Source organism: Streptomyces sp. NPDC021020 (assembly GCF_044333285.1).
In the GTDB taxonomy this organism is placed as follows: domain Bacteria; phylum Actinomycetota; class Actinomycetes; order Streptomycetales; family Streptomycetaceae; genus Actinacidiphila.
Window position 1 is genome coordinate 1 of record NZ_JBIRQQ010000016.1, and the last position, 112,790, is coordinate 112,790.

At 73.2% G+C, this 112,790-nt stretch carries 99 protein-coding genes (1 of these 99 running past the window's edge); 37 read left to right on the forward strand and 62 right to left on the reverse strand.

What is annotated here, in order from left to right:
- The first annotated feature begins 208 nt into the window (after positions 1–208).
- On the forward strand, positions 209–490 hold the full coding sequence (locus tag ACH4SL_RS34855) for a hypothetical protein (RefSeq protein ID WP_398453671.1): 282 nt from the start codon (positions 209–211) through the stop codon (positions 488–490).
- Here the strand turns inward: ACH4SL_RS34855 and ACH4SL_RS34860 are convergent.
- The 3 genes from ACH4SL_RS34860 to ACH4SL_RS34870 all read right to left on the reverse strand — a co-directional run bounded on the left by ACH4SL_RS34860 (position 471) and on the right by ACH4SL_RS34870 (position 3,151).
- Positions 471–1,598, reverse strand: a complete 1,128-nt coding sequence (locus tag ACH4SL_RS34860) for a CU044_5270 family protein (RefSeq protein WP_398453673.1) — start codon at positions 1,596–1,598, stop codon at positions 471–473. The genes ACH4SL_RS34855 and ACH4SL_RS34860 overlap by 20 nt on opposite strands.
- On the reverse strand, positions 1,591–2,268 hold the full coding sequence (locus tag ACH4SL_RS34865; protein WP_398453675.1) for an RNA polymerase sigma factor: 678 nt from the start codon (positions 2,266–2,268) through the stop codon (positions 1,591–1,593). Before ACH4SL_RS34865 ends, ACH4SL_RS34860 begins: the two co-directional genes overlap by 8 nt.
- A gap of 118 nt (positions 2,269–2,386) precedes the next feature.
- On the reverse strand, positions 2,387–3,151 hold the full coding sequence (locus tag ACH4SL_RS34870; protein WP_398453677.1) for a ferritin-like fold-containing protein: 765 nt from the start codon (positions 3,149–3,151) through the stop codon (positions 2,387–2,389).
- A 397-nt stretch (positions 3,152–3,548) separates the two neighbouring features.
- Between ACH4SL_RS34870 and ACH4SL_RS34875 the strand changes: the two genes are divergently transcribed.
- From ACH4SL_RS34875 to ACH4SL_RS34885, 3 genes are all read left to right on the forward strand, one after another.
- Positions 3,549–5,759 (forward strand): DEAD/DEAH box helicase, encoded by a 2,211-nt coding sequence (locus tag ACH4SL_RS34875; protein ID WP_398453679.1) that lies wholly within the window; start codon positions 3,549–3,551, stop codon positions 5,757–5,759.
- 103 nt (positions 5,760–5,862) lie between these two features.
- Complete coding sequence (locus tag ACH4SL_RS34880; protein ID WP_398453682.1) at positions 5,863–6,786, forward strand: alpha/beta fold hydrolase; 924 nt, start codon at positions 5,863–5,865, stop codon at positions 6,784–6,786.
- A 113-nt stretch (positions 6,787–6,899) separates the two neighbouring features.
- Positions 6,900–7,037, forward strand: coding sequence for a hypothetical protein (locus ACH4SL_RS34885; protein WP_398183456.1), 138 nt, complete (start codon positions 6,900–6,902; stop codon positions 7,035–7,037).
- A gap of 76 nt (positions 7,038–7,113) precedes the next feature.
- Here the strand turns inward: ACH4SL_RS34885 and ACH4SL_RS34890 are convergent, their stop codons facing one another.
- The 4 genes from ACH4SL_RS34890 to ACH4SL_RS34905 form a co-directional block, all read right to left on the reverse strand.
- Positions 7,114–7,725 (reverse strand): MarC family protein, encoded by a 612-nt coding sequence (locus ACH4SL_RS34890; protein ID WP_398453684.1) that lies wholly within the window; start codon positions 7,723–7,725, stop codon positions 7,114–7,116.
- A gap of 251 nt (positions 7,726–7,976) precedes the next feature.
- Entirely contained in the window at positions 7,977–8,828 is an 852-nt protein-coding gene (locus ACH4SL_RS34895; protein ID WP_398453687.1) for a PHP domain-containing protein, read from the reverse strand.
- A gap of 88 nt (positions 8,829–8,916) precedes the next feature.
- On the reverse strand, positions 8,917–9,555 hold the full coding sequence (locus ACH4SL_RS34900; protein ID WP_398453690.1) for a DUF6758 family protein: 639 nt from the start codon (positions 9,553–9,555) through the stop codon (positions 8,917–8,919).
- 106 nt (positions 9,556–9,661) lie between these two features.
- Complete coding sequence (locus tag ACH4SL_RS34905) at positions 9,662–10,243, reverse strand: suppressor of fused domain protein (RefSeq protein WP_398453692.1); 582 nt, start codon at positions 10,241–10,243, stop codon at positions 9,662–9,664.
- 390 nt (positions 10,244–10,633) lie between these two features.
- Between ACH4SL_RS34905 and ACH4SL_RS34910 the strand changes: the two genes are divergently transcribed.
- Positions 10,634–11,770 (forward strand): magnesium and cobalt transport protein CorA, encoded by a 1,137-nt coding sequence (locus ACH4SL_RS34910; protein ID WP_398453695.1) that lies wholly within the window; start codon positions 10,634–10,636, stop codon positions 11,768–11,770.
- 7 nt (positions 11,771–11,777) lie between these two features.
- Here ACH4SL_RS34910 and ACH4SL_RS34915 read toward each other — a convergent pair whose 3' ends face one another.
- Entirely contained in the window at positions 11,778–12,740 is a 963-nt protein-coding gene (locus ACH4SL_RS34915) for a DMT family transporter (protein ID WP_398453697.1), read from the reverse strand.
- A 133-nt stretch (positions 12,741–12,873) separates the two neighbouring features.
- Between ACH4SL_RS34915 and ACH4SL_RS34920 the strand changes: the two genes are divergently transcribed.
- The gene (locus ACH4SL_RS34920; protein WP_398453699.1) at positions 12,874–13,398 is read left to right on the forward strand and encodes a hypothetical protein; all 525 of its coding nucleotides are present in this window, start codon (positions 12,874–12,876) and stop codon (positions 13,396–13,398) included.
- Position 13,399: 1 nt separating this feature from the next.
- Here ACH4SL_RS34920 and ACH4SL_RS34925 read toward each other — a convergent pair whose 3' ends face one another.
- Positions 13,400–14,191 carry a hypothetical protein gene (locus ACH4SL_RS34925; protein ID WP_398453702.1) on the reverse strand — a complete coding sequence of 264 codons (792 nt, stop codon included), beginning with the start codon at positions 14,189–14,191 and terminating at the stop codon, positions 13,400–13,402.
- 214 nt (positions 14,192–14,405) lie between these two features.
- Between ACH4SL_RS34925 and ACH4SL_RS34930 the strand changes: the two genes are divergently transcribed.
- From ACH4SL_RS34930 to ACH4SL_RS34940, 3 genes are read left to right on the forward strand one after another with little or no spacing between them, the layout of a single operon-like run.
- A complete protein-coding gene (locus tag ACH4SL_RS34930) occupies positions 14,406–15,752 on the forward strand; it encodes a magnesium transporter MgtE N-terminal domain-containing protein (RefSeq protein ID WP_398453704.1) in 1,347 nt (448 codons plus the stop codon).
- Positions 15,742–16,323, forward strand: a complete 582-nt coding sequence (locus ACH4SL_RS34935) for a DUF1003 domain-containing protein (RefSeq protein ID WP_398453706.1) — start codon at positions 15,742–15,744, stop codon at positions 16,321–16,323. The genes ACH4SL_RS34930 and ACH4SL_RS34935 overlap by 11 nt, the downstream gene beginning before the upstream one ends.
- Positions 16,324–16,355: 32 nt before the next feature.
- A complete protein-coding gene (locus ACH4SL_RS34940) occupies positions 16,356–17,531 on the forward strand; it encodes an Mrp/NBP35 family ATP-binding protein (protein ID WP_398453708.1) in 1,176 nt (391 codons plus the stop codon).
- A gap of 336 nt (positions 17,532–17,867) precedes the next feature.
- On the opposite strand, the gene ACH4SL_RS34945 is transcribed toward ACH4SL_RS34940, so the two are convergent.
- From ACH4SL_RS34945 to sigE, 4 genes are all read right to left on the reverse strand, one after another.
- Positions 17,868–18,482 (reverse strand): hypothetical protein, encoded by a 615-nt coding sequence (locus ACH4SL_RS34945; protein WP_398453710.1) that lies wholly within the window; start codon positions 18,480–18,482, stop codon positions 17,868–17,870.
- 172 nt (positions 18,483–18,654) lie between these two features.
- The gene (locus ACH4SL_RS34950) at positions 18,655–19,146 is read right to left on the reverse strand and encodes a sec-independent translocase (protein WP_398453712.1); all 492 of its coding nucleotides are present in this window, start codon (positions 19,144–19,146) and stop codon (positions 18,655–18,657) included.
- Between the two features lie 137 nt (positions 19,147–19,283).
- Positions 19,284–20,240 (reverse strand): anti-sigma factor family protein, encoded by a 957-nt coding sequence (locus ACH4SL_RS34955; protein WP_398453714.1) that lies wholly within the window; start codon positions 20,238–20,240, stop codon positions 19,284–19,286.
- On the reverse strand, positions 20,237–21,025 hold the full coding sequence (gene sigE, locus ACH4SL_RS34960) for an RNA polymerase sigma factor SigE (protein ID WP_398453716.1): 789 nt from the start codon (positions 21,023–21,025) through the stop codon (positions 20,237–20,239). Before sigE ends, ACH4SL_RS34955 begins: the two co-directional genes overlap by 4 nt.
- Positions 21,026–21,274: 249 nt before the next feature.
- Between sigE and ACH4SL_RS34965 the strand changes: the two genes are divergently transcribed.
- Positions 21,275–21,907 (forward strand): O-methyltransferase, encoded by a 633-nt coding sequence (locus ACH4SL_RS34965; protein ID WP_031521432.1) that lies wholly within the window; start codon positions 21,275–21,277, stop codon positions 21,905–21,907.
- 107 nt (positions 21,908–22,014) lie between these two features.
- Here ACH4SL_RS34965 and ACH4SL_RS34970 read toward each other — a convergent pair whose 3' ends face one another.
- Complete coding sequence (locus ACH4SL_RS34970; protein WP_073493047.1) at positions 22,015–22,182, reverse strand: DUF3117 domain-containing protein; 168 nt, start codon at positions 22,180–22,182, stop codon at positions 22,015–22,017.
- A gap of 191 nt (positions 22,183–22,373) precedes the next feature.
- Here ACH4SL_RS34970 and ACH4SL_RS34975 point away from each other — a divergent pair, with 191 nt between their 5' ends.
- On the forward strand, positions 22,374–23,156 hold the full coding sequence (locus ACH4SL_RS34975) for an enoyl-CoA hydratase-related protein (RefSeq protein ID WP_398453718.1): 783 nt from the start codon (positions 22,374–22,376) through the stop codon (positions 23,154–23,156).
- 4 nt (positions 23,157–23,160) lie between these two features.
- Here the strand turns inward: ACH4SL_RS34975 and ACH4SL_RS34980 are convergent, their stop codons facing one another.
- A complete protein-coding gene (locus ACH4SL_RS34980; RefSeq protein ID WP_398453720.1) occupies positions 23,161–23,745 on the reverse strand; it encodes a DNA-3-methyladenine glycosylase I in 585 nt (194 codons plus the stop codon).
- Positions 23,738–24,142: a DivIVA domain-containing protein gene (locus ACH4SL_RS34985; protein ID WP_398453722.1), complete on the reverse strand. Its 405-nt coding sequence runs from the start codon at positions 24,140–24,142 to the stop codon at positions 23,738–23,740. The genes ACH4SL_RS34980 and ACH4SL_RS34985 overlap by 8 nt, the downstream gene beginning before the upstream one ends.
- 139 nt (positions 24,143–24,281) lie before the next feature.
- On the opposite strand from ACH4SL_RS34985, the gene folP reads away from it, so the two are divergent.
- Positions 24,282–25,094, forward strand: coding sequence for a dihydropteroate synthase (folP, locus tag ACH4SL_RS34990; protein ID WP_398453943.1), 813 nt, complete (start codon positions 24,282–24,284; stop codon positions 25,092–25,094).
- A gap of 34 nt (positions 25,095–25,128) precedes the next feature.
- Here folP and ACH4SL_RS34995 read toward each other — a convergent pair whose 3' ends face one another.
- The 3 genes from ACH4SL_RS34995 to dapE all read right to left on the reverse strand — a co-directional run bounded on the left by ACH4SL_RS34995 (position 25,129) and on the right by dapE (position 28,213).
- Positions 25,129–25,947, reverse strand: coding sequence for a TIGR00730 family Rossman fold protein (locus ACH4SL_RS34995; RefSeq protein WP_398453724.1), 819 nt, complete (start codon positions 25,945–25,947; stop codon positions 25,129–25,131).
- Between the two features lie 16 nt (positions 25,948–25,963).
- On the reverse strand, positions 25,964–27,043 hold the full coding sequence (locus ACH4SL_RS35000; RefSeq protein ID WP_398453726.1) for an alpha/beta hydrolase: 1,080 nt from the start codon (positions 27,041–27,043) through the stop codon (positions 25,964–25,966).
- A gap of 108 nt (positions 27,044–27,151) precedes the next feature.
- The gene (gene dapE, locus ACH4SL_RS35005; protein WP_398453728.1) at positions 27,152–28,213 is read right to left on the reverse strand and encodes a succinyl-diaminopimelate desuccinylase; all 1,062 of its coding nucleotides are present in this window, start codon (positions 28,211–28,213) and stop codon (positions 27,152–27,154) included.
- A gap of 249 nt (positions 28,214–28,462) precedes the next feature.
- Between dapE and ACH4SL_RS35010 the strand changes: the two genes are divergently transcribed.
- The gene (locus ACH4SL_RS35010) at positions 28,463–29,398 is read left to right on the forward strand and encodes a hypothetical protein (RefSeq protein WP_398453730.1); all 936 of its coding nucleotides are present in this window, start codon (positions 28,463–28,465) and stop codon (positions 29,396–29,398) included.
- Between the two features lie 281 nt (positions 29,399–29,679).
- Entirely contained in the window at positions 29,680–29,982 is a 303-nt protein-coding gene (locus ACH4SL_RS35015) for an ATP-binding protein (protein WP_398453732.1), read from the forward strand.
- A 60-nt stretch (positions 29,983–30,042) separates the two neighbouring features.
- Here ACH4SL_RS35015 and dapC read toward each other — a convergent pair whose 3' ends face one another.
- Both dapC and fdxA read right to left on the reverse strand, forming a co-directional pair.
- Positions 30,043–31,143, reverse strand: a complete 1,101-nt coding sequence (gene dapC, locus ACH4SL_RS35020; protein WP_398453734.1) for a succinyldiaminopimelate transaminase — start codon at positions 31,141–31,143, stop codon at positions 30,043–30,045.
- 137 nt (positions 31,144–31,280) lie between these two features.
- Complete coding sequence (fdxA, locus tag ACH4SL_RS35025; RefSeq protein ID WP_019058397.1) at positions 31,281–31,601, reverse strand: ferredoxin; 321 nt, start codon at positions 31,599–31,601, stop codon at positions 31,281–31,283.
- 107 nt (positions 31,602–31,708) lie between these two features.
- Here fdxA and ACH4SL_RS35030 point away from each other — a divergent pair, with 107 nt between their 5' ends.
- Positions 31,709–32,686: a GNAT family N-acetyltransferase gene (locus ACH4SL_RS35030; protein WP_398453736.1), complete on the forward strand. Its 978-nt coding sequence runs from the start codon at positions 31,709–31,711 to the stop codon at positions 32,684–32,686.
- The gene (locus tag ACH4SL_RS35035) at positions 32,683–33,507 is read left to right on the forward strand and encodes a transglutaminase family protein (protein WP_398453738.1); all 825 of its coding nucleotides are present in this window, start codon (positions 32,683–32,685) and stop codon (positions 33,505–33,507) included. The genes ACH4SL_RS35030 and ACH4SL_RS35035 overlap by 4 nt, the downstream gene beginning before the upstream one ends.
- Before the next feature lie 329 nt (positions 33,508–33,836).
- On the opposite strand, the gene ACH4SL_RS35040 is transcribed toward ACH4SL_RS35035, so the two are convergent.
- On the reverse strand, positions 33,837–34,457 hold the full coding sequence (locus ACH4SL_RS35040; RefSeq protein WP_398453740.1) for a response regulator: 621 nt from the start codon (positions 34,455–34,457) through the stop codon (positions 33,837–33,839).
- A 26-nt stretch (positions 34,458–34,483) separates the two neighbouring features.
- On the opposite strand from ACH4SL_RS35040, the gene ACH4SL_RS35045 reads away from it, so the two are divergent.
- Positions 34,484–35,014, forward strand: a complete 531-nt coding sequence (locus ACH4SL_RS35045; protein ID WP_398453742.1) for a hypothetical protein — start codon at positions 34,484–34,486, stop codon at positions 35,012–35,014.
- Here the strand turns inward: ACH4SL_RS35045 and ACH4SL_RS35050 are convergent.
- The 3 genes from ACH4SL_RS35050 to ACH4SL_RS35060 all read right to left on the reverse strand — a co-directional run bounded on the left by ACH4SL_RS35050 (position 35,004) and on the right by ACH4SL_RS35060 (position 39,368).
- Positions 35,004–35,333, reverse strand: coding sequence for a nuclear transport factor 2 family protein (locus ACH4SL_RS35050; RefSeq protein ID WP_398453744.1), 330 nt, complete (start codon positions 35,331–35,333; stop codon positions 35,004–35,006). The two genes, ACH4SL_RS35045 and ACH4SL_RS35050, sit on opposite strands and share 11 nt — an antisense overlap.
- A 164-nt stretch (positions 35,334–35,497) precedes the next feature.
- Positions 35,498–38,515: a SpoIIE family protein phosphatase gene (locus ACH4SL_RS35055; RefSeq protein WP_398453746.1), complete on the reverse strand. Its 3,018-nt coding sequence runs from the start codon at positions 38,513–38,515 to the stop codon at positions 35,498–35,500.
- A 142-nt stretch (positions 38,516–38,657) separates the two neighbouring features.
- Positions 38,658–39,368 carry a class I SAM-dependent DNA methyltransferase gene (locus ACH4SL_RS35060; protein WP_398453748.1) on the reverse strand — a complete coding sequence of 237 codons (711 nt, stop codon included), beginning with the start codon at positions 39,366–39,368 and terminating at the stop codon, positions 38,658–38,660.
- A 526-nt stretch (positions 39,369–39,894) separates the two neighbouring features.
- Here ACH4SL_RS35060 and ACH4SL_RS35065 point away from each other — a divergent pair.
- The 3 genes from ACH4SL_RS35065 to ACH4SL_RS35075 are packed head-to-tail and all read left to right on the forward strand — an operon-like array spanning position 39,895 to position 41,955.
- The gene (locus ACH4SL_RS35065; protein ID WP_398453750.1) at positions 39,895–40,887 is read left to right on the forward strand and encodes an ABC transporter ATP-binding protein; all 993 of its coding nucleotides are present in this window, start codon (positions 39,895–39,897) and stop codon (positions 40,885–40,887) included.
- Positions 40,884–41,624 carry an ABC transporter permease gene (locus ACH4SL_RS35070; protein ID WP_398453753.1) on the forward strand — a complete coding sequence of 247 codons (741 nt, stop codon included), beginning with the start codon at positions 40,884–40,886 and terminating at the stop codon, positions 41,622–41,624. The genes ACH4SL_RS35065 and ACH4SL_RS35070 overlap by 4 nt, the downstream gene beginning before the upstream one ends.
- Before the next feature lie 7 nt (positions 41,625–41,631).
- Positions 41,632–41,955, forward strand: coding sequence for a histidine kinase dimerization/phosphoacceptor domain-containing protein (locus ACH4SL_RS35075; protein ID WP_398453755.1), 324 nt, complete (start codon positions 41,632–41,634; stop codon positions 41,953–41,955).
- Between the two features lie 15 nt (positions 41,956–41,970).
- Here the strand turns inward: ACH4SL_RS35075 and ACH4SL_RS35080 are convergent, their stop codons facing one another.
- The 4 genes from ACH4SL_RS35080 to ACH4SL_RS35095 all read right to left on the reverse strand — a co-directional run bounded on the left by ACH4SL_RS35080 (position 41,971) and on the right by ACH4SL_RS35095 (position 45,909).
- Positions 41,971–44,208: a hypothetical protein gene (locus ACH4SL_RS35080; RefSeq protein WP_398453757.1), complete on the reverse strand. Its 2,238-nt coding sequence runs from the start codon at positions 44,206–44,208 to the stop codon at positions 41,971–41,973.
- A 153-nt stretch (positions 44,209–44,361) separates the two neighbouring features.
- Positions 44,362–44,730 (reverse strand): DUF6113 family protein, encoded by a 369-nt coding sequence (locus ACH4SL_RS35085; RefSeq protein WP_398453759.1) that lies wholly within the window; start codon positions 44,728–44,730, stop codon positions 44,362–44,364.
- On the reverse strand, positions 44,727–45,683 hold the full coding sequence (mshB, locus tag ACH4SL_RS35090; protein ID WP_398453761.1) for an N-acetyl-1-D-myo-inositol-2-amino-2-deoxy-alpha-D-glucopyranoside deacetylase: 957 nt from the start codon (positions 45,681–45,683) through the stop codon (positions 44,727–44,729). Before mshB ends, ACH4SL_RS35085 begins: the two co-directional genes overlap by 4 nt.
- A 31-nt stretch (positions 45,684–45,714) precedes the next feature.
- Positions 45,715–45,909: a hypothetical protein gene (locus ACH4SL_RS35095; protein ID WP_031521375.1), complete on the reverse strand. Its 195-nt coding sequence runs from the start codon at positions 45,907–45,909 to the stop codon at positions 45,715–45,717.
- A gap of 263 nt (positions 45,910–46,172) precedes the next feature.
- On the opposite strand from ACH4SL_RS35095, the gene ACH4SL_RS35100 reads away from it, so the two are divergent.
- The 6 genes from ACH4SL_RS35100 to ACH4SL_RS35125 all read left to right on the forward strand — a co-directional run bounded on the left by ACH4SL_RS35100 (position 46,173) and on the right by ACH4SL_RS35125 (position 55,064).
- Positions 46,173–48,368: a prolyl oligopeptidase family serine peptidase gene (locus ACH4SL_RS35100; protein ID WP_398453764.1), complete on the forward strand. Its 2,196-nt coding sequence runs from the start codon at positions 46,173–46,175 to the stop codon at positions 48,366–48,368.
- A 388-nt stretch (positions 48,369–48,756) separates the two neighbouring features.
- Entirely contained in the window at positions 48,757–49,782 is a 1,026-nt protein-coding gene (locus tag ACH4SL_RS35105) for an ABC transporter permease (protein ID WP_398453766.1), read from the forward strand.
- 106 nt (positions 49,783–49,888) lie between these two features.
- Positions 49,889–51,694 (forward strand): ABC transporter substrate-binding protein, encoded by a 1,806-nt coding sequence (locus tag ACH4SL_RS35110; RefSeq protein WP_398453768.1) that lies wholly within the window; start codon positions 49,889–49,891, stop codon positions 51,692–51,694.
- A 141-nt stretch (positions 51,695–51,835) separates the two neighbouring features.
- Complete coding sequence (locus tag ACH4SL_RS35115; protein WP_398453770.1) at positions 51,836–52,813, forward strand: ABC transporter permease; 978 nt, start codon at positions 51,836–51,838, stop codon at positions 52,811–52,813.
- 10 nt (positions 52,814–52,823) lie between these two features.
- A complete protein-coding gene (locus tag ACH4SL_RS35120) occupies positions 52,824–53,885 on the forward strand; it encodes an ABC transporter ATP-binding protein (protein WP_398453773.1) in 1,062 nt (353 codons plus the stop codon).
- A 21-nt stretch (positions 53,886–53,906) separates the two neighbouring features.
- Positions 53,907–55,064, forward strand: coding sequence for an ABC transporter ATP-binding protein (locus ACH4SL_RS35125; protein ID WP_398453775.1), 1,158 nt, complete (start codon positions 53,907–53,909; stop codon positions 55,062–55,064).
- Between the two features lie 31 nt (positions 55,065–55,095).
- Here ACH4SL_RS35125 and ACH4SL_RS35130 read toward each other — a convergent pair whose 3' ends face one another.
- The 11 genes from ACH4SL_RS35130 to typA all read right to left on the reverse strand — a co-directional run bounded on the left by ACH4SL_RS35130 (position 55,096) and on the right by typA (position 69,171).
- Positions 55,096–56,187 carry an ABC transporter ATP-binding protein gene (locus tag ACH4SL_RS35130; RefSeq protein ID WP_398453777.1) on the reverse strand — a complete coding sequence of 364 codons (1,092 nt, stop codon included), beginning with the start codon at positions 56,185–56,187 and terminating at the stop codon, positions 55,096–55,098.
- Positions 56,156–57,187 (reverse strand): ABC transporter ATP-binding protein, encoded by a 1,032-nt coding sequence (locus ACH4SL_RS35135; protein ID WP_398453946.1) that lies wholly within the window; start codon positions 57,185–57,187, stop codon positions 56,156–56,158. The genes ACH4SL_RS35130 and ACH4SL_RS35135 overlap by 32 nt, the downstream gene beginning before the upstream one ends.
- Before the next feature lie 37 nt (positions 57,188–57,224).
- Positions 57,225–58,217 carry an ABC transporter permease gene (locus ACH4SL_RS35140; RefSeq protein WP_031521353.1) on the reverse strand — a complete coding sequence of 331 codons (993 nt, stop codon included), beginning with the start codon at positions 58,215–58,217 and terminating at the stop codon, positions 57,225–57,227.
- A complete protein-coding gene (locus ACH4SL_RS35145; RefSeq protein ID WP_398453780.1) occupies positions 58,210–59,133 on the reverse strand; it encodes an ABC transporter permease in 924 nt (307 codons plus the stop codon). Before ACH4SL_RS35145 ends, ACH4SL_RS35140 begins: the two co-directional genes overlap by 8 nt.
- A 112-nt stretch (positions 59,134–59,245) precedes the next feature.
- Complete coding sequence (locus ACH4SL_RS35150; RefSeq protein ID WP_398453782.1) at positions 59,246–60,895, reverse strand: ABC transporter substrate-binding protein; 1,650 nt, start codon at positions 60,893–60,895, stop codon at positions 59,246–59,248.
- A 205-nt stretch (positions 60,896–61,100) separates the two neighbouring features.
- A complete protein-coding gene (locus tag ACH4SL_RS35155) occupies positions 61,101–62,222 on the reverse strand; it encodes an ABC transporter ATP-binding protein (RefSeq protein WP_398453784.1) in 1,122 nt (373 codons plus the stop codon).
- Complete coding sequence (locus tag ACH4SL_RS35160) at positions 62,215–63,243, reverse strand: ABC transporter ATP-binding protein (RefSeq protein ID WP_398453786.1); 1,029 nt, start codon at positions 63,241–63,243, stop codon at positions 62,215–62,217. The genes ACH4SL_RS35155 and ACH4SL_RS35160 overlap by 8 nt, the downstream gene beginning before the upstream one ends.
- Before the next feature lie 11 nt (positions 63,244–63,254).
- The gene (locus ACH4SL_RS35165; RefSeq protein ID WP_398453788.1) at positions 63,255–64,187 is read right to left on the reverse strand and encodes an ABC transporter permease; all 933 of its coding nucleotides are present in this window, start codon (positions 64,185–64,187) and stop codon (positions 63,255–63,257) included.
- A complete protein-coding gene (locus ACH4SL_RS35170) occupies positions 64,180–65,103 on the reverse strand; it encodes an ABC transporter permease (RefSeq protein ID WP_398453790.1) in 924 nt (307 codons plus the stop codon). Before ACH4SL_RS35170 ends, ACH4SL_RS35165 begins: the two co-directional genes overlap by 8 nt.
- Before the next feature lie 153 nt (positions 65,104–65,256).
- Positions 65,257–66,921 carry an ABC transporter substrate-binding protein gene (locus ACH4SL_RS35175; RefSeq protein ID WP_398453792.1) on the reverse strand — a complete coding sequence of 555 codons (1,665 nt, stop codon included), beginning with the start codon at positions 66,919–66,921 and terminating at the stop codon, positions 65,257–65,259.
- A gap of 384 nt (positions 66,922–67,305) precedes the next feature.
- Positions 67,306–69,171: a translational GTPase TypA gene (gene typA, locus ACH4SL_RS35180; RefSeq protein ID WP_398453795.1), complete on the reverse strand. Its 1,866-nt coding sequence runs from the start codon at positions 69,169–69,171 to the stop codon at positions 67,306–67,308.
- Between the two features lie 224 nt (positions 69,172–69,395).
- Between typA and ACH4SL_RS35185 the strand changes: the two genes are divergently transcribed.
- Positions 69,396–70,562, forward strand: a complete 1,167-nt coding sequence (locus ACH4SL_RS35185) for a hypothetical protein (protein ID WP_398453798.1) — start codon at positions 69,396–69,398, stop codon at positions 70,560–70,562.
- A gap of 67 nt (positions 70,563–70,629) precedes the next feature.
- Here the strand turns inward: ACH4SL_RS35185 and ACH4SL_RS35190 are convergent, their stop codons facing one another.
- Positions 70,630–72,426: an ABC transporter family substrate-binding protein gene (locus ACH4SL_RS35190; protein ID WP_398453800.1), complete on the reverse strand. Its 1,797-nt coding sequence runs from the start codon at positions 72,424–72,426 to the stop codon at positions 70,630–70,632.
- A 313-nt stretch (positions 72,427–72,739) separates the two neighbouring features.
- Between ACH4SL_RS35190 and ACH4SL_RS35195 the strand changes: the two genes are divergently transcribed.
- From ACH4SL_RS35195 to ACH4SL_RS35215, 5 genes are all read left to right on the forward strand, one after another.
- Entirely contained in the window at positions 72,740–73,027 is a 288-nt protein-coding gene (locus ACH4SL_RS35195) for a hypothetical protein (protein WP_398453802.1), read from the forward strand.
- Positions 73,028–73,116: 89 nt separating this feature from the next.
- Complete coding sequence (locus ACH4SL_RS35200; RefSeq protein WP_398453804.1) at positions 73,117–73,941, forward strand: hypothetical protein; 825 nt, start codon at positions 73,117–73,119, stop codon at positions 73,939–73,941.
- A gap of 1 nt (position 73,942) precedes the next feature.
- A complete protein-coding gene (locus tag ACH4SL_RS35205) occupies positions 73,943–75,880 on the forward strand; it encodes a fumarate reductase/succinate dehydrogenase flavoprotein subunit (protein ID WP_398453806.1) in 1,938 nt (645 codons plus the stop codon).
- On the forward strand, positions 75,877–76,644 hold the full coding sequence (locus ACH4SL_RS35210; protein WP_398453808.1) for a succinate dehydrogenase/fumarate reductase iron-sulfur subunit: 768 nt from the start codon (positions 75,877–75,879) through the stop codon (positions 76,642–76,644). The genes ACH4SL_RS35205 and ACH4SL_RS35210 overlap by 4 nt, the downstream gene beginning before the upstream one ends.
- Before the next feature lie 510 nt (positions 76,645–77,154).
- The gene (locus ACH4SL_RS35215) at positions 77,155–78,435 is read left to right on the forward strand and encodes a hypothetical protein (RefSeq protein ID WP_398453811.1); all 1,281 of its coding nucleotides are present in this window, start codon (positions 77,155–77,157) and stop codon (positions 78,433–78,435) included.
- A 380-nt stretch (positions 78,436–78,815) separates the two neighbouring features.
- On the opposite strand, the gene ACH4SL_RS35220 is transcribed toward ACH4SL_RS35215, so the two are convergent.
- From ACH4SL_RS35220 to ACH4SL_RS35250, 7 genes are all read right to left on the reverse strand, one after another.
- Positions 78,816–81,374 (reverse strand): SpoIIE family protein phosphatase, encoded by a 2,559-nt coding sequence (locus tag ACH4SL_RS35220; RefSeq protein WP_398453948.1) that lies wholly within the window; start codon positions 81,372–81,374, stop codon positions 78,816–78,818.
- 319 nt (positions 81,375–81,693) lie between these two features.
- Positions 81,694–84,237: a SpoIIE family protein phosphatase gene (locus ACH4SL_RS35225; RefSeq protein ID WP_398453813.1), complete on the reverse strand. Its 2,544-nt coding sequence runs from the start codon at positions 84,235–84,237 to the stop codon at positions 81,694–81,696.
- A 113-nt stretch (positions 84,238–84,350) separates the two neighbouring features.
- Entirely contained in the window at positions 84,351–85,247 is an 897-nt protein-coding gene (locus tag ACH4SL_RS35230; RefSeq protein WP_398453816.1) for a GNAT family N-acetyltransferase, read from the reverse strand.
- Between the two features lie 79 nt (positions 85,248–85,326).
- Positions 85,327–85,533, reverse strand: a complete 207-nt coding sequence (locus ACH4SL_RS35235) for an SPOR domain-containing protein (RefSeq protein WP_398453818.1) — start codon at positions 85,531–85,533, stop codon at positions 85,327–85,329.
- Positions 85,530–86,006 carry an RpiB/LacA/LacB family sugar-phosphate isomerase gene (locus tag ACH4SL_RS35240; RefSeq protein ID WP_398453821.1) on the reverse strand — a complete coding sequence of 159 codons (477 nt, stop codon included), beginning with the start codon at positions 86,004–86,006 and terminating at the stop codon, positions 85,530–85,532. The genes ACH4SL_RS35235 and ACH4SL_RS35240 overlap by 4 nt, the downstream gene beginning before the upstream one ends.
- Positions 86,007–86,168: 162 nt before the next feature.
- Complete coding sequence (locus ACH4SL_RS35245; RefSeq protein ID WP_398453824.1) at positions 86,169–86,921, reverse strand: GntR family transcriptional regulator; 753 nt, start codon at positions 86,919–86,921, stop codon at positions 86,169–86,171.
- A 172-nt stretch (positions 86,922–87,093) separates the two neighbouring features.
- Complete coding sequence (locus ACH4SL_RS35250) at positions 87,094–88,203, reverse strand: DUF4190 domain-containing protein (protein WP_398453827.1); 1,110 nt, start codon at positions 88,201–88,203, stop codon at positions 87,094–87,096.
- 152 nt (positions 88,204–88,355) lie between these two features.
- On the opposite strand from ACH4SL_RS35250, the gene ACH4SL_RS35255 reads away from it, so the two are divergent.
- Positions 88,356–89,714, forward strand: coding sequence for a glycoside hydrolase family 18 protein (locus ACH4SL_RS35255; RefSeq protein ID WP_398453829.1), 1,359 nt, complete (start codon positions 88,356–88,358; stop codon positions 89,712–89,714).
- A gap of 83 nt (positions 89,715–89,797) precedes the next feature.
- On the opposite strand, the gene ACH4SL_RS35260 is transcribed toward ACH4SL_RS35255, so the two are convergent.
- Positions 89,798–90,625, reverse strand: coding sequence for an oxidoreductase (locus ACH4SL_RS35260; RefSeq protein ID WP_398453832.1), 828 nt, complete (start codon positions 90,623–90,625; stop codon positions 89,798–89,800).
- A 101-nt stretch (positions 90,626–90,726) separates the two neighbouring features.
- On the opposite strand from ACH4SL_RS35260, the gene ACH4SL_RS35265 reads away from it, so the two are divergent.
- Positions 90,727–91,629, forward strand: a complete 903-nt coding sequence (locus ACH4SL_RS35265) for a LysR family transcriptional regulator (RefSeq protein WP_398453835.1) — start codon at positions 90,727–90,729, stop codon at positions 91,627–91,629.
- 71 nt (positions 91,630–91,700) lie between these two features.
- Here ACH4SL_RS35265 and ACH4SL_RS35270 read toward each other — a convergent pair whose 3' ends face one another.
- The 6 genes from ACH4SL_RS35270 to ACH4SL_RS35295 all read right to left on the reverse strand — a co-directional run bounded on the left by ACH4SL_RS35270 (position 91,701) and on the right by ACH4SL_RS35295 (position 96,823).
- Entirely contained in the window at positions 91,701–93,254 is a 1,554-nt protein-coding gene (locus tag ACH4SL_RS35270; RefSeq protein ID WP_398453837.1) for an ATP-binding cassette domain-containing protein, read from the reverse strand.
- Entirely contained in the window at positions 93,251–95,992 is a 2,742-nt protein-coding gene (lanKC, locus tag ACH4SL_RS35275) for a class III lanthionine synthetase LanKC (protein ID WP_398453839.1), read from the reverse strand. Before lanKC ends, ACH4SL_RS35270 begins: the two co-directional genes overlap by 4 nt.
- A gap of 152 nt (positions 95,993–96,144) precedes the next feature.
- Positions 96,145–96,267, reverse strand: coding sequence for a class III lanthipeptide (locus ACH4SL_RS35280; protein ID WP_398453842.1), 123 nt, complete (start codon positions 96,265–96,267; stop codon positions 96,145–96,147).
- 66 nt (positions 96,268–96,333) lie between these two features.
- On the reverse strand, positions 96,334–96,453 hold the full coding sequence (locus ACH4SL_RS35285) for a class III lanthipeptide (protein WP_398453844.1): 120 nt from the start codon (positions 96,451–96,453) through the stop codon (positions 96,334–96,336).
- Between the two features lie 93 nt (positions 96,454–96,546).
- Entirely contained in the window at positions 96,547–96,666 is a 120-nt protein-coding gene (locus tag ACH4SL_RS35290; RefSeq protein WP_398453848.1) for a class III lanthipeptide, read from the reverse strand.
- 34 nt (positions 96,667–96,700) lie between these two features.
- Positions 96,701–96,823 carry a class III lanthipeptide gene (locus ACH4SL_RS35295; protein WP_398453851.1) on the reverse strand — a complete coding sequence of 41 codons (123 nt, stop codon included), beginning with the start codon at positions 96,821–96,823 and terminating at the stop codon, positions 96,701–96,703.
- Between the two features lie 617 nt (positions 96,824–97,440).
- Here ACH4SL_RS35295 and ACH4SL_RS35300 point away from each other — a divergent pair.
- Complete coding sequence (locus ACH4SL_RS35300) at positions 97,441–100,485, forward strand: AAA family ATPase (protein WP_398453853.1); 3,045 nt, start codon at positions 97,441–97,443, stop codon at positions 100,483–100,485.
- Positions 100,486–100,852: 367 nt separating this feature from the next.
- Here the strand turns inward: ACH4SL_RS35300 and ACH4SL_RS35305 are convergent, their stop codons facing one another.
- The 4 genes from ACH4SL_RS35305 to ACH4SL_RS35320 form a co-directional block, all read right to left on the reverse strand.
- Positions 100,853–102,016: an MAB_1171c family putative transporter gene (locus tag ACH4SL_RS35305; RefSeq protein WP_398453855.1), complete on the reverse strand. Its 1,164-nt coding sequence runs from the start codon at positions 102,014–102,016 to the stop codon at positions 100,853–100,855.
- Positions 102,013–102,543, reverse strand: coding sequence for a ParH-like protein (locus ACH4SL_RS35310; protein WP_398453858.1), 531 nt, complete (start codon positions 102,541–102,543; stop codon positions 102,013–102,015). The genes ACH4SL_RS35305 and ACH4SL_RS35310 overlap by 4 nt, the downstream gene beginning before the upstream one ends.
- Positions 102,544–102,650: 107 nt before the next feature.
- A complete protein-coding gene (locus ACH4SL_RS35315) occupies positions 102,651–103,127 on the reverse strand; it encodes an XRE family transcriptional regulator (protein WP_398453860.1) in 477 nt (158 codons plus the stop codon).
- 186 nt (positions 103,128–103,313) lie between these two features.
- A complete protein-coding gene (locus tag ACH4SL_RS35320) occupies positions 103,314–103,970 on the reverse strand; it encodes a TetR/AcrR family transcriptional regulator C-terminal ligand-binding domain-containing protein (RefSeq protein ID WP_398453862.1) in 657 nt (218 codons plus the stop codon).
- A gap of 203 nt (positions 103,971–104,173) precedes the next feature.
- On the opposite strand from ACH4SL_RS35320, the gene ACH4SL_RS35325 reads away from it, so the two are divergent.
- A complete protein-coding gene (locus ACH4SL_RS35325) occupies positions 104,174–105,661 on the forward strand; it encodes an MFS transporter (protein WP_398453864.1) in 1,488 nt (495 codons plus the stop codon).
- 53 nt (positions 105,662–105,714) lie between these two features.
- Here ACH4SL_RS35325 and ACH4SL_RS35330 read toward each other — a convergent pair whose 3' ends face one another.
- Positions 105,715–106,968 carry a hypothetical protein gene (locus ACH4SL_RS35330; protein WP_398453866.1) on the reverse strand — a complete coding sequence of 418 codons (1,254 nt, stop codon included), beginning with the start codon at positions 106,966–106,968 and terminating at the stop codon, positions 105,715–105,717.
- Positions 106,969–107,268: 300 nt separating this feature from the next.
- On the opposite strand from ACH4SL_RS35330, the gene ACH4SL_RS35335 reads away from it, so the two are divergent.
- Positions 107,269–108,195 carry an NADP-dependent oxidoreductase gene (locus ACH4SL_RS35335; protein ID WP_398453868.1) on the forward strand — a complete coding sequence of 309 codons (927 nt, stop codon included), beginning with the start codon at positions 107,269–107,271 and terminating at the stop codon, positions 108,193–108,195.
- Here the strand turns inward: ACH4SL_RS35335 and ACH4SL_RS35340 are convergent.
- Together ACH4SL_RS35340 and ACH4SL_RS35345 are read right to left on the reverse strand one after the other, a co-directional pair.
- On the reverse strand, positions 108,167–111,625 hold the full coding sequence (locus ACH4SL_RS35340; protein WP_398453870.1) for a tetratricopeptide repeat protein: 3,459 nt from the start codon (positions 111,623–111,625) through the stop codon (positions 108,167–108,169). The genes ACH4SL_RS35335 and ACH4SL_RS35340 overlap by 29 nt on opposite strands.
- A gap of 696 nt (positions 111,626–112,321) precedes the next feature.
- Positions 112,322–112,790, reverse strand: partial view of an ATP-binding protein gene (locus ACH4SL_RS35345; RefSeq protein ID WP_398453872.1) — the 3' portion only. Its footprint extends 950 nt past the window's final position; only the last 469 of its 1,419 coding nucleotides appear in the window; its start codon lies beyond the right edge, outside the window — the gene reads right to left on this strand; the stop codon is at positions 112,322–112,324.

Genomic DNA, 112,790 nt, shown 5'->3' on the forward strand with positions numbered 1-112,790 from the left:
TGGGTGCCCGCCCCCGCCGCCCGGCGGGCTTCGTCCGCGCGCGGCGCGCGGCCCCCCCCCCGGGGGGGGGGCGGCGCCCCCCCCCCCCCGGGGGCCCCGGGGGGGGGGCCCCCGGGGGGGCGGGGGCCCCCCCCGCCGTTTTGCGCGGCCACTCCCCCGGGTAGGACCTGTGTCACAGGTCCTACCGACCGCGCCGCTGGAGGGGATTGTGATCCTTCTACAGATCACCGGCTATGCCGTACTCGGGCTGCTGGTGGCCTTCGCCGCCGCCCGGCTCTTCCCCTCCCGGCTTCCGGACGCCGGCCTGGTGCTGTTCACCGGCGTGGTCGCCGCCCTGACGGGCGGCCTGGTGGCGTACACGATCTTCGGCAGCGGCCGCCCCGCGGCGAGCTTCGCGGCGGCCTTCGCGACGGCCGCCGCCGGCCTGAGCGTGCTCGCCAGCCCCGCGCGGCGCGGGCGGCACGCGAAGGTCACTTCTTCGGGGGCGTGACCCCGCGGGCGGTCAGCGGGGGCCGTGTCTCGATCGACGAGGAAGGCGGCACGGGACCACCGGGCACCTGTCCGGCGTGGTCGACGACGCCGGTGGCGAGTACGGCGTTCGACGCCACGTACGCGTCCCGCCGGGCCCCGATACCGAAGGACGCCCTCGACCCGAGGTAGGCGTGGGTCCTGCTGTCGAACAGCAGCTCGTAGCGCTCGACCCAGAAGCCCTTCGGCTGGGGCCTGCCCTCGAACACCACCCCGATACCCGAGCGTCCCGTGGCGTCCTTGGCCGGCTCGGCGTCGAGGCGCACGCCCGGAACGAGCGCCAGTGCACGGTAGAGGGCCGCCCTGATCCGTGGCGGGACGTCCGGCAGCGACAGCAGGTTCGCCACCCGCTGGAACTGCGCCTCCGGCGTCTGGGAGGTGATGGGGGCGAAGTCGAATCGACCCACCCACACCAGCGCGCCCTTCGGCAGCCCGCGCACGAAGAAGTCCGGGTCGTGGTTGATGCGGTCCAGCAGTGCGCGGGGATCCGAGGGCAGCGAGTCCAGCAACTCATAGGTGTCGACCGGACGTGAGCCGGGCCCGCCCCTGGCGCCGAGCGACACGCTCCAGCCCGGCTGTACCGCGACGGTCTTCCCCCCGTGCCCGGTCAGCGGGAAGGCCTCGGCGTCGCCATCGGCTCGGAGCCACCAGGATTCGGGCTTGAGCGAGCAGGGTGCGGCCGTCACGCAGTACTTCATCCGCGAGTACAGCCACTGGTCGGCGCGGAACGTGCCGCCGCCCCTGGCCTCCTCCTGCGCGGCGACCGCGTCCATGACCGACGCGACCGACCGGGCCGACACGTCGGTGGAGCCGCCGGTGCCGCCGGAGACGGCGCCCGCGGCCAGTACGCCCGCGGTGACGGCCGCCGCGGTCAAGGCGGCCAGCGCCGTGCGCCGGGGCCGGGTGCCGGCGACCGTACGGCCGAGGCGGGCGGCACGGTGCCACCGCCCGGCGGGGGCCTCCTCGGCGAGGGCCTCGCCCATCAGCTTCCACCGCCCCGCGGCGAGCCGGGCCGCGTCGGCGGCGGGTGCGTCGGTGCGCAGTTCGCGCAGCACGGTCATCTCATCCATGGGTGTCCCCCTCCGGGGTGAGCTGCGGGTCGATACCGGGGAGCGCGGCGCGCATCTTGCGGCGGGCGCGGTTCAGGCGGGAGCGCACGGTGCCCAGCGGGATGCCGAGGGCGGTGGCGACCTCCTCGTAGGAGAGGTCGGCCCAGGCGATGAGGAGCAGTACGTGCCGGTCGCCCTGGGAGAGCGAGCGCAGGGCCGCGGCGAGGGCGGGGCCGGAGGCCTGGGCGGTGACGCGGCCCTCGACGGCCTCGGTGTCGGGTGCGAAGCTGTGCGCGACAGGGTCGGCGCCGGTCCTGGCCCAGGCCCGGTAGGCGCGCTGCTCGCTGCGGTGGTGCCGGCTGATGAGGTTGGCGGCGATGCCGTACAGCCACGGGCGCGCCTCGGGGCGGCTCATGTCGTAGCGCTCGCGGCGGCGGAAGGCGACGAGGAAGGTCTCGCCGACCACGTCGTCGGCGAGGTCCGTGCCGAGCCGCCGGGTGACGTAGCGGTGCAGTCCGGCGGCGTGCCGGTCGTAGAGCAGGGCGAAGGCCTCGGGCTCGCGGGTGGACCGCGCGATGAGCGTGGCGTCGTCGTCGGCTGCGGCGGCTGCGGGCGCGGCGGGCGCGTCCGGCCGGCCGTCCGGCGCGACGGAGGGGCCGGGCGCCGGTGAGGGCCGTATGGGAGCGATCACGGGACTCCGTTCCGGAGGTTCGGGTGCGGTACGGGCCCGCCCGCGGCGGGCCCACCCCTTCTCTCCCGAAGTCCCTGACCGGGTTCACGGCTCCCGCCGGACGCGGAAGCCGGGCGGTTTACGCGGCCAGGCCCAGCGCCGCCATCCGCTTGGTGTGCGCCTCGGTGATCCGGGAGAACATCCGGCCGACCTCTGCCAGGTCGAAGCCGTCGGCGACCCCGCCGACCAGCATCGTGGAGAGCGCGTCCCGGTCGGCGACCACCCGCTGCGCCTGCGAGAGCGCCTCGCCCATCAGCCGCCGCGCCCACAGCGCGAGCCGGCCGCCGACCCGCGGGTCCGCGTCGATCGCGGCGCGCACCTTCTCCACCGCGAAGCTCGCGTGCCCGGTGTCGTCGAGGACGGCGAGCACCAGGGTGCGGGTGTCGCTGTCCAGCCGGACGGCGACCTCGCGGTAGAAGTCGGACGCGATCGAGTCGCCGACGTAGGCCTTGACCAGGCCTTCCAGCCAGTCGGACGGCGCGGTCTGGCGGTGGAAGTCGTCCAGCGCGGTCGCGAAGGGCTCCATCGCCTCGTGCGCGGCCTCGCCGACCTCGGTGAGGCGGTCGCGCAGCCGCGCGAAGTGGTGGAATTCGGCGGCGGCCATCGCGGCCAGCTCCGCCTTGTCCTCCAGGGTCGGCGCGAGCTTGGCGTCCTCCGCGAGCCGTTCGAACGCGGCCAGCTCGCCGTACGCCAGCGCGCCCAGCAGATCGACGACCGCGGCGCGGTAGCGCGGGTCCGCGGCGGCCGCGGCCCAGTCCTGCGCGGCGATCCCGGTCGGCTTCGCCTCCGCCCCGGTCGGGTCCTCGGTGGCGGCGGGCTTGGTGGTGTCGTCAGGCGTCTCCATGCGGGGCACAATAACCAAGTCGCGCCACGTCGCGGGCGCCCTCCGACACCCTCCGCGTGACCCGATGATGTCCCGAACGAAACATTTGAACGGGTGCAGCTACGTGTTTCCGAGGTAGAGTGGTAATGCACCCGCCGATCACCGGCCTGGTTCCTGTCCGGATCCGGTCCGGTTCTTTTCCCCGGCGGGCGACGTGTGCAACACCTGGATGCCCGGTCGGTGGCCCGATCGGCTCCGCCCCGACCGCCCTCCCGTCATCGGGAGGGGCCCACTCGCGGCACAGCGAGGGCAGCGGTCCCGCGCTTCGCAGCCCCAGGCTGTACGACACCTCTGCGCGGTCAGTGACCCGCACCGGTTCCGCCGGTGCGCCCGGCCACTCGACCCCCCTTGCCGGACAGTGCCGCGTCTCACAGAAGAGGCAAGCATCCTGACCACCACGACCCCCACGACATTTCGCAGTCTCGGCATCCTCCCGGAGACGGCCGAGGCCCTCGAGTCCGTCGGCATCACCACGCCCTTCCCGATCCAGGAGATGACGCTCCCGGTCGCCCTCGCGGGCAACGACGTCATCGGCCAGGCGAAGACCGGCACGGGCAAGACCCTCGGCTTCGGCCTCCCGCTGCTGGAGCGCGTCACCGTCGCCGCCGACGTCGAAGCCGGCCGCGCCACGCCCGAGCAGCTGACCGACATGCCGCAGGCGCTCATCGTCGTCCCCACCCGCGAGCTGTGCCAGCAGGTGACCAACGACCTGCTCACCGCCGGCAAGGTCCGCGCGGTCCGCGTGCAGGCCATCTACGGCGGCCGCGCGTACGAGCCGCAGGTCGAGGCGCTCAAGAAGGGCGTCGACGTGATCGTCGGCACCCCGGGCCGGCTGCTGGACCTCGCCGGCCAGAAGAAGCTCAGCCTGCGCCACGTCCGCACCCTGGTGCTGGACGAGGCCGACGAGATGCTCGACCTGGGCTTCCTGCCCGACGTCGAGAAGATCATGGCGATGCTGCCGGCCAAGCGGCAGACGATGCTGTTCTCGGCCACCATGCCGGGCGCGGTCATCGGCCTGGCCCGCCGCTACATGTCGCAGCCCACCCACATCCGCGCGACCGCGCCGGACGACGAGGGCGCGACCGTGGCGAACACCACGCAGCACGTCTTCCGCGCCCACTCCCTCGACAAGGTCGAGCTGGTCTCCCGGATCCTGCAGGCCGACGGCCGCGGCCTGGCGATGATCTTCTGCCGCACCAAGCGCACCGCCGCCGACGTGGCCGAGCAGCTGGAGCGCCGCGGCTTCGCGTCCGGCGCCGTGCACGGCGACCTCGGCCAGGGCGCCCGCGAGCAGGCGCTGCGCGCCTTCCGCAACGGCAAGGTCGACGTCCTGGTCTGCACCGACGTGGCCGCGCGCGGCATCGACGTCGAGGGCGTCACGCACGTCGTCAACTACCAGACGCCCGAGGATGAGAAAACCTATCTGCACCGCATCGGCCGCACCGGCCGCGCGGGCGCGTCGGGTACCGCGATCACCCTCGTCGACTGGGACGACATCCCGCGCTGGCAGCTGATCAACAAGGCGCTCGACCTCTCCTTCAACGACCCGGAGGAGACCTACTCGACGTCGCCGCACCTGTACGAGCTGCTGGGCATCCCGGTCGGCACGAAGGGCATACTGCCCCGCGCCGAGCGCACTCGCGCGGGCCTCGACGCCGAAGAGGTCGAGGATCTGGGCGAGACCGGCGGCCGCGGTGGCAGCGGTGGCCGCGGCAGCGGCCGGGGCCGCGGTGGACGTACGGGCCAGGCGCCCGCCGAGGAGCGCCAGCCCCGCGCGCCCCGCGCCCCGCGGCAGCGCCGCCGGACGCGCAACGGCCAGTCCGCCGGCGCGGAGAGCGTCGAGAGCGCCGTTGCCGCTACGGAGACGGCCGCCGAAGCCGCCGAGCCGGCCGTGGGCGGAGCGCGTACTCCGCGCCGCCGCCGCCGGACGCGCAGCGGTGCCGCCGGGTCGGCCGTGACGCCGGTGGCGCCCGCGGCCGAGACGGTCGAGGTGCCCGCGGCGCCGGTCGCCGAGGCGGCTCCGGCCGCTCCGGCTCCGCTCCCCGTCGCCGAGGAGGAGCCGAAGGCCCCGCGCCGCCGGACGCGCAAGGCCGCGGCCCCCGCAGCCGAGGTCGTCACCGAGGTCGCCGCCGAGCCGGTCACGCCGGTCGAGCCCGCCGCGGACGAGGCCCCGAAGCGCCGCAGGACCCGCAAGGCCGCCGAGGTCGTGCCGGCTCCCGCCGAGGCGCCCGGTGCCGAGACCGAGGAGGCCCCGAAGGCCCCGCGCCGCCGGACGCGCAAGGCCGCGGCCCCCGCAGCCGAGGTCGCCGCCGAGCCGGTCACGCCGGTCACGGAGGAGGCCCCCGCCGCGCCCCGCCGCCGGACGCGCAAGGCCGCCGAGGTCGTCCCGGCTCCCGCCGCGGCGCCGGAGGGCGAGGAGGCTCCCGCCGCCCCGCGCCGCCGGACGCGCAAGGCCGCCGTGTCCTCGGAGGTGCCCGCGCCCGCTGCGGCGCCGGAGGGCGAGGAGGCCCCGAAGGCCCCGCGCCGCCGGACCCGCAAGGCCGCGGCCCCGGCCGAGCAGGACGCCTGACGGCCCGGCCGCGTAACACCGAGCACCCCCGGCCCCACCCGGCCGGGGGTGTTTCATGCCGAGCGGCAACCTCTCGGACATATGCACCGCGTAATCTCACCGCATGAGCCGTCCGACCACCCTGGATCTGCCGGCGCACGCCTCGGCGCGCCGGCTGGAGACCTCCCGCGGTTCCTTCGCCGCCCTCGACGCGCATCCCGCGCCCGAGGCGCCCGGGATCCGCGGCACCGCGCTGCTCGTCCCCGGCTTCACGGGCAGCAAGGAGGACTTCCTCGACCTGCTCGCCCCGCTGTCCGCCGCGGGCTTCCGGGTCGTCGCGGTGGACGGCCGGGGCCAGTACGAGTCGGGCGGCCCCCGCGACGAGGCCGCGTACGCGCAGGACGAGCTGGCCGCCGACGTCACCGCGCAGGGCGCCGCGCTCGCCGCGGACTCCGGCGGCGGCCCGCTGCACGTCCTGGGCCACTCCCTCGGCGGCCACATCGTCCGGGCGGCACTGCTCGCGGACGGCCCCGGCCCCTGGTCGTCGGTCACCCTCATGAGTTCGGGCCCGGCGGCGATCACCGCGGCCCAGCAGGTCAGGACACAGCTGCTGATCGACCATCTGCCGACCATGGACATGGAGACGGCCTGGTGGGCGATGCGCTCGCTGGACGCCGAGAACTCCGGCGCCCCGGCCGGCAGCGTCGTCGAGGCCCCCGCCGACCCCGGCACGGCGTGGCTCGACGACTTCCTGCACCGCCGCTGGGTCACCACCGTGCCCGAACAGCTGATCGCCACAGCACGCCAGTTGATGACAGAACGGGATCGAGTGGCGGAACTTGCCACCGTTCCGCTGCCGAAGCTCGTACTGTCCGGAGAGGTGGACTACGCCTGGCCGGTCCCGCTGCTGGACACGATGGCGGAGCGGCTGGGTGCCCGGCGCGTTGTCGTCAAGGGCGCGGAGCACTCCCCCAACGCCGAGCGGCCGGCCGAGACGGCTGCCGCGCTCGCGGCGTTCTGGACCGGCGGGAGCGCCGCGAGCGGATAAGCAGTCGGCACCGCGCAGAATTTTATTTAGGGTAGGGAATGTTTTGAAGGGGGTGTTCGTTGACCACACATGTAACGAGGGACGAAGGGAGAAGCCCCATGCGCTTCGAGATCATGCGACTTGACGATCGGAACGGCGACGCAGTGGACAGCACCGTGGTCGACGCCTCCGCGGTCAACAAGATCGTGCAGCAGGCTGCCGCCCTCGGCCAGCGCATCTACATCCGCCCCGCCGAAGGCCTCGCGGACTGACGCCGACCGACCGCCGCACGCACGGGCGCCCCGTACATCAGGTTCGTACGGGGCGCCTTCGCATGTCCGGGGGCGGTCAGCCGCCCTGGCCGTGGACGAAGCCCAGGACGCCGTTGGCGACGGACTGCACGGCGATCGCCGACAGCAGCATGCCGGACAGCCGCGTCACGAGCACCACGCCGCCCTCCTTGATGAGCCGGATGATCGCCAGCGAGTAACGCATCGTCAGCCACAGCACGACGTGCATCGCCAGGATCGCCAGCCACACGGAGGTCTGCTGCGCGAAGCCGTCCGCCTTCTGCACGGCGAGGATCACCGTGACGATCGCCCCCGGCCCCGCGAGCAGCGGCATCCCCAGCGGCACGAGCGCCACGTTGACGTCCCGCGTCTGCGTCGGCTCGTCCGCCTTGCCGGTCAGCAGGTCCAGCGCGATGAGCAGGAGCAGCAGCCCGCCCGCGATCCGCAGCGCGGGCACGGACACGTGCAGGTAGTCCAGGATCTGCTGCCCGCACAGCCCGAACACCACGATCACCCCGAACGCGACGCATGCGGCCTGCGCCGCCATCCGCCGCTGGACCTTGGTCGCCCGCCCCGAGGTGAGGGCGAGGAAGATCGGCGTGATGCCGGGCGGATCCATGATCACGAACAGCGTGAAGAACACGGAGCCGAAGAGGGTGAGGTCGAACATGGCTGAGCTTTCGTCGTGAGCTGAAGGTGTTGTCGTTGCCTTGCGCAGGCGGGCGCTTCCGCTGCGCAGGGCGGTGAGCGTTTTTGGGGGCGCGGGGAACTGCGCGCTCAGCCCCCACCGGGGCGCGGGTCGTCACCGGCCCGAAGGGGCAGTTCGGTCCGTACCGGACCACCGGCCGGTGGGTGGTTGCTCGCGCAGTTCCCCGCGCCCCTGCGGGGCACGGCCCTGCGCAGCAGGAAGGCCCCGCCGGGCTAGACGGCGGAGATGGGCTCGGCCCCCGTGGCGCGGGCCGCGATGTCGGCGAGCACCTCCGGAGGAGTCGTGCAGGCCCCGAGGGGCACGGTCTTCCGGGCCCCGTGGTAGTCGGACGAGCCCGTCGCCAGAAGACGAAGCTCGCGCGCGAGCCCGCGCAGCCGCTCGCGCGTGGCGGGCTCGTGGTCGACGTGGTCGACCTCCAGGCCGTCGAGCCCGGCGGCGGCAAGCTCCGCGATCACCTCGTCCGGCACGGTCTCGCCGCGCTTGTGCGCGCCCGGGTGGGCGAAGACGGTGACGCCGCCGGCCGCCTTGACGAGGCGGACCGCCTCGAAGGGGTCGAACTCCGCCTTCTCGACGTAGACCCGCCCGTCGTTGGCGAGCCATTCTGAGGTGAAGGCGTCGGAGACGGTCGGGACGACGCCCAGCTCGACCATGGCGGTGGCGATGTGCGGGCGGCCCACGGAGCCGTCCCCGGCGATCCGGGCGACCTGCTCCCAGGTGACGGGCACACCGAGTTCCCGGAGCTTGGCGACCATGCCGCGGGCGCGCGGCACACGGTCGTCGCGGACGAGCTCGCGCGCCGCGTACAGCCGCGGCTCGGCGGGGTCGAAGAGGTAGGCCAGCATGTGCATGCTGATGCCGCCGACCTTGCAGGACAGCTCCGCGCCGGTGACGAGGGTGAGGCGGGTGCCGGCGAGCGCGGCGGTGGCCTCGGCGTAGCCGGAGACGGTGTCGTGGTCGGTGAGCGCGACGACGTCGAGCCCGGCACCCGCGGCGTTCCGGATCAGCTCGGCGGGGCTGTCGGTGCCGTCGGAGGCCGTGGAGTGGGTGTGCAGGTCGATGCGCACGGCACGGGCTCCCGGAAGACGGCGCGGACAGCGGACGAAGCCAAGGATAGCGCCCGTCCGGGCCTGCGATTCGCAGGTGCCGCGGGGGTCAGGCCAGCAGCCTGGGGGTGAGCGCGCCGCAGGGCAGCAGGTCGACCTCGGCCCCGGCGTCGCGCAGGTCGGTGAGGACCAGCTCGTCGTACATCAGCAGGCCGGTCTCCTCGGGCCAGACGATGGCCCACAGCCACAGCCCGCGGGCCTCGCCGGCGAAGACGACCCGGTCGTCGGGGGCGCCGGCGACGTGCCACAGGGCGGTGGGGCGGCCGGCCGCGAGGACCTTGGCGTGCGGGGGCTTGTCGACGCACATGTTCGGCCCGGGGTCGGGGCCGTCGATCCCGGCGTAGCGGGCGCCGAGGCCGACGCCCAGCTCCTCCGCGACGAGCATCAGCTCGCCGGGGCCGCCGAAGGGCCCGGGTCCGGAGCAGGCGACGGCGGTGGCGCGGCCGCCGCTGCGGTCGTCACCGGCGGAGGCGACACCCGAGAAGAGCCAGCCGACGGGCAGCGGCCACGGCATCCACACCGGTACCTGCGACCGGTGGACGACCACGCCGAGGCCTTCGACACTCGGCGGGACGACCGGCTGCAGCGGATACACGGTGCCGTGCACGTCGCACTGCCAGGAGTCGGCGAAGAGGCCGGGCGCCCTGACCCTGCCACCGCACTTCGGGCAACTGGGTTCGCCCCTCATAAATCCCCACGGTCCTCCAGCCGCGTGCCCGCGTCAAGGACGATCACCCGTCCGGAGTGCGAGGTCGTGGCGCGGGCCTCATCGGCGCCACGACCCTGACGCGCTCCTAGAAGACGCTCGCCCGGCGGACGGGGTCGGCGAGGTCCGTACCGTGTTCGGCCCAGTGCGCGCGGAGCGCGTCGGCGCCGCGGGCGCGCTTGTACGCGGCCTCCGCCGGGGTGAGGGGGACGAGGGGGAAGAAGCGGACCGGGTCGCGGGGCTCGGGGAGCGGGAGGTCGGGGACGGTTTCGCCGGGGGCGGCGGCGAGGAAGGCCGTGAAGGGCGCGCCGGGCCACAGCGGTTCGCCGAAATCGAGGGTGTTGCCGTCCGCGAGGACCAGGCCCTCGACCTGCGGGGAGGCCGCGGCCGTCGCCAGGGCGCGGAGGACGGGTGAGGTGTCGGCGCGGCCGGCCCGTACCGTCAGATGGACCTCCGCGCGCGGCCCGCGCAGGGGGTCGGCGACCGTCGCGACCGGGTCGGCCATGGGCTGGGCCGACATCCCGAGCGTGGCGTAGCGGCGCAGCTCCCCGTGCGTGAAACGCAGCACCTCGATGCGCTCGGCCCCGAGGAAGGTCACCGACGCGCGGGCGTCGGGCTCGCCGAAGGCGGAGCGGAGGCGTTCCTCGACCCTGTCCAGAATGTCACCCATGCGGGGAGCATAGAACGCGTTCGGATCACACAGGCCGTGCGGTGGGCGTACCCTTCAGCTTGCTAAGCTGTGGCGTTCGCGAAGTCATCCCCCAGCGGGGAACGGCCGGAGGAGGTGGGGACTGACATGGATCCCAGTCGACCGTGCAGTACCGGCCGCTCTTCCCTTGCCGCCGCCCCGCACGCAGTGTGACCCGCTGAGCCTCCCGCGTTCCTTCCCCGGCCTGTGTGCCGTGAAACGCGGCTCGTCACGGCCTGTCCGCCCGCGGAGCGTTCCGCTTCGGGAGAGCGCGCCCTGAACTGCCTGTGATCAACCAGTTCTGATCCACATCAGCAGCTTTTCAGTTCGGTGCGGCGTGATGCCGTCGGCCAGTCCGTGAAGGAGCTTGCCATGTCGATGATCCGTGACCTTCGCGCAGTTGTACGCCCTGCCCTGCGCAAGTCCCCGGCGAACCACGACTACGGCCCGACACGTGACATCGCGACGGCCACCAGCGCGGTCGTGGACTGCGCGGTCTACCGCGACGGGGTGCGCTGCCCGGACATCGTCGGGCTGCGCGAGGCGCTCGCCTCGGTGCGGGCCGGCCGCTCGTCCGACCAGTGCGACGGCAGCGACGGCTTCGTGTGGATCGGCCTGCACGAGCCGACCGAGCAGGAGTTCGCGGGCATCGCCGAGGAGTTCGGCCTGCACCCGCTGGCCGTCGAGGACGCGGTGCACGCCCACCAGCGGCCGAAGCTGGAGCGCTACGACAACTCGCTCTTCACCGTCTTCAAGACGATCCGCTACGTCGAGCACGCCGAACTCACCGCGACCAGCGAGGTCGTGGAGTCCGGCGAGGTCATGGTCTTCACCGGCCGGTATTTCGTCATCACCGTGCGGCACGGCGGCCACGGCTCGCTGCGGGCGCTGCGGCACCGGCTGGAGGACGACCCCGAGCTGCTCGCCAAGGGCCCCTCGGCGGTGCTGCACGCCATCGCCGACCAGGTCGTCGACGACTACCTGGCCGTGTCGGACGCGGTGCAGGACGACATCGACGAGGTCGAGATCGACGTCTTCTCCGCCGAGCCCGGCAAGTCCTCGCGGGGCGGCGACGCGGGCCGGATCTACCAGCTCAAGCGCGAGGTGCTGGAGTTCAAGCGCGCGGTGTCCCCGCTGCTGCGGCCGATGCAGATGCTGGGCGAGCGCCCGATGCGGCTGGTCGACCCGGAGATCCAGAAGTACTTCCGGGACGTCGCCGACCACGTCGCCCGCGTCCACGAGCAGGTCACCGGCTACGACGACCTGCTCAACTCGATCCTCCAGGCCAACCTGGCGCAGGCCACCGTCGTGCAGAACGAGGACATGCGCAAGATCACCGCGTGGGCCGCCATCCTGGCCGTCCCCACGATGATCACCGGCGTCTACGGGATGAACTTCGACACCATGCCCGAGCTGCGCTGGAAGTTCGGCTACCCGATGGTGCTGGGCGTGATCCTGGCCATCTGCTACGCCATCCACCGCGGCTTCCGCCGCAACGGCTGGCTGTAGCAGGGGGTCACGCCTCGCGGCGGACGTCCGCGAGCACCACGAGGGCCAGGCCCGCGAGGATCACCACCAGCGCCGGGTACGCGGCCGCGGGCGGGGTCTGGCCCAGCCACAGCGCGGCGATCAGCGCCGCACCCGGGGTCTCCAGCAGGATCGCCGTCGAGGTGGTCGACGGCCCGAGGCCGCGGACGACCCGGTTGAGCAGCGAGTGGCCGAGCAGTTGGGCGACGACGGTCAGCGCGGCGATCTTCAGCCAGCTGCGCCCGTCGTAGCCGCCGAGCGCCGAGCCCGACACCAGGCAGGCCGCGAGCAGCGAGACCGCGGTCGTCGAGTAGCAGACGTACGTGTACGCGGTCGTCGTCGCCGTCCGCCGTACCTCCGAGCCGAGCAGCATGTAGACGGCCGCCGCCAGACCCGCGGCGAGCGCGAGCGCGTCCCCGGCGAGGGCGCGGGTGTCGGTCGACATGTCGATGCCGGTGAGGATCAGCACGCCCACGACGGCGAGCGCGGTGCCCGCCCACACGAGTCCGGGCGGGCGGTGGCCGCGCAGCCGCAGGATCAGCGTCGTCCAGATCGGGGTGGTGGTGACCAGCGCGGTGGAGGTCGCCACCGAGGTCATCGTCAGGCTCGGCAGCCACAGCCCGAAGTGCAGCGCCAGCACGAGGCCGGCGGCGCCGGAGAGGGTGAGGGCGCGGCGCCCCATGCGGCGCAGCTCGCCGCGGTGCCGCCACAGGGCGACGGGGGTGAGGACGCCGACGGCCATGGCGTTCCGCCAGAAGGCGATGGCCAGGGCGGGGGCCGCGGTCGCGGCGATGAGCGGGGCCGACATGGAGACGCCGGCGATCGCGACGCCCAGAAGGGCGAGGTCCGCTCCGCGGCCGGTGGGTGCGGGCCCCCCGCCGGGAGCTGCGACTGTGGCTGTGGCTGTGCCCTTGCCCGCGGGCGCGGTGGGGGTGCTCTGCGGGGCGGTCACGGGGCTCCTGGGGGGCGTGCGGGGTTCGGCGGGGGCCGCCACCAGGGTAAGGCCCGTCCGCAGGCCGAGCACCTGTCTTTACGGGGAGGTGCCGCGGCTCCCCGGGAAAACGCGCACCCCCTACCCTGGCGGCATGACGTCGACGCCCTCCGCCGAAGAACTGGCCGCCGCTCTTGTCGAGGAGGGGGTCAGGAAGTCCGGGCTGGTGTGGGTGAACGGGCAGGCCGTGTGGCAGCTGTGGGGGGACGGCGGGGCGTACGTGCTGTGCGGGGGGCCCGTCGAGCAGCCGGTGCCGGCGGGGCTGGCGGACGGGGCCGTCGTGGGGGTCACCGTACGGAGCAAGGACAAGGGCGGGCGGCTGGTGGGCTGGCAGGCGCGGGCCGCGGTCGTCCCTGCCGGGTCCGAGGCGTGGCACGCGGCGGTCGGGGAGCTGCGCGGCAAGCGGCTGAACACGGCGGACGCGGATTCCGTGGACGAGCGGTGGGCCCGCGAGTGCACCCTCTTCCGGCTCACCCCCGAGGGCTCCCCCGCCGAGCGTCCCGGTGCGATGCCGGACGGCTCGGGCGCGGCTCCTCCGCGGCCGACTCCCGCGACCACCCGCGAGCCCGTCCCGGCGGGGCTGCCGCGGCTGCTGGCCCGCCGCCGGCCGCGCGGCTGAGCTACTTCTCGGCCGAGGCGGAGGCGGAGGCCGAGGGCTTGGGTGTCGCCGTCGTGCCGACCGTCTTTCCGTAGTCGACGACCTGCGATTTGCCCGGCGCCGCGAGGGTGAAGTCCTCGCCCCAGTCGGAGAGGGTCAGTGTGCCCGCGCCGCCCGCGCGCTGGTAGCGCAGCGGGTAGGGGGTGCCCTTGAGGGAGACGTCGAGGCTGCCGCCCTCGGAGCCGGTCAGCTCGATGGTCTTGGTGTCGCCGACCTTGCGGTGGTCGCCGACGCCGAGCGTGCCGTCCACCACGAAGAGGTCGGACAGCAGCACCTTCTTGTCGGTGAAGCCGCTGAACTGCTGGTAGGCCGGGTCGCCCGGCGGCACCTTGACGTACTTGCCGTTGAGCTTGGCGGCGGCGGCCTGGCTGTCCTTGTCGTCGCCGCCGTCGCCGTAGAAGTCCGCCCCGGCCTTGAGGTAGAGGTCGTCGCCGACCCGCAGCAGCTGGAAGGTGTCGCCCTTGGTGGTGACCTCGCCGACCCCGCCCTCCGCGCGCAGCCGCATGTCGAGGCGGTAGGTCTGCCCGCCGCTGACGACCGTGCCGGTCAGCCGTACGGCGTCGGCGCCCGCGGCGGCGGCGCTCGCCCGCTGCTCGATGGTCTTCGCGGGCAGCTTGCCGACGCCGTTGGTGCCGGAGTCCGGGTCGCCGCCGAGGCCCAGGCAGCCGCCGAGCAGCGGCGCCGCGGCCAGCCCGGCGAGGGCGGCGGCGGCCTGGCGGGCGGTCCTGCGGGCAGTCCGGCGAGCGGGAAACACGTGGGCTCGAACCCCTCGGTGACGGCGGCGGCGGGCGTGGCTGAAGCTACCGCACCGTACCCCGCGGAGGCACCCGCTCTCCCCCGGCGAAGCGTTCCGGAGCGCTCGTTCCCGGGTGCTCCCCGGGCATTCCCGGGGGCCTTCGTACGGCAGGCAAGATCGGCACGGGTTAGCCTGGCGGGGAACGGCGGCGCGTACCCGGTGAGGAGGCCTGATGGTCGCAGGCACCCCGCGGGTCTTCGTGTCCCATCTGGCGGGCGTCGCGGCCTTCGACCCCAACGGCGACGAGGTCGGGCGGGTCCGGGACGTCGTGGTGATGCTGCGGGTCGGCGGGCGCCCCCCGCGTGTGCTGGGCCTGGTCGTCGAGGTGGTGGGGCGGCGCCGGATCTTCCTGCCGATGACCCGGGTGACGGGCGTGGAGGCGGGCCAGGTCATCACCACCGGTGTGCTCAACGTACGGCGCTTCGAGCAGCGCCCGACCGAGACGCTGGTGCTCGGCGAGCTGCTGGACCGCCGGGTGCGCTGGATGCCCGACGGAGGGGCGGCGGAGGGCGCCGCGGAGGGCACGGCGACCGGCGAGGACGCGGGCGAGGAGGTCACCGTCCTCGACGTGTCCATGGCGCAGCTGCCGGCCCGCAGGGACTGGGAGATCGACAAGGTCTTCATCCGCCGCGGCAAGTCCGGCGCCCTGCGCCGCAAGGGCGAGGCGCTCACCGTCGACTGGTCGTCGGTCAGCGGCTTCCGGCTCCCCGAGGGCGAGCAGGGCGCGGAGAACCTGGTCGCGACCTTCGAGCAACTGCGCCCCGCCGACCTCGCGAACGTCCTGCACCACCTGTCCCCCAAGCGGCGCGGCGAGGTCGCCGCGGCCCTCGACGACGACCGGCTCGCGGACGTCCTGGAGGAGCTGCCCGACGACGACCAGGTCGAGATCCTGGGCAAGCTCCAGGAGGAGCGGGCCGCGGACGTCCTGGAGGCGATGGACCCCGACGACGCCGCCGACCTGCTCGCCGAGCTGCCCGACCACGACCAGGAGCGGCTGCTGGCCCTGATGCGCCCGCAGGACGCGGCGGGCGTACGGCGGCTGCTGTCGTACGAGGAGCGCACCGCGGGCGGGCTCATGACGACCGAGCCGATCGTGCTGCGCCCGGACGCGACGGTCGCCGACGCGCTCGCCCGGATCCGCAACCCCGACCTGTCGCCCGCGCTCGCCGCGCAGATCTACGTGTGCCGGCCGCCCGACCAGACGCCCACCGGCAAGTACCTGGGCCTGGTGCACTTCCAGCGGCTGCTGCGCGACCCGCCGTTCACGCTGCTCGGCGCGATCGTCGACACCGACCTGCGGCCGCTCGCCCCGGACACCGCGCTGCCGTCGGTGACCAGCTTCCTGGCCACGTACAACATGATCTCCGCGCCCGTGGTGGACGAGAGCGGGGCACTGCTGGGCGCCGTGACCGTCGACGACGTGCTGGACCACCTGCTGCCCGAGGACTGGCGGGAGACCGAGCTGCACGGCGCCGGGCCCGCCGCCGACACCACGGCGGAGGCGGACGATGGCCGCTGACGACCGGGACCGCGCCGCGGGGCGCAACCCCGCGGGGGCCACCGCCCCGCCGCGCGTCCGGGTGCGGCTGGACCAGCCGCGCGACGTCCGGCGCCGCTGGCTGCCCGCGTACGACCCGGAGGCCTTCGGCAACCTCTCCGAGCGCGTCGCGCGCTTCCTCGGCACGGGGCGCTTCATCGTCTGGATGACGGTCGTCATCGTCATGTGGGTGCTGTGGAACGCCTTCGGGCCGCGCGATCTGCGCTTCGACAGCTACCCGTTCATCTTCCTGACGCTGATGCTGTCCCTCCAGGCCTCCTACGCGGCCCCGCTGATCCTGCTGGCGCAGAACAGGCAGGACGACCGGGACCGGGTCAACCTGGAGCAGGACCGCAAGCAGAACGAACGCAGCATCGCCGACACCGAATACCTCACCCGCGAGGTCGCCGCGCTGCGGGCGGGCCTCGGCGAGGTCGCGACCCGCGACTGGATCCGCTCCGAGCTGCAGGACCTGCTCAGGGACATCGAGGAGCGCCGCCCGCACCCCCGGCACGTCCCGCGGGGTGACGAAGCAGACGGCCGGGGCCGCTGATCGGCCCTCGGCGGCCCCCGTACCATCGACGTATGGCTACCACCACGTACGGCTCGGGCACCGCGCCGGCCGCCACACCGACCGACGAGGCCGTGCGCGCCGCGCTGGCCACGGTGAACGACCCGGAGATCCACAAGCCGATCACCGACCTCGGCATGGTCAAATCCGTGGACATCGCCGCGGACGGCGCCGTCGCCGTCGCCGTCTACCTCACGGTGTCCGGCTGCCCGATGCGGGACACGATCACCGAGCGCGTCACGTCGGCCGTCGCCGCCGTCCCCGGGGTGAGCGCGGTGCGGGTCGAGCTGGACGTGATGAGCGACGAGCAGCGCCGCGGGCTCGCGGAGACGCTGCGCGGCGGGCAGGCCGAGCGGGAGATCCCCTTCGCCCAGCCGGGCTCGCTGACCCGGGTCTACGCGGTGGCCTCCGGCAAGGGCGGCGTCGGCAAGTCCTCGGTGACGGTCAACCTCGCGGCGGCGATGGCCGCGGACGGCCTCAAGGTCGGCGTCGTGGACGCGGACATCTACGGGCACAGCGTGCCGCGCATGCTCGGCGCGGACGGGCGGCCCACGCAGGTCGAGAACATGATCATGCCGCCGTCGGCCAACGGGGTGAAGGTCATCTCGATCGGCATGTTCACCCCCGGCAACGCGCCGGTCGTCTGGCGCGGGCCCATGCTGCACCGCGCGCTCCAGCAGTTCCTCGCGGACGTCTACTGGGGCGACCTCGACGTGCTGCTGCTCGACCTGCCGCCCGGCACCGGCGACATCGCGATCTCCGTCGCCCAGCTCATGCCCAACGCGGAGATCATCGTCGTGACGACCCCGCAGCAGGCGGCGGCGGAGGTCGCCGAGCGGGCGGGCGCGATCGCGGTGCAGACGCACCAGAAGATCGTGGGCGTGGTGGAGAACATGGCGGGCATGCCGTGCCCGCACTGCGACGAGATCGTCGAGGTCTTCGGCACGGGCGGCGGCGACCGGGTCGCCGAGGGCCTGACCCGTACGACGGGCGCGACCGTCCCCGTCCTCGGCCGCATCCCCATCGACGTCCGCCTCCGCGAAGGCGGCGACGACGGCCGCCCCGTCGCTGTCGCCCACCCCGACTCCCCCGCGGGTGCGGCCCTGCGCGGCATCGCCACGAAGCTGAGCGCGCGCCAGCGCGGTTTGTCGGGGCTCTCCCTGGGGATCACCCCGCGCAACAAGTTCTGACCCGCGCCGGGCCTCGCGCCCAGCCCTCCGGGCTGCCTGTCCCGGCCGCCCCCGGGACCGTCCGCCGGTGGTGGGCTGGCCGCGCAGTTCCCCGCGCCCCTCAAAACGCTCACCCTGCGCGCAGAGGGCAAGCCATCAGGGGCGCGGGGCTGTGTTCGATATGCGGCTGGCGCCGCGTGGGCGCGCTCAGCCCCCACCGGGGAAAGGCACCATGCCACGCCAAGTGGCAACCACCTCAGGGGCGCGGGGAACTGCGCGACCAGCCCACCACCGGCAGAAGATCGCGCGCACCACCGCACGTGGCACCCCGGGGCGGCCTGAGCCCCCGCCGGGGCGCTACCCGGCGTCGTACGCGCGGATGTCGGGGATGGCCGCCAAGGCCAACCCGTACGCGCTCATGCCGCGCCCGAACGCGCCGAGGTGGACGCCGGCGGCGGAGCCCGCGAGGACCCAGCCGTACTCCGACTCGCGGTAGTGGAAAGGCGTGGGCTCGCCGTCCACCGGAAGGGTGAGCGCGGCCCAGCCGGAGCCGTCGAGGTCGTCGGCCAGCTCCCACGCCGTGGCGGTCTGCTGGTCGAGCCAGTCCTGGCGCAGCGCGCGCTCCATCGTCGTGGGCCAGGTGCAGGCCAGCAGGCCGGAGCCGGCCAGCCAGGCGGCCGAGGAGACGGACGTAGCCTCCAGCAGCCCGGTGCCGTCCGGCGTGCGCCTGCGGGGCCGCTGGGCGACCGTCACGACCACGGCGAAGCGCCGGCTCTCGTCGGCGGGGTCGGCCTTGAGCGTGGGTTCGTCGCCGTGGCCCGTCGAGCCGTACTCGACCGTGTCGTCACCGCTCGTCCCGACCGATTGCAGCCAGCGGCGTCCGGTGAACGCGTCGTCCAGTCCGTACCAGGGGAATTCGGCCGTCAAGTAGCCGTCGACCGCGCTCTGCGCCGTGCCGGTCCTGGTCTCCATGTGGGTCGCGCCTCCTCGAAGTGCCCCTATGGGCGACGCCATCTTGCCCGACCCTGGGTGGGTTCGGGGGCCGAAACGGCGTGGGGTGACGGCGAACACACGGACAATGACCACTCGATAGGGTGAAATCGCGCGATCATGTTGACGTCCGCGGAGCCCCGCGGGGCGTGCCTCAGGTCGCGTCGGAGTCGTACGGCGGCGTCTCGTCCTCGGCCAGCTTGTCGCGCTTGCGCAGCCGGTCGGGGGTGCCCCCGCCCGTGCCGGAGGAACCGGCGGAGCCCGTGCCGGACGAGCCCGAGGAGGAGCGCGAGGCCGAGGCACCCGTGTCCGTGCCGTTGACCGCGTCCGTGACCTCGGCCATCTCCTTGCGCAGGTCCAGGTTCTTGCCGATCTCCTGGAGTTCCTTGAGACCGTACTCGTCGTCGTCGCTCATCAGGTTCTTGCGGATGAACGTCTTCGGGTTCAGGTCCTCGAACTCGAAGTCCTTGAACTCCGGCCCCAGCTCGCGGCGGATGTCCTCCTTGGCGCTGTCGGAGAACTCCCGCACCTTCCGGATGAACGCCATGGCGTCCTGGATGACCTTCGGCAGCTTGTCGGGGCCGAAGACGAGCACGGCGATGACGACGATCGCGACCAGCTCAAGCGGGCCTATGTCGAAGAACACCGTGCAGCTCCTTGGGACGTCCGCAGCCGGGGGGCTGTGTCCGGCGCACTTACGTTACCTGCCCACGTGGGGGACGCGGGAGTGGCTGTGGACAACCCTACGTGGAAATGAGCTGACCATCACGTAAAGCATGCTGCTCAGCGCACCGCGGCCGGGCCGCCGGGGGCCGTCGCCGGGGTGGCGGAGACCGCGGCGGCGGCACGCAGCGCCACCGTCGTGACGGACGGCACGGAGCCGGGGGTCACGACCGCCGAGGGGGACGGCGCGACCCGGGCCTGCCGCATCGTCCGCTGCTCGCGGGCGTCCAGCAGATCGCGCGGGGTGGTGCCGTGGGTGTCGGTGACCGAGTTCGCGCTGAACGGGGTGACCGCGGGCCCGTCGTCGGGGTGGGCGCCGTTGTCGACACCGGCCTCCATCGGGAGGGCGCCGCCGAGCGCGATGGCCGCCATCGAGAAGGCGCCGGCCGCCGCGAAGGCGAACCGCCGGCTGAAGGACGCCTGGGCCGCGGCCGCCGCCGTACCGCCGCGGGGTGCGGCCTGCGGGCGTACGGGCACGTCGAGGGGGACGCGGTCGGCGCCGCCGGTGAGGCCGCGGGCCGTCTCGTGGATGCGGAAGCCGCGCGCTCCCTTGCCCTCGCCGGGCGCGACCAGGTCGCGGCCGGGGCTGAGGTAGGAGGGGCGGCGGCGGGTGCCGGTGCCGAAGACGTCGGAGCCGAGCAGGCGGCTGTCGAAAGGCCCGGGCCCGTCGCCGGGCCCGGGCAGCGCACGCAGGTCCGCGAGGCCGGGAGAGCCGCCCTTGGGGTCGCCGCCGGGGCCTTGCGGGCCGTCGGGGCCGCATGCCGCGAGGCCCTGGAGCCTGGCCAGCAGGCCGGACGGGATCGCGGGCAGCTCGGAGGCCGCCACGGCGCTCTTGAGGCGGCGCTGCTCGGTGGCGGCGGCCTTGCACTGGGGGCAGGTCGCCAGATGGGCCTGGACGCGGTCCCGCGCGTCGTCCGCCAGCTCGCCGTCGACGAACGCCGCGAGCCGGTCGCCCAGATGCTGTTCGGCGGCGGCGGCGCGCTTGTCGCGCGGGTCGCCGGAACCGCTGCTGCTCACGCTCTGCCGCCCTCCTGGCCAGGTTGCGGTGCGACGGCAGCGAGCGCGGGAACGTCAGCCGGGGAGCCGGCGGGCCGGGCGCCGGGCGCCCGGTGTTCCAGAGCCTTGCGCAGATGGGAGCGTCCCCGGTGGATCCGGCTCCGCACCGTACCGAGCTTCACGCCGAGTGTCGCCGCGATCTCCTCGTACGACAGCCCCTCGATGTCGCAGAGCACCACGGCCGCCCGGAACTCCGGCGCCAGCGTGTCCAGCGCCTGCTGGACGTCGGCGTCGAAGTGGGTGTCGTTGAAGTGCTGCGCGGGGGACGGCTCGCGGCTGGGCAGCCGCTCCGCCGCGTCGTCGCCGAGGGCGTCGAACCGGATGCGCTGGCGGCGCCGCACCATGTCCAGGAACAGGTTGGTGGTGATGCGGTGCAGCCAGCCCTCGAACGTGCCGGGCGTGTAGGTGGACAGGGAGCGGAAGACCCGCACGAAGACCTCCTGGGTGAGGTCCTCCGCGTCGTGCTGGTTGCCGGTCAGGCGGTACGCCAGCCGGTAGACCCGGGCACTGTGCGTGCTGACGATCTCCTCCCACGAAGGAGGCGTCCACGCCTGAGGGTCTCCGTCGGCGGCGAAGGTCGCGGTCGCGGTCGGGGAGTCGTCGTCGCGTGAACGGTCGTCAGCAGTGTTGGTCACGGATTTCGGCTGTCCGGCCGACCTTCGAAAGCGCGTCAGCACCCTCCGGTCACCGGCGTCAGCCGCACCTCCCCTGTCGGCTCTGGTGGTCTCCAGTAGAGCCTCTACCATAGCCACCTCGCCCGTTAGCTCCGGATAAATGCACTGCTGCCTCCGGGCCGGGAGACCGCACCGCTGTCGCGGACTCCCGCCCTTGTGCCTTCTCCGTATCCAACGCGCAGTCCCATCAGCGGGTTCCCCGCGCCAACGGATACAGTCGCCCGGACAGTCCCCGTACGGCCACACACGGCCACGCACGGTCGGCACGGTGAGCACAGTCAGCGCAGGGCAGACGGGAACAGTCGGCACGAGGAGAGGGCCATTACCGGCAACCGGCAGGCGAGCTGGGCGTTCGCCGACGCGTTCGTCGCCGAGGACGACGCCCTCATACGCGCCAGGGCCCGCTCGCACGCGTCCGGGCTGCGGCCCGTCTCCCCGGGCACCGGCGCGGCCCTGCGGCTGCTGGCCGCGGCCGGCAACGCGAAACACGTCGTCGAGGTCGGGACCGGCGCCGGTGTCTCCGGCATCCACCTGCTGCGCGGCATGCGCGCGGACGGCGTGCTGACCACCGTCGACACCGAGCCGGACCGCCAGCAGCTGGCCCGCGAGGCCTACCGCGAGGCCGGCTTCGCCGCGAACCGCTCGCGCGTCATCCCCGGCGCCGCGCTCGACGTCCTGCCGCGCCTCACCGACGGCGCCTACGACCTGGTCTTCTGCGACGCCGACCGGCTGGAGTACCTGGAGTACCTGGACGAGTCGCTGCGGCTGCTGCGCCCCGGCGGGGTGCTGTGCTTCGAGGGCGCCTTCGGGCAGGGGCGCGCGCTGGACGCCGCGCACCACGACATGGAGTCGATGCGGCTGCGCGAGCTGATGCGCGCGGTACGCGACCACGCGCGGCTCTCGCCCGTCCTGCTGCCGACCGACGACGGGCTGCTGTGCGCGGTGGCGCAGTAGCCTTCCGCCGCACGCGGCAGGACACGCGGCGCCCGGTGAAAAGACCAGCGGCCGCGTACTCGGGCAGTCGCCCGGTACACGGCCGCGAAGGCAGGGGACCGCTGGTCTCAGACGATGGCCTTCTTCAGCGCATCGCCGAGGGCATCCGCCTCGTCCGGGGTCAGCTCGACAACAAGCCGCCCGCCGCCCTCAAGCGGAACGCGCATGATGATGCTCCGCCCCTCCTTGGTCACCTCGAGCGGGCCGTCACCCGTCCGCGGCTTCATGGCCGCCATGCTCGTTCCCCTTCCTGAAACCAGCTCGGACTCGAACACATTGGTTCTCGGCCATTATCCCGCATCCACCAGCCCGATGACCAACAGCGGTGGCACTCCGTTCCACAATCGACACCCGCGTACGCCCGCATTTCGGTCACCCGGTCCGGCATTCTGGCCTGGACCGTTGCCGCGACGAAGGGGCTGGTGCCATGGCCGACCACGTGCTGTACGAGGTGTCCGACGGGCTCGCGACCGTCACGCTGAACCGTCCGGAGGCGATGAACGCGCTCGACACCGCCACGAAGGTGGCGCTGCGCGACGCCCTCCGGGAGGCGGCCGCCGACCAGGCGGTGCGCGCGGTGCTGCTCACCGCGAACGGCAAGGCCTTCTGCGTCGGGCAGGACCTGAAGGAGCACGTCGCGACGCTGGAGGCGGGCGGCGGGATGACCACCGTCGCCGACCACTACAACCCGATCACGCTCGCGATCGCGACCATGCCCAAGCCCGTGGTCGCCGGGGTGAACGGGGTCGCGGCCGGGGCGGGCGCGGGCTTCGCCTTCGCCGCGGACTACCGGGTGGTCGCGGACACCGCGTCCTTCACGACGGCCTTCGCGGGCGTGGCCCTTTCCACGGATTCCGGGATGTCCTGGACGCTGCCGCGTCTGGTGGGCCACGCACGGGCCGCCGACCTGCTGCTCTTCCCGCGGCCCGTGCCCGCGGTCGAGGCCGCGGCGATCGGGCTGGCCAACAGCGTCGTGCCCGCCGCGGACCTCCCGGCGGAGGCCCTCGCCGTCGCCCGCCGGCTGGCCGCGGGCCCGACCCGGGCGTACGCCGCGATGAAGCGCGCGCTGGCCTTCGCCGCGGGCCACACCCTTCCCGAGGCGCTCGCCCTCGAAGCGGAACTCCAGAACGAGGCCGGGGCGACCTCGGACCACCGCGAGGCGGTGTCGGCGTTCGTGGCGAAGCGGGCGCCGCGGTTCGCGGGGCTCTGATTCCCTAGCGGGACGCGCAGTCCGCGAGGTGGTCGTTGACCAGGCCGCACGCCTGCATCAGGGCGTAAGCGGTGGTCGGGCCCACGAAGCGGAAGCCGCGGGCCTTGAGGGCCTTGGCCAGGGCCGTGGACTCCGGGGTGACGGCGGGGACGTCGGCGGTCGTGCGCGGGGCCGGGCGGGTGGCCGGGTCGGGGGCGAAGGACCAGATCAGCGCGTCCAGGCCGCCGTCCTCGCGCAGGGCGCGGGCGGCGGCGGCGTTCGCGACGGCCGCGTCGACCTTCGCGCGGTTGCGGATGATCCCGGGGTCCGCGAGCAGGCGCTCCCGGTCGGCGGGGCCGAACTCCGCGACGGTGTCGATCGCGAAGCCCTTGAAGGCCGCCCGGAAGGTCTCCCGGCGGCGCAGGATCGTGATCCAGGACAGCCCGGATTGGAAGGCCTCCAGGCACACCCGCTCGAACAGCGCGTCGTCCCCGTGCACGGCCACGCCCCACTCGTGGTCGTGGTAGTCGACGTAATCCGGCGTGGACAGGCCCCACGGGCAGCGCGCGACCCCGTCCTCGCCGGTCACGACGCCGCCGGGCTCACTCACCGGCGCCGCCGCCGTACCCGTCGCCCGGCTCGCCGGGGTGCGGCTCGTCCTTCGTGAGGGACGTCACAGCCGGGTCGCCGGTGGCGACGGCCGCGCGCAGCCGGTCCGGGCGCGGGCCGTTCACCTCCGCCTCCAGCTCGGCGATGTACGCGTCGCGCTCGGCCAGCTCGGCGCCGAGCCGGTCGAGGACCTCGTCGACGTCGAGCATGCGGTAGCCGCGTACCGCGGTCGGCAGCCGTACCGCGTCGATGTCGGAGCGGACCAGCGGCCGGTCGGCCGGCAGCCGGTCGGCCAGCCGGTCGGTGCCGGCGTCCCGCAGCGCTCCGCCGTCGCCGAGCACGGCCAGTGCCACCGCGGCGACCACCGCGACGAGCGCGATGAGCATGAACCAGAACAAGTCGTCTCCCGGAGTCCGGCCTCAGGGCCTGCCGTCGTGTCAGGCACGATCGTGCCACGATCGCATGAGTCTGAGATGAGGAGCGGCAGTGGCACTTCGGCTGGGGACCCGGGAATTCGGCGCGCGGGAGCCGGTGATCATGGCGATCGTGAACCGTACGCCCGATTCGTTCTACGACCAGGGGGCCACCTTCACCAACGAGCCCGCGCTGGAGCGGGTGGCCGCCGCGGTCGCCGAGGGCGCTGCGATCATCGACATCGGCGGGGTCAAGGCGGGGCCGGGGGACGAGGTGACGGCGGCCGAGGAGATCCGCCGCACGGTGTCCTTCGTCGCCGAGGTGCGGCGGCGCCACCCGGACGTGGTGATCAGCGTCGACACCTGGCGGGCCGAGGTCGGCGAGGCGGTGTGCGCGGCGGGCGCGGACCTGCTCAACGACGCGTGGGGCGGCGTCGACCCGGGCCTCGCGGAGGTCGCGGCCCGGCACGGCGCGGGCCTGGTGTGCACGCACGCGGGCGGCGCGCAGCCGCGGACGAGGCCGCACCGGGTCGGCTACGACGACGTGATGGCCGACATCCTGCGGGTGACGTGCGGGCTGGCCGAGCGGGCGGCGGCGCTGGGGGTGCGGCGGGACGGCATCCTGATCGACCCGGGGCACGACTTCGGCAAGAACACCCGGCATTCGCTGGAGGCGACCCGGCGGCTGCCGGAGATGGCGGCCACGGGCTGGCCGGTGCTGGTGTCGCTGTCCAACAAGGACTTCGTCGGCGAGACGCTGGACCGGCCGGTCAAGGAGCGGCTGATCGGCACGCTGGCGACGACGGCGGTGTCGGCGTGGCTGGGCGCGCAGGTCTACCGGGTGCACGAGGTCGCGGAGACCCGGCAGGTGCTGGACATGGTCGCCGCCATCGCCGGCCACCGCCCGCCCGCGGTCGCGCGCCGCGGACTGGCGTGAGGCCGGCGGAGGAAGGGCCCGGGGCGGGCGCGGCTCAGACCGCGCTCTCCTTGGTGACCCGCTCCACCGCGTCGTCCACGTCGTCGGTGACGTGGAAGAGCTCCAGGTCGGCCGCCGACGCCTTGCCCTCGGCGACCAGGCTGCCGCGGATCCACTGCACCAGGCCGCCCCAGTAGTCGCTGCCGAACAGCACGATGGGGAAGCGGGTGACCTTCTTGGTCTGCACGAGCGTCAGCGCCTCGAACAGCTCGTCGAGCGTGCCGAAGCCGCCGGGCAGCACGACGAAGCCGCGGGCATACTTCACAAACATCGTTTTCCGGACAAAGAAGTAGCGGAAATTCACACCGATGTCGACGTAAGGGTTGAGGCCCTGCTCGAAGGGCAGCTCGATACCGAGGCCGACCGAGACGCCGCCGGCCTCCAGGGCGCCCTTGTTGGCCGCCTCCATCGCACCGGGGCCGCCGCCGGTGATCACCGCGAAGCCGGCCTCGGTCAGCGCGCGGCCGATCCGGACGCCCGCCTCGTACTCGCGGGAGTCGACGGGGGTACGCGCCGAGCCGAAGACGCTCACCGCCGGGCCCAGTTCGGCGAGCGCGCCGAAGCCCTCGACGAATTCGGACTGGATGCGCATGACCCGCCACGGGTCGCCGTGCACCCAGTCGGACGGGCCGTGGCTGTCCAGCAGCCGCTGGTCGGTCGTCCCCGTCTGCACCTGGCCGCGCCGCCGCACCACGGGGCCGGTGTGCCGCTCGGGCCAGCTCCTGCCGTACGGGAGCTGCTCCGCCGCCGCGGCGGCGTCTGCCGCGGCCTGCTGCGCGTCGTCCTCGACGCCCTGGGTCTCTCGTTCAGTCATATCGGCAGCCTACGCATCACGGTGCCGCCGACGGGTCCAGCGGGACCGCCCGGGGCGCTTCGAGCCGGGCGCTGACCCAGGTGAAGGCGTCGGGGAACATCCGGCCCCAGGTGTTCCAGTTGTGCCCGCCGCTGCTCAGCTGCAGGGTGCTCACCCGGGTCGGCGGCGCGGCGGCCGCGGTGATGGCGTCGGCGAAGCGCGGCGGGCTCTCCGGGTCCTGGCGGCTGGACTCGACCAGCAGCTGCGCCCTGGGGTGCTCGGTCCTGGCCAACCACACCGGCGAGCGCGCCCCCTGCGACGGGTCGTCGGGCGCCAGGGCCGCGCCCGCGGCGAAGACGTCGGGGTGCTCCAGCGCGAGCCTGGCCGCGCAGTAGCCGCCGGTGGATATGCCCATGACCGCCCAGCCGCGCGGCGCGGGCAGCGTACGGAAGTTGTGCGCGATCGTCTTGACGACGTCGTCGGTCAGCCAGGTCGCCACCCGGCTCTTGCCCTCGACGTCGGCGCAGCCGGTGTTGACCCGGTCCGGGGTGATCGTGGGCAGCACCAGGATCGCGGGCTCGGCCCGGCCGGCGGCTATCTGTGCCTGCATGACCTGGCCGAGCCGCATGCCGCGCAGGAAGCTGTGCGGGGTGCCCGGTATGCCGTGCAGCACCTCGATGACCGGGAAGCGGGTGTGCGCGAACTCCGGCTTGGTGTACTGCGGCGGCAGCCACACGATCACGTCGCCCTTGGTGCCGCTGTCCCAGCCGCGGACGGTGGCCCGCTGGAAGCCCTGCGAATACGCGGCGAACTTCACGCCGTAGTCGGGCACCTCGGGCGTCGCGTCCGGGCCGGGGCCCGCGGTGGGGCGCCCGCCGCCCGCGTTGGCGCGGCCCAGCAGGTCGTCCCACGACGCGTAGAAGCCGTACTGGTTGTTCACCGTCACCATCACCACCAGGATCGCGGTGAGCTGGCACAGCACGATCAGCCCCACCCTGGCGCCGAGCCGCACCGGGCGCGGCCCGCGCACCCGCGGCCACAGCAGCAGTGCGCCCGCCACCGCCGCGACCGCGGCGGCGACGAGCAGTACGGCGAACCACCCGCTGGTCAGTCCCATGGCGCGGCTGCCCCTCCCCCTGGCCCGTGGCGGACACCTGTCCACCTTGCCGGGAGGAAGGACCGGAACGCACCCGAGTTCGGTTGACTGCCGAACGGGTGATCTACCTCAAGCCGTGAGCCACCGCGTGAGCCGGTCCTCCGCCTCGCGGATCGCGGCGGTGTCGACGTGCTCCTCGCGGGTGTGCGCGAGGGTCGGGTCGCCGGGCCCGTAGTTGACCGCGGGGATGCCGAGCGCGGCGAACCGCGCCACGTCCGTCCAGGCCTCCTTGGCCGCCGGGGGCGTGCCGATGGCGGCCACGAAGGCCGCCGCCGCGGGCTGGGACAGGCCCGGCAGCGCGCCCGGCGCGGTGTCGGTGAGCACCACCTCGAAGCCCTCGAAGACGCCGCGCACCCGCTCCAGCGCCTCCGCTTCGCTCTGGTCCGGCGAGAAGCGGTAGTTGACGGTGACGGCGCAGGTGTCGGGAATCACATTGCCCGCGTGGCCGCCCTCGATCATGACGGCGTTCAGCCCCTCGGGGTAGACCAGCCCGTCGATCTCCACCCGGCGCGGCTCGTACGCGGCGAGCCGGGCGAGGATCGGGGCGGCCTTGTGGATCGCGTTCTCCCCGAGCCAGCTGCGCGCGGAGTGCGCCCGCCTGCCGGTCGTCTCCACCCGCACCCGCAAGGTGCCCTGGCAGCCGCCGTCCACCCGCCCGGCGGTCGGCTCCATGAGCACGGCGAAGTCGCCCGCGAGCCAGTCCGGGTGCCGCTCCACCAGCCGCTTCAGCCCGTTGAACTCGGCGGCGATCTCCTCGGCGTCGTAGAACACGAACGTCAGGTCCCGGTTGGGCGCGGTGAGCTGCGCGGCGAGCTTGAGCTGCACCGCGACGCCGGCCTTCATGTCGGAGGTGCCGCACCCCCACAGCACGCCGTCGGCGTCGAGCCGGGAGGGCAGGTTGTCCGCGACCGGGACGGTGTCGATGTGCCCGGCGAGCACGACGCGCTCGGCCCTTCCGAGGGTGGTCCGGGCGACCACCGCGTCGCCGTCGCGGTCGACGGTCAGGTGCGGGTACGCCCGCAGGGCGCTCTCGACGAGGTCGGCGAGCGGTTTCTCCTCGCGGCTCACGGAGGGTACGTCCACGAGCGCGGCGGTCAGCGCGGCAACATCCGCCGCGAGGTCAAGTCCCATACCCCGACCCTAACGGGGCCCGGCCTGCCCCTTCCCGCCGGTCGCGGGACCTTCCCCGCAGGCGGAAGCGCCCGTCAGGGGCAGCACATGCCGCGCAGGGCAACAAACCAGGGGCGCGAGGAACTGCGCGCGCAACCACCGGCCGGGGGAAGGTCGCGACGCCCACCGCAAGGGGCAGCCCGGGGCGTGAAGCGGCGCGGGAAGGCGCGGGGCCCAGGCGAACCCGGCGGAGCCGGTAGGCTCCGGCGCGTGAGCACGTCAGACGCCCGTCAGGGCCGCAGAAGGCGCCGCCGCGCCCTGAGCACGTTCGTCGCGCTGCTGGTGCTCGCGGCGGCCGCGTACGTGGTCCTGCACGGGCGCGCGAAGGGCCCGGAAGCAGCCGGCTGCAAGATCCTGGTGGACGACAGCACCCTCACGCTCACGCAGTCCCAGGCGGCGAACGCCGCGACGATCGCCGCCGTCGCGGCGGCCCGCGCGCTGCCCGAGCGGGCGGTCGCCATAGCCCTCGCGACGGCCATCCAGGAATCCCGGCTGGACAACCTGGACCACGGCGACCGCGATTCGCTCGGCCTCTTCCAGCAGCGCCCGTCGCAGGGCTGGGGCACCGCGCAGCAGATCCTCGACCCGGTGTACTCCTCGACGGCCTTCTACAAGAGCCTGGTCAAGATCCACGACTACCAGGACCTCCCGCTGACCGTCGCGGCGCAGAAGGTGCAGCGCAGCGGCTACCCGGAGGCGTACGCCCAGCACGAGGAGGACGCGACGCTGCTCGCGGCGGCGCTGGTGGGCCGCAAGGGCGGCGCGCTGAGCTGCACGACGGGCGCCGACCGGGCGGACAGCGCGGGCGGCGCGCCGGGCAGCACGGCGGCGGTGACGGCCGAGCTGCAGCGCGAGTTCGGCGCCCTGGTGCGGCCCGCGGCGGCGGGGAAGCCCGCGGTGACGGTGACCGTTCCGGCGGCCCCGGCGAGCAGCGCCACGGCGGCCGGCACCGTACAGCGCGGGTGGCAGCTGGCGCAGTGGTCGGTGGCGCACGCGCCGGACCTGAAACTCGCCGAAGTGTGGTTCGGCGGGGTGCGGTGGCAGGCCGCCCACTCGGGCAAGGGCTGGGTGAAGGTCTCCCCGGACGAGGCGAAGAAGGCCGGGGCCACGGACGGCGGCCTCGTCCGGATCACCGTCGCGCAGTAGTACGGGCCGTCCCCCGGGAGCGGCTTTCCCCGGCTGCGGGCCGCCCGCCGCGGAAGGGGCCGCCGGAACGGGCGGGAAGCCCCCGGAAACGCGGGCTCGGGACGTTTTTTCGGGGCGGTGGCCGGTCATACCAATCCGCCGTCAGAGGCAGTCCCTCAAAGGCCTATTATCCGACGCATTACGCATTCTTTACCCACGAATGCCGCAACTTCGCGGGCCCGTCCGCCGATAGGCACGGCGTCGTCTCCGACCCCCGTCGGACCCCACCCGCAAGGAGCACCATGTCCCTCCCCCTGACGCGCCGCATCGCCCGGGCCGCGCTGCTGCTCGGCGCCGCCGCCGTACCCCTGATCGGCGCGGGCGCCGCGCACGCCGCCGCGCCCGAGCACTCCGGGGTGGGCGGTCTGACCGCCGTGGACGGCGCGGAACTGGGCTCGACCGTCGGCCACGCCTCGCAGGCCACCGACGCGGCGGGCCGGGTCGTCGGCGCGACCACCGAGTCGCTGCCGGTCGCGGGCGCCCTCCCGGACACCGGCACCCTCCCCACCGACGAACTCCCCCTCAGGGCCCTCCCGATGGGCTGACACGAGCAACGCAGGGGCCCGGGAGCGCATGCTCCCGGGCCCCTCGTGCGCGGCGGGCCGTCAGCCGCCGAGACGGGCGACGGCCGCGGCCACGCGCTCGTCGGTGGCCGTCAGGGCGACACGGACGAACTCCGCGCCGGCCGGGCCGTAGAAATCGCCGGGGGCGACGAGGATGCCGTGCTTGGCGAGGTCCGCGACCGTCTCCCAGCAGTTCTCCCCGCGGGTCGCCCACAGGTAGAGGCTGGCCTCGCTGTGCTCGATGCGGAAGCCCGCGGACTCCAGCGCGGCGCGCAGCGCGGTGCGGCGGCGGGCGTAGCGCTCCTTCTGCTCGACGGCGTGCGCGCGGTCGCCGAGCGCGGCGATCATCGCGGCCTGCACGGGCTGCGGCACGATCATCCCGGCGTGCTTGCGCACCGCGAGGAGTTCGGCGACCACGGCCGGGTCACCGGCGAGGAAGGCCCCGCGGTAGCCCGCGAAGTTGGAGCGCTTGGACAGCGAGTGGACGGCGACCAGGCCGTCGTGGCTGTCCCCGCACACGTCCGGGTGCAGCACCGAGACCGGCGGTTCACCCTCCCAGCCCAGTTCGATGTAGCACTCGTCGGAGACCACGAGCACCCCGTGCCCGCGCGCCCAGTCCACGATCCGGCGCAGCTCCGCGGGGCCCAGCACCCGCCCGGTGGGGTTGGAGGGGCTGTTGAGCCACAGCAGCCGCAGCCCGGCGGGGTCGAGGTCGGCCACCGGGTCGTCGTACGTGACGGCCGCGGCGCGCGCCAGCAGCGCACCGATCTCGTACGTCGGATAGGCCAGCGCCGGATAGCCGACGGTGTCGCCCTCGCGCAGGTCGAGCAGCGTGGGCAGCCAGCCGACCAGCTCCTTGGAGCCGATGAGCGGCAGCACCGCGCGCGGGTCGGCGCCCGTGACGCCGTGCCGGTCGCGCAGGTAGTCCGCGGCGGCGGCGCGCAGTTCCGCGGTGCCGTAGGTGAGCGGGTAGCCGGGGCTGTCGGCGGCGGCGGTCAGCGCCTGCCGGATGACGTCGGGCACCGGGTCGACCGGGGTGCCCACCGAGAGGTCGACGGCGCCGTCGGGATGCGCGGCCGCGGCCGCCTTGTACGGCTCCAGCCGGTCCCAGGGGAAGACCGGCAGACGGGCGGAAATACTCACGTGCTGCTCACAACTCTCGGTGGTCCCAACCGGTCGGTACACCGCGGCCCCGTACGGCGTGGAGGCGTACGGGGCCGCGGTGGAGGACGCCGTCCGGGCGGGGGCGTCCTCGGCGGCGCGTCAGGCGCCGCGGGTGGCTACTGGTTCTGCGGCGGGAGAGCCGCCACGAACGGGTGGTCCCGCTCGATGAGGCCGAGCTTCGAGGCGCCGCCGGGCGAGCCCAGCTCGTCGAAGAACTCGACGTTCGCCTTGTAGTAGTCCTTCCACTCCTCCGGAGTGTCGTCCTCGTAGAAGATCGCCTCCACGGGGCAGACCGGCTCGCACGCGCCGCAGTCGACACACTCGTCCGGGTGGATGTACAAGGAGCGGGAGCCCTCGTAGATGCAGTCGACCGGGCACTCTTCGATGCACGCCTTGTCCTTGACGTCGACACAAGGCTGCGCGATGACGTAGGTCACGCTTTCGTTCCTCCTCGGTAGGGCTGTCTCGCGCGGGAGCGCGGCGTCGTCGATGCCCGCACCTAGTATCTCCGTTCCGGAGCACGAACCGAACAGGAGGGCCACGCATGCCAGCGGATTTCTCGGCCGGAGCGCGACTCGAAGTCCGGATCACCCCCGCTGACGTGGGAAAACGTGTCTCGGTGCGGCAGTTGGCGGAGATCGTCGACGGGCATCCTACGTTCACCGATACGGTCGGTGTTCTCGCATCCTGGAATGAGGGGGTGGTGAACATCACGCGCAGGGACGGCATGAACGTGCCGATCGCCGAGTCCGCGCTCGTCGCGGGCAAGGTCGTACCGCCCGCGCCGGCCCGTCGCGCCGCCGCGGTGCCCGCCGTGAGCGACAGCGACCTGGAGGCCGTCGCCTCCCGGGCCTGGCCCGCGACCGAGACCGCCGCGCTCGGCGGCTGGACGCTGCGCGCCGCGGGCGGCTTCACCCGGCGCGCCAACTCGGCCCTCGCGGGCGGCGATCCGGGCATGCCGCTGGACGACGCGCTCGCCGCCGTCGTGCGCTGGTACGGCGAGCGGGGCACGACCCCCTACCTCCAACTGCCCGACTCCTCCCCGCACGCCGCCGAACTGGCCGCGCGCGGCTGGGTGCGCGAGGCCGACACCCTCGTCAGGACCGCACCCCTCGCGCCCCTCACCCGGCTGCCGCGCGCCACCGCCGAGATCGCCCTGTCCCGCACCCCCGACGCCGGCTGGCTCGCCGCCTACCACCGCACCGGGGACCTCGCCGACGCCGCCCTCAAGGTCGTCTCCGGGGGGCCGTCCGTGTGGTTCGCGAGCACACCGGGCGCGATCGGGCGCGCCGTGGTCGAAGGCCGCTGGGTGCTCTTCGGGGCCGTGGAGGTCATACCGGAGATGCGCCGCCGGGGCCTGGCCACCGCCGTCATGGGCGCCCTCGCCCGGCGCGCCGCGGACGAGGGCGCCACCGCCGCGTACCTCCAGGTCGAGGCCGACAACGACGCCGCCCGCCGCCTCTACGACGGCCTCGGCTTCACCGACCACCACGGCTACCACTACCGGCGGCCCGCGGTATGACGCCCGACCAGCCCGAACCCGAGCCCCCCGCCGAACGGTTCGCCGCGGCCGCCCGGGACGGCCGGCCCGACCTCGCCGAGCTGTGCCTGCTCATCGGGGCCCGCGCCGACCCCGCCCTCGACGGCAACGCCGCCGACCTCGCACAGATCGAACTCGACCGCCTCGCCGGGCTGCTGCCCGCCGGCCCGCACACCCCCGCCGCCTGGGCGCAGGCCCTGCACCGCGTCCTCGGCCGCGGCCACGGCTTCCACGGCACCCCCGCCGACTACCGGCGACTCGAATCCTCCCTCCTCCAGGAGGTCCTGCGCCGCCGCCGCGGCCTGCCGATCCTGCTGTCCGTCGTCTGGATCGAGGTCGCCCGCCGCGCCGGCGCGCCCGTCTACGGCGTCGGCCTCCCCGGCCACTTCGTCGTCGGCATCGGCGAGCCCGACGGCGAGCACGTGCTCGTCGACCCCTTCGGCTCCGGCCGCCCCCTGTCCACGCAGGACGCGGAAGCCCTCGCGGGGGGCTCCACCGCTGCGTACGCCCCCGCGGACCCGCTCGACATCATCCAGCGGATCCTCGGCAACATCCGCGTATGGGCCGCCCCGCGGCCCGAGCGCCACGCCGTCCAGCTCTGGGCCCTCGACCTCACCCTCCTGCTCCCCCGCCACCCCGCGAAGCTCCGCTACGAACGCGCCAAGCTTCTCGTGACCATGGGCGACTTCCTCGGCGGCGCCGCCGAGCTCGACGCGTACGCCGAGGTCATCGGCGCGTTCGACCCCGAAACGGCCCAATCCCTCCACCACCAGGCCCGCGCGGCCCGCGCCCACCTGAACTGACCCGCGCCTCCGGCGCGGGGTGTTTCCCACCCGCACCACCCGTGCGAGTCAGATGTCGTCTGACGGTTCTCCTGTGGGGCGAAACCACCGTCGGCGGCGAGCCCGCCGTACAACCCGGAGGGGGACGATCCGGGGGTGCCCCCGCAGGAATGCGCACGCAAGACCCGCCACCTAGCTCATGAGGTCACACGCGCATTCCGAGGAGGTACCCCCGGAGTGGCCCCCGACCCCACCCGCCGGGCCGCCGCGAGGGGCGCGAGGAACTGCGCGAGCAACCACCCACCGGCAGAAGGTCGCGCGGACCACCGCAACCCCCCGCCCCGGGGCGCTCAGAGCCAACCCTTTTCGCGGGCGATCCGCACCGCCTCCGCCCGGTTGCGCGCGCCCGTCTTCTGGATCGCCGTCGAAAGGTAATTCCGGACCGTCCCCTCCGACAGCCCCAGCCGCCGTGCGACATCCGCGTTGACCGCGCCGTCCGCCGCCGCCGACAGGACGTCACGCTCCCGCGGGGTCAGGGGGTCCGCCCCCTCGGCGAGCGCCGCCGCGGCCAGCGCGGGATCGATGACCCGCTCCCCGCGCAGGACCCGGCGCACCGCGTCGGCCAGCTCGGAGGCGGGCGCGTCCTTGACGAGGAAGGCGTCCGCCCCGGACTCCATGGCCCGCCGCAGGTAGCCGGGACGGCCGAAGGTCGTGACGATGACGACCCTCACCCCCGGGCACTCCGCCCGGAGCTGCGCGGCCGCCTCGATGCCGGTCATGCCGGGCATCTCGATGTCGAGCAGCGCCACGTCCGGCGCCGCCTCCCGCGCCGCGGCGAGCACCTGGTCGCCGCGGGACGCCTGGGCGACGACCTCGATGTCGTCCTCAAGCCCCAGGAGCGTCGCCAGCGCCTCCCGGACCATGGACTGGTCGTCAGCCAGAAGCACCCGTACGGGCCGCACGTCGGTCATGGCGGCCAGCCTAATAAGCTGCGCCGATGAGAACCCGCACCGCCCTCGCCGCAGCGGCGATACCCGCGTTCCTCCTGCTCAGCGCCTGCGGAGGCGGCAACAGCGACGACGACGCTGCCTCGCCCGCGCCGAGCCGCACCACGGCCGCGCCGAGCGCGACCCCGAGCGCGACGCCGAGCGCGAGCGCCTCCGCCAATCCTGCCGAAGCCCTCACCGACAAGGTGGCCGCGCAGCTGCGGCAGGGGCTGACCGCGGCGCATCTGGCCGCGCCCGACCAGAACGACAGCATCCGCCCCTGCGACATCGGCATCATCCGGATCTACAAGGTGGACAAGGACCACCCGAAGACGCGCGAGCGCGTCGTCGCGTCGCTCACCGCGGCGGGCTGGAAGACCGCCGTCGGCGGCGGCGGGGACGACAGCCACCTCACCGGCAACGACTGGGACGCGTTCGTGTCCCGTACCAAGGTGCGGGGCCAGGACGGCAAGCCGTACGAAATGCTGAGCGTCACGGCGAGCTGCATCGACCACACCGCCGACGACCTGTTCAACCAGTGATCTTCATCAGGCTCACCAGATCCCCGGAGACGGTGAAGGCGAAGTCGGACGGGCCGTTGTAGCCGTTGCCGCCGACCTGGGCGCTGACGGTGATCGTGTCGCCGTCGGCCCGGCGGCAGCCGGTGACGTCGAGGCGGACCTGCTTGCCGATGAACTCGGCGTCGCTCCAGGCGCGGATCGCGTCGTGGCCGCGGAATTCGCGGCCCCAGTCGTCGACGGCGCCGTCCTCGGCGAAGGCGGCGAGGAAGTCCTCGGTGGCGCCGGCGTTGGCGGCCTCCAGGGCCGCGGCGACGGGGACGGGAAGGGGTGCGTGGGTCATGTCCTGCCAACGAACGGCGGGCCCGGTCCGGCGCCCGCCGATCAGGTGGGGCCGCGGCCGGAGCCGGGCCGGCCACCTCGTCCGGCTCCCCCGGGCCGGGCGGCCCTTCGCGCTCTCCCCGGCCGGACGGCCCCTCCCGCTTCCCCCGGCCGGACGGCCCCCGCTCACCCCGCCACCGTCGCCCAGATGCACTTGCCGCCCTCGGTGTACCGCGTCCCCCACCGCCGGGCCGTGACGGCGACGAGTTGCAGCCCGCGGCCGAACTCGTCGTCGAGCAGCGGGTGGCGCACCCGCGGGGTGGCCTGCGAGCCGTCGTAGACCTCGCAGGTGACGGCGTCGGCGCCGTCCTCGGCGAGCCGCAGCAGCCGCAGCCGCATATGGCCCGCCGTGTCGTCGGCGACGTCCGTGCCGATGCCGACGGCGTGCCGTACCGCGTTGCCGATCAGCTCGCTCACCACGAGCGTGGCCGTGTCGGTGAGGTCGTCGAGCCCCCAGGCGGCGATGCGTTCGGCGGCCAGCGCGCGGCCGCGGCCGGCGGTCTCGGGTGCGAACGGCAGGTCCCAGACGGCGATCCGCTCGGCGGGGACGCGGCCCAGGGCGAGGGCCATGAGCGCCGCGTCGTCGTCCCGGTGCGGTGCGGAGGGCAGATGGCCGCCGATGGTGTCGCACAGCGTGTCGAGCCACGCGTCGCGGCGCTCCTCCTCCTGCGGCAGCGGGGCGGTGGCGCCGTAACGGGCGATCAGGTCGGTGAGCGGGCCGACGTCGCGCGTGTCGCCGTCCAGCAGGCCGTCGCTGTAGAGGACCAGGACGCTGCCCTCGGGCAGCGGGGTGTGGAGGACGGGCGCGGGCACCGAGGCCTGGCCGAGCGGCTGCCCGCTGGGCAGGTCCATCTCGTGCGCCTCGCCGCCGGGGGTGAGCAGGACGGGCGGCGGGTGGCCCGCGGAGGCGAAGCGGCAGGCGCCGGTGGTGGCGTCGTAGAGCACCAGCATGCAGGTCGCGGTGAGCGGGCCGAGGCGGCCGGCGGCGTCGTTGAGGTGGGCCATGACCTCGTCGACGGGCAGGTCGAGGGAGGCGACGGTGAGGGCCGCGTGCCGGACGATGCCCATGGCGATGGCCTGTTCGAGGCCGTGGCCGCGGATGTCGCCGATGACGGCGAGGCTGCGGCCGCCGGGCAGCGCGATCGTGTCGTACCAGTCGCCGCCGACCTCCTCGCCCTCCGCGAGCCGGTAGCGGGCCTTGGCGCGGACGCCGACGGTGGGCGGCAGGCCGCCGGGCAGCAGCTCCGCCTGGAGACGTTCGGCGCGGTGCCGGGCGTCCTCGTAACTGCGGGCGTTGGCCAGCGACTGGGCGATGACGACGGCGATCGTGCCGAGCAGGGAGCGCTCGTCGTCGGGGAATTCGTGCGGGGTGGACCAGCTGATGACGCATGCGCCGACGCGGCGGTCGTTGACGACCAGGGGCAGCGCCGCCCACGCGCTCTTGCCGCCGTGCCGGGCGTGGCCGGCGACGGCGGGCAGTTCGGCCGCCAGCTCCTCCCGGGAGGAGAAGTACCGCGGCCCGTCGCTGCCCACGGCGTCGGCGAGGCGCTGCGGCATCCCGGGGGCCTCCAGCTCGGCGCGGTAGTCCGCGGAGTAGCCCGTCACGGCGACGATCCGGGGCGTGGGCCCGCTCAGGTCGTGCACGATGAGGCCCTCGGCGGCGACCATCGGCAGGACGTGCCGGACGATCACCTCGATCACGTCATCGGTGTCGAGCGCGCGGATCAGCGCCGCGTTCAGCTCGATCATCCGGCGGGTGCGCTCGGCCCGCGCCGTCTCGGCCGCCTTCCGCTCGGTGACGTCGGCCATCTGGGTGGCGACGAAGCCGCCGACGTCCACCGCCCGCACCTGCCACGAGACGGGTTCGCCGTCCGGGCCGTCGTACGTCAGCTCGGTCGACACCGCCTTGCCGGGGGCGGCGCGGGCCGCGGCGAGCATCGGCCTGCCCTGGTCGGCGACCTCGGGCACGGTCTCCCACGGGATCTGTCCGAGCACCTTCGCGCCCCCGCCCCCGCCCAGCGCGCGGGCGGCCCGGTTGGCCCACTCGACGCGGTCGTCGGCGTCCAGGACGTGGATGGGGTCGGGGTGCCGTTCGAAGAGCCCGGCGAGCCAGGTGAGCTTGCTGCGCCGGGCTGTGACGTTCCACGCGGTGCCGGCCAGCCGGACGGCCCGGCCGGTCGCGTCGTGCTCGAACACGGCCCGCAGCTCCACCCAGCTGATTTCGCCGTCCGCGCTGACGACCCGGTATTCGACGGCGTACGGCTGCCCGCCGGCCAGCGCCGTCGCGACGGACTCCTGCACGCCGGGACGGTCGTCGGGGTGGACGTGCGCCATCCAGGTCTCGATCCGGTGGTCCCAGGTGGCCGGGTCGAGACCGGCGGCCGGGAGCAGCGCCTCGGCGGTGCCGTCGAGCTGCAGCAGACCCGTTTCCAGGTCCCAGCTCCAGGTGCCGACGCTGTTCTGCTGCATGACCTGCTCGCGGACCCCGGCGGGCTCCTGCCACCAGGGGGTGGTGCCGCCGTACGGGCGGTGGGTGTGCGGCAGCCGCTCGCCGACCGTACGGGCGAGCCGGGCCAGGAAGTCCCGGGCGGCGGCGTCCGGCTGCTCGCCGGTCAGCACGGTGAGGGCGCCGACGGGGATGCCGCCGGCCACGACGGGCGCGGCCACCAGCCCGCCGGGCAGCTCGCCGGCCGCCTGCGGGCCGGCCGCGGGGGCCTGCGGCTGCTCCCCGGCGACGGCGGGGCGGTCCAGGCCGTGCGGGGCGCCGGGCGCGGGCGAGTCGCCGCGGGCGGGCGGCCAGCGGGTCGACCAGCACACCGTGCCGCGGGTCACGGCCAGCGCGGGAGCGGTGGCCGTACGCGAGGACAGGTCCTCCCAGCGGCGGCCGACCGCGCGGGGCAGCCCGGTGACGGCCACGAGCCGCAGCAGCCCCTCCGCCCCGGCCAGGTGGGCGAGCCCGCCGTAGCCGCCGAGCGCGCCGACGGCCTGCTGGAGCGCCAGCCGCAGGAGTTCGGCCTCGCCGTGCCCCTGCGCGGCCTCCACCAGCCGGATCCGCACGAGGTCGCGGGCGCCGGGCCCCTCCCCGTCACCGGCGGGGCCGCCCGGGGCCTCGTGGCGCGGACCACCGTCCGGTGCCGCAACCATCAGCGCATCACCAGCCTCGCGTCCGCCGTGCTTCCTGGCCGTCCTGGCTGATCTGCCCCGCTTCACCCGCTTTCGGTCACTCATCCGCCATTCTTACGCCGTTCGCCGCACCGGCCCCCGGACGCCCTGCCGCACGCCCCCGTCACCCGCCCGCGTGCCCCCCGGCCCGGCGGCGCGCGAGCACATATGCCTGCGGCACGGGCTCGTCACCGACCGGCGCGCGGACCACCTTCACCGTGACGTCAAAGCCGGCGGCCTCCAGCGCGGCGGCGGTGCCCTCGGGGGACATCCGGTGGAAGTCCAGCGCCACGTCGTGGCCGAAGGCCTGCTCATGGCGTTTCACGCCCTCCCCCGCCTGGAAGCCGAGCAGCAGGTGGCCGCCCGGGGCCAGGGCGCGGTGGAATTCGGCGAGCGCGCCCGGGACGTGCTCCGGGGGCAGGTGGATGAGCGAATACCAGGCGAGGAGCCCGGCGAGCCCGCCGTCGGGCACGTCGAGCCGGGTCAGCGACCCGACGTCGAAGCGCAGCCCGGGGTGCTCGCGCCGGGCCAACGCGACCATCACCGGCGACAGGTCCACCCCGCGGACGTCCAGCCCGACCCCGCGCAGATACGCCGTCACCCGGCCGGGGCCCGAGCCCGCCTCCAGGACGGGCCCGCCGCCGTCCTCCCGCACCTGCTCGGCGAAGACGCCGAGTATCGCGCGCTCCATCGGCAGCGCCGCGGCCCCGTCCCCGAAGCGCGCGTCGTAGTCGGCGGCGACGGTGTCGTAGAAGGTGCGCGCAGCGGTCTCGTACGGCTCGCGCGGCTCGCCGGAGGTCTCGGGGGATCCGGGTGTCCCGGTGGTGCTGGTCATGCCTGAAGACGGTAGCGGCGGGGTCTGACAGTCCGTCCGGTCCCGCCAGGCCGCCCGCCGCGCAGGCCCCCTCGCGCAGCGGAAGGCGCAGGCCCGCGCGGGGGCAGGGGCGGGGGCGACCATGATCACCCGCGGGCGGCGGACCTATGATGTGCCCGGGTGAGCCGCCGTCCCCCGGCAGCCTCCCCGCCGGAACAGCAAGGCAACGGAAGGTACGCCGACGATGAAGACCCCCGACGTCATAGCCCCGGGCAGCACCGGAACATCCGCCGCGCTCCGCGCCGGCTGGTTCCCGTTCGCCTGACCCGCGTCCCGCAAGGGGCCCTTCCGGGCCCGCCCCACCCGGCCCCGCGGCTCCCCGAGCCCCGGGGCCGCACCACGCCGCGCGCCGGCCGCCGTACGCCCCGAAAGCCGCCCGCCGTACGCCGGGACCCGCCCCGTACGACCCCCGTATGACATCTGTCATGCGGAAGATGCGACCCACGGCACTGCCGCGCCGCCCGCCCGGCGCGGCACGCTGGAGGGCATGAGAACGACGGCGACCACGAAGGACGGCACGGCGGAGCCCCGGGAGGCGGGGCGGCCCGCCGTGGAGTTCGTGTCCGTGGACAAGAACTACGGGGCCGTGCGCGCCGTGGCGGAACTGAGCCTGGAGCTGTACCCCGGCGAGACGGTGGCCCTGCTCGGGCCGAACGGCGCGGGGAAGTCCACCGCGCTCGACCTGCTGCTCGGGCTGAAGAACGCCGACGGCGGCCGGGTGCGGATCTTCGGGACGAGCCCGGCGCAGGCCATCGAGGCCGGCCGGGTCGGGGCCATGCTGCAGAGCGGCGGGCTCATGGAGGAGGTGACGGTGCGCGAGCTGGTGGGGCTCGCGTGCGACCTGCATCCCAAGGCGTATCCGGTGGCGCAGGTGCTGGCCGCGGCGGGTGTCACGGACATCGCGTCCCGCATGGTCAACAAGCTGTCGGGCGGTCAGGAGCAGCGGGTGCGCTTCGCGCTGGCCACTGCCGGGGCGAACGACCTGATCGTGCTGGACGAGCCGACCGTGGGCATGGACGTGAGCGCCCGGCAGGCGTTCTGGGCGACCATGCGCGGGCAGGTCGAGGAGGGCCGCACGGTGCTCTTCGCCACGCACTACCTGGAGGAGGCCGACGCGATCGCCGACCGGGTCCTGGTGCTGCACCAGGGGCGGCTGATCGCGGACGGCACCGCGGCGGAGATCAAGGCGCGGGCCGGTGCCCGCCGGGTGACCTTCGACCTCGACGGGACGATCGACGAGGCCGCGCTGCGCGCCCTGCCGCATCTGGTGGGTCTGGACATCACCGGGCCGACCGTCCGTATCCGCTCCGACGACGCGGACGCCACCGTGCACGCGCTCTACGGCCTCGGCCTCTACCCGCGCAACCTGGAGGTCTCCGGGCTCGGCCTGGAGCAGGCCTTCCTGGCCATCACCGACGCGGCGGACGCCGCGCGCGACAACGCCGGCGCGCTGCCCGCCGGGGAGGCGGACGCCCGATGAAGACCCTGGTCAAGCTGGAAATCCTGCGTACATTGCGCAACCGCAAGTTCATGTTCTTCTCGGTGCTCTACCCCGGCTTCCTCTTCCTGCTCATCACGGCGGGCGCGGACAAGCACAAGAAGCTCGACGGCTCCGACCTGACCATGGTCGCGTACTACATGGTCGCGATGGCCGCCTTCGGTGCGATGACCGCGGTGCTGATGGGCAATGCCGAGCGCATCGCGCGCGAGCGCGAGAAGGGCTGGGTCCGGCAGCTGCGGCTCACCGCGCTGCCCGGCCGCGGCTACGTCACCGCGAAGATCGCCTCGGCGGCGACCGTGAGCCTGCCGTCGATCCTGATCGTGCTGGTGCTGGGCGCGGCGGTGAAGGGCGTGTCGCTGGACGCGTGGCAGTGGGTGGCGCTGCTGGCGAGCGTCTGGGCGGGCAGCATGGTCTTCGCGGCGCTGGGGGTCGCGATCGGCTACGTCGCCACGACGGACGTCGCCCGGCCGATCTCGATGCTGTGCTACTTCGCACTGGCGATGCTGGGCGGCCTGTGGGTGCCCTTCACGACCTTCCCGCACTGGCTGCGCACCATTGCCGGTTATCTGCCGGGCCGGGCGTACGCGGCGCTGGGCCAGTCCATCGAGTTCGGCGACGCCCCGCACGCCAAGGACGTCACGGTGCTGGTCGTCTACCTGCTGCTCTTCGCGGGCACGGCCGCGTGGCTGTACCGCAAGGACACCCGGAAGGCGTGAGCGCGCCATGACGCTCTCCACGCCGCCGCGCGCGGCCGGCACGGCGGCCGCCGCGGCCTGCGCGGTGCTGCTCGGCGGCGCGCTGGCGGGCGTACGGCTGGCCCGGGCGGGGCGCGAGCTGCGGGAGGCCCGGCGGGCGGTGGCCCGCGCCCGCGACCTGCACGACGGGCTCGGCCACGCGCTGGCCCTCATCGCGATCAAGAGCGAGCTGGCGGGCCGGATGCTGGCGGCCTCGCCGGACCGGGCCGCGCAGGAGGTCGACGACATACGCCGGGTGAGCCGGCAGGCCCTCGCGGACGTCCGCGAGGGCCTGCCGGAAGGGGCACCCTGAGGGCCTGGGCGGTCCCTACTGGGCGACGTTCGGGAAGGTCACCGTGCGCTCGGCGGGGTCGGTCGCGTTGAGCGCCTGGATGAGGGCGGTCGCGACGTCCTGCGGGGTGACGGCGGTCTTGGAGCCGTCGCCCCGCTCCAGCTTCACGTCCTTGAAGGCCTTGCCGTACAGGTCCTTGAGCTTGACCAGGTCGATGTGCGGGGCGAGCTTGCCCTGCGGGTCGGCGGTCATGGTCAGGAACTGCGGCAGGGTGTTGTCGAACGAGATGAGATGCGCGTCGGTCGCCCGCACGGTGACCCGGCCGGACATCGCGGTCTTGCCGAAGCCGTTGACGGCGCGGTCCAGTTCGGCCTGCGTGACCTTCGGGGGGACGGTGCCCGCGTCGAGCGCCACCACCGGGTCGGCCGCGGTCTCCACGCGGGTGCGGTAGGCCGCCTCGACCTTCTGCGCCGCGGAGTCCACGTCGAGGGTGTGGCCGGCCTTGCCGGGCACGGCGATCGCCTTGTGGTCCTTGAAGCGCACCATGCCCTCGCTGCCGCCGTCGCCCTTGCCGGCGAGCGCCTGGAGCGCCGCCTTGAGCTTGTCCTCGTCGATGACGTAGACGGGGCTCGCGGTGCGGCTGCCGCCGAAGAGCGAGCCGACCACCGAGACCGGGTTGTAGTCGGCGTGCGCGACGGCCCGCACGGTCGCGTCCGTGTCGACGGACAGGCCCGCCACGGACGGCTTCAGGGTCGTTTTGGTGCCGCCGATGCTGAGCTGCAGGGGCGCGCTGGCACGGTTGCCGAGCGCGTCGTCGAGCATCTTGACCGCGGCCGCGCGGTTCTGGTTGCCGATGTCGACGCCGAGGGCGGTGGTGCCCTTGGGCACATCGGCGTGGTTCATGAGCAGGCCCGCGCCGTACGCGAGCACCAGCACGGCGACCACGCCGGCGCCCAGCAGCATGGGCTTGGAGCGGCCCTTCTTCACCGGCCGGGCCGCGGCGGGCGCGGGCGCGGCGGGCTTGGCGGCGGGCTCCGGCTCGCGGTCGGCCCCGGGTCTGCTCGGCGGCGCCGGGCGCGGGGTGCGCGTGCCGCCGGGCGGCACGGTGGGGATGCCGCTCACGAGCGTGTCGCCGGACACCCGCCCGGTGCCGCCGGGCGGCGTGTGCGCGGGGTCGGGCCTGAGCGGCGGCACGTTCATGGCACCGGTCGCGGGCCCCGCGGTCGGGCCGTCCGGCGGGCTGAGCGTGTCGCCGAAGGCCGGAACGGTGTAGCCCGCGCTCGCCGGGTCGGACCCCGTCGGCCGCGGCACCCCGGGCGGGAAGTCCTCGGTCCCGAACGGCTGCGACCCGGTGTCGTACGGGGAGTGGGACCCCGTGTCGTACGGGGACTGCGGGTCGCCCGCGAACGGAGTCGCACCCGTGTCGTACGGGGCGGCCCCGCCACCCGGGATCCGCGTGGACCCGGTGTCGTACGGGGAAGACCCCTCCCCCGGCAGCCGCGTCGACCCCGTGTCGTACGGCGACGAACCGGCGCCCGGAACCGGCGTCGAACCCGTGTCGTACGGGGAGCGGCCCTCGTCCACCGTGGGCATCGCCGCCGTGTCGTAGGGCGAGCCGGGGGCGAAGGGCGAGGCGTCGGACGTGGGCGGGCGCGGGACGGAACCGGTGTCGAAGGGCGAGGCGAAGGGTGCCGGGAAGCCCTGCGCGGGGGTGTCGTGCGGCCCGCGGACCGCTTCCGCCTCGCCGGGCGCGCCGCCCACCGGCGGCGGCAGGTAGGGCACCCCGCCGGCGTACGGGGCCTCCGCGGCGGGCGGCTCGGCGGCCTCGGGCGCGGCCACGGGCTTGCGCGGCGAGAACCAGTCGCTGGTGGCCTTCTCGGGCTCCGGCTCGGGCGCGGCCTCCGGCTCGGGCTCGGGCGCCTCGTCGGCGGGCGCGGCGGCGGCCGCCTCGTCGACGGGCGTGCGGACGACGACGGGCGGGATCGGCCGCGATCCGGGGATGTTGATGCGGATACGGGTCGTCAGCGTCGTCTCGGTCTTGGGCTCGTCCGGGAGCGGCGGCTCGCCCGCGCCCGGCTCGGGTCCGGCGCCGGAAGCGGAATCCGTGCCGGAGGCGGAGCCGCTGCCGTCGTCGGTTGCGTCCGCGGACCGGGGCCGCTCCTGCGGATGCAGGGAGGGGAAGGGACGGCTGCCGTACGGCTGCGTCCCGGACGGGTACGCGGCGCCGCCGCGGCCCTGGGCCCCGGAGGACGAACTGTCTGTTTCACGAGTCAAAGCTGGCTCTCCCGGTGTGCTTCGCCGCCCGACATGGTTCCCCGCTTGCGGCTCGCCGGCGGGCCCCACCATACCGACCGGCCGCCAGCGGCGGCCCTGGTCGGGCGGAACGCTCGGGGCCAGCCAACCACGGCCTCGCCCCTGCCCGCCAAGTCAGGCCCTATTCGCCCCTGATGGCAGCAGTTGCGGCAAGGTGGCGCAGATCACGGCGGCCAGGGCGCCGCCGAGCAGATAGAGGTAGGAGCCGGCGCCGGCGGCGAAAAGGAAGTCGCCCTCGGGCCGGGTGGTGCTCAGCAGGATCACCGAGATCAGCCAGATTCCCGCGGGCACCGCCACCCCGACACGGCTGCCGGTGGCCTTCAGACCGCCGTAGAAGAGCGCCACGCACCCCGCGAGGCCCAGCAGCAGCCCGCCGGGGAAGAGGCCCGCCTGCACGAGCGCCCCGGCGAGCGCGACGAGGGCGCCGAGCACGGCGAGGCCGAGGTAGCCGAGGAGCCGGCCCAGGGAGAGAGGGGTGGTCATGCGGCACCTCCGCCGAGGCCGTCGTCGTGGAAGGGGGAGCCCGCGCCCGATCCGGAACCCGGGCCGGACCGGCGGGCGAAGAGGTCGGTCACCGGGGCGCCTGCCCCGGCGCCGGGGAGCGCGTCGCCCTGCACCTGGCGGTAGCACTCGGTGCTGAAGAAGGGCTGGCCCAGGTCGTTGGAGAGCGCGAAGTAGGGGCCCTCCACGGCGATCTGGGTGGCGTGCGCGCGCATCGCCGCGGCCTTGCGGTCCGCGTACGCGCTGCCGTCGATCACGACGCTCACCTGCGCGTCGTCGACCACGCCGGGGATGTCGTCGGGGGTCGCGACACCGCCGAAGGGGAATTCCCCGGCGGCCGCGGCGAGCCGGGCGAAGCCCTCCTCGACGGCCGAGCGCGGGGTGCAGATCTCGAAGACCCGGTCCACCCGGTGGCCCTGCTCGGCGGCGAGTTCGTAGCCGCGCATCGCGACCCGGTGGGCCTGGATGTGGTCGGGGTGGCCGTAGCCGCCGTTGTCGTCGTAGGTGACGAGCGCCTGCGGGCGTACGTCCATGATGACCTCGGCCAGATGGCCGGCGGCCTCGTCGAGGTCGGCCTGCCAGAAGCAGCCGGGCACCTCGTTCTGGGCGACGCCCATCATGCCGGAGTCGCGGTAGCGGCCGGGGCCGCCGAGGAAGCGGTGGTCGGTGACGCCCAGTTCGGCCATCGCCGCCGCCAGCTCGCCCACGCGGTGGTCGCCGAGGGTGTCCTCCCGGTCGGCCGCCAGGTGGGCGAGGTCGGGCGGAATGACCTCGCCCTCCTCACCCAGGGTGCACGTGACCAGGGTGACGAGGGCGCCCTCGGCCGCGTACTTCGCCATGGTGGCGCCGTTGTTGATCGTCTCGTCGTCCGGGTGGGCGTGGACGAGCAGCAGCCGGCGCGCGGGACGCGCGGACGGGGTGGTTCGGTCGGTCATGGCGGAAGCCTACGGCTCCCACCGGGGGCGCTCAGAACTTGATGTCGGAGATCATCCCCGCGACGTTGTTGGTGAGATCGTTGATCTGCGGAGCCCAGGACGAACTCGCCAGGTAGAAGCCCAGCAATGTGCACGCCACGGCGTGACCCCACTTCAACCCGGACCGCCGGATCAGCAGGACCACGATGATCAGCAGCAGCAGCACCGCCGAAATCGAGAGTGCCACAGCGGCTCACCTCCAGGTACGACGCAGGGGTCATGTCAGTTGCCACATGCTTATTACCCACCCATGGCAACGGATCATAACTTTCCGTGCGACCGCATAGGTCGGAGCACGGAAGCACTAGGGGGCGCATGACCAGATCCAGCCACCGCGGCGCCGTGTCCGGCCGGCCGCCCCTTCGGTAGCTCCGCAGGTCGGGTGGCTCCCGGCGGTGTCGGACCGAAATCCGGAGGCGGTTGTCGGTGGCACCCCCTACTGTCACGGATATGACGTACCTCTCATTCCCCCGGCAGCACGCCCGGACCCAGCGGTTCACCCTCGGGGTGCCGCAGGCGTTCACCGTGGCGCCGGACGGGAGACGGGTGGTCTTCCTGCGCTCGCGTACGGGCACGGACACCGCGCAGCTGCTGTGGGTGCTGGATCTGCCCGCCGACGGGGGCGGGGCCGTACGGGAGCGGGTGGCGGCCGACCCGGTGGCGCTGCTGGGCGGCTCCGAGGAGGAGCTGCCCGCGGCCGAGCGGGCCCGCAGGGAGCGCAGCCGCCAGTCCTCGGCGGGTGTCGTGGCCTACGCGGTGGACGCCGAGGCGGCGACCGCCGCCTTCGCGCTGTCCGGACGGCTGTTCACGGTGCGGCTGGCGGAAGAGGGCGGCGTCCCGCGGGAGTTGCCGGTGCCCGGCCCCGTGGTCGATCCGCGGCCCTCGCCGGACGGGCGCTGGGTGGCGTTCTCGGCGGGCGGCGCGCTGCGGGTGGTGGCCGCGGACGGCACGGCGGGTACGGGCGGTACGGCGGGTACGGGCGGTACGGCGGCTGCGGGCGGCGCGGAGGGCCGGGCGCTGGCCGAGCCGGACGGGGACGAAGTGACGTGGGGCCTCGCGGAGTTCGTCGCCGCCGAGGAGATGGGGCGGCACCGCGGCTTCTGGTGGGCGCCGGACAGCTCCGCGGTGCTGGCGGCCCGGGTGGACGAGTCCGGGGTGGCCCGGCGCTGGCTGTCGGAGCCCGCACATCCGGACCGCCCGCCGGTCGAGGTGGCGTATCCCGCGGCGGGCACGGACAACGCCGAGGTGAGCCTGTGGCTGCTCGGCCTGGACGGCACCCGCCGCGAGGTGACGTGGGACCGCGAGCGTTTCCCCTACCTCGCGGCCGTGCAGTGGACGGCGGCCGGACCACCCGTGCTGCTGGTCCAGACCCGCGAGCAGCGCACCCAGCACTACCTGACAGTCGACCCGAAAACGGGCGGGACGGAGCTCGCGGCAGCCGAGGAAGATCAAGATTGGCTTGATCTTTTCCCCGGCGTACCGGCCCTGCGCCCGGACGGGACGCTGCTGCGGATCACCGACACCGAAGGCGTCCGCGCCCTGACGGCCGACGGGCAGCCGTGGACGGACGGCCGCCTGCACCTGCGGGAAGTGCTGGCCGCGGACGGCGAGGACGTGCTGGTCAGCGCCTCGGCCGGGGCGAAGGCCGAGGATCCGGAGACGGGCGAGATCCATGTCTACCGGGTGACGGCCGAGGGCCCGGTCCGTGTCACGGCCGAGCCGGGCGTGCACTCCGCGGTGCGCGCGGGCGAGGTCACCGTGCTGACCTCGTCGCTGCCCGGCCGCCCCGGCGTCCGCACCCGGGTGCTGCGCGGGGGCACCGAGGTCGCCGAGATCGCCTCGCACGCGGAGGCCCCGTCGCTGACCGCGCGGGTCCGGCTGACCGAGGCGGGCGAGCGGCGCATCCCGTGCGCGGTGCTGCTGCCGTCCGGCCACACCGCGGACGACGGCCCGCTCCCGGTGCTGATGGACCCCTACGGCGGGCCGCACGGCCAGCGCGTCACCGCGACGCACAACCCGCACCTGGTCTCGCAGTGGTTCGCCGACCAGGGTTTCGCCGTGGTCGTCGCCGACGGACGCGGCACCCCGGGCCGCTCCCCGGCGTGGGAGAAGGCGATCGGCGGCGGGCGGCTCGCCGAGGTCGTCCTGGAGGACCAGATCGACGCGCTGCACGCGCTCGCCGGGTCCTTCCCGCTGGATCTCTCCCGGGTCGCGATCCGCGGCTGGTCCTTCGGCGGCACCCTCGCCTCGCTCGCGGTGCTGCGCCGCCCCGACGTCTTCCACGCCGGTATCGCGGGTGCGCCGCTGACGGACCAACGGCTCTACGACACGCATTACACCGAGCGTTATCTGGGGCTCCCGCAGGAGCAGGGCGCGGCCTACGACGCGAATTCCGTGGTGACGTCCGGAAGCATTCCCCAACTCGCCGAGCCGGCCCGCCCGCTGATGATCATTCACGGCTTCGCGGACGACAATGTGCTGATCGCGAATACGCTGCGGCTTTCCACCGCACTTCTGGCCGCGGGGCGGCCGCACGAGGTTTTGCCGCTCTCGGGCGGGATCACGCACATGACTCCCCAGGAAGAGGTCGCCGAAAACCTCCTCCGCCTCCAGGTCGACTTTCTGAACCGCTCCCTCAGGGCGTAGTAGCCGCAAGTTACTGAAGGGGCTGGTGTTACCGGCATCACGCGCGGGCACCGCCCGCCGCCGGGCCAGCTTCCCGCACGGGTGCCACGCAGAGCAGGAAACCCGGTCCGTATATCGGTCAAGCCTCGGCCGTGTTGCGCGCACGTAAACGCGATTCGTCCCGCCAAGTCGTACATGTCTCCCCCGGCGGGAGGCTGTCAAGCACGCCCGGAAGACGATCTGCTCAATCTTCGCTCAAGAAGCAGTCGATCACGCTTTCTTCCGTCCACGCCCCCTTGACTGCAACTTGCTTTCATTGCGACAGTCCCGGCAACTCACGACGCGTCCACCCGTCGCGGAGTCTCAAGCCATCTGCTCGATCAGTGACGCACCCGCGGGGGCCATCGCGATGACGAGTTCCACCGAGACCACCGTCTCCGAACCGCCCGGAGAGCCGGGCGAGATCACCGACGCCGTACCCGCGGTCGCCCCCGAACTGGCAGGGCGGTCGCCGGGGCAGTTGATGTGGCGCCGTTTCAAACGCGACCGCTCCGGGGTGATTTCGGCCTACATCGTCGGCTTCTTCTTCCTGATCGGGATCTGCGCGCCGCTGATAGCCAAGCTCTACGGCAAGGACCCGTACACGCTCTACGGGCAGAACGAACCGGGCCTGCTGGACGACTTCGGGTATCCGATCGCCCCCAACGGCGGGGTGAGCGGGCGCTTCTGGTTCGGCATCGAGCCGGGCCTCGGGCGGGACGTGTTCACCCAGCTCCTCTACGGCATCCGCACCTCGCTGTTCATCGCGGTGGCGGTGACGATCGTGGTGACGATCACCTCGATCGTGCTCGGTGTGACGGCCGGTTACCTCGGCGGCAGGACGGACTACTTCATCGGCCGGGTCACCGACCTGCTGATGGCCTTCCCCGCCCAGCTGTTCTTCGTCGCCGTGATGCCCGTCGTCACCGCCATCTTCGTGAGCCCGACCGACGAGACCCCCACGTACCTGCGGGTCGTGGCACTGATCGCCGTGCAGTGGTTCCTCGGCTGGATGGGACTGGCGCGGCTGCTGCGCGGCCAGGTATTGAGCCTGCGCGAACGGGAGTTCATCGAGGCGGCCCGGGTGACGGGGGCCTCGTCGTGGCGCATCGTGCGCCGTGAGCTGCTGCCGAATCTGGTGACGCCGATTCTGGTCCAGAGCACGCTGATGCTGCCGACCTTCGTCACCGCGGAAGCCGGACTGTCGTTCCTCGGGGTCGGGCTCGTCGAGCCGACGCCCGACTGGGGACGGATGTTCGCCCAAGGGGCGAAGGTCTACCAGAACGACATCACGTACATGTTCTTCCCCGGCATCGCGATGGTGATCTTCATCGTCGCCTTCAACCTGCTCGGGGATTCGGTCCGTGACGCCTTCGACCCGAAGGCCGCACGTTAGGGACGCCGCTGCGGGGGCGGCGTCGCCCCGCACGGGACCGCCAGGGCAGCTCATCGCAGCTCATCGTTACGACGAACAGGGGTGCACAACCGATATGAGAGTCTACATGCGTAGAACGCGGGCCGCGCTGGTGGCGGTCGCCGCCGGCGCGCTGGTCCTGACCGCGTGCAGCAGTGGCGGGGGCGGTGGTGGCGGCAAGACCACCGAGAACAAGGACGCCAAGGCCAAGCAGAGCAAGAGCGCTCAGCAGCTGGCCGGCGCCATCACCTTCGGCGACGACGCCGCGTCGAAGGGCCCGGCCGAACCCGTACCGGGCGCGGTCAGCGGCGGCACGATGAACGTGCTGGAGCGCGACAGCTACACCCACCTCGACCCGGGCCAGATATACGTCCAGAACGAGTACCAGCTCGCGACGCTGATCCACCGCGGCCTGACGACGTACAAGCTCGACAACGAGGGCAAGTACACCGTCGTCGGCGACCTCGCGACCAACAGCGGCGAGCAGTCGGACGGCGGCAAGACCTGGACCTTCCACCTGAAGGACAACATCAAGTTCCAGGACGGCACCCCGATCACGTCGAAGGACATCCGCTGGTCGGTGGAGCGGCTGTTCGCCCCGTTCATCACCAACGGCCCGGCCTACCTCCAGCAGTGGCTGGCCAACACCAGCGGCACCGACTACCGCAAGCTGCTGCCGGCCGGCCCGTACAACGGCCAGCACCTGCCGGACACCCTGCTGTCGACGCCGGACGAGAAGACGGTCGTCTTCCACTTCGCCAAGCCCGAGCCCGACACCCCGTACCTGTTCGCGCTGCCCGGCTACGCGGTCGTGGACTCCGCGAAGGACACCAAGCAGGCGTACGACAAGGCCCCGGTCGCCTCCGGCCCCTACATGATCAAGAACTTCGACCAGGGCAAGTCGATGACCCTGGTGAAGAACCCCAACTGGGACCCGACGAGCGACTCGGCGCGGCACCAGTACGTGGACTCCTTCGCGATCACGTTCAACCACCAGTACGAGGACTCCACCAAGCGGCTGATGTCGGACGCGGGTGAGAACCAGACGTCGGTGAGCTTCTCCAACGCCGTCGACACCGACAACACCCCGACCGTGGTGGGCACCCCGTCGATCTACAAGCGCACGGTGGCCGGCTACCAGCCGTTCGTGGGGCAGATCGACTTCAACATGAAGCGGCTCACGGACATCAACGTCCGCAAGGCCCTCGCGATGGCGATGCCGACCAAGCCGACCTACACGGCGCTCGGCGCCGAGTACGGCGCGGAGTACGCGGGCGGCTTCCTCAGCCCCGCGCTGGCGGGCTACCAGAAGGCCGACCCGCTGGGGAAGATCGCCAACCCCAACGGTGACCCCGCGGGCGCCAAGAAGATCCTCACCGACGCGGGCAAGCTCAACACGAAGATCACCTACGCGTACGTCAACACCACGCAGGGCCAGCAGTACTCGGTGGCCATCGCCGCCGCGCTGAAGGCGGCGGGCTTCAACGTGCAGCGCAAGGAGCTCCCGTCGGACACGTACTACGACCTGATCGGCAAGGTCGACAACCAGTACGACATCTACGCCTCCGCGTGGGGCGCGGACTGGCCGAGCGCCTCCACGGTGATCCCGCCGGTCTTCGACGGCCGCACGATCGCCGACCAGGCGCCCAACTACGGCCACGTCAACGACCCGTACGTCAACAGCCAGATCGACAAGATCTCGGCGATGACGGACCCGGCGGCCGCGCAGAAGGCCTGGTTCGACCTGAACACCTACCTGCTCACCAAGGTGATCCCGGGCGTGCCGACCGTCTACTACAAGCAGCTCCAGCTGTTCGGCTCCAAGGTCGGCGGCGCCGTCTACAACAACATGTGGTCGGGCATCGACTGCACGAAGCTCTTCCTCAAGCCGTAGCAGCGACACCCGTCGCACCAGCCGCACAGCCGTCCGGCACAACGCCGCGGTGGGGCCGGGCAGCAGCCCGGCCCCACCGGGGCGCCTCGGCCCACGGTCTCCCGGTCCACCGCCGCCCGTCCTCAGAGAGCTGCGACCGCCATGCTTCGATTCCTCGTCCGCCGGACGCTCGGCGCTGTGGTCATCCTGCTGTTCATCAGCGCCTTCACCTTCTTCCTCTTCTTCGCGATACCGCACGACCCGGCCCTGCTGTCGTGCGGCAAGAACTGCACGCCGGAAAACCTGAAGATCATCCACCACAACCTGGGCCTCGACCACCCGGTGCCGGTGCAGTACTACCTGTTCATGGTGCGGATCTTCACCGGCCACCACTTCGCGGCCGGCAACTGCCCCGCCCCGTGCTTCGGCTACTCCTTCGCCCACAGCGAGCTGGTGTGGCCGACCCTGATGGACCGGCTGCCCACGACGCTCTCGCTCGCCGCGGGCGCCATGGTGGTCTTCCTGCTCTTCGGCCTCGGCACCGGCATGCTGGCCGCCTGGAAGCGCGGCACCCTGATCGACAAGACCTTCAGCTCCGTCTCGCTCGTGCTCAGCTCGATGCAGATCTACTTCATCGGCCCCCTGGTGCTGGCGCTCGTGGTCTACAACAACCAGATCTTCGACCAGCCCAAGTACGTGCCGCTGACACAGAACCCGGCAGCCTGGTTCAACGGGCTGTTCATCCCGTGGTGCGTGCTGTCGATCCTGTTCACCGCGAACTACACCCGTATGGCGCGCTCGACGATGCTGGAGCAGCTCCAGGAGGAGCACGTCCGCACCGCCCGCGCCAAGGGCATGTCCAGCAGATACGTCTTCTTCCGCTACGCCTGGCGCGGCTCGCTCATCCCGATCGTGACGATCCTCGGCATCGACCTGGGCTCGCTGCTGGGCGGCGCGATGATCACCGAGTACACCTTCCAGCTCGCCGGGCTGGGGCAGCTGGCGCTCGATTCGGTGACCCACACCGACCTGCCGATGCTGATGGGGGTCATGCTCTTCAGCGCCTTCATGATCGTGCTGTTCAACATCGTCGTGGACGCCGTCTACGCCTTCATCGACCCGCGCATCCGGCTGTCCTAGGAGACCGGCAGTGACCACCTTGACCAAACCGGAGGACGCCGTCCCGGCGAGCGGCACCGACGCGTTCTTGTCGGTGCGCGACCTGCACGTGCGCTTCTCCACCGAGGACGGCGTCGTCAAGGCCGTCGACGGGCTGTCGTTCGACCTGGAGCGCGGCCAGACGCTGGGCATCGTCGGGGAGTCGGGCTCGGGCAAGTCGGTGACCAACCTGACCGTGCTGGGCCTGCACAACCCGTCCACCACCGAGGTCGCCGGCGAGATCGTGCTGGACGGCCAGGAGCTGACCGGGGCGTCCAACCGCACGCTGGAGAAGCTGCGCGGCAACAAGATGGCGATGATCTTCCAGGACTCGCTCACCGCCCTGTCGCCGTACTACACGATCGGCCGGCAGATCGCCGAGCCGTACGTCAAGCACCGCGGGGCCAGCAAGCGGGAGGGGCGGGAGCGGGCCATCGAGATGCTGGAGAAGGTCGGCATCCCGCAGCCCAGGATGCGGGTGGACGACTACCCGCACCAGTTCTCCGGCGGTATGCGGCAGCGCGCGATGATCGCGATGGCGCTGGTGTGCGACCCGGACCTGCTGATCGCCGACGAGCCGACGACGGCCCTGGACGTGACCGTGCAGGCGCAGATCCTGGATCTGCTCAAGGACCTCCAGCAGGAGTTCGGCTCGGCGATCATCCTGATCACCCACGACCTGGGCGTGGTGTCCAGGGTCGCCGACGACCTGCTGGTGATGTACGCGGGCCGGGCCGTCGAGCGCGGCTCGGTGCGCGAGCTGCTGACGGCGCCGCAGCACCCGTACACCTGGGGCCTGCTGGGCTCGATGCCGCGGCTGGAGTCGGACGTCTCCGAGGCGCTCACGCCGATCCCTGGCTCGCCGCCCAGCCTGCTGGCGCCGCCGCCGGGCTGCGCCTTCCACCCGCGGTGCGGCTTCACCGACCTGGTCGGCGGCGGGCGGTGCGCGTCGGTGCGTCCTGACCTGCCGGACGGGCGGGGATCGGCGTGCCATCTGAAGGACGAGCAGAAGCGGTCCGTGTTCATCGAGACGATTCAGCCGCGGCTCGGCTGACCCACCAGGGCAGGCATCCACATGAGCAACGACATCTCACTGTCCAAGGACGCCGAGGGCACCCGGGACGCCGCGGGGACGACGGCGCGCGAGACGCTGCTGGAGGTCCGCGGGCTGGCCAAGCACTTCCCGGTGATGGGCGGTTTCCCCATCAGGCGGCAGGTCGGCGCGGTCAAGGCGGTCGACGGGGTCGACCTGACGGTACGGGCCGGCGAGAGCTTCGGCCTGGTCGGCGAGTCAGGCTGCGGCAAGTCCACCACCGGGCGGCTGATCACCCGGCTGCTGGAGCCCACCGCGGGCAGCGTCAGCTACCGCGGCCGGGACATCACGCACGCCGGCCGCAAGGAGCTCGCGCCGGTCAGGTCCGAGATCCAGATGATCTTCCAGGACCCGTACTCGTCGCTGAACCCGCGGCAGACCGTCGGCACGATCATCCGCGGCCCGATGGAGATCAACGGGATCGACCCGCCCGGCGGCCGGGACCAGCGGGTGCGCGAGCTGCTGGAGACGGTCGGGCTCAACCCGGAGCACTACAACCGCTTCCCGCACGAGTTCTCCGGCGGCCAGCGGCAGCGCATCGGGGTCGCCCGCGCGCTCGCCCTGAAGCCCCGGCTGATCGTGGCCGACGAGCCGGTGTCGGCGCTGGACGTGTCGATCCAGGCGCAGGTGGTCAACCTGCTCCAGCAGGTGCAGCGCGAGCTGGGCATCGCGTTCGTCTTCATCGCGCACGACCTGGCGATCGTGCGGCACTTCTCGGAGCGGATCGCGGTGATGTACCTCGGCAAGATCGTGGAGGTCGGCGACCGCGAGTCCATCTACGTACGGCCCCGGCACCCGTACACCCACGCGCTGCTGTCGGCGGTGCCCGAGGTGGAGCCGCTGTGGGAGACCGCGGACGGGAGCGGGCCGCGGCCCGAGCGCAAGGCCCGGATCCGGCTCGCCGGCGATGTGCCCTCGCCGATCAACCCGCCGTCCGGCTGCCACTTCCGCACCCGGTGCTGGAAGGCCACGGAGGTGTGCGCGCAGGAGGAACCGCCGCTGGTCCGGCTCGACGGCGCGGAGGAGGGGCATCTGACGGCCTGCCACCACCCGGAGGACCCGACGGTGACCGGCCGCACCGAGGACGTGGTGATGGACCCGTCCCTCGCGGCACTGGAGGACCAGTCGGAGCGCCCCTGACCGCCCGCGCCACGGATCCGTCGGTCCCGCCTCACTCCCGGCTCTCCGGCGGGACGACGATCTTCTCCTCCGCGAAGTGGCAGGCCGAGGGGTGCTCGGCCGCGCCCGCGGTGCCGCGGAAGACCTCCGGCACCGCGAGCAGCGGCTCCTCCACCACGCAGCGCTCCTGCGCCTTCCAGCAGCGGGTGCGGAAGCGGCAGCCCGACGGCGGGTCGGCCGGCGAGGGCACGTCCCCGGTGAGGATAATGCGCTCGCGGTGCTCGCGCGCCTCGGGGTTGGGCACCGGCACCGCCGACAGCAGCGCCTGGGTGTAGGGGTGGGTGGGGTGCTCGTAGATCTCGGCGTCCCCGCCCAGCTCGACGATCTTCCCGAGGTACATGACCCCGACCCGGTCGGAGATGTGCCGGACGATCGACAGGTCGTGCGCGATGAACATGTACGACAGGTCGAACTCGTCCTGGAGCTTCTCCATCAGGTTGATGACCTGCGCCTGCACGGAGACGTCGAGGGCGGAGACCGGCTCGTCGGCCACGATGATCTCCGGCCGCAGCGCGAGCCCGCGGGCGATACCGATGCGCTGCCGCTGGCCGCCGGAGAACTGGTGCGGATAGCGGTTGATGTACTCCGGGTTGAGGCCGACGACGTCCAGCAGCTCCTGGACGCGCTTGCGCCGCTCGCCCTTGGGGACCACCTCGGAGTGGATCTCGAAGGGCTCGCCGATGATGTCGCCGACCGTCATCCGCGGGTTGAGCGAGGTGTAGGGGTCCTGGAAGACCATCTGGATGTTGCGGCGCACCGCCTTGAGCGCGCGGCCCGACAGCTTGCTGATGTCCTCGCCGCGGTAGATGATCTCGCCCTTGGTGGGCTCCTCCAGGTTCATCAGCAGCTTGGCCACGGTGGACTTGCCGCAGCCGGACTCGCCCACGATGCCGAGCGTCTCGCCCGGGTAGAGGTCGAAGTTCACCCCGTCGACCGCCTGGACCGCGCCGACCTGCTTCTTGAAGATGATCCCCTGCGTCAGCGGGAAGTGCTTGACCAGGCCGCGGACCTGGAGGATCGGCTCGCGGCCCGGCGAACCGGACGCGGACGGCTCAGGCCTTGTCGGCTGCGGGGCGGTCGTCACCGATGCACTCCTTCCAGAAGTGGCAGGCGCTGGCCCGGTCCTGGCTGACCCGGTAGAGCGGCGGGACCTCGGTGCGGCACACGTCCCGCGCCATCGGGCAGCGCGGGTTGAAGGCGCAGCCGGGCGGGATGTGCAGCAGGTTGGGCGGCAGGCCCTTGATCGCGTACAGCTCCTGGCCCTTCTGGTCGACGCGCGGGATCGAGTCGAGCAGGCCCTTGGTGTACGGGTGCGCGGGCGCCCGGTAGATGTCGTGCACCGGGGAGGTCTCCACGATCCGGCCCGCGTACATCACCGCGATCTTGTCGGCCACGTCGGCGACCACGCCCAGGTCGTGGGTGATGAGGATCAGGCCCATGTTGTACTCGCGCTGCAACTCCGCCAGCAGGTCCATGACCTGGGCCTGCACCGTGACGTCGAGCGCGGTGGTGGGCTCGTCGGCGATGATCAGCTCGGGCTCCAGCGCCATCGCCATGGCGATCATGACGCGCTGCCGCATACCGCCGGAGAACTGGTGCGGGTAGCTGCGCACCCGGTCCTTGGCCGCCGGGATGCGCACCCGCTCCATGAGCTCCACGGCCTTGGCGCGGGCCTCCTTGCGGGACAGCCCGCGGTGGACGGTGAACATCTCGCCCAGCTGCTCGCCCACGGTGAGCACGGGGTTGAGCGAGGACAGCGCGTCCTGGAAGATCATCGCCATCCGGGCGCCGCGGACCTTGCGGCGCTCCTCGCCGCCCATCTTCAGCAGGTCCCGGCCGCGGAAGACGATCTTTCCCTGGGTGACGAAGCCCGGCGGCGAGTCCAGGATGCCCATGATGGCCTGGGCGGTGACGGACTTGCCCGACCCGGACTCGCCGAGCACCGCGAGCGTCTCCCCCGCCTCGACGGAATACTCCACGCCGTTGACGGCCTTGGCGGTCCCCTCCCGGGTGCGGAATTCCACGTGCAGGTTCTGCACGTCCAGCAGCGGGCCGCTCTCGGTCCCGCCGGGCTCGGTGGTCATCTCGACACTGGTGGCCATGGTGTTGTCGCTCAGCTCCTCAGCGCAGCTTGGGGTCGAGGGCGTCGCGCACCGCGTCGCCGAGCATGATGAACGCCAGGACGGTGAGGCTCAGCGCGCCGGCGGGCCACAGCAGCATGTGCGGGGCGTTGCGGATCTGGTTGGACGCGTCGGAGATGTCGATCCCCCAGGAGACGGTGGGCGGTTTGAGGCCGACGCCGAGGTAGGACAGCGTCGCCTCCAGGGCGATGTACGTGCCGAGCGCGATGGTGCCGACGACGATGACGGGCGCGACGGCGTTGGGCGCGATGTGCCGCAGCAGCATCCGGCTGTTCCCGGCCCCGAGGGCCCGCGCGGCCTGCACGTAGTCGTTCTGCCGGGCGGTGATGACCGAGCCGCGGGCGATACGCGCGATCTGCGGCCAGCCCAGCAGCACCATGAAGCCGACGACCGGCCACACCGTGCTGTTGGTGACGACGGACAGGAAGACCAGGCCGCCGAGGATCACCGGGATGCCGAAGAAGATGTCGCTGATCCGCGAGAGGATCGCGTCCCACCAGCCGCCGAAGAAGCCCGCGAGGCCGCCCAGGACGCTGCCGAGCAGCACCACGCCGAGTGTCGCGCACACGCCGACGGTCACCGAGGCCCGCGCCCCGTAGACGACCCGGGTGTAGACGTCGCGGCCCTGCTGGTCGAAGCCGAAGGGGTGGCCGGGGGCCGGGCCGGCCTGCGCCCGGTTGAGGTTGGCGTCGAGCGGGTCCTGGGTGGCGATGGTGCCGGGCCACAGCGAGATGAAGACCAGGAAGAGGATGATCAGCACCGAGATGATGAAGATCGGGTTGCGCCGCAGGTCGCGCCAGGCGTCCGACCACAGGCTGCGCGGCTTGCCGCCCGGTCCGCCCGGTTCCTGGCCCTCGCCGGGGGCGCGCTCCAGCGTCTCGGCGTCGGAGGCCGCCAGGTCCATGCCGCCGCCGTAGCCGCCGCCGGGGGCGATGGGGCCTTGCTCGGGGTCGATCGGATTGCTGTCAGGCATAACGGATCCTCGGGTCCAGGACCGCGTAGAGCAGGTCGACCAGCAGGTTCGCGAGCAGGAAGACCAGCACCAGGATGGTGACGAAGCCGACCACCGTCGGCGCGTTGTTGCGCAGGATGCCCTGGTAGAGCTGGTAGCCCACACCGTGGATGTTGAAGATGCGCTCGGTGACGATGGCGCCGCCCATGAGGAAGCCGACGTCGGTGCCGATGAAGGTGACCACCGGGATGAGCGAGTTGCGCAGCAGGTGCCGGACGATGATGCGGTGCCGCGGCAGGCCCTTGGCGACCGCGGTGCGCAGGTAGTCCGCGCGGGTGTTCTCGGCGATCGAGGTGCGGGTGAGCCGGGTGACGTACGCCAGCGACACCAGCGCGAGCACCAGCCCGGGCAGGATCAGCTCGTTGAAGGGGGCCGACGGCGACACCGACGGGCTGGTCCAGCCCAGCTGCACGCCGAAGACGTACTGGAGCACGTAGCCGGTGACGAAGGTCGGCACCGAGATGACGATCAGGGTGAGCAGCAGCACCCCGGTGTCGACGGGCTTGCCGCGCCGCATGCCGGTGATCACGCCGAGCGCGATGCCGATGATGATCTCGAAGAGGATCGCGACGATCGTCAGCCGGATCGTGACCGGGAAGGCGCTGCCCATCAGGCTCGTGACGGACTCGCCGTTGAAGGCGGTGCCGAAGTTACCGGAGAAGATGTTCTTCATGTAGAGCAGGTACTGCTTCCACAACGGGTCGTTGAGGTGCAGCGAGTTGCGGATCTGCGCGGCGGTGGCCGGGTCGGGCGCGCGGTCGCCGAAGAGCGCGGCGACGGGGTCGCCGAGCGCGTAGACCATGAAGAAGATCAGGAACGTGCTGCCGATGAAGACCGGGATCATCTGGAGCAGCCGCCGGATCACATAGCGTCCCATACGGAGCCTTCCGGGGGTTTCCGCCGAGCGACCCGGCCGGGGTGCCGGCCGGGGTGGGGGCCGGGGGCCGCCGCTGCCGTGGTGCCCGGCGCGGCGGCTCCCGGCCGCGGGGTCACTTGACCTTGATCTCGTTGTAGACGGGGACGCTGAACGGGTTCAGCGCGACGTTCGAGAGGTTGGCGGAGTAGCCCGCGCTGCCGTTCTGGTACCACAGCGGGATCGCCGGCATGTCCTTGACCAGCTCCTTCTCGGCGTCCTGGAACTTGGACACCGACTCGGAGGTGGAGGAGGCCGCGTTCGCCTCGTTGACCAGCTTGTCGAACGCCGGGCTGGAGTAGTGCGAGTCGTTCGAGGAGGCGCCGGTGTAGTACTGCGGCTGCAGGAAGTCCTGGATCAGCGGGTAGTCCATCTGCCAGCCGGCCCGGAAGGGGTTGTTCATCTGCTTGTTGGTGATCCGGCTGCGGAAGTCGGCGAAGGTGCCGACCGGGGCGCCGACGCACGCCTTGTTGTTGCCCAGGGCGTTGTTGATGCTGTTGCAGATCGCGTCCACCCACTCCTTGTGGGAGCCGGTGTCGGCGTTGTACGAGATGGTGATGCCGCCGCCGGGCAGGCCGCCGCCCTCCTGGATCAGCTGCTTGGCCTTGGCGGCGTTGTACGTGCACTCGTCACCGCACAGGCCCTCCTTGAAGCCGCCCGCCGAGCCCAGCACCGGCGAGGTCCAGTCGGAGGCCGGGGTGCGGGTGTCCTGGAAGATCGTCTTGGTGATCTGCGGCCGGTTGATCGCCATCGACAGGCCCTGCCGGACCTTGGCCGAGTTCGGCGACGACCAGCGCGGGTTGTACAGCGGGAAGGAGATGGTCTGGATGATGCCGGCCGGCTGGTTGATGTAGCGGTCGCCGAGGTCGGACTTGACGTTGCGCAGCTGGGAGACCGGGACGTCGTCGACGAGGTCGAGGTTGCCGGCCTGCAGGTCGGTGTAGGCGGTGTTGTTGTCGGTGTAGACCCGCAGCTCCACGCCGCCGTTCTGCGCCGGGTCGGGGCCCTTGTAGCCGTCCCACTTCTTGAGCTCCATCTTGGAGCCCTTGGTGTAGGACGAGATCGCGTACGGGCCGTTGCCGATCGGCTTGGCCAGCCAGGACTGCCGGTTGTCGAAGAAGGCCTTCGGCAGCGGGTAGAAGGCGGCGTAGCCCAGGGTGTCGGGGAAGAGCGCGAACTTCTGGTTGAGCTTGACCTTGAACTCGGTGTCGGACACCTTCGTCAGACCGGACAGCGTGGTCGCGGTGGCCTTGGCGCCGGGGCTGTCCGGGTGGACCTTGTCGTAGCCGTCGATGTAGCTGAAGAAGCTCGCGTTGAGCTGGGCGTTCTTCAGCTGCGTGTCGTAGTTCCAGGCGTTGATGAAGGAGTCGGCGTTGACCGGCTCGCCGTTGCTGAAGGTCCAGCCGGACTTGAGCTTGATGTCGAAGTTCTGCGCGTCCGAACTCGTGATCGAGTCCGCGATCATGTTCTCGGCCTTGGCGGTCTTGGGGTTGTAGATCTTCAGGCCGCGGAAGATCATGTCCAGCACCTTGCCGCCCTGCACCTCGTTGGTGTCGGCCGGCTCCAGCGGGTTCTGCGGGTCGCCCCAGGAGGCCCGTACGATGCCGCCGCCGTTGCCCCCGGACGAGCTGCTGCCACCACTGTCACTGCTGCTGCCGCAGGCAGCGGCGGTCAGGGCTACGACCGTCACGCCGACGGCCCACCTCACGCGCGTGGCTCCGCGCATCGTGCGCCTCCTCATGGGTCACAAATGACACTTCGTTACCCATGACACAGCAATCGGGGCAAACCCGCACTTCTGGGATTGCGTGTCGCGCCCCCAATGCGGCGCAATATCCCCCGGATGCGTTGGCCACACCATGACGGAACGCCAACAGGGGCGCCCCCGGTGGGGACGCCCCTGCTGGCTTCGCTACGGGTCGGGACTCGGCTCAGGCCGCGCCGACCACGTCCTTCTCCTCGGCGAAGTGGCACGCGGACTCGTGCGCCGCCGGGGTGTCGGAGTCGGCGAACCGGGTCGGGATCGCGAGCACCGGCTCCTCCTCGGCGCACCGCTGCTCGGCCTTCCAGCAACGGGTGCGGAAACGGCACCCGGACGGCGGGTTGGCCGGCGAGGGCACGTCGCCCGACAGGATGATGCGCTCGCGCCGCTCGCGCGCCTCCGGGTCCGGCACCGGCACCGCCGACAGCAGCGCCTGGGTGTACGGGTGGGTCGGGTGCTCGTAGATCGCCGCGTCGCTGCCGATCTCGGCGATCTTGCCGAGGTACATCACGCCGACCCGGTCCGAGATGTGCCGGACGATCGACAGGTCGTGCGCGATGAAGATGTAGGACAGGTTGAACTCGTCCTGCAGCTTCTCCATCAGGTTGATGACCTGCGCCTGCACCGACACGTCGAGCGCGGACACCGGCTCGTCGCAGATGATGATCTCCGGGTTGAGCGCGAGGCCGCGGGCGATGCCGATGCGCTGGCGCTGGCCGCCGGAGAACTGGTGCGGGTAGCGGTTGATGTACTCCGGGTTCAGACCGACGACGTCCAGCAGGTCCTGCACCCGCCGGCGGCGGTCGCCGCGCGGCGCCGCCTCCGGGTGGATCTCGAACGGCTCACCGATGATGTCGCCGACCGTCATCCGCGGGTTCAGCGACGTGTACGGGTCCTGGAAGACCATCTGGATGTTGCGCCGGACGGCCTTGAGTGCCTTGCCGGACAGCTTGGTGATGTCCTGGCCCTTGTAGAAGACCTCGCCGGCCGTCACCTGCTCCAGGTTCATGAGCAGCTTGGCGACCGTGGACTTGCCGCAGCCGGACTCGCCCACGATGCCGAGCGTCTCGCCCGCGTACAGGTCGAAGGACACACCGTCGACGGCCTTGACCGCGCCGACCTGCGTCTTGAACAGGATGCCCTGGGTCAGCGGGAAGTGCTTGACCAGGTTGCGCACCGACAGGATCGGCTCGCGCTCGGCGAGCTTCGCGGCCGCGGCCTCGGCGGCGGCCTCGACCGGAGCGGCCGGGGCGTCCTGGGCGGCGGGCTTCTCGGGAGTGGGCTCAGTCACCGAGGGTCTCCTTCCAGAAGTGGCACGCGCTGCCGCGCGCCGTGCCGACCGGGTGCAGCGGCGGCACGTCGGTACGGCAGATGTCCTGCGCCATCGGGCAGCGCGGGTTGAACGCGCAGCCGGACGGGATACGCGTCAGGTTGGGCGGCAGGCCCTTGATCGCGTACAGCTCCTGGCCCTTCTGGTCCAGCCGCGGGATCGACTGGAGCAGGCCCTTGGTGTACGGGTGGGCCGGCTTGGCGTAGATGTCGTGGACGGGGGCGTCCTCGACGATCCGGCCGGCGTACATCACCGCGATCTTGTCGGCGACGTCGGCGACGACGCCCAGGTCGTGGGTGATGAGGATCAGGCCCATGTTGAACTCGCGCTGCAGCTCCGCGAGCAGATCCATGACCTGCGCCTGGACGGTCACGTCGAGCGCGGTGGTGGGCTCGTCCGCGATGATCAGCTCGGGCTCCAGGGCGAGCGCCATGGCGATCATGATGCGCTGCCGCATACCGCCGGAGAACTGGTGCGGGTAGTCGCCCACCCGCTCCCGGGCGGCCGGGATGCGCACCTTGTCCATCAGCTCGATGGCCCTGGCCTTGGCCTCCTTGCGGGAGGCGCCCTGGTGCACCCGGAACATCTCGCCGAGCTGGTAGCCGACGCTCAGGACCGGGTTGAGGGACGACAGCGCGTCCTGGAAGATCATCGCGATCTTCCGGCCGCGGATCTTCCGCCGCTCCTCGCCGGACATCTTGAGCATGTCGCGGCCCTGGAAGAAGATCTCGCCCTTCGGGATCCGGGCCGGCGGCATGTCGAGGATGCCCATGACCGCCTGCGCGGACACCGACTTGCCGGAGCCCGACTCACCGAGCACCGCCAGCGTCTCCCCGGCGCTCACCGAGTAGTTGACGCCGTTCACGGCCTTGGCGACACCGTCACGGGTGTGGAACTCCACGTGCAGGTCGCGTACTTCCAGCAGCGGCGCCGTAGTGGCGTCCGGTGCCGGGACGTTCGAAACATCGTCGATGACAGTCAACGTACGCCCTCCTAGCGCAGCTTCGGGTCGAGAGCGTCGCGGACCGCGTCGCCGAGCAGGATGAAGGCCAGCACCGTGATGCTGAGCGCACCGGCCGGGAACAGCAGCATGTGCGGCGCGTTGCGGATCTGCTCGGAGGCCGAGGAGATGTCGATGCCCCACGAGACGGCCGGCGGCTTCAGACCGACGCCGAGGAACGACAGCGTGGCCTCCAGAGAAATGAAGGTGCCGAGCGCGATCGTGGACCATACGATGATCGGCGCGAGGGCGTTCGGGGTGATGTGGCGCAGCAGCAGCCGGCTGTTGCTCGCGCCGAGTGCCTTGGCAGCCAGCACGTAGTCCTGCCCCTTCGCCGTGATGACGGCGCCGCGGGCGATACGGGCCAGCTGCGGCCAGCCCAGCACGATGATGAAGCCCGACACGGTCCACACCGAGCCGCCCTTGACCACGGACAGGAAGACCACACCGCCGAGCAGGATCGGGATGCCGAAGAAGATGTCGCTGATCCGGGAGAGGAGAGCGTCGAGCCAGCCGCCGAAGAAACCGGCGAGGCCGCCGAGGACCGAGCCGAGCAGCGCCACGCCGACCGTGGACAGCAGGCCGACCTCGATGGAGTTGCGCGCACCGTGCACGGTGCGGCTGTAGACGTCGCAGCCCTGCTGGTCGTAACCGAACCAGTGGCCGCCGCTGGGCCCGTTCTGCGAGTTGATCAGGTCGCACTGCAGCGGATCGGCGTGCGCGATGGCGCCCGGCCAGATCGAGATGAAGATCAGGAACAGGATGACCAGCGAGGATATGTAGAAGACCGGCTTGCGACGCAGGTCGTACCAGGCGTCGTTCCACAGGCTGCGCGCCTTGTCCTGCGCCTCGACCGCCGGAAGGGCGGTGCCGTCCTGGGTGGTGGGAACGCCGTCGAGGATCGCGGCGTCGGTGTTCTCAGGCATACCGGATCCTCGGGTCCAGGACCGCGTAGAGCAGGTCGACGAGCAGGTTGGCAAGCAGGAAGATGATCACCAGGACGGTCACGAAGCCGACCACGGTCGTGGGGCTGACGTGCACGATGCCCTGGTAGATCTGGTAGCCCACACCCTGGATGTTGAAGATGCGCTCGGTCACGAGGGCGCCGGCCATCAGGTTGCCGATGTCCGTACCGAGGAAGGTCACCACGGGTATGAGCGAGTTGCGCAGCATGTGGTTGACGATGACCCGGCGCCGCGGCAGGCCCTTGGCGACCGCGGTGCGCAGGTAGTCCGCCCGGGAGTTCTCCGCGACCGTCGTTCTGGTGAGCCGGGCGACGTAGGCGAGGGAGACGCCGGCCAGGACCAGGCCCGGCATGAGCAGATCCTTGAACGGGGCGCCGTCCTGGACCGCCGGGTGGAATATGCCCCACTTGACGCCCACGTAGTACTGGAGGACGTAACCGGTGACGAAGGTCGGGATGGACACCACGAGCAGCGTGATGGCCAGCACGCCGGTGTCGAACGCCCGGCCGCGCCGCAGGCCTGCGACCAGGCCGAGCGCCACGCCGATGACCGTCTCCATGACGAAGGCGACGACGGTCAGTCGCAGCGTGAGCGGGAATGCCGACTTGAGCATGTCCGTGACCGGCTGGGAGTTGTAGGCCTCACCGAAGTCGCCAGTGAAGACGCCCTTCATGTAGAGCCAGTACTGCTGGATCAACGGATCGTTGAGGTGCAGTTGCTCTCTCAGCGCATTGGCAGTCGCCGGATCGGGAGTACGGTCTCCGAACTTGGCGGCCACGGGATCGCCGAGACCCCAAACCATGACGAAGATCAACAGTGTGGTTCCGATGAAGACCGGAATCATCTGGAGCAGTCGCCTGATGACGTAGCGCCCCATTAGCCCTCCAGGGATCGGGGCAGACGTCGGCCGGGGCTTGTGGCCCCGGCCGACATCCACACCGCGAGCGGTTGTTTGTCAGTTCCCCCGCAAGCGCGCCCGGACGTCTCCCCTGTCGGACCCGCTCACTGCGAGTGTGATGCGGTTGTCAGGTCAGTTGACCGTGATCTCGGTGAAGACGGGGTAGCTGAAGGCGTTCTCCGTCACGTTCGAGACCTTGCTGGACCAGCCGCACTGACCGTTCTGGTACCACAGCGGGACGATCGGCATGTCCTTGAGGATCTGCGTCTCGGCCTGCTGGTACAGCTGCGTGGACTTGGTGGTGTCAGCCTCGGCGTTCGCCTGGTTGATTAGGTTGTCCACGGTCTTGTTGCTGTACTTCGAGTCGTTCGAGCTGCCACCGGTCGCGTAGAGCGGGGTGATGAAGTCGTCGATCAGCGGGTAGTCCATCTGCCAGCCGGAACGGAACGGCTGCTTCATCTGGCCCTTGGTGATCTGGTCACGGAAGGCGGCGAAGGTACCCGTCGGGGCGCCGACGCAGGCCTTGTTGTCGCCCAGCACGTTGTTGATGCTGTTGCAGACCGCGTCGACCCATTCCTTGTGCGAGCCGGAGTCGGCGTTGTAGCCGAGGGTCATGTGACCGCCGGGCAGACCGCCGCCCTCCTGGATCAGCTGCTTGGCCTTGACCGGGTCGTACTTGACCGAGTCGCCGGCCAGCGTGTCGCTGTAGCCGCCGGCCGCGCCCAGCACCGGGGAGGTGAGGTCCTGCGCCGGGGTGCGGGTGCCCTGGAAGATCTTGTCGGTGATCGTCTTGCGGTCGATCGCCATGGAGATGCCCAGACGCACCTTCTCCATGCCCGGCTTGCTCCACTCCTTCTCGTACATCGGGAACGAGAAGGTCTGGATGATGCCGGCCGGCTGGTTCAGGTAGCGGCCGCCCAGGTCGTCCTTGACGTGCGAGAGGTCCGCGGCCGGGATGTCGTCGAGGACGTCCAGGTTGCCGGACTGCAGGTCCGCGTAGGCGGTGTCGCTGCTGGTGTAGACCTTGAGCAGGACGCCCTTGTTCTTGGGCTTGCTCGGGCCGGTGTAGTTCGGGTTCGGCACCAGCTTCATGCTCGTACCCTTTTTGTAAGAGTCGATCATGTAGGGGCCGTCGCCGATCGGCTTGGCGAGGTAGGCCGCGTGGTCCGAGAAGAACTCGGTGGGCAGCGGCGCGAAGGCCTTGTAGCCCAGGCGGTCCGGCCACGTCGAGAACTTCTGCTTCAGCGCGACGGTGAAGGTGTGGTCGTCCACGACCTTCAGACCGGACATGGTCTGCGCGGTCGGCTTCGCCGTCGCGTCGTCGGACGGGTGCACCGCGTCGTAGCCCTGGATGTCCGCGAAGAAGTACGCGTTGAGCTGCTTGTTGGTGACCAGCGCGCCGTAGTTCCAGGCGTCCACGAAGGACTTGGAGGTCACCGGGGTGCCGTCCGAGAACTTCAGGTCCGGCTTGATCTTGATGGTGAAGTTCTGCTGGTCCGTGCTCGTGATCGAGTCGGCGGCCTCCAGCATCGCCTTACCGGTCTTCGGGTCGTACTCCTTGAGGTTCATGAAGATCATGTCAAGGACCTTGCCGCCCTGCACCTCATTGGTGTTGGCGGGCTCGAGCGGGTTCTGGGGGTCGCCCCACCACGCCCGGACGACACCGTCGGACGAGCTGCTCGCCTTGGTGCTGCCACCCTTCTTGTCGCCCGAGTCATCACTCGAACTGCAGGCGGTCGCTGCGAGGGCGATCACGGCCGCTCCTACGACCCACTTGGCGCTCTTGGCACCGCGCATGGGTTTGCCTCCTCAGGAGTCACTGTCGATACGTGAAAGGAAGGCCGGACGCTCACTGACACCCCTGACAGCGACTACGGCCTTCCTGTGCTCGTGAGTCGGCGCTCCCCATCAGCGCGTGACCCATTGACCCGAGCTCAACTTCGTCCCACTATCGGGCACGTTTGAAGTCGGATCGACACAGGGTTGGTCTCGCTTTGGTCACATCACCAGCGATCTTGTTCCAGAATCCGGACATTATGGAACGTAGACAGACACCGGCGAATTGGGCGATGTGACATATCTAACGGTGATTGGCGTCCGGAAAGCGGACGCGTCCGGGTCGTGAAAGAGGGGTCCAGGAAGCCCTGGACCCCTCACCGTTCAGTTGGCGGTCAGCAGTCGTCAGCGCTTGGCGCGGGACGCGGCGCGGCCCCGCTCCTTCTGGTCGAGAACCACCTTACGGATCCGGACCGTCGCCGGGGTGACTTCGATGCATTCGTCGTCCCGGCAGAACTCCAGGGACTGCTCCAGCGACAGCATCCGCGGCGGCACCAGGGACTCGGTCACGTCCGCGGTCGAGGACCGCATGTTCGTGAGCTTCTTCTCCTTGGTGATGTTCACGTCCATGTCGTCCGACCGGGAGTTCTCGCCGACGATCATGCCCTCGTAGACCTCCGTGGTCGGCGACACGAACAGCACGCCGCGCTCCTGGAGGTTGGTCATCGCGAAGGCCGTGACGACGCCCGCCCGGTCCGCGACCAGCGAGCCGTTGTTACGGGTGCGCAGCTCGCCGAACCACGGCTCGTGGCCCTCGAAGATGGAGTGCGCGATGCCGGTGCCGCGGGTCTGGGTCAGGAACTCCGTCCGGAAACCGATCAGGCCGCGGGACGGCACGATCCACTCCATCCGGATCCAGCCGGACCCGTGGTTGGTCATCGTCTCCATCCGGCCCTTGCGGGACGCCATGAGCTGGGTGATCGCGCCCAGGTGCTCCTCGGGCGAGTCGATGGTCATCCGCTCGATCGGCTCGTGCACCTTGCCGTCGACGTCCTTGGTGACCACCTCGGGCTTGCCGACGGTCAGCTCGAAGCCCTCCCGGCGCATCGTCTCCACCAGGATGGCCAGCGCCAGCTCACCGCGGCCCTGCACCTCCCAGGCGTCCGGGCGCTCGGTCGGCAGCACCCGCAGCGACACGTTGCCGACGAGCTCGCGCTCCAGCCGGTCCTTGACCAGCCGGGCGGTCACCTTGTGGCCCTTGCCGCCCTTGCCGACCAGCGGCGAGGTGTTCGTGCCGATCGTCATCGAGATCGCCGGCTCGTCGACCGTGATGAGCGGCAGCGCGACCGGGTTGTCCGGGTCGGCGAGGGTCTCGCCGATCATGATGTCCGGGATGCCCGCGACCGCGCAGATGTCACCGGGGCCCGCGCTCTCGGCGGGGCCGCGGGTCAGCGCCTCGGTCATCAGCAGCTCGGTGATCCGGACGTTGGAGATGCTGCCGTCCCGCTTGATCCACGCGACGGTCTGCCCCTTCTTCAGGTGGCCCTGCTCGACGCGCAGCAGCGCGATACGGCCGAGGAAGTTGTCGGCGTCCAGGTTGGTGACGTGCGCCTGGAGCGGGGCCTCCTCGTCGTACACCGGGGCCGGGACGTGCTCCAGCAGGGTGGAGAAGAACGGCTCCAGGTTGGTGCTGTCCGTCGGGACCGTGCCGTCGGCCGGCTTGGTCAGCGAGGCGACACCGTCGCGGGCGCACGCGTAGACGATCGGGAACTCGATCTGGTCCTCGTCGGCGTCCAGGTCGAGGAAGAGGTCGTAGGTCTCGTTGACGACCTCGTCGATACGGGCGTCCGGCCGGTCCGTCTTGTTGATGCACAGGATCACCGGGAGCCGGGCGGACAGCGCCTTGCGCAGCACGAACCGGGTCTGCGGCAGCGGGCCCTCGGAGGCGTCCACCAGCAGCACGACCGCGTCCACCATGGACAGGCCGCGCTCGACCTCGCCGCCGAAGTCGGCGTGGCCGGGAGTGTCGATGATGTTGATCGTGACCGGGTCCGAGCCGTCCTTCGGGTGGTACTTCACCGCGGTGTTCTTCGCGAGAATGGTGATGCCCTTCTCGCGCTCCAGGTCGTTGGAGTCCATCATCCGGTCGTCCAGGTGCTGGTGCGCCGAGAAGGCGCCCGCCTGCTTGAGCATGGCGTCGACGAGGGTCGTCTTGCCGTGGTCGACGTGGGCGACGATGGCGACGTTACGGATATCGTGGCGCGTGGACATGCTGGGGGGCTTCTCCCGGATCGTGGATGACGTCGCGTTCCGGTATGACGCGCTCGCCTCGCCGGGCAGAACTCACGCCACGGCCACCTCCCATGGTACGTGCCCCGCCTGCCGCCGCCCGCCGGGAGCGCGTTACCGCTGCGCGGGGCCCCGGCGCGAGGGCTCCGCACGCTTACGCCGGGGGCGGTGGGCGGGCGCGTACGGGGGGTGCCATGATCCGGGGCGTGTACACGCCACCCGCGCCGCCGCACGACCCCACCGTGCCGCCGCCACCGCCCGACCTGTCCGGTCCGCCGGGCGCGAGCCGGAACCGGACGGTCACCTTTGTCATCGCCGCCGCCGTGGGCGGCACCGTCGGCGTCGCGGGCAGCTCCCACGGGCTGCCCTTCCCCGAGCACTACTTCCTGCTCTTCTTCGCCGGGATGCTGCTCGCCGTCTCGCTGCACAACGTGCTCAGCCGGCTGCTGGGCCCCTTCACCGGGCTCGCGGCCGTCTACTCCTCGATCGGCGCCGGTCCCTGGCTCTGGGCCACCACCGTCGGCGGGCGGCAGCTCGTGCTCCGGCCGCTGCCGCTCATCCTCTACAGCCCCTGCATGGTCGTGACCGACCGGCCCGGTCTGCGGCGCCGGATGTGGTGGGGGGAACTCGTCCAGCTGCTCGTGCAGGCCGCGGTGGCCGCGGCGCTCGTCGCCGCGGGCGGCGCGGCCGCGGCGGTCGGCTGGGGCATCGCCTTCCTCACCCTCCTGACCCACGTCCTCGCCCCTGGCCGGGTCACCAGTCCCGCGTGGCGGCTGCTGCGGCTGCCCTTCGGGACGGAGGAGGGCAGGCTCGGCGAATGGCAGGCCGACGACGCCACGATCGCCGCCACGCGGGCGGCGGGCGCCGGGCGGATCGACCTCATGCGGGCCGCGCTCGCCGCCGCGCCGCCGTCCGGCTCACCGCGGCGGCTCGCCCTCAGCGCGATGCTGGCCCTCGCCGAGGGGCGCTCCGTCGAGGCGGCGCACACGGCGGTGGAGCTGTACGCGCGGTCCGCGGCGCCCTCCCTGCGGGCCGGGGCGCTCTACCTCTACGCCGCCGCGGTCAGCGACGGGGTCCGCGCCGGGCAGATCCCGGCGGAGCAGGGGCTGCCGTACTTCGCCGCGGCGATGACCGGGCTGCGGGCGCAGGGGCCCGCCCTCGCCCGGCGCACCGACCTCGCGGCCCGCGAGGCGTATTTCCAGGGGCGGCTCCCGCAAGCGGCCAAGCTCGCGGCGCGGGCCGCGGCGAACGCCCCGGAGGCGCTCTCCCGGGCCGGCGCCCTCGACACGCTGGCCGCCGTCCATGCCGCCGCGGGCCGCCCCGTGGACGCCGCCCGCGCGCACGCCCGCGCGGCGGCCCTGCTCCGTCGCTGAGCCCTGCCGGGGGCTGCCCGGTACGTGACCGGGCCGCCCCCGGCGGTGGGGCTGCCCGCCGGTCGGGCTACTTGCGGAAGCCCATGTCCTCGTACCGCGGGGTCTGGAAGCCGAAGGCGCCCGCGTTGGCGACCGTCGTGCGGAGGGCGACCACCGCGGGGCGCTGGTAGAGGGGGATCGAGCCGGCGGCGGCCCAGATGCGGGAGTCGGCCTGGGCCGTCAGGGAGCGGGCGGTGCCGGCGTCGAGTTCGGAGCCGGCGCGGTCCAGGAGCTGGTCGATCTGGTCGGTGCCGACCCGGGTGTAGTTCTGGGCGACGCTCAGCGAGCCGTCGGGCGCGGGCACGGGCTTGGCGTAGATGGGCGTGTCGTCGGTGGCGGGGTAGGCCGTGCCCGGCCAGGAGTAGAGGGCCAGGTCGAAGTCGCCGGCCGCGATGTGGTCCTGGAAGTAGCTCGCCCCGTCGACCTTGGTGATCTCCGTGCGGATGCCGATCGCGGAGAGCATACGGGCGATCCGCGAGCCGACGTCGTCGAGCGTCGGCGAGTCCGCGGGCAGCACGAACCGCAGGCTGAGCTGCTTGCCGCTCTTGGTGACCGCGCGGGCGGGCTCGACGACGGTGAGCGCGCCGGACGCGCTGTCGTGGCCGTCGGCGGGCGCCGCCGCCTGGTCGCCGCCCTTGACGGCGGACCGCTTCCAGCCCGCGTCCGTGAGCAGCGCCTGCGCCTGCTGGACGTCCGCCTTGCCGAGGGCGGAGCTGTGGTCGGCGTAGCCGTCCTGGGAGGGCAGGACGAGGTGGTTGCCGAGCGGCTGGGCGGGGAGCCCGAGCGGCTTGAGGACGGCGGTCGCGATGGCCTTGCGGTCGACCGCGCGGGCCACCGCGTGCCGGACGCGCTCGTCGGCGAGCGGCCCCGCGCTGCCGTTGAGGGCGAGCTGTGCGTACGCCGCGTCGGGCGCCTTGCGTACGGCCAGGCCCTTCGTCCCCTTGACGGCGCCGAGCGCGCCCGGCTCGATGTCGGCGAGGTCGAGCTTGCCCGCGGCCAGCGCCGCGGCCCGCTTGCCCTGCGGCACCGCGGTGAGCACGATCCGGTCGAGCTTGGCGCGCTGCCCCCACCAGGAGGCGTTGCGCTCCAGTGTGACCGTGCCGGCCTTGGTGTCGACGTCCTTGACGGCGAAGGGCCCGGCCGCGGCGGGCAGCGCGGTGCGGGCCTTGTCGTTGAAGGCGTCGGGGTCGCCCGTGACGGACTTGGGGTAGAGCGGGCTGAAGAGCGAGCGCCAGTCGGCGTACGGCGTGCTGAAGGTGACCTCGACGCTCTGCGCGTCCTCGCCCTGCTTCACGGACGCGATCCGGTCGTACCCGGCGTTGCGCGAGGTCCAGAACGCGGAGTTCGAGCCGTTGAGGGCCTTCCACTGGGCGGTGAAGTCGGCGGCGGACACGGCCCGCCCGTCGCTCCACTTCGCCTTGGGGTTCAGCCGGTAGGTGACGACCTGCCGTGGCGCGGTCTTCGTGACGTCGGCCTTGGTGACGAAGTCCGGGTCGGCGTGCGGCCGGCCGTGCGCGTCGAGGCGGAACATCGTGGGCAGGGTGGCGCCCGCGACGGTCGCGGTGTCGGCGTCCGCGTCGGCCTGGAAGGCGTTGAGGGTGCGCGGCACGCTCGCGGTGGCCCAGCGCAGCGTCCCGCCGTCGCGTACGCCCGAGCGCGCGACGCTCGCGATGTCGGTGCCCGCGGTGCCGGCCGCGTGGTTGCCGCCGCCCGAGGAGCAGGCCGCGCTGAGGGAGAGGGTGGCGCCGGCGGTGAGGGCCACGGCGATGCGCACCGCACGCGCCCGCGGCGCCGGGGGGATGGCGGTCGGGGCCGCACGGTTCATGAGGTCGCTCCTCCGCGACCCTGGCGGCCGGCCGGAGACGGTCGGGTTCCGCCGGGGACTTTTTCCGATGATCGAATGGGCCGCTTTACCGGTGGTCCGGTTATTCGCACCCCCCACTCCAGTCGACGCCACGGGCGCCGCGCCCCCGACCCGCCGACCGCACCGGCGCACTCCACCCGTCCGGCCCACCCCGCCGCGCGCTGATCGAATCCGTGCACGCGTCTTCACAAAGCGTGGTGTGACGCGCGACACTCGCTGGCGCAGCACCGCGATGCCAATGGCGGCAGATGGTGAAGGACGGTGAGGGCACGGCATGTCCCTGCACGACGACCTGACGTCGGTCCAGCGACGGCTCGACGACCTGATGCGCTGCGTCGCCCGCCTCGACGAGCCGTGCGGCGACACCCTCGACCTGCGCAGGGTCCGCTCCGCCGCCGATCACCTGCGGGAGAGCCTCACGCTGCTGCGCGAGGCCGCGCCCGGCGCCGCGAGCAGCCGGCCGGTGGACATGATCACCGTGCCGGACGCGCCGTACGACCGCGGGCTGTGGGCGGACGCCGAGGACGAGGGGCTCGGCTCGCCGCACCGGCACGCGCCGTGACACCGGCGGGCCCCGTCCCGCCCCGCGCCTCGCCTGTGCGTGCCGCCCCCGTCGCGCGCCCCCGGCCCCCTCCCGTACGGAGTCCCCCTTTGGCCACCGGAACCACTCCCGTCACTCCACCCCCGCGCGGCGTCTTCACGCCCGGCCGCGCCGCCATCCCCGCCCGCCACCTGCGGACCGACAAGTGGTGGCTGTCACCGCTGGTCACCGCGACGGTGCTGGGCCTGTTCGTGGTCTACGCGACCTGGCGGGCCTTCGCCAACGGCGACTACTACACCGCGCCCTACGTCTCGCCCTTCTACTCGCCGTGCCTCGCCTCGAACTGCACGGACATGGACGGCGGCGCCGACTGGCACCTGTTCGGCAGCTGGTGGGGCCTGTCCCCCGCGCTGCTGGTGCTGATCTTCCCGCTGGGCTTCCGGCTGACCTGCTACTACTACCGCAAGGCCTACTACCGCGGCTTCTGGATGTCGCCGCCGGCCTGCGCGGTCGCCGAGCCGCACGAGAAGTACAGCGGCGAGACCCGCTTCCCGCTGATCCTGCAGAACATCCACCGCTACTTCTTCTACCTGGCCCTCCCGGTGGCCGGGATCCTCACCTACGACGTGGTGCTCGCCTTCCGCGGGACGGACGGGAGCTGGGGCCACGCCGGGCTCGGCACCCTGGTCTTCGTCGTCAACATCGCGCTCATCTGGGCGTACACCCTGTCCTGCCACTCCTGCCGGCACATCATCGGCGGCAAGCTGCGGCACTTCTCCGCCCACCCGGTGCGCTACCGGCTGTGGGGCTGGGTGGGGGCGCTGAACGGCCGCCACATGCTGCTGGCGTGGTCCTCGCTGATCAGCGTCGCCGTCGCCGACTTCTACGTGTACCTGGTGGCCAGCGGCGTATTCGACGATCCGAGGTTCTTCTGAGATGACACAAGTCGAACGGCACGCGTACGACGTGGTCGTGGTCGGCGCGGGCGGCGCCGGGCTGCGGGCCGCCATCGAGGCCCGCGAGCAGGGCCTGCGCACCGCCGTGATCTGCAAGTCGCTCTTCGGCAAGGCCCACACCGTGATGGCCGAGGGCGGCATCGCGGCCAGCATGGGCAATGTCAACGCGCACGACAACTGGCAGGTGCACTTCCGCGACACCATGCGCGGCGGGAAGTTCCTCAACCAGTGGCGGATGGCCGAGCTGCACGCCAAGGAGGCCCCCGACCGGGTGTGGGAGCTGGAGACGTGGGGCGCGCTCTTCGACCGCACCGCGGACGGCCGGATCTCGCAGCGCAACTTCGGCGGCCACGAATACCCGCGCCTCGCGCACGTCGGCGACCGCACCGGCCTGGAGCTGATCCGCACCCTCCAGCAGAAGATCGTCTCCCTCCAGCAGGAGGACTTCGCCGAGACCGGCGACTACGAGGCGCGGCTGAAGGTCTTCCAGGAGTGCACGGTCACCCGCGTCCTCAAGCAGGACGACAGTGTGGCGGGAGTCTTCGGCTACGTCCGCGAGTCCGGGCGGCTGTTCGTGATCGACGCGCCCGCGGTCGTGCTCGCCACCGGCGGCGTCGGCAAGTCCTTCAAGGTGACGTCCAACTCCTGGGAGTACACCGGGGACGGGCACGCGCTCGCGCTGCTGGCCGGGGCGCCGCTGATCAACATGGAATTCATCCAGTTCCACCCGACCGGCATGGTCTGGCCGCCGTCCGTCAAGGGCATTCTCGTCACCGAGTCGGTGCGCGGCGACGGCGGGGTGCTGCGCAACAGCGAGGGCGAGCGGTTCATGTTCCGCTACGTCCCCGACGTCTTCAAGGAGAAGTACGCGCAGAGCGAGGAGGAGGCCGACGGCTGGTACTCCGACCCCGACACCCACCGCAGGCCCCCCGAGCTGCTGCCCCGCGACGAGGTGGCCCGCGCGATCAACTCCGAGGTCAAGGCCGGCCGCGGCACCCCGCACGGCGGGGTCTACCTGGACGTCTCGACGCGACTGCCCGCCGAGGAGATCCGCCGCCGGCTGCCGTCGATGCACCACCAGTTCAAGGAGCTGGCCGACGTCGACATCACCGCCGAGGCGATGGAGGTCGGCCCGACCTGCCACTACATGATGGGCGGCGTCGACGTCGACCCCGACACGGCCGCGGCCACCGGGGTGACCGGCCTCTACGCGGCCGGCGAGGTCGCCGGCGGCATGCACGGCTCCAACCGGCTCGGCGGCAACTCGCTGTCCGACCTGCTGGTCTTCGGCCGCCGCGCGGGCCTGCACGCCGCGGAGTACGCCGCGGGGCTGGGCGACGCGCGTCCCGCGGCGGACCAGGCGCAGATCGACGCCGCCGCGGCGGAGGTGCTGCGGCCCTTCGGGGCGGAGTCCTTGGCGGACGGCTCCTCGGCGGACGGCGCGGGCTCCGCGCCGGAGAACCCGTACACCGTGCACCAGGAGCTGCAGCAGGTCATGAACGACCTGGTCGGCATCATCCGGCGCGGCCCCGAGATGGAGCAGGCCCTCGAACGGCTCGCCGCCCTCCGCGACCGCGCCGGGCGGGTCGGCGTCGAGGGCCACCGGCAGTTCAACCCCGGCTGGCACCTCGCGATCGACCTGCGCAACATGCTGCTGGTCAGCGAGTGCGTGGCCCGCGCCGCGCTGGAGCGCACCGAGAGCCGCGGCGGCCACACCCGCGACGACCACCCCGGCATGGACCCCGCCTGGCGCAAGGTCAACCTCGTGTGCGAGCTGGCGGCGCCCACGGGCGCCGCCGAACCGGCCGGTGTGACGCTCCGGCAGCGCGCCATGCCGCCCGTCCGGGCCGACCTGCTCGCCCTCTTCGAACGCGAGGAGCTGGGCAAATACCTGACCGACGAGGAGCTTGACGCGTGACCCACACAGCGCACTTCAAGGTCTGGCGGGGCGACGCGGAAGGCGGCGGCCTCCAGGACTACGAGGTCGAGGTGAACGACGGCGAGGTCGTCCTCGACATCATCCACCGCCTCCAGGCCACCCAGGCCGCGGACCTCGCCGTCCGCTGGAACTGCAAGGCCGGCAAATGCGGGTCGTGCAGCGCGGAGGTCAACGGCCGGCCCCGGCTCATGTGCATGACCCGGATGTCCGTCTTCACCCCCGAGGAGACGGTCACCGTCACCCCGCTGCGGACCTTCCCGGTGATCCGGGACCTCGTCACGGACGTCTCCTTCAACTACCAGAAGGCCCGCGAGATCCCCGCCTTCGTCCCGCCCAAGGGCGTCGCACCCGGCGAATACCGCATGCAGCAGGTCGACGTCGAGCGCTCGCAGGAGTTCCGCAAGTGCATCGAGTGCTTCCTGTGCCAGGACACCTGCCACGTCATCCGCGACCACGAGGAGAACAAGCCGGCCTTCGCCGGGCCGCGCTTCCTCATGCGCGTCGCCGAGCTCGACATGCATCCGCTGGACGCGGCGGGCGAGGACGGCGGCGCCTCGCGGGCCGCGGCGGCGCAGGACGGGCACGGGCTCGGGTACTGCAACATCACGAAGTGCTGCACGGAGGTGTGTCCGGAGCACATCAAAATCACGGACAATGCGTTGATTCCGCTCAAGGAGCGGGCCGTGGATCGTAAGTACGATCCACTGGTGTGGCTGGGCTCGGTGATCCGGCGGCGCCGGTAGCGCTCCGGGGTGCCTCTTGCGGTGGTCCGCGCGACCTTCCCTTGGCGGGGGCTGGTCGCGCAGTTCCTCGCGCCCCCGGTGTACCCGGCGGGGCATCGCGCTGTGCGCGGGGGGTGGGGTCGGGGGCCGGCACGGGGCACCTCCTCGGAATGCGCGTCTGGCCTCATGGAGGTAGGTGGCGGGTCTTGCGTGCGCATTCCTGCGGGGGCACCCCGCACCGTCCCCCTCCCGGCGTCTCGTGGGCGGCTGCCTGCCGGTGGGGGTGGATGTGTGAGGGACTGCGGTTAGCCCCCGACGGCGGTGCACCCCCACAGGGAGGCGTGCACACGCCCACTATCTGCACGGGTGGCTGGGGGTGGGAAACACCCCGCGCCGCCAGGCGCGGGCACCCCCCGCGGCGGGGAGCCGCGGAGCCACCGCCCGGGTTGGGGTCGCGAGGGGGCGCGGAGGCGCATAGCCTCCCAGGACAGCCACCCGCGGTGGTGTGGCGCGGCGAAAGGCGCGATGCGCATGAGGCGGCGAGGACACCGGCCGGGCGCGGCCACCGCGCTGCTCGTCGTCGGCGCCCTGGCCGCGGTGGCGGCCTCACCCGGCGCGGAGAACGGGGCCGGGGATCTGTGGATCCCGGTGGTCGCGGTCGCCGCGGTGGCGCTGGTGACGCTCGTCGCGGTACGCCGCCGGGGGGCGTCCGCGGCGGCCCGCGGCGCCGCGCAGGGCAGGGAGGCGGGCCCCGGTGTCCGGGGCCGTCCCCGGCGCTACGGGCCGCGGCCGACGCCGCTGCCGGAACTCGACGCGCAAGCGTCACAGCAGCTCGTGGCGACCGACGACGCCGTCCGTACCAGCCACGAGGACGTCGGTTTCGCGGCGGCGCAGGCCGGTGCCCCGGCGGTGAAGCCGTTCGCGGAGGCCGTGGACTACGCCCGGGAGGAGCTGGCCGTCGCCTTCCGGCTGCGCGCGCGGCTCGACGACGGCACGCCCGACGAGGCGACCCGGCGGCAGATGCTGGACGAGATCCTCTCCCACTGCACGCAGGCCAACCGCCGCCTCGACGCGGAGGCGGGGGCCTTCGACCGGCTGCGCGGGCTGGAGGCGGACGTCCCCGAGCTGCTGGAGCAGGCCGAGGCCAGGGCCACGGCGCTGCCCGGCAGGATCGCGGCAGCCGAGCACGAGCTGGCGCCGCTCGCCGCGGCGTACGGCGCCGAGCCGCTCGCCCCGGTCGCCGGGCACCCCGCGCAGGCCCGCGCGCTGCTGGACTTCGCCCGGGAGCGGCTGGACCTCGCGCGCGCGGCGGTCGGTACGGACCACGGCCGGGCCGCGCTGTTCGTCCGCCTGGCCGAGGGCGCGCTCGGCCAGGCCGCCACCCTCGCCGAGGCCACCGCGCGCCGCGCCGCGGACCTGCGGGAGGCGGACGCCCTGCTCGGTTCCGACCGCCCCCCGGGCCCGTACGACCCGCTCGCGGCCCTACGGCAGGACGGGCCCTACGCCGACTTCGCCGCCCGCAGCGAGGTCGCGGCGGCGCGCGACCTCATCTCCACGCACCGCGGCGCGATCGGCTGCGCCGCCCGTACGAACCTGGCCGGCGCCGAGCGCTCCGGCGTCCCCCCGGCCGAATCCGACCACCTCGCCCGCGCGGCCCAACGCCTCGCCCTCAACGACCTCACCGCCCGCACCCCCCTCTCCCCCGCCGCCCTCGGCGGCCTCCTCCTCCCCCCACACGGCGCCTTCGGCGCCACCAGCGGCCCCACCGGCGAGGAAATGGCTCCCGCCACCTTCGGGGGTCCCCGCGCCTAGCGGCGCGGGGTGTTTCCCACCCCCACCACCCGTGCGAGTCAGATGTCGTCTGACGGTCCCCCTGTGGGGGTGCACCGCCGTCGGGGGCGAACCGCAGTGCCTCACACATCCACCCCCACCGGCAGGCAGCCGCCAACGCTCCTGGGAGGGGGACGGTGCGGGGTGCCCCCGCAGGAATGCGCACGCAGGACCCGCCACCTACGGCATGAGGCCAGACGCGCATTCCGAGGAGGTGCCCCGTGCCGGCACCCGACCCCACCCACCGCACGCAGCGCGCAATGCCCCGCCGGGTACACCGGGGGCGCGAGGAACTGCGCGAGCAACCACCCACCGGCAGAGGGTCGCGGGCACCACCGCAAGAGGCACCCCGGAGCGCCCCCTCAGAACATGCTGAGCAACTCATCCACCGTCGGCGTCGCCACATGCGACCCCCGCCCGGGAAGGGCCAGCTCGAACCACACCGTCTTGCCCCGGTGCGTCCGGCGCGAGCCCCAGCTCTCGCTGAGCATCGTCACGAGCTGGAGGCCGCGGCCTCCTTCGTCCGTGTCGCGGGCCCGGCGCCGCCGGGGCTGGACGAGCGCGCTGTCCCACACCTCGCACACCAGCGTCCGGTCGAGCAGCAGCCGCAGGCGAATGTCACCGTAGCCGTGCCGGAGCGCGTTGGTGACGAGTTCGCTCACGAGGAGTTCGGTCGTGTCGACGAGGTCGCCGAGGTCCCAGGCGAGGAGCTGGTCGCGGGCGAGTTCGCGGGCGCGGGCCACCGATGTGGGCTGGGGTTTGAGGGACCAGTCGCCGACCTGCTCGGCGGGCAGGCCGCGGATGCGGGCCATGAGGAGGGCGATGTCGTCCTCGCCGTGGGCGGTGTCGAGCGTGGCGAGGACGTGGTCGCAGATGTCCTCCAGCGGGCGTTCGGGCCCGTCGAGGGAGCTGCGGAAGGCGTCGAGGCCCTCGTCCAGCGGGAGGTTGCGGGATTCGACGAGGCCGTCGGTGTAGAGGGCGAGCAGCGTGCCCTCGGCGAGTTCGACCTCGCTCTCCTCGAAGGGCTCGCCGCCGACGCCGAGCGGGACGCCGCGGGGCAGTTCGAGGAGCATGGGCTGCTCGCCGGGTTCGACGACGGCGGGCGGGAGGTGGCCGGCGTTGGCGATGGTGCAGCGCCGGGTGACCGCGTCGTAGACGACGTAGACGACGGTGGCGAGGTAGACCTCGGCGAGGTCGGAGTCGCCGCGCTCCTTGGCGGCGGCCCGCCGGGTACGGCCGGGGGTGGGCGCGCCGAGGCCGCGGACGACCTCGTCGAGCGCGCTGAGCACCTCGCCGGGCTCCAGGTCGAGCATGGCCAGCGTCCGCAGCGCGGTGCGCAGTTCGCCCATCGCGACGGCGGCGCGCAGGCCGCGGCCCATGACGTCGCCGACGACGAGGGCGGTGCGGTGGCCGGGCAGCTCGATGACGTCGAACCAGTCGCCGCCGACCTCGGTCTCCATGCTGCCGGGCAGGTAGCGGCAGGCGATGTCGAGGCCCGCGGCCTCGGGGTCGTCGGGCGGCAGCAGGCTGCGCTGGAGGATCAGCGCGCGCTCGTGCTCGCGCCGGTAGAGGCGGGCGTTGTCGATGAAGATGGCGGCGCGCGCGGCCAGTTCCTCGGCAAGCATCCGGTCGCGCTCGGCGAAGGGCTCGCTGCCCTTGGCGCGGGAGAACTGCACGAGGCCGAGGACGGTGTCGCGGGCGACCATCGGGACGACGAGGGTGGACTGGACGAGGGCGCCGCCCAGGTCCTGCCCGCCGTCGCCGTCGAGGACCTGCGGCTGGGCGGTGCGCAGCGCGCGGGCGCTCGCGGAGCTGAAGCGGTAGCGGTGGACGGCGCCGACGGAGACGGGCCCCTCCTCGGCGGAGGTGTCGTCGTCCCCGGCCATGGCGACGGGCGCGTCGGACACGGAGCTGGCGAACGCGACCCGGCGCAGCTCGCCGCTGCCGTCGGTGGTGCCGCCCATGTCCTCCGCGCCGACCAGCAGCGCCTGGTAGAGGTCGACGGAGGCGAGGTCGCAGAAGTGCGGCACCGCCACGTCGAGCAGTTCGCGGGCGGTGGTCTCCAGGTCGAGGGAGGTGCCGATACGGGAGCCGGCCTCGTTGAGCAGCGCGAGGTTGCGCCGCGCGTGGGCCGCTTCGCGTTCGGCCCGCTGGCGCCCGGTGACATCCATGGCGAGGCCCGCGACGCCGATCGCGCGGCCGCTGGCGCTGTGCAGCCGGTAGAGCGACATGGACCAGCGGCGGCGGCCCGGGTCGCCGGGCACGGTGCCGACGAGCGGCATGTCGAGGACGGGCTCGCCGGTCTCCAGTACCTGGCGCAGCGCGGCGGTGAGCCGGTCGGCCTCGACGCGGGAGAGGAAGTCGTGCGGGCCGCGGCCGCGGTGCTCCTCGGCGGGGCGGCCGAAGACGGTCGCGAAGCGGTCGTTGACGCGGATCAGCCGCAGCCGGCTGTCGAAGAGCACGAAGCCCATCGGGGACTGCCCGAAGACGGCCTGCGAGGCGGCGAGGTCGGTCTCGATCTGCCGCAGCGTCGCGACGTCCACCGCGATGCACAGGGCGCCGCGGTCGGCGGGCATGACGTAGACCTCGGCGAGGCCCTCGCCGCCGGAGCCGTCGGTGAAGGGCACCAGGCCCGTCCACTCGCGGCCGTCGAGGATCTCGCCGAGCCGCTCGTGCCCGGCCTGCTGGACGTGCGGCGGGGCGAAGGCGGCGACGGGGTCGCGGCCGACCGCGTCGTCCGCGGACACCCCGAAGAACTCGGCGGCGCGGTCGCTCCACTGGTCGATCCGGCCGTCCGGCCCGAGCGAGAACGACGCGACGCGTATGTAGTCGTAGAGGGAACCGGGCGGACTCGACTGCCAGACCGCGGTCGTCGCCGCGTCCGCGTCGTCCGCCCGGGGCGGAACCGCCCCTGCTGGCATGTCGCTCACTCGCCCGACCCCTCCAGCTCAGCACACATGGACCGGTTGGAGCTGAGTATTCAGCATGCGGACCGTCCAGCACACGGTCTTGTCGATCACAGCATCATCTCGGCTCCCGGGGTACGGGGGCCCTCCCCTGACCACCGCGGCCTCGCCTTTCGCTCTCGTCTCTTCGGAATACCCGGCACGCGCCGGGCGAACCCTTTCGGTGATCGCGGACGGGTGGGCGCCCGGCGCACGCTGGGAGCGTTCCCACGCCCCCCGTACGCCCATGACCTGCGGCGGCCGCGGGCACGGCCGCCACCACTCGTCCCACCCGTCACGGTAGTGCAAGTTCGAACCATACGGTCTTGCCCAGCGGCCCGTGCCGGGTCCCCCAGCGGCGCGACGCCCCGGCCACCAGCTGCAGGCCGCGCCCGCCCTCGTCCTCCGCGGTGGCCACCCGCTCCCGCGGCGGGTCGGGGAGCGGGTCGGACACCTCGACCAGCAGCGAGCCGCCACGCACCATCCGCACCCCGATCGGCCCGTGCGCGTACCGCAGCGAGTTGGTGACCAGCTCGCTGACCAGCAGCACGGTCACATCGACGAGTTCGGGCAGATCCCACTCGGCGAGCGTGTCGCGCACCCGGCGGCGGGCCAGGCGCACCGCGCTGGCCTCGGCGGGGAAGGACCAGGCGGCGGTGGAGCCGCTCGGGAGGGTGCCGAGCCGGGCCATCAGCAGCGCCACGTCGTCCGGCTCGCGGCCGGGCTCCATGGTGGCCAGCAGGCCGTCGCAGGCGTCCTCCAGCGAGTCCAGCGGGCGGCTCAGGGTGGCGCGCAGCCGCTCCAGACCGGTGCCGATGTCGTGCCGGCGCGACTCGATGAGGCCGTCGGTGTAGAGCACCAGCACGGTGCCGTCCGGGATGTCCAGCTCGGTGGTCTCGAAGCCGCCGCCGCCGACGCCGAGCGGCAGTCCGGGCGGCAGGTCCAGCAGCCGCGCCGCGTGCTCCCCGCCCTCGCCCCCGGGCTCGACGACGACGGGCGGCGGGTGGCCGGCCTGGGCGATGGCGCAGCGCCGGGTGGAGGGGTCGTAGACGGCGTAGACGGCGGTGGCCATCCAGCCCTCGGTGGGGCTCTGCGCCAGGTCCTCGCCCAGCTCGCCGACCCGGCGCAGCAGCTCGTCGGGCTTCATGTCGAGCGCGGCCAGGGTGCGCACCGCGGTCCGCAGCCGGCCCATGGTGGCGGCGGCGCCCAGGCCGTGGCCCATGACGTCGCCGACGACGAAGGCGACCCGGCCGCCGGCCAGCGGCAGCACGTCGAACCAGTCGCCGCCGACCTCGGCGACGCTGCTGCCGGGAACGTAGCGGTAGGCGACGTCCACACCGGGCGCGGCGGGTGTGGAGCGCGGCAGCAGCGAGCGCTGGAGCATCAGCGCGCCCTCGCGCTCGCGCACGTACAGCCGGGCGTTGTCCAGCGCCGCGCCGGCCCGGTCGGCGAGTTCCATGCCGAGGGCGATGTCCTCCTGGTCGAAGGGCTCGCGGCCCTCCGCGCGGCTGACGATCAGCAGCCCCAGCACGACGCCGTGCGCGCGCAGCGGCAGCACCAGCAGCGAGCGGATGCCGACGGCGAAGGTCGCGCGCACCTTCGGGTCGTCGGGGAAGGTCATGTTGGCCAGCTCGTCGCTGGACGACAGCAGTTTGGGCCTGCCGGTCGCGAGCACCTGCCCGAAGGGCGACTTGCGGTCGAAGGACATCGCCTGGCCGGGCCGGATCATCCGCACCACGTCCGAATTCCAGTTGACCGCGCCGACGCCGGTCTGCCGCATCGGGGTGTTGTCGGTGTACGTCGCCGAGGGCAGCTCGCCGCCGTCCGCGAGCTGGGAGTGCAGGACGACGCCGGAGTAGTCGCAGAAGTCCGGTACGAGCGCGGAGGCCAGCTCCTCGGCGTTGCGCCGTACGTCCAGCTGCCCGGCGATGCGCGAGCCGACGTCGTTGAGCAGCGTGAGCCGCCGCCGGGCGCGCTCGGCCCTGGCGGCGGCCTCGACGCGCTCGGTGACGTCGATGACGGTCGCGCTGATGCCGAGCACCCGGCCGGCCCGGTCCACCAGCCGGTGGTAGGACACCGAGCGGTGGCCGGTGCCCACCGGCGCGGGCGACACCAGGTCGATCACCGGGCGGCCGGTGAGCAGCACGTCGCGCTGCAGCGCGGTGAGCGACTCGGCCGTCCGCGTGTCCGGCATCACCTCGGCGACCGTACGGCCGATGTGGGCGGCGGCCGGCACGCCGTTCATCCCGGCCAGCGCGTCGTTGACGCGGACGTAGCGCAGCTCCTTGTCGAAGATCGCCACGCCCAGCGGCGAGGAGTCGAAGAGCGAGTCCAGCGCCGCGAGGTCGTGCTCCAGGGTGCGCAGCCGGCTGGTCTCCACGATCGAGGCCAGCACGAACGGCCGCCCGTCCCCGTCCACCAGCAGCGAGGCGCGCGCCTCGACCTGCACGGTGTGCCCGTCGCGGTGCCGCAGCGCGAGGATGCCCTCCCAGCGCCCCTCCCGCAGCAGCTCCCCGAGCAGCCGCTCGGCCTCCTGCGCGGTCTGCACGGGCGGGGTGACCGGCTCGCCCTCCGGGGTGTGGCCGCCAGGCCCGAACAGGCCGCCGACCCGCCGCCCCACGATGTGCTCGCCCGCCCACCCCAGCACCTCCTCGGCCAGCGGGCTCCACAGCAGCACCCGGCCGGTGGTGTCGAGCATGACGACCGCGACCCGCAGGGTGTCCAGCAGCGTCCCCGTCGCGGGCATGCCGCGGGCGCTGCTCGCACCGGGCGGCGGCGCGTGCGCGCGGTCCGGCGGCGGGGGGTCCTGGGCAGGGGTGCCGTCGCCGCTGGTGCCCATGGCTCACACCCCCGACCGGGTCAGGCCGGACCCGCCGGCCGCGCAGAGGGATTCATCCCCTTCTCCCCGTCATTCCCCCACACACCCGCGCGTCGCGCTTCCTGGCGGGGGCCTTACGGGCGCGGTGCGGCCAGCTGCTTCTCGAACCAGTGGTGCGCGTACGGCTCGTCGTTGAACGCCGGGACCTCGCGGAAACCGCTCGCGTGGTAAAGGCCGATCGCAGCGTCCAGCGCCTTGTTGGTGTCCAGCCGCAGCGTGTCGTGCCCGGCGCGTACGGCCCGCGCCTCCAGCTCCGCGAGGAAGCGCCGCCCCAGCCCCAGCCGCCGGGCCTGCGGCGCGACCCACATCCGCTTGACCTCCGCGGGCGCCCCCGCCGGGAGCTTCAGCCCGGCGCAGCCGACCGCCTCCCCGTGCAGCCGCGCGACCAGGAAGACCCCCGCGGGCGGCCGCAGGCCGCCGATGTCGGGCAGCAGGCTCATGGCGGGGTCGAACCCGGTGTCGAAGCGGCTCCCCAGCTCCTCGAAGTAGGCGAGCAGGCACGCGCGGGCGTCCGGGTGCTCCGGATCGGCTTCGTCCAGCGTCACAAGACCCGCCGTCAGCAGCCGCTCCACCTCGTCCATCGCCGCCACCAGCCGGGCGCGCTGGCCCTCGTTGAGCGGCGCCAGCAGACTTTCGGCGAGCGCGTCGCTGCGCTCCTCCAGCGCCGCGCGCTCCGCCCCGCCCGCCTCGGTCAGCCGCACCGTCCGCACCCGCCGGTCGCCCGGCAGGGGCTCCACGACCACCAGGCCGGCCGCGCTCAGGCTGCGCAGCAGCCGGCTCATGTACCCCGAATCCAGCCCGAGCCGCTCGCGCAGCCCCCGTACGTCCCGGCCCTCCGGGCCGATCTCCCACAGCACCCGGGATTCCCCGTACGGCCGCTTCCGCCCCAGGTAATGCTCGTTCAGCACCCCCACCCGGGTGGTGACCGTGCGGTTGAAACGCCGTACCTGCCCTGTCTGCTCGCTCTCCATCCTCTGACCTTAGTCAGACATCCGGCGCGGTGTCATCGGCCTTCCCCGCCCCGGGCGGGTGCGCGGCCGCGCCGCCGCGTCAGACCTGCACCACCCGCGCGGCGATGCGCTCGACCACGTAGCGCCGCCGCCGGTCACCGGCGCCGTGGTCGCGGCCGCAGCCGTCCAGGAGGTCGCCGATGCGCTCCGCCTCGGCACGGGTGGCGTAACGGCCCACCCGGTAGCGGTTCGTCCCGTCGTCCTGGCGTATGAGCGCCCATACGAGATCGGACGTCATGTCCCTCAAGCCCCTTCGTCTTCGTTCGTCGACTCGATCGCACCGAGGTGCGCGATGTTCGCCCGGTCCGCGTCGTCCCGCTCGGCCCCGGCGCCCGCCGCGTCCGCGGCGAACCACGCGTCGAGGATCTCCACGAGCAGCCCCCCGGACAGCGTGCGCAGGCCCAGCGCCAGCGCGTTCGCGTCGCTCCAGACCCGCGCGCCGTGCGCGGCGTACGCGTCGGCGCACAGGGCGGCGCGGACGCCGGGGATCTTGTTCGCGGCGATGGACGCGCCCGCGCCCGTCCAGCAGCAGACGACCGCCTGGTCCGCGGCGCCGCGCGCGACGGCGCGCGCCGCCGCCTCGGCGCTCCAGGCCCAGTCGGCGCGGTCGCCGTCGCGCAGCGCGCCGTGGACCTCGACGTCGTGCCCGCGGCGGCGCAGCTCGTCGACGAGCAGCCGGGCGGGCGGCTCGTCCATGTCCGAGGAAACGGCGATGCGCATATGCCCGACCCTACGCCCGAGGTTCACAGCGCGGGTACGGAATGACACGAAGAGGTACTGATCCGGCCAGCAGTTCGACGGGGATCCGACGGCCGCGGCACCGGGCGCGCGGCGACCGGCCGCAGGTCGCGGCCGGTGCCGGGGGCGGGCGCGGGGCCCGGGTCAGCGCACGGGCAGGTGGTAGACCGCCCGGTATTTGTCGGCCGGGATGACGACGTCGGCGGTCTCCACGGGCCGCCCGGACGCGAAGTACGTCCGGCGGATCTCGATCACGACATGGCCCGGCACCCCGCCGAGCGCGGCCGTCTCGGCGGCGAGGCCGGGCCGCGCGCCGACTTCCTCGGCCATGTGGTCGACGACGAGGTCGATCGCCGCCATCCGGGCCACGACGCCCTGCCCGCCGAGCGGACCCTCCTCGGGGAGGAGCACCGGCGTGCGCCCGGTGAGGGCGAGCGGCTCCCAGGAGGTGGACAGCAGGGTCGGCTCGCCCTCGGTACGGAAGACGTAGTGCGTGCGCATGACGCGCTCACCGGGCTCGATGCGCAGCCGCTCGGCGACGTCCAGGCTCGCGCCCTCCTGCACGCTGCGTGACTCCCAGCTGCCCTTGCAGCCCTCGTCCGCCTGCTCCTGCCGGTAGGGCGTGGACGGCCCGGCCGGCCGGTAGCCGCTGCGGACGATGCGCCGCGGCCGGGGCCGCTCGCGGACGTACGTGCCCGAGCCGGAGCGGCCCTCGACGAAGCCCTCGGCCATCAGCACCTTGCGCGCTTCGAGCGCGACCGTGTCGGAGACCCCGTACTCGGTGCGGATTCTGGCCTGCGAGGGGAGCCGGGCGTGCGGCGGAAGCGTGCCGTCGAGGATCTTGCGGCGCAGGTCGTCGGCGACGCGCAGGTATGCGGGCTGCTCACCGAATGCCACGGCTGCCCCTCCCAAGGGGTTGACTGTCCGCGACAGCTTGGCAACCCTCGGTGCCCGTCCGCAACCTCTCCCCTGAGCTTTACTCTCCGCGCGCCGACTACACACCGCGAACGAGCCGGGCGCGCGCCCCCGCGCACACCCGGCTCGTTCCGCGGACGAAGGGCCGGCCGGATCAGACGCCCACGCCGCTCCTGTCGTCGCCGTTCTCCTGGTCGTCGTCGCCCGACCCGCCGGCGCCGGAGCGTTCCTTCACCGTGCCGGTCCCCTTGCCGTCCAGGAAGTAGAAGAAGCAGATCACCTGGCGCTGGTTGTCCGCCCACAGCTTGGCCGGCGGGTAGTAGTAGCTGAGGTCGAGCCCGGAGGCGAGCGACCTTCCGTCCAGGTAGGTGCCGGCGTACTTCAGGCAGGTGCGCTGCGCGTTCTCGTTGATGCTGTCGACGCCCGGGTAGGGAGCGTCGTCGGCGGCCTGGATCTGGTAGATGTTGAACGCCTCGGCGGCGTGCTCCTTCGCACAGTCGACGACGTCGATCCTGGCGGTGCCCTTGTCGTCGTCCGAGTCCTTGCCGATGCCCAGGTCCCCGTCGACGCCGTTGAAGCACTGCCCGGCCTTGAGGTCCGCGATGTCGGTGTTGCCGTCGTCGAGCTTGCCCATCGCGCCCAGCGTGATGAGCACCGCGAACAGCGCCGTCCACAGGCCGCCGATGACGACGCCCGAGATCGCCATGCCCCGGCCGCGCTCGGCGCGCTGCTTGACCTGCTTCATCCCGACCAGGCCGAAGATGATGCCGAGGAAGAACGTGCAGGGGAGGATGCCGGTCACCAGGGCGGCGATGGATATCCCGTTGGTGCGCCGCTCCTGCCCGTACCAGCCGGGCTGGCCGGGGTAGGGCGGCGGCATCGCGGGCCCGGGGTAGCCGTAGCCGGGCTGCGGCTGGCCGCCGGGGTAGCCGTACGCCGACTGGCCGACGGAGGTGCCGTACGGGTTGCCGGCCGGGGCTCCCTGGGCGGCGTACGGATCGGCGGGCTGCGCGTACGGGTTGTCGGCCGGAACCGCGTACGGGTTGTCGGCGGGGGCCGCGTACGGGTTCTGCGGCGGCTGGCCGGAAACAGGCGGTTGCGGGAACTGCTGCCCCGGCATCGCGGCCTGCGTGGGCTCCTGGGCCTGTGCGGCGTACGGGTTCTGCGGCGGCTGCTGGCCTGAGGCACCCGGGTACGGCGGCGTGCCGGACGGCTGCGCGTCGTCGGGCGACGGCGGGGGCGGAGGCGGCGGGGGTATGTCCACGCGGGGAGTTTACGGGCCGCGCCCACCGCAGGTGCGGGTACCACCGAGAGGCATCCGTTCCGCCCCGGGAGGGGTCCCGCGCGCCGGACGTCCGGCGGCGAAGGGCGCCCTGCCCTCTTGACGCTAATGGTCCAGACCAATAACTTCGCGCCATGCGTCGACGAACTCTCGGCCGGATGGCCGCCACGGCCGCCACCCTCTCGCTGGTCGCCGTCCTGCCCGCCGTCACCGGTGGCAGCACCGCACAGGCCCACAGCGGCCACTCCTCCCACAACTCCGCCTACAAAAGCGTCGGTTACTTCACCCAGTGGGGCATCTACGGACGCAACTACCAGGTGAAGAACGTCCAGACGTCCGGCGCCGCCGCCCAACTCACGCACCTCAACTACGCCTTCGCCAACATCGGGGCCGACGGCAAGTGCTTCGAGGCCAACATCGCGGGCGAGGGCGACGCCTGGGCCGACTACCAGCACCCCGTGGACGCCGCGACCTCCGTCGACGGCACCGCCGACACCGCCGACCAGCCACTGGCCGGCAACTTCAACCAGCTGCGCGAACTCAAGGCCAAGAACCCCAAGTTGAAGGTGCTGATCTCGATCGGCGGCTGGGGCTGGTCGACGCACTTCTCCGACGCGGCCCGTACCGCCGCCTCCCGCAAGGCACTTGTCGCCTCGTGCCTGGACATCTTCGTCAAGGGCAACCTGCCGCTGCTGGACGGCAAGGGCGGTCCGGGCTCGGCGGCCGGCCTCTTCGACGGCGTCGACATCGACTGGGAGTGGCCCGGCTCCTCCGGTGACACCGACACCGTCTACCGGCCCGAGGACAAGAAGAACTTCACCGCGCTGGCCGCCGAGTTCCGCAAGCAGCTCGACGCGTACGGCCGCACGACGCACAAGCACTACGACCTGAGCGCCTTCCTGCCGGCCGCGCCCGCGAAGATCGACGCCGGGTTCGAGGCGAAGAAGATCTTCAAGTACCTCGACTTCGGCACCGTCCAGGGCTACGACTTCCACGGCCCCTACGAGGCCACCACCAACCAGCAGTCGGCGCTGCGCGCGCCGCGCACCTCGCCCGTACCGCACGACTTCAGCGACACCCAGGCGGTCGGCGACTGGCTGCGGCGCGGCGCCCCGGCCCGGCAGCTCGTGCTCGGTGTGCCCTTCTACGGCCAGGGCTGGACCGGCGTCCCCGACGGCGGCACCGCTGGTCTCTTCCAGCCCTCCACGGGCCCGGCGCCCGCCACCTGGCAGGCCGGCAACGAGGACTACCACGCCCTCAAGGTCCTTGCGCAGTCCGGGACTTACACCGTCCACCGGGACACCCGCAACGGATTCGCCTGGCTCTACGACGGCACCAACTTCTGGACGTACGACGACCCGCAGGTGATCGCCGCCAAGACCGCGTACATCCGCGGCGCGCACCTGGGCGGCGCCATGATGTGGTCGCTCGACGGCGACACGTCGAACGGTGAGCTGGTCTCCGCGGTCCACCACGGGCTCACCCGCCGCTGAGCCCTGCCTGTCCCGTACCGGCCGGGGCCCTGCCTCCACGGGGGGAGGCAGGGCCCTGTGCCGTACCCGCGTGCACCGGGCGCTCAGGCGTCGAAGGCGGTCGCGCGGGTCTGCTTCTCCCAGGCCTCGATGTCGCCGCGGACCTGGCCGAGGTGGCCGAGGACCGCGTCCACGCCGTCCTCGCCGAGCGGCAGCCGCAGCGGGGTGACGTCGGCGTCGAGCGCGGCCAGGATGAGCGCGGCCGCCTTCGCCGGGTCGCCGGGCTGGACGCCGTCGCTGGCCGCGCTGCCCGAGCGGGTCGCGCCCACCGTGGGCTCGTAGTCGGCGATCGCCGGGCTGGCGGTGAGGTTGGCCATGAGCGAGGTGCGGAAGGCGCCGGGCTCGACGATCAGGGTCCTGATGTCCAGCGGGTTCACCTCGTCCGCGAGCGCCTCGGTCATGCCCTCCAGGGCGAACTTCGTGCCGCTGTAGGCGGAGAAGCCCGCGAAGGACATCTGCCCGCCCATGCTGCTCATCTGCACGATCGCCCCCGAGCGGCGCGCGCGCATCGACGGCAGCACCGCCCGCACCAGCGCGGCCGGCCCGAAGACGTGCACCTCGAACAGCTCGCGCAGCTCCGCGTCGCCGGTCTCCTCGAAGGCGCCGACGTGCCCGCGGCCCGCGTTGTTGACCAGGACGTCGATCCTGCCGTGCCGGGCGAGGACGTCCGCGACCGCCGCGTCGATCGCGGCGAGGTCGGTGACGTCCAGCGCGAGCGGCTCCACCTGGTCGGGGTGCGCCGCGACCAGGTCCTCCAGTGTGCCGACCCGCCGCGCCGCCGCCACCACGACGTCCCCCGCCGCCACCGCGGCCTCGGTGATCGCCCGGCCGAAGCCGCTGTTCGCACCCGTGACCAGCCAGACCTTGTTCATCGCCGACTCCCTGCCGTCTCCTGCGCGGTGGTGTTGTCCGCCGCTGGGAACAACACTGCGGGCAGGGGCACTTGCCCGTCCAAGACCCCTCGTGATAGCCGATGGTTATGGACGTTCACGGGCGCGACCTGCGGTATTTCGCCGCGGTCGCCGACGAGTTGCACTTCACGCGGGCCGCGGAGCGGCTGTTCGTCTCGCAGCCCGCGCTGAGCAAGCAGATACGGGCGCTGGAGCGGCAGTTGGGGGCGCCGCTCTTCGCCCGCGACCGGCAGGGCGTCGCCCTCACCCCGGTCGGCGCGGCCCTGCTGCCGCACGCGCGGCGGGTGCTGGCGGAGTGGGACACCGCGCGGGCGGCGGTGGACGCGGCCAAGGCCGCGCAGCGCGCGACGCTCGTGGTCGGCATGAGCACCAGCCCCGGCCGCGGCGGGCTGCTGCCCGCCGTCCGCTCGCGCTTCACCGCCGCCCACCCCGAGGCCGAGCTGCGGCTGCGCCAGGTCGGCTGGCAGGACCCGACCGCCGGGCTCGCGGACGGCGGCAGCGATGTGGCGTACGTCTGGCTGCCGCTGCCCGACCAGCACCGCTACGACGTCCTCGTGGTGGCCGAGGAACCGCGTCTGGTGGCCTTCCCCGAGGATCACCGGCTCGCCGCGGACCCCGGCCCCGTCGACTTCGCGGATCTGCTGGACGAGCCCTTCCTCGCCATCCCGGAGGCCGCGGGCCCGCTGCGCGACTACTGGCTCGCCACCGACGAGCGCGGCGGCCGCCCGGTGCGGGTCGGCGCGGAGGTCGCCAGCACCGAGGAGACGTACGAGGCGCTGGTCGCGGGCCTCGGCGTGGTGCTGGTCGCGGCGGGCAACGCCCCGCTGATCAGCCTCGGCGGCGTGGCCACCCGCCCGGTCCGCGGCCTGACCCCCAGCCGCTTCGCCCTGGCCTGGCCCCGCGCCTCCGCGGCCCCCCTGACCCTGGCCTACGCGGCGGCCTGCCGGGCGGCGCGCGGGGAGTAGCGCGCGCCGCCCTCGCCCGCGTCCCCCGGGCACGGTGGGTGCGCGGCGCGGGCGGGGCGGCGGGGCCCCGGTCAGGGGCGGGCGGTGGCTGCGGAGAGGGTGACGACGCGGTCGAAGCGGGTGTCGAGGTCGTCGTCGCCGTGGTGGACGACGAGCAGGCCGCGGCCGCGGGTGCGGGCCTCGATCGCGGCGAGGACGAGGTCGCGGCCGTCGCGGTCGAGGTTGGCGAAGGGCTCGTCGACGAGGTAGACGTCGGCGTCCTCGCCGAGCAGCGCGGCGACCCCGGTCCGCTGCCGCTGGCCGGACGACAGGTCGGTGGGGAGCTGGTCGGCGAGCGCCGTCAGCTCCAGGGCGGCGCGCAGCTCCGGGTCGGGGACCAGGTCGCGGACCGGCAGCGGCGGGAGGTTGACGGGGGCGGTCAGGCTCGCGACGCGCGGGGGCAGGGTGACCACGCCGGAGTCGGGGGCGAGGGTGCCGGAGACGATGTGCAGCAAGGTGGTCTTGCCGCAGCCGTTGGGGCCGCGCAGCAGCACGTGCTCGCCGGGCCGCAGTTCGAAGTCCTCGATCGCCACCGTCGTGCCCGCGCCCTCGCCCTGCGCCTCCTCGCCCTCGCCGGGCCCGTAGCGGACGCGGGCGCCGTGCACGAGGACCATGGGGCCCTCGTCGTGGTAGGGCGCGGGGGTGGACGAGCGCAGCGCGTCGATGCGCTTGAGGACGGCGGTGTTGCGCCGCACCTGCGGGATCATGTTGATGAGGTCGAAGATGCCGGTGACCGCGCGCCACAGGGAGTTGACGAAGGCCAGGAAGCTGCCGAAGGTCATCCGCCCGGCGAAGACGAAGTACGCGCCGACGACCATGGAGGCGGTGTCGGACAGGTTCATCACCAGGTCGCTGAGCGTGTTCTGCTTCTGCGTGAGGCGGTAGTTGACGAAGGTGATGTCCAGGTAGCCGTCCAGCGCGCGGCGGTTGGCGGTGCGGGTGCCGGGGCGCAGCGCGCGCATGCCGCGCAGCGCGTGGAAGGCCTCCAGGGTGCGGGTGAGGGTGTTGATGTAGCGGGCCTCGCCCTCCCGCTCCGGGTCGGTGTTGTCCTCGATGCGCTTGGCGATGCGGTTGCTGACCAGCACCAGCGGCGGCACGATCACCAGCAGGATGAGGCTGGCCTGCCACGACAGGTAGAGCAGCACCCCGATGAACACCAGGGAGGCGAGGGCCTGTTTGGCGATCCGCACGCACACGTCGATCGCGGGCAGCACGCCGTCCTTGACGTCGCTGTGCACCCGGCTGACGTACGAGGCGTTGCCGGCCTCCGACAGCCGCCGCCCGTCCTGGTCGAGGGTGCGGTCCAGCAGCTCCATCTCCAGCTGGAGCACGAAGGTGTTCTCGCACCGCTTGCGCCAGCGGGAGATCCAGTAGCCGCCGATGTTCAGCGTCAGGCCCAGCAGCAGGTAGAACAGGCCGAGCGTGATGAACTTCGCGAAGTGCCCGGCGAGGATGGCCTGGTCGAAGAGCGCCTTGAGCAGCAGCGGGTGCACGAGCGCCTCGACCCCGCTGACCAGGGCCTCCAGGCCCAGGATCGTGGCGAACCGGGCACGGTGGCCGATCAGGGTGCGCCACAGCTCGGTCACGGTGCCACCTCGCCCGCCGCGTCCTGCCCCGGCTCCAGCTCGTCGAGCAGGAAGTCGACGGTGCCGCCGTGGGTGAAGCGGTGCAGGACGCGCAGCACACCGGCCGCGCCCGTGAGGTAGTCGCACGAGCAGCGCAGCAGCCCCTCGCCCGCCACGGCGAGCAGTGTCTCGCCCTCCCGGCGGGGCAGCCCGAATTTCTCCGCGGGCTCGAAGACGAAGATCTGCCGGACGAAGTCGATCTGCCGCAGGGCGAGTTGGCGGTACGCCGGGTCGCCGGTGCGCTCGGCGGCGTCCAGCATCGCGTCGGCGACGCCGGTCAGGCCGAACGCGTAGCCGGGCAGCACGGACTGGCAGCCGTCGATGGCGCGGGCGATCTCGCGGGCGTCGTCGGTCCAGCCGTAGCGCAGCAGCACCTGGAGCACGCCCGCGGAGCCGACCTCGACGTAGGGCTCCATCGTGCCCTCGTGGCGGAACATCACGAGCCCGTCCTCCAGCGGCTCGGTGTGCGCCATCTCCCAGGCCAGCGCGCGCCGTCCGAGGTCGGCGTACTGCGGGTCCCCGGTGGCCTGGGTCATGCGGAGCAGGAAGAGCGCGACGCCCGCCTGCCCGAAGCCGAGGCCGGTCAGCGGGCCCTTGGCGGAGAAGTCGTTGAGCCAGTAGGCGTGTTCGCCCTCGTGGTGGGCCAGCTCGGTGAGCCGCCGGGCGCAGGCCAGGGCGGCGTCGAGGTCGCGGTCGCTGTTGCCGCTGCCGTCGCGGTCGTCGCGGTGTGCGAGGTGGAAGCGCAGGTTGGTCATGCCGAGACCGGCGAGGCCGTAGTAGAAGGTGTGGTCGTCGACCGCCAGGCCGCGCTCGTTGGCGGTCGCGAGCAGCCGCCGGGCGTGGCTGTGCAGGCCCAGCTCGTCGGCGGCCCAGGCGATGCCGGCCAGGCCGTTCATGAGGCCGTCGGCGTATTCGACGGTGTCGATCGCGGCGAGCTGCCGGTCCAGCCAGTCCGTCCACTCCGGACGGACGGCGACACCCGAGGACTTCAGCGCCCGCAGCACGCCGCTCGCGCCCATGCCGAGGCCGAGCGGGTTGGTGATGTGGGCGAAGGGGTCGACGGGGAAGAGCGTGTCGCGCTCCTGGTCGGCGACGGCGGTGACGAAGGCCGCGACGCCCGCCTCGGTCGCCGCGAGACCGAGCGTCGGCTCGTCGAGCACCGGCGGCGGGGCGTCGGCCACCGCGGCGGTCAGCTCCTCCTCGCGGTCCAGGAACCGCAGCACCTCGTCGAGGGTGGCCCGGCCCTCGGCGATGTCGAGCAGCAGCTCGTGGATGCTCGCGGGCCAGCCCAGCCGCTCGGTGAAGACCCGGTAGAGGCCGAGCACGTCCTCGCGCAGGTAGGACATCGCGGCGATCGGGAAGATGAAGTAGGCCATGGTCGTCGCCAGGCCGTAGAGGTCGTCCGCGTACTGCGAGGCGTTGAAGCGGCGCCGGGAGTGGCTGAAGCCGGGGGTGAACAGCTCGACGGGCGTGGCGAGATGGGCCTCCTCCTGGTCGGCCTCGGCCAGCCGGCAGGACTCCATGTCGATCACGGTGACGGTGAACGTGTCGGTGTCGACCAGCAGGTTCGCGGCGCTGAGGTCGCCCAGGATCACCTGCCGGCTGTGCGCGTCGCGCACCGCCCGGGTCAGGCCGCGGAAGACCGAGAGGTAGATCTTCAGGAACTCCCGCGAGCGCTCGGTCGAACGGCCGGGCCGGGCCAGCGGGTTGCGCTCCAGCAGCACCGAGCGGATGTCCTTGCCGTCGATGAACTCCTCGGCGATGAAGTGGTGTTCCCAGTGCCGGAAGGTGGTGATCGGGGTCGGGAAGGAGTCCAGGTCGCCGAGCCGGGTCAGGAAGGTCCACTCGCGGGCGCTGATGTCGAGGGCGTCGTGCTCCAGGCGCGGGTTGATGTTGGTGTGCGGCCGGGCCTCCTTGACGACCACGACCTTGTTGTCGCGCGCGGTGTCCTCGGCCTTGTAGACCCCGCCGGTGTTGGAGAACTGGATGGCCTCGGTGACCCGGAAGCGCCCGCCGAGCAGCCCGTCGCCCTCCTCGTCGGCGCCGAAGTCACCCGGCTTCCAGTCGGTGAACGGCCAGGGCTGCCAGGGTGGTTGGGCGTAGCCGATCTGCCGCTCGTCGGGCACGGGCCCGTCCGGGCCGACGATGTGCGGGATGGGCCGCCCCATCACGTCGACGGTGTGCGTGGACAGGAACTGGCCGTAGCGGAAGTAGAGCGCCTTGCTGTCCTTGTAGCGCATGTCGGACAGGATGTACGCACCCTCGACGCCCTCCAGCAGCGCCGCGAGTTCGGCCAGGCACGAGCGGAAGACGTCCTCGTCGGCCGGGTAGACCGTGATGAGCTTGCCCGCGCTGCCGCGCGACATGGCCTTGGAGTTGAGCATCTCGAAGATGTTCATGTCCAGGGCGACCTTGAAGTCGACGCCCCGCGCGGTGAGATGGCCGATCACGTCCGTCGCCACCCGGCGCACCGTCCGCAGGCTCGCCGACACGTGGATCTTCCAGCCCTGCGCCGGCAGCTGCTCGTCCTGCCGGTACATCCACCAGATGCCGCTGCGCCGGAACCCGGCGCGCACCTCGGGGTCGACCGACGCGATGAAGTTGTCCTCGCGCGGCACGTAGTAGACGTCGAGCGGGTCGAAGAACAGCGTGTCGTTCCAGGCGAAGAGGAAGCGGTTGACCCATCGTTCGTCGCGCATGTCTGCCTCTTGGTGTGGTCGTCCGGCCGCCGCGGCGGGGCGGTGTCCGGTGCGGGCGCGGGTCGGGTGCGGCGGGCACGTGCGTCGGCGCGTACGGCCGCGGGCGCGCGGATGCCGTGCGGGGGCGGGTGCGCCCCCGCACGGCGCGACCGTCAGGCGGTCGGCGGCTTCTGCTGCTTCTTGCAGCAGTCGCTGCTGGAGCTGGTCGAGCTGATGATCGCCACCGCGCTCTCCACGGCCACGGGCGTCATCGTCTGCAGCTTGAGGATGCTCATCGCGTCATCTCCTCTTCTCGGCGGGCCGGACGCGTCAGGCGCCCGGCCGGGGCGGCGTGCGAGCGGTCAGCTGACGACCGGCTTGGTGGTCTTGCAGCAGTCGCTGCTGGAGCTGGTCGTGCTGAGGATCGCGACCGCGCTCTCGGTGGCGATGGGCGCCATCGTCTGGAGCTTGAGGATGCTCATGGGTTCCGTCCTTTCCGTGGGTGGGCCGGCGGGCGGGCCGGGCAGGTGGGGTCACCCGCCCGGCCGTGGTGCGTGCCGTACGTACGACCTGGCTCAGTCGTCGTCGTCCGGCGGGTCCTCGCAGCAGTGCACCCAGCTGCTGGTGTGGCTGACGACCGGCAGCAGGGACTCCCGCGCCACCGGCCGCAGCTCCTGGAGCTTGAGGATGCTCATGGCCTCGCCTTCCGGTGCCGGGACCGGAAAGCCGTCAGAGCGACGGCTTCTTGGGGGAGGTGGTGCAGCAGCTGCTGCCGGAGCTGGTGGTGCTGAGGATCGCGACCGCGCTCTCGACGGCGACGGGCTCCATCTTCTGCAGGTTGAGGATGCTCATGGCGTTGTCTCCTTTGGTTTCCCGTGATTCCCGGTGTCTCCCGAGCGGCCCTTCGCCGCGGGCCGCGCCGCGGCCGGTCGGGAGCGCGCGGGCGCGCTCGGGATGGTGGGACGCGCATGTGCCGAACGGCGGATCCAGCCAACCGCGCGGCCGAACACCCGCACATCCGTAGCCGGCACCCATAATTCGCCTGCGCAAACCCCCAGTTGGGGGGTCGGGTACGGCGGCCGAAAGGGCGCGTGGAGCACCCGGCGTGGTTGACGCCCCCCGTGCGATGCGTCATGGTGGTGCGCGAGCTGAGGCGGATGATGTCCCCCGCATCATTCACCTCAGCTCATAAGCCTCGCGGGCCCGCAGCCGCCGTCCCGTACGCTCCCGCCGCGCGCGGACCGCCGCCCGCACCACCGCTCCCCGGGCGGCGCGCACCGCCCGGCACCGCGGGGGCCGTACCAGCTCCGCCCGTACCGCCTGTCCTGCCAGCCTGCCGGCCGCGCAGTCCTGCCCGCCGCGCGAGCGCACCGCCCGCCGCCCGGACGCACTGCCCGCCGTGCCAGTCGCGTCCCGGGAGAGCCGATGAGCAAGCCGTACGCCAGCAGCCGCCGCGCGTTGGGCCGCCGGTGAGGCCGTTACCGCCGCAGACAGCGGCGCTGCGGTCCGCCGAACTCGTCGGCCGACAGGCTGAGATGGACCGCGTCGCCGCTGTCCTCGCGGCCGCGCGGGCCGGGCGGGGCGGCGCCCTTGTCGTGACCGGCGAACCGGGCGCCGGGAAGACCCGGCTCGCCGCCGAGGCCCTCGCCGCCGCCACCGCCGCGGGCCTGGCCACCGCCCGCGGCGGCATCAGCGCGGTCTCCCCGCCGGTCCCCTACCGCCCGCTGATCGAGGCCCTCCTCTCGCTGACCCGCACCGCCCCGCTCCCCTCCCCCGCCGCCCTGGGCCCGTACGCCAGGGTGCTGGCCGCCCTGCTGCCCTCCCTGGACCTGCGGCAGGAGCCCGCCCCGCCCCGGGAGGGCCCGGCCGCGGAGTGGGACACGCTCCCGGGCGCGGGACCGCGCGGGGTGCCGGGAGCGGTGCCGGAGGCGGTACGGAGGGTGCGGCCGGACGGGGGGCGCGGCGCCGGGGCGGACGCGCCGCGCGAAGAGGCGGCCGAACTCGGTGGGCTCGACGGCCCGTTGCTGGTCGGCGAGGCGGTGCTGCGGGTGCTCGCGGAGGCCGGGCGGCGCCGGCGCGGGTGCCTGGTCGTACTGGACGACCTGCACGACGCCGACCTGCGCACCCTCGCCGTCGTCGAGTACCTGCTCGACAACCTCGCGGACCAGCCCGTCGCCGTGCTCCTCACGACCGGGCTGCTCGCCGGGCCCGCCGCCGACCTGTCCGCGCGCGCCTGCCAGCGCGGCACCGCCGCGGGCGTCGACCTCGCGCCGCTGCGCACCCCGGACGTACGGCGGCTGGTCGCCGCGGAGTCGGGCGTCGCGCCCACCGAGGTGGAGGCCGCGCTGCTCGACCGCGTCCTGGCCACCGGCTCCGGAAACCCCTTCCTGATCCGGGAGTTGACCCGCGAGGCCGTCTCCCCCGCGGCCCGCGGGCGATGTACGGGCGCGGTGCCGCCCGCCGTGGCCAGCAGCGTGGCCCGCCGGGTCGACCGGCTGCCCGCCGGCGGCCGCGAAGTGCTGGGCCTGGCCGCGCTGTTCGGCTGCCGCTTCCCGCTGCCCGTGCTGCGCCGCACCGCTGGCCGCGGCGGGCACGACGTCGCCGCGGTGCTACGCGCGGCGACCTCCTCCTACCTGCTGGAACCCGATCCGGAGCAGCCCGACTGGTACGCCTTCCGGCACCCGCTCGCCGCCCGCGCCGTACGCGACGCGCTCGCTCCCGCCGAACGCACCGGCCGCGCACGGCAGGCCGCCGCCGTCCTCGCCGAGCTGCACCCGGGCCTGCCCGGCGAATGGTGCGCCCGCGCCGCCGAGTTGTGCGCCCACGCCGGGGACACCACCGAGGCCGCGCGGCTGTCCTGCGAGGCCGGGCGGCGTGCCCTCGCCGAGGGCACGGTGGAGCGGGCCGTCGCCCTGCTCTCCGCCGCGCACCGGCCGGCGGGCGCCGGGACGCCGACCGCGCTGCGGGCGACGGTCCTCGAACTGCTCCTCTACGCCGCCGGATGCGCGGCCCGCTTCGATCTGCTGCCCGAACTCACCGACGGAGTCGCCGCGTTGGACGGCCAGGGGCTGCCGCCCGGGCGGCGGGCAGCGCTGTGGGCCGCCCTCGCCGAACTGACCGCCCTCGCCGGGCGCCCCGCCGAGGCCCTGCACCAACTCGACGTCGCCCGGCGCCTGCTGGGCGAGTCCCCGGCGGCCGGCGACGCCGCCGCCGTGGAGGCCGCCGCCGCCCGCGTGGAGCCGCACCGGCTCGCCCCGGACCGGCTGCGCACCGCGGAACACGCCGCCCGCCGGGCCCTGGTGGCCGCCCGCAGCGCGGGCGCGCCGCAGACCGAGTGCCGCGCGCTGGTCCAGCTCGGCCGGCTCACCGCCCACGCCGGTGACCCGGCCGCCGCCGGGCACCTGCTCACCGCGTGCGCGCTGGCCCGCGAGCACCGGCTGCCCGCCGAGCGCGTCACCGCCGAGCTGGCCCTCGCCCTCGACACCGCCCGGCACGACGGCGACTGGGCCGCGGTGGAGGCGGCCCGCCGCGAGGCCCTGCACATCGGCGTGCTGCCGCCCGCGTACGAAGCCGGGTTCGCCCTCGCCCTCGAAGAGATCCGGCGCGGCGACTTCAGCGCCGCGGGCGACCGCATCGCCGCCGCCTCCCGCGACCGCCTCGGCCGCGCCCTGCCGCTGCTGCACCTCGCCGACGCCGTCCGGCACGCCCACCTGGGGCGGCGCGCCGCCCTGACCGAGGCCCTCGACCGCCTCGCACCGCTCATGGCCGAGACCCCTGGCGTACGCGCCATGGCGTACGGGCTCGCCCGCGCGCACTGCTCCCTGCTCGAAGAGGAACGCGCCACCGCCGAGCAGGAGTTGGCGCAGGCCGTCGCGTACGACATGGAGAACCCGGCCGCCGTCGACATCGGGCGGCACGGCCTCGTCCTGCTGCTCGGCGCCCTCGCCGGACGCGTCGGCCCGCAGCACTGCGCGCGGCCCGCGGACACCGGCGACCGCTGGCACCGACCCTTCGCCGACCTCGCCCACGCCGTCCTCCTCGGCCGCGAGGGCCGCACCGCCGAGGCCTCCGCCGCCGCCCGCGCCGCCCTCACCGCCGCCGCTCCCTACCCGCCCGCCCGCCACCTCGCCCTCCGCCTCGTGGCCCCCGCCGCCTACGACGACGGCTGGGGCGACCCCGTCACCTGGCTCCGCGAGGCCGAGGAGCACTTCCACGCCGCGGGAATCCCCGCGGTCGCCGCCGCCTGCCGCGGGCTGCTGCGCGGCATGGGGGCGCAGGTGCGGCAGCGGCGCACCGGCATCGAGGGCGTCCCCGCGGCCCTGCGCCGCCACGGGGTGACCGTCCGCGAGTTCGAGGTCGCCCGCCTTCTCGCTGCGCGGATCGGCAACAAGGACATCGCGGGGCGGCTGCACATCTCCCCTCGCACCGTCGAGAAACACGTCGCGAGCCTCCTCCGCAAAACCGGCCACCCCGACCGCGCCGCCTTCGCCTCGGCGGCGGACTTCCCCCGTTAGGGGGGCCGTACGTTGGCGGCCTTCCCGCCGCGGGGGCTTCCCGCGCCTGGCGGCGCGGGGGGTTTCCCACCCGCACCACCCGTGCAGGTAAGACGTCGTCTGACGGCCCTCCAGTGGGGCGAAACCACCGTCGGCGGCGAGCCCGCCGTACAACCCGGAGGGGGACGGTGCGGGGTGCCCCCGCAGGAATGCGCTTCCCCGTACCTCACCAACTCCGAAAGAGGGCAAACGCGCATTCCGAGGAGGTGCCCCGTGCCGGCACCCGACCCCACCGCCGGGCCGCCGCGCAGGGGCGCGGGGAACGGCGCGAGCAACCACCCACCGGCGGAGGATCGCGCAACGAACCGCAACCCACCGCCCCGGAGCGTCACACCCCCGGCGGAGCCACAAACGCATAGGTAACCTCCAGCAACCACGCCGTCTCCGCGTCCAGCGTCCCCGCCACCGGCCAGGTGGGCAGCGCGCCCTCCGCGGCCGGGCGGCGGCCCGCACGGCGGTTCGCCAGCGCCGCGGCGATCGCCGCCGCCTCCCGCGCGGCGGCCCGCGCGGGCCCCTCACCCTCCCCCGGCGGAACCGGCACCGCGTCCTCGAAGTACGGCCGCAGCGCCAGGTGCCCGTCACGGATCTCGATCACCCGGCGGTAGAGCGCGAAGGTCGCCCGCCGCACGGGCGGACGCCGCCCCCGCCGCCGCGCAGGGCCCGCGCCGCCGCCCGCGAGCGCGATCTCCGGAAGCTCCGCGCACAGCGCCGCCCAGAGCGGCTCCAGTGCCCGGTAGGAGCGCTGCGCCCGCCACCACCGCAGCGGCCCTCCGAGCAGCACCGGCCAGCGCGTGGCGGAGGCGCCGCCCGCCGCGAGGACGGCGACGGCCACCGACAGCAAGGTGGAGGGCAGGTCCTCCCCGACCCCCTGGTGCCCGTACCTGAGCACCTGCGTGATGTCGTGGGCGGACCAGCCCGTCCAGACGATGCCCATCCCCGCGGAGAGGGCCATGAGGAGCAGCCCGGTGCGCAGCACCCCGTTCGCCTCGCGCCGGATGTGCCCGGCGAGCGCGCCGACGAGCATGGCCAGGCAGCCGATGCCGTACACCGCGAACAGCATTTCGTACCCGGCGAAGAGCAGCCGGCGGCCGTCCCCGACGGTCACCGCGTCCGGGCCGACGGTCACGGACGACGCGGCGAACATCCCGGCGGACAGGGCCTGTACGGCCACGCCGGCGACGATGTGCCGGCGGACGGGCCCGCGGTCGTCCGTGGAGTTGCGCAGCGTGAGCGCGATGAGCGCGATGCAGGTGAACGCGCCCATCTTGAGCCCGTGCACGACCTCGACGACGGGCGCCCGTGCCGCGATCAGCCGTCCCAACGCCTCCATGCTGCTGGGGGCGTTGAGGACGAGGGCGCTGCCGACGCACAGCGAGAAGGCGTAGATGTAGCGCTGGGTCGAGTCCCCGCCGGCCGCGGAGAAGCGGTAGGCGGCGAAGACGATGAAGACGGCGGCCGCGGCGTACGCGGTGATGTCCGTGACGGCGGTCATCCGCCGCCGCCCGCGGCCCCGTTGCCACCGGGCCCGGGCGGGCTCCCGGCCGGACTCCCGGGCGGCTCACGGCGGTCGAAGAGCGCCTCCAGGCTGCGCGCCCGCGCGGCGAAGGGCGGCGGCGACCAGTGCGAGACCCGGGAGAGGATGAGCGAGGCGACGATCTCGGCCTCGCGCTCCTGCGGTTCGGTGTAGATCGTACGACCCAGGACCCGTTCGACGAGCGCGGGCGACAGGCCCGGCATGAGGGTGCGGGCGGCCGCGTCCAGCGTGGCGCCCGCGCTGTCGTCCTGGTGGCCGCACAGCAGGTGCGCGGCCTCGTGCAGCAGGATGTGCTGCTGGTGCAGCGGCGAGGTGTCGGCCGCGTAGAGGATGTAGTCGGCGTCCGCGGTGGTGAGCAGCAGCCCGCAGGGGAGGTTGGGGCGCCCGGTGACGGGAACCAGCTCGATGGGCCGGCCGCGGCACTCGGCCAGGGTGTCGACGAAGTCCGCGATGTCGAACGGATCGGGCAGGCTCAGGGCCGCCACGAGGCGCCGGCACCGTTGCCATAAGCTCCGTCGGCTCCGGTCACGCGCCAATTGGAGGCACCCCACTTCCCGAATCTCCCCGCTGTCCCCGAGCCGTCCCGGGCGGGTCAGCCCGGAGTGCTCGGCGGATCGCTCCCCTGCTCCCGACGGGCGAGTACGTCGATAATGTCACTGATCGTACCGACCGCCTCGGGTGAGAGGTTGACGGCCCGCAGCGCGATGTTCCGCACACCGGCGTCCCGCAGGGCGGTCAGCAGCTCCAGCTCCTTGGTGATGGCGGCGCCTTGGGCGTCGTCGAAAAAATAGGCAACCGGAACCTGGAAGAACTGCGCCAGGACCTCCAGATGACGCTTGGTCGGGTTGTCCCGGCGCCCGGTGCGCAACTGCCACAGGTAGGTCGCGGAGAAGCTCTCGCCGGTCGCCTCGCGGCAGGCCTTGGCGACCTCCTCGTGGCTGTACTGCTCGCGGTTGGGGCGGCGGACGGCGCGGAAGAGGGCGTCGATCTTCGCCGCAAGCGTCTGCGGGTGCGCCTGCGGCTGTGTCTGCGACTGCGGCTCGGGGGCCGCCGGCTGCGATTCGGCCATGTCGCACCTTTCGTCGACACCAGGTTGCGCCTTGCGCCCCGCGACAGCCAGATGTGCGCACGCCACATGTGCCCCGCCCCGCGGCGCGGTCATACTAGCCGCCGCCGCCCGTCCGTCCCGGTGGCGGAATGGTGAAGACGCCCGCGCCGGGTGCCCCCGGCAGAGCCCCGCGGACCGCCGCGGGCGTCAGGCCCAGACCCCGGCGCGGGCGGCGGTCGCGGCGGCGCGGGCCGCGTGCTCGGCGTCGCTGTCCGTGGGCGCGCGACCGGAGTTGAGCAGGGCGTAGTAGAGCGGCGCGGACACGGCCGCGACGACGGCGTACGGGTCCGTGCCCGCCGGCACCTCGCCGCGCGCGGCGGCGTCGCGCACACAGCCCGCCCACTCCTCGATGCGCACGGCGTAGAAGCGGTGCAGCGCGTCCGCGGCCTGCTCGTTGCAGAGCGAAGCGGCGATGAGGGCGCGGAAGAGGGGGCCCTGGCGCGGGTCGGCGAGCGTCCTGACGACGAGCAGGGCGTTGGCGAGCAGGTCCGCCTCCAGCGCGCCGGTGTCGCTGCGCGGCGACGACTGCTCGGCCATGTCGCCGAGCAGGTCGGCGGCGAGGGCGCCGGGGGTGCCCCAGCGCCGGTAGACGGTCGTCTTGCCGACCTCGGCACGGCGGGCGACCTCGCCGAGGTCGAGCGCTTCGAAGCCGTCGGCGGCGAGGACGTCGCCCGCGGCGCGCAGCACGGCGTTGCGGACCCGGGCGGTACGGCCGCCGGGCCGCAGCGTGCCGGGCGCGGCGGGGTCCGGGGCCGGGCCCGGTGCGGGACCGGGGGCCGGGCCCGGAGCGGGGGTGCCGGACATGGGGGCCTCCTTCGTACGCCGTACGTCCGCCCATGTGCGGGTCGGGCGGCTGACCCCCAGCGTATCGGAACTGGAGTTCCTTTACGGCCCGCCCGGTGCTACCGTCATCGACGTAACGGAACGACAGACCCGTTAAGCATCTGTCGGGGGTCCACCGGCGTACCCCCGCACGCCCCGCACGCCCCCGCGAAGGGACCCCCGCCATGTCCTCCTCCACCCACTCCACCCGCTCCCGCGGCCGCACCGCCCCGCAGGCCCCTGCCCCCGCACCGGATCCCGCGCCCGCGGTTCCGCCGCCCGACCACCTCACCCGGCGCCTCAAGCTCGTCCTCGCGGTGCTGCTGACCGCGCAGTTCACGCTGGCCGTGGACTTCTCGATCCTCAACGTCGCGCTGCCCGACATCGGCGAGGGCCTCGGCTTCGCCCTGCCGGACCTCCAGTGGATCGCGACCGCGTTCGCGCTCGCCGCCGCCGGTTTCACCCTCTTCTTCGGCCGGATCGGCGACCTCCTGGGCCGCAAGCGCGTCTTCGTCGGCAGCGTCGCGCTGCTGGGCCTCGCCTCGCTCGCGGGCGGACTGGCGACGTCGCCCGCGGTGCTGCTGGCCGCGCGCGTCGCGCAGGGCCTGGCGACGGCCGCCGCGACCCCGGCGGGCCTGGCGCTGCTGACCACGTCCTTCCCCGAGGGCCCGCTGCGGCGCAAGGCGCTGGGCGTCAACGGGGCGCTGATGTCCGCCGGTTTCACCGCCGGCGCGATCCTCGGCGGGGTCCTGACCGACCTGCTCTCGTGGCGGTGGGCCTTCTTCGTCAACGTGCCCGTCGCCCTCGCGGTCGTCGCGATCGCCCCGGCCGTGATCAGCGAGTCCCGCCCCGCCGTACGCCCCCGGCTCGACCTCCCCGGCGCGCTGACGGTCACCGGCGCGCTGCTCTCCCTCGTGTACGCCCTGACCTACGCCGGCGCGCACGGCTGGACGGCGGCCCCCGCCCTGGCCGGATTCGCCGCCGGGGCGGTGCTGCTGGCGGCGTTCTGGCAGGTCGAACGGCGGGTCGCGGAACCGCTGGTGCCGCTCGGGGTCCTGCGGCTGCGCTCGGTGGCGTGGGGCAACGTGATCGGCCTGCTGGCCTTCGTCACCGAGACCTCACTGGTCTACCTGCTGACCCTCTACCTGCAGCGGACCCTCGGCTTCTCCCCGCTCGCCGCGGGCGCGTCCTTCGGTGTGCTGGGCCTCGGCACGGTCGCCGGCGGCCTGCTCGCCCCGCGGGTGATCGCGGCGACCTCGACGGTGACCGCCCTGACCGCGGGCGCCCTCGTCCAGGCCGTCTTCACCGCGTCCCTGCTCCTGCTCGGCAGCACCACGGGCCCGGCGCTCGCGCTGCTCCTCCCGGCGACGTTCTTCGGCGGCGTCGGCAACATGCTCGTCATCGTCGCCTTCATGCTCACCGCCACCTCCGGCCTCCCCGACTCCGCCCAGGGCCTGGCGACCGGCCTGGCCTCCATGAGCCAGCAGGTCGGCATCACCCTCGGCACCCCCCTGATGTCCACCGTCGTCACGGCGACCACCCCCGCCCTGGCCACCCCCGCCGCCCTCCACCACGGCGTCACGGTCGCTATCGGCGCCAACACCGCCCTCGTCGTCCTGACCGCGGCGATCCCCGCCCTCTTCCTCCGCTCCCGCCGCGGCGGAAAGCGCTGACCGCCCGGCACCCGGTGCGGGCCCGCCCCCGACGGCGGGCCCGCACCGGCATGTCAGGTCGCGGCCAGGAGGTCGCCCGCCGCGGCCCGCACCGCGGAGTACGCCTGCGCCAGCACGTCGGGGGAGGTCGTCACCCGCGGGACGTCGTCGGGGGTGTGGAACTGCCGGAAGTTGCCCGCCACGGACAGCAGCGGCACGGCCGGACCCAGGGCCGCGTTCCACACCGCGCCCTCGCCCGGGAATTTGGCCGCCTGGTTGAAGCGGGCGGTGGCGAGGTCGGCGGCGAGGCCCGGCACCTCGTCGAAGGCCGGGTTGCTCGCGGCGCCGCGGGGCGCCAGTGCGAAGCGCCCGTCCGGGCCCTTGGCCGCCGCCGCGAGGGCCGAGCCCAGGTGGAAGACGGCGCGCGGCGCGAGGTCGAACTCCTGGGCCAGATAGGCGCGGGCGCCGTAGTTGTTCAGCTCGTGGCCGGTGTTGCCGAGGAAGAACACCGGGTGCTCGCGGGCGAGTTCGACGGCCAGGGCCAGCGCGAGCGCGACACCGGTCCCGCGCTCGGCGGCGCAGGTGAACCAGCCGGTCAGCGGGGTGGTCACGACGATCGGGTCCTTGACCGGGCGGCGGGTGCCGAACCAGCCGGTCAGGCAGTACGTCCGGGCGCGTACCGTCCGCGCCGAGAAGTCGACGTCGGCGCCGTACCGCGCGATCCGGTCGGCGGCGCTGCCGGGGACGAGCAGCGTGGGGATGCCGGTCTTCGGCGCGTCGGGGTCGCTGTTGTAGCCCACCAGCCCGTCGTAGGGCGCGTACGTGGCGGTCGTGCTGGTGGTCGGCAGCACCGCGACCGAGGCCCCGCCCCGCGCGGCCTCGGCGAGCGCCGCGAGCACCGCCGGGTCGCTGCCGTCCTTGGTGGTCGTCACCGGCCGTACGAAGTCGGCCCGGCCCTTCACCCGGCCGGTGCCCTCGTAGTACAGCGGCAGCGCCGGCAGCCGCTCCCGCCCGACCCGGACCTCGGCCTTCCACGCGTAGTGCGGGTAGTCGTAGGCCCACCGCCCGGTCGCCGCCCCGAGCGCCCGCAACTGCCGCTCCAGCCACACCAGCGCGGCCGACTGGTCCGGTGTCCCGGTGCGGTGGACCCAACGGCTGTACCCCTCGACCACCGAGTACAGCGACCTCCCGGTCGGTCCCGCCGCCCCGCCGCCCTGCGCACGGGCCGGGCCGATCCCGAGCGCCGTCGCCCCGGCGACCGCGGCCCCGCCGACGAGCACCGCCCTTCGCGTCGTACGCCCGCCGTGCTGCGCCTTCTCCGAGGTCATGTCCACCGCTCCATGAGGGGTCGTCAGTACGCCCCGTCCCGTCGGCGGCCCACCGAAGGACGCCGGAACACGCAGGTCAGAGCCCTGTGATCGTCCCTCGCACCATCGGCGCGGACAACGTTGCGGCGGCAGATTTCACGGACTGGCAACACTCGCGGGACGGACCGGTTCGCGGGGCCCGGAACGGGTGACAGGTGTGGCCGACCCGGCGGCCAGGTGGAGCAGTCGCCGGGACACCGGGCGCCCGGCCGGGGAGGCTCGGCAGGAGGTGAGCCCCCTGCCCCGCCCGTGAGGAAGCCCATGCGCGCCATCACCGTCCGCGACCGGGAGTCCGGTGTCCGCGGGATGACCCTGACCGAGCTGCCGGAGCCGCACGCCGCCGAGAACGACGTGGTCGTGCGCGTCCACGCGGCCGGGTTCACCCCGGGAGAGCTGTCGTGGCCGGGGACCTGGACGGACCGGGCCGGCCGCGACCGTACGCCCAGCGTCCCCGGCCACGAGCTGTCCGGCGTCGTGACCGCGCTCGGCTACGGCACCACCGGGCTGAGCGTCGGCCAGCGCGTCTTCGGCCTCGCCGACTGGACGCGGGACGGCGCGCTCGCCGACTACGTGGCGGTGGAGGCCCGCAACCTCGCCCCGCTGCCCGCCGACATCGACCACGTCACCGCGGCCGCGCTGCCCGTCTCCGGCCTCACCGCATGGCAGGGCCTGTTCGACCACGGCCGGCTGGCCGCCGGCCGGACGGTGCTGATCCACGGCGCCGCCGGCGGCGTCGGCTCGCTCGCCGTCCAGCTGGCCCGCGAGGCGGGGGCCCGGGTGATCGGCACCGGCCGCGCGGCCGACCGCCGCACCGCCCTCGACCTGGGCGCGCACGCCTTCGTCGACCTCCAGGCCGACCGGCTGGAGGACGCCGGGCCCGTCGACGTCGTCCTCGACGTCATCGGCGGCGACATCCTCGACCGCTCCGCCGCCCTGGTCCGTCCCGGCGGCGCCCTCGTCACCATCTCCCGCCCCGTCACCGTCCCCCCGGTCGACGCCCGCGCGGTCTTCTTCGTCGTCGAGCCCGACCGCGCCCGGCTCACCGCCCTCGCCGCCCGCGTCCGCACCGCCCGCCTCACCCCGCTCGTCGGCTCCGTCCACCCCCTCCCCGAGACCGCCGCCGCCTTCGCCCCCGGCACGCGCGCCCCGGGCAAGAAGGTCATCCGCGTGGCGGAGGAGGAGGGGTAGCCCGGCGCGCCGGGTCGTCGGCCCGCGACCGGGAAGGCTGCCCGGCCGGTGCCGCCCGCGTGCAGCACGTCGCCGGCCAGGCGCTGCGGGCGAACTGCGGTGTCGCCGGGTCGGCCAGGTGCGCGCGGATGGAGGCGGGGGTGGTCTCCCCGTCGGTCCGGTCGACGCCGAGTCGGTCGAGGATCTCCAGGGCGCGCTGCCAGTGCGTACGGGCCTGGTCGTCCTGGTGCAGGGCCTCGTGGGCGTGGGCGAGACCGTCGTGGGCGCGGGCCCGGTCCTCCGGGTGGTCCAGTTCGGTGGCGAGTGCGAGAGCCCGCTCGTGGTGGGTGAGGGCGACGTCCGGGTGGCCGGTGGCGTGCTGCAGCCGGCCCTGGCCCTGCCACGCTTCGAACTGCCAGTTGAGGGCGCCGCTTTCGTGGGCGATCTCGTGCAGCCTCTGGTACATGTCGGCGGCCCGGTCGTACCGGCCCTGGGCGAGATGGACGTGGCCCAGGCCGACCAGCGCGTTCGACTCGCCGGTGACGTGCCCGGTGGCGTAGGCGAGTGGCAGGGCCTGCTCGTAGCAGTCGGTGGCCCGGTCGTACCGGCCCAGCGCGAGATGGACGTGGCCCAGGCCGACCAGCGCGTTCGACTCGCCGGTGACGTGCCCGGTGGCGCGGGCGAGCGGCAGGGCCTCCTCGTAGCAGTCGGTGGCCCGGTCGTACCGGCCCAGCATCCGGTGGATGTGACCGAGCCCTGCCAGGGCGTCCAGTTCGGCTGTGCGGTTGCCGGTGGCGCGGGCGAGTTGCAGGGCCTGCTGGTAGTGGTCCGTGGCCCGGTCGAACCGGCCCTGCGCGAGGTGGAGGAGGCCGAGGCCGACCAGCGCGTTCGACTCGCTGATCCGGTTGCCGGTGGCGCGGGCCAGCCGCAGCACCTGCTGGTGGCAGTCGGTGGCCCGGTCGTACCGGCCCAGGACCCAGTAGACCTGGCCGAGACCCGCCAGGGCCCCCAGTTCGGCCGCGCGATGGCCGGTGGCGCGGGCGGTGGCCAACGCCCGCTCGTGGAGCGTCTCGACGTCGTGGAACCGGCCGCGGGTGAACAGGTGCTGGGACACGGTGGTGGCCAGGTGCAGCAGGTATTCCGGCCTGTCGTGTTGGGCGGCGTACCTCGCGGCGGCCAGGAGGATGTGCAGTTCGTCGTCCAGCCAGCGCAGTGCCGCCGCCGGGTCGGGCAGGTGCGGGCAGGGGGTGCGGGCGGCGGGGACCTGCGGACGCTGTCCACGTTCGTGCGGGTGAGCGGCTTCCATGGCCACCGACGCGGTGTGCCGGTAGTAGTCGAGCAGCCTGTCCGTCGCCGCGCGCGCGTCGGCCCCGGTCTCGTTCTCGGTCGCGGTGCGGACCGCGTGCGCACGGGTCAGGTCGTGGAAGCGGTAGCGGCCCGGGACGGGCTCCTGCAGCAGGTGCGCCTCCAGCAGCTGTTCCAGCATCCGGCCCGTCTCCTGCTCGCCGGCGTCCAGCAGCGCGGCCGCCGCGTACCGGTCGAAGTCCGCGCCGAGGTGCAGGCCCAGCCGGCGGTAGGTGCGCCGCAGGCCGGTACCGAGGTCCTGGTAGGACAGGTCGAGGGTGGCGGTGACGCTCCGTTGCCCGGCCGTCAGCTCGACGAGCCGGTGCTGCCGGTCGCGGAGCCGCGCCACCAGGTGCTCCAGCTCCCAGGTGGGATGTGACCGCAGCCGGGCGGCCGCGATCCAGATCGCCAGCGGCAGGCGGCCGCACAGCTCGGCCAGTTCGTCGACCAGGCCCGGTCGCTGGCCGGTCAGCCGGTGCTCACCGGCGGCCTGGCGCAGCAGCGCGACGGCGTCGGAGGGCGGCAGGACGTCCAGCGACAGGGTCTGGGCGTGGTCGAGACCGGACAGCCGGCGCCGGCTGGTGATCAGTACCAGGCAGCCGGACGCGCCGGGCAGCAGCGGCGTCACCTGGGCCTCGGTGGCGGCGTTGTCCAGCACGATCAGTACGTTCTGGTCGGCCAGCAGGCTGCGGTACAGCCCGGCGCGCTGATCGACGTCGGCCGGGATCCGTTCGCCCGGGACCCCGAGCGAACGGAGCACCCAGCCCAGCGCCTCACCCGGCTCGACCGGCGCCACCCCGTCGGTGTACCCGTGCAGGTCGATGAACAGCTGCCCGTCCGGATACCGGTGGGCCATCCGGTGCGCCGCCTGCACGGCCAGCGCGGTCTTGCCCACGCCTGCCATGCCGTCGATCGCGGTGATGACCACCGCGGACGCGTCGTGCAGGCTGCCCAGGTCGGCCAGCTCCGCCATCCGGCCGGTCAGCAGCCTCGGCGGCGCCGGCAGTTGCCTCGGCGCGGGGTACGACGGGCCGGGCGGTTCCGGCGCTGCCCGGCCGCGGGCGGGGCGGGCGCCGGCAGCGGCGGTGATCTCCTGCCGCAGCACCCTCCCGTGAGCCGCGGCCAGTTCGGCGCCGGGGTCGATGCCCAGGTCGTCGGCCAGCCGCCGCCGGATGCTGTCGTACGCCGCCAGGGAGTCGGCCTGCAGGCCCGCGCCGGCCAGCGCCAGGATCAGCCGGGCGTGCAGCGGTTCGTGCAGCGGGTGGGCGGCGGCCAGCGCCCGCAGCCGGGGCAGCGCCCGCCCGTACGCGCCCGCCGGCGCGGCGAGGTCGGCGTACCGCAGCGCGGCCTCCACCTGCTCGTCCGCCAGCGCGGTCACCAGCGGGTGCGCGCTCATCTCGGGCACGTCGGCCAGCGGCGCGCCCCGCCACAGCCCCAACGCGCTCTCCAGCAGCGCCAGGGCGTCCGGGACGTCGGCCCGGCGTGCCGCACGGACCAGCCCGCGGAATTCGGTCACGTCCAGCTGCTGCTCGGACAGCACCAACCGGTAGCCGCCCGTGCCCAGGGTCAGCACACTGCCGGCCGGGCGCCCCGGCCCGGCCGGATCGAGGGACGGGCGCAGCCGCGACACGTAGGTCTGGAGGAGCTGGTGGGTGTCGGCGGGCTGCGGATGGCCGCCCCACAACAGGTCGACGAGTTCGTGCACCGGCACGGTGGCGTTGGCGCTCAACGCCAGCCGGGCCAGGACCAGGCGGCGCCCGCCGCGTCCGAGCGCGACCTCGGCCGATCCGCGCCGCAGCGTCAGCGGCCCGAGCAGGCCGACCCGTACCGCTCCCTGCTGCTCGGCGGCCGCCGCGTGCTCCGGTGCCGGCTCCTCGACGACGGCGGCGTGACGCAGTTCGGCCGCCTCGTGCCCGTCGAGCCCGAGCGCCGTGGCCAGCGCCCGCACCGAGGGCAGCTGGGGCTGCCGGGTGCGGCCCTGCTCCAGATCCCGCACCGTGGTCACGCCGAGTCCGGCCCGCTCGGCCAGCTCCCGCTGGCTGAGCCCGACGCGCCGCCGGTACCCGCGCAACCGCGTGCCGAACGACATCAGCCGCTCGTCCGCCACCGCCCCTCCCCCCTCGCCCTCGCCCTCGCCTTGTCGTCGTCGGAAGGGCGACAGGTCAGGGTACCGGCCCGCTACCGGCAGCGCCCCGTCAGCCGAAGGACAGCACCTCACCCCAGACTTGCCATGATCGCCGCAAGCGCCATCCCCCACCGGACCGGACACCAGCCAGTCCTCAAGGACGAAGGGCCATCCGCATGTCCGCGTACGGAGCGCACGCCCCCTGGGGTCTGTCGTGTGGATCTCCGCGGCGTCGCGTGCCCCGGCACGCACACCTGCCGCGTTGTCGTCGGTCCACAACGCTCCGCGTTGCCTCCCTCCTCCGCCTTGCATCTGCACGCACCGGACCCCGCTCCTTCCTCCACGGAGACCCAAACGACAGACCCTAGCCCCGGCTGCCACCCACGGCCCCGCTCCGCCGGCGGCCGACGTGAGCCAGCCGTCCCAGACGCGCTGGAAGGCGAGGAGGGGGCGCCTTCCAGCGCGTCGCCCTGCCCGGCGCGAGGCCCCGCGCCTCGCCGGCGCCTCCGACATCGTCGACGCCACCGTCGTGACCATGGCAGCCATGCCTCGGCGCCATCATCTGGACCTCGAACCCGCACGACATCCGCACCCTGGCCGACGCCCAGGACACCAAGCCCAGCCCCGTCATCCGCACTGTCTGACCGTCGCCCCATCGACCCGTCGACCTCGGTCGTGTCACAGCGGCCAGGCAGTCAGCAGATCGCCGGGGCTGTAGGCGGCGTCAAGCCCCGGGCAGTCGACTCCGCTGCGCGAGACCGCCACGACCGGGACGGGTTCGTCGGTGAGTGCGGCTCGGTGTCGGTGGAGGGCTGCCAGGTCGTGCCGGTCGAAGGGCGACTGCTCCAGCCACTTGACGGAGCCCACGAAGAGCAATTCCTTCGCGACGGGGGCGCGGTCCGCCCCGACGATGTCGATCTCGACGTCATTCGTGCGGGTCCAGTAGCCGCCCACCGCGGGAGCCGCGGGCAGGCGGTCGTCGGGCAGGATACGGGCGAGCGCCTCGCGGATGAGCGGCTCGACGGCCCGGCCGCGCCAGCTCGTCCAGCTCTCCCGGATCCGCGCCAGCGTCAGATCGCCCCGCCCGCGCTCGATCTCCCCCATGGAGGGGCCGAGCAGGTGCAGCCAGAAGCGCAGGTAGGGATCG

Bases quoted from the DNA above. Each gene is read 5' to 3' on its own strand.
- ACH4SL_RS34860 (WP_398453673.1), bottom strand. From the start codon at position 1,598: ATGGATGAGATGACCGTGCTGCGCGAACTGCGCACCGACGCACCCGCC.
- ACH4SL_RS34870 (WP_398453677.1), bottom strand. From the start codon at position 3,151: ATGGAGACGCCTGACGACACCACCAAGCCCGCCGCCACCGAGGACCCG.
- ACH4SL_RS34880 (WP_398453682.1), top strand. From the start codon at position 5,863: ATGAGCCGTCCGACCACCCTGGATCTGCCGGCGCACGCCTCGGCGCGC.
- ACH4SL_RS34885 (WP_398183456.1), top strand. From the start codon at position 6,900: ATGCGACTTGACGATCGGAACGGCGACGCAGTGGACAGCACCGTGGTC.
- ACH4SL_RS34890 (WP_398453684.1), bottom strand. From the start codon at position 7,725: ATGTTCGACCTCACCCTCTTCGGCTCCGTGTTCTTCACGCTGTTCGTG.
- ACH4SL_RS34900 (WP_398453690.1), bottom strand. From the start codon at position 9,555: ATGAGGGGCGAACCCAGTTGCCCGAAGTGCGGTGGCAGGGTCAGGGCG.
- ACH4SL_RS34905 (WP_398453692.1), bottom strand. From the start codon at position 10,243: ATGGGTGACATTCTGGACAGGGTCGAGGAACGCCTCCGCTCCGCCTTC.
- ACH4SL_RS34910 (WP_398453695.1), top strand. From the start codon at position 10,634: ATGTCGATGATCCGTGACCTTCGCGCAGTTGTACGCCCTGCCCTGCGC.
- ACH4SL_RS34920 (WP_398453699.1), top strand. From the start codon at position 12,874: ATGACGTCGACGCCCTCCGCCGAAGAACTGGCCGCCGCTCTTGTCGAG.
- ACH4SL_RS34930 (WP_398453704.1), top strand. From the start codon at position 14,406: ATGGTCGCAGGCACCCCGCGGGTCTTCGTGTCCCATCTGGCGGGCGTC.
- ACH4SL_RS34935 (WP_398453706.1), top strand. From the start codon at position 15,742: ATGGCCGCTGACGACCGGGACCGCGCCGCGGGGCGCAACCCCGCGGGG.
- ACH4SL_RS34940 (WP_398453708.1), top strand. From the start codon at position 16,356: ATGGCTACCACCACGTACGGCTCGGGCACCGCGCCGGCCGCCACACCG.
- ACH4SL_RS34945 (WP_398453710.1), bottom strand. From the start codon at position 18,482: ATGGAGACCAGGACCGGCACGGCGCAGAGCGCGGTCGACGGCTACTTG.
- sigE (WP_398453716.1), bottom strand. From the start codon at position 21,025: ATGGTAGAGGCTCTACTGGAGACCACCAGAGCCGACAGGGGAGGTGCG.
- ACH4SL_RS34970 (WP_073493047.1), bottom strand. From the start codon at position 22,182: ATGGCGGCCATGAAGCCGCGGACGGGTGACGGCCCGCTCGAGGTGACC.
- ACH4SL_RS34975 (WP_398453718.1), top strand. From the start codon at position 22,374: ATGGCCGACCACGTGCTGTACGAGGTGTCCGACGGGCTCGCGACCGTC.
- folP (WP_398453943.1), top strand. From the start codon at position 24,282: ATGGCGATCGTGAACCGTACGCCCGATTCGTTCTACGACCAGGGGGCC.
- ACH4SL_RS34995 (WP_398453724.1), bottom strand. From the start codon at position 25,947: ATGACTGAACGAGAGACCCAGGGCGTCGAGGACGACGCGCAGCAGGCC.
- ACH4SL_RS35000 (WP_398453726.1), bottom strand. From the start codon at position 27,043: ATGGGACTGACCAGCGGGTGGTTCGCCGTACTGCTCGTCGCCGCCGCG.
- dapE (WP_398453728.1), bottom strand. From the start codon at position 28,213: ATGGGACTTGACCTCGCGGCGGATGTTGCCGCGCTGACCGCCGCGCTC.
- ACH4SL_RS35015 (WP_398453732.1), top strand. From the start codon at position 29,680: ATGTCCCTCCCCCTGACGCGCCGCATCGCCCGGGCCGCGCTGCTGCTC.
- ACH4SL_RS35030 (WP_398453736.1), top strand. From the start codon at position 31,709: ATGCCAGCGGATTTCTCGGCCGGAGCGCGACTCGAAGTCCGGATCACC.
- ACH4SL_RS35035 (WP_398453738.1), top strand. From the start codon at position 32,683: ATGACGCCCGACCAGCCCGAACCCGAGCCCCCCGCCGAACGGTTCGCC.
- ACH4SL_RS35040 (WP_398453740.1), bottom strand. From the start codon at position 34,457: ATGACCGACGTGCGGCCCGTACGGGTGCTTCTGGCTGACGACCAGTCC.
- ACH4SL_RS35045 (WP_398453742.1), top strand. From the start codon at position 34,484: ATGAGAACCCGCACCGCCCTCGCCGCAGCGGCGATACCCGCGTTCCTC.
- ACH4SL_RS35050 (WP_398453744.1), bottom strand. From the start codon at position 35,333: ATGACCCACGCACCCCTTCCCGTCCCCGTCGCCGCGGCCCTGGAGGCC.
- ACH4SL_RS35055 (WP_398453746.1), bottom strand. From the start codon at position 38,515: ATGGTTGCGGCACCGGACGGTGGTCCGCGCCACGAGGCCCCGGGCGGC.
- ACH4SL_RS35060 (WP_398453748.1), bottom strand. From the start codon at position 39,368: ATGACCAGCACCACCGGGACACCCGGATCCCCCGAGACCTCCGGCGAG.
- ACH4SL_RS35065 (WP_398453750.1), top strand. From the start codon at position 39,895: ATGAGAACGACGGCGACCACGAAGGACGGCACGGCGGAGCCCCGGGAG.
- ACH4SL_RS35070 (WP_398453753.1), top strand. From the start codon at position 40,884: ATGAAGACCCTGGTCAAGCTGGAAATCCTGCGTACATTGCGCAACCGC.
- ACH4SL_RS35075 (WP_398453755.1), top strand. From the start codon at position 41,632: ATGACGCTCTCCACGCCGCCGCGCGCGGCCGGCACGGCGGCCGCCGCG.
- ACH4SL_RS35085 (WP_398453759.1), bottom strand. From the start codon at position 44,730: ATGACCACCCCTCTCTCCCTGGGCCGGCTCCTCGGCTACCTCGGCCTC.
- mshB (WP_398453761.1), bottom strand. From the start codon at position 45,683: ATGACCGACCGAACCACCCCGTCCGCGCGTCCCGCGCGCCGGCTGCTG.
- ACH4SL_RS35100 (WP_398453764.1), top strand. From the start codon at position 46,173: ATGACGTACCTCTCATTCCCCCGGCAGCACGCCCGGACCCAGCGGTTC.
- ACH4SL_RS35105 (WP_398453766.1), top strand. From the start codon at position 48,757: ATGACGAGTTCCACCGAGACCACCGTCTCCGAACCGCCCGGAGAGCCG.
- ACH4SL_RS35110 (WP_398453768.1), top strand. From the start codon at position 49,889: ATGCGTAGAACGCGGGCCGCGCTGGTGGCGGTCGCCGCCGGCGCGCTG.
- ACH4SL_RS35115 (WP_398453770.1), top strand. From the start codon at position 51,836: ATGCTTCGATTCCTCGTCCGCCGGACGCTCGGCGCTGTGGTCATCCTG.
- ACH4SL_RS35125 (WP_398453775.1), top strand. From the start codon at position 53,907: ATGAGCAACGACATCTCACTGTCCAAGGACGCCGAGGGCACCCGGGAC.
- ACH4SL_RS35135 (WP_398453946.1), bottom strand. From the start codon at position 57,187: ATGACCACCGAGCCCGGCGGGACCGAGAGCGGCCCGCTGCTGGACGTG.
- ACH4SL_RS35140 (WP_031521353.1), bottom strand. From the start codon at position 58,217: ATGCCTGACAGCAATCCGATCGACCCCGAGCAAGGCCCCATCGCCCCC.
- ACH4SL_RS35145 (WP_398453780.1), bottom strand. From the start codon at position 59,133: ATGGGACGCTATGTGATCCGGCGGCTGCTCCAGATGATCCCGGTCTTC.
- ACH4SL_RS35150 (WP_398453782.1), bottom strand. From the start codon at position 60,895: ATGCGCGGAGCCACGCGCGTGAGGTGGGCCGTCGGCGTGACGGTCGTA.
- ACH4SL_RS35165 (WP_398453788.1), bottom strand. From the start codon at position 64,187: ATGCCTGAGAACACCGACGCCGCGATCCTCGACGGCGTTCCCACCACC.
- ACH4SL_RS35170 (WP_398453790.1), bottom strand. From the start codon at position 65,103: ATGGGGCGCTACGTCATCAGGCGACTGCTCCAGATGATTCCGGTCTTC.
- ACH4SL_RS35175 (WP_398453792.1), bottom strand. From the start codon at position 66,921: ATGCGCGGTGCCAAGAGCGCCAAGTGGGTCGTAGGAGCGGCCGTGATC.
- typA (WP_398453795.1), bottom strand. From the start codon at position 69,171: ATGTCCACGCGCCACGATATCCGTAACGTCGCCATCGTCGCCCACGTC.
- ACH4SL_RS35190 (WP_398453800.1), bottom strand. From the start codon at position 72,426: ATGAACCGTGCGGCCCCGACCGCCATCCCCCCGGCGCCGCGGGCGCGT.
- ACH4SL_RS35195 (WP_398453802.1), top strand. From the start codon at position 72,740: ATGTCCCTGCACGACGACCTGACGTCGGTCCAGCGACGGCTCGACGAC.
- ACH4SL_RS35205 (WP_398453806.1), top strand. From the start codon at position 73,943: ATGACACAAGTCGAACGGCACGCGTACGACGTGGTCGTGGTCGGCGCG.
- ACH4SL_RS35215 (WP_398453811.1), top strand. From the start codon at position 77,155: ATGAGGCGGCGAGGACACCGGCCGGGCGCGGCCACCGCGCTGCTCGTC.
- ACH4SL_RS35220 (WP_398453948.1), bottom strand. From the start codon at position 81,374: ATGCCAGCAGGGGCGGTTCCGCCCCGGGCGGACGACGCGGACGCGGCG.
- ACH4SL_RS35225 (WP_398453813.1), bottom strand. From the start codon at position 84,237: ATGGGCACCAGCGGCGACGGCACCCCTGCCCAGGACCCCCCGCCGCCG.
- ACH4SL_RS35230 (WP_398453816.1), bottom strand. From the start codon at position 85,247: ATGGAGAGCGAGCAGACAGGGCAGGTACGGCGTTTCAACCGCACGGTC.
- ACH4SL_RS35240 (WP_398453821.1), bottom strand. From the start codon at position 86,006: ATGCGCATCGCCGTTTCCTCGGACATGGACGAGCCGCCCGCCCGGCTG.
- ACH4SL_RS35255 (WP_398453829.1), top strand. From the start codon at position 88,356: ATGCGTCGACGAACTCTCGGCCGGATGGCCGCCACGGCCGCCACCCTC.
- ACH4SL_RS35260 (WP_398453832.1), bottom strand. From the start codon at position 90,625: ATGAACAAGGTCTGGCTGGTCACGGGTGCGAACAGCGGCTTCGGCCGG.
- ACH4SL_RS35265 (WP_398453835.1), top strand. From the start codon at position 90,727: ATGGTTATGGACGTTCACGGGCGCGACCTGCGGTATTTCGCCGCGGTC.
- lanKC (WP_398453839.1), bottom strand. From the start codon at position 95,992: ATGCGCGACGAACGATGGGTCAACCGCTTCCTCTTCGCCTGGAACGAC.
- ACH4SL_RS35280 (WP_398453842.1), bottom strand. From the start codon at position 96,267: ATGAGCATCCTCAAGCTGCAGACGATGACGCCCGTGGCCGTGGAGAGC.
- ACH4SL_RS35285 (WP_398453844.1), bottom strand. From the start codon at position 96,453: ATGAGCATCCTCAAGCTCCAGACGATGGCGCCCATCGCCACCGAGAGC.
- ACH4SL_RS35290 (WP_398453848.1), bottom strand. From the start codon at position 96,666: ATGAGCATCCTCAAGCTCCAGGAGCTGCGGCCGGTGGCGCGGGAGTCC.
- ACH4SL_RS35295 (WP_398453851.1), bottom strand. From the start codon at position 96,823: ATGAGCATCCTCAACCTGCAGAAGATGGAGCCCGTCGCCGTCGAGAGC.
- ACH4SL_RS35305 (WP_398453855.1), bottom strand. From the start codon at position 102,016: ATGACCGCCGTCACGGACATCACCGCGTACGCCGCGGCCGCCGTCTTC.
- ACH4SL_RS35315 (WP_398453860.1), bottom strand. From the start codon at position 103,127: ATGGCCGAATCGCAGCCGGCGGCCCCCGAGCCGCAGTCGCAGACACAG.
- ACH4SL_RS35320 (WP_398453862.1), bottom strand. From the start codon at position 103,970: ATGTCCGGCACCCCCGCTCCGGGCCCGGCCCCCGGTCCCGCACCGGGC.
- ACH4SL_RS35325 (WP_398453864.1), top strand. From the start codon at position 104,174: ATGTCCTCCTCCACCCACTCCACCCGCTCCCGCGGCCGCACCGCCCCG.
- ACH4SL_RS35330 (WP_398453866.1), bottom strand. From the start codon at position 106,968: ATGACCTCGGAGAAGGCGCAGCACGGCGGGCGTACGACGCGAAGGGCG.
- ACH4SL_RS35335 (WP_398453868.1), top strand. From the start codon at position 107,269: ATGCGCGCCATCACCGTCCGCGACCGGGAGTCCGGTGTCCGCGGGATG.